This window comes from Nocardia sp. NPDC052254 (assembly GCF_040679495.1).
In the GTDB taxonomy this organism is placed as follows: Bacteria; Actinomycetota; Actinomycetes; order Mycobacteriales; family Mycobacteriaceae; genus Nocardia.
Genome location: NZ_JBFAUW010000019.1, coordinates 1 through 109,335, shown reverse-complemented (window position 1 = coordinate 109,335; position 109,335 = coordinate 1). Strand labels below are relative to the sequence as shown.

At 67.1% G+C, this 109,335-nt stretch carries 102 protein-coding genes and 1 pseudogene; 47 read left to right on the top strand and 56 right to left on the bottom strand.

Features of this window, described 5'->3' with window-relative positions; translation table 11 throughout:
• Positions 1-154: 154 nt before the first annotated feature.
• From AB0L57_RS29975 to dapE, 4 genes are read right to left on the bottom strand one after another with little or no spacing between them, the layout of a single operon-like run.
• Entirely contained in the window at positions 155-1,924 is a 1,770-nt protein-coding gene (locus AB0L57_RS29975; protein WP_364969268.1) for a long-chain-acyl-CoA synthetase, read from the bottom strand.
• A gap of 41 nt (positions 1,925-1,965) precedes the next feature.
• The gene (locus AB0L57_RS29970) at positions 1,966-2,520 is read right to left on the bottom strand and encodes a TIGR00730 family Rossman fold protein (RefSeq protein WP_364969238.1); all 555 of its coding nucleotides are present in this window, start codon (positions 2,518-2,520) and stop codon (positions 1,966-1,968) included.
• Positions 2,517-3,320 (bottom strand): TIGR00730 family Rossman fold protein, encoded by an 804-nt coding sequence (locus AB0L57_RS29965; RefSeq protein ID WP_364969235.1) that lies wholly within the window; start codon positions 3,318-3,320, stop codon positions 2,517-2,519. Before AB0L57_RS29965 ends, AB0L57_RS29970 begins: the two co-directional genes overlap by 4 nt.
• An 18-nt stretch (positions 3,321-3,338) precedes the next feature.
• Positions 3,339-4,439, bottom strand: coding sequence for a succinyl-diaminopimelate desuccinylase (dapE, locus tag AB0L57_RS29960; RefSeq protein ID WP_364969232.1), 1,101 nt, complete (start codon positions 4,437-4,439; stop codon positions 3,339-3,341).
• 101 nt (positions 4,440-4,540) lie between these two features.
• On the opposite strand from dapE, the gene dapD reads away from it, so the two are divergent.
• Positions 4,541-5,494: a 2,3,4,5-tetrahydropyridine-2,6-dicarboxylate N-succinyltransferase gene (gene dapD, locus AB0L57_RS29955; protein ID WP_364969229.1), complete on the top strand. Its 954-nt coding sequence runs from the start codon at positions 4,541-4,543 to the stop codon at positions 5,492-5,494.
• Positions 5,495-5,547: 53 nt separating this feature from the next.
• Here the strand turns inward: dapD and AB0L57_RS29950 are convergent, their stop codons facing one another.
• Together AB0L57_RS29950 and AB0L57_RS29945 are read right to left on the bottom strand one after the other, a co-directional pair.
• Complete coding sequence (locus AB0L57_RS29950) at positions 5,548-5,919, bottom strand: PPOX class F420-dependent oxidoreductase (protein WP_364969226.1); 372 nt, start codon at positions 5,917-5,919, stop codon at positions 5,548-5,550.
• A 67-nt stretch (positions 5,920-5,986) separates the two neighbouring features.
• Positions 5,987-7,399 carry an acyl-CoA synthetase gene (locus tag AB0L57_RS29945; RefSeq protein ID WP_364969223.1) on the bottom strand — a complete coding sequence of 471 codons (1,413 nt, stop codon included), beginning with the start codon at positions 7,397-7,399 and terminating at the stop codon, positions 5,987-5,989.
• 157 nt (positions 7,400-7,556) lie between these two features.
• Between AB0L57_RS29945 and AB0L57_RS29940 the strand changes: the two genes are divergently transcribed.
• Positions 7,557-8,402: an oxygenase MpaB family protein gene (locus tag AB0L57_RS29940; protein ID WP_364969220.1), complete on the top strand. Its 846-nt coding sequence runs from the start codon at positions 7,557-7,559 to the stop codon at positions 8,400-8,402.
• Between the two features lie 15 nt (positions 8,403-8,417).
• On the opposite strand, the gene AB0L57_RS29935 is transcribed toward AB0L57_RS29940, so the two are convergent.
• Entirely contained in the window at positions 8,418-9,062 is a 645-nt protein-coding gene (locus AB0L57_RS29935) for a TetR/AcrR family transcriptional regulator (RefSeq protein ID WP_364969217.1), read from the bottom strand.
• A 143-nt stretch (positions 9,063-9,205) separates the two neighbouring features.
• Here AB0L57_RS29935 and AB0L57_RS29930 point away from each other — a divergent pair, with 143 nt between their 5' ends.
• A complete protein-coding gene (locus tag AB0L57_RS29930; protein ID WP_364969214.1) occupies positions 9,206-10,072 on the top strand; it encodes an oxygenase MpaB family protein in 867 nt (288 codons plus the stop codon).
• 11 nt (positions 10,073-10,083) lie between these two features.
• On the opposite strand, the gene AB0L57_RS29925 is transcribed toward AB0L57_RS29930, so the two are convergent.
• From AB0L57_RS29925 to AB0L57_RS29905, 5 genes are all read right to left on the bottom strand, one after another.
• Positions 10,084-11,067: a proline dehydrogenase family protein gene (locus AB0L57_RS29925; RefSeq protein ID WP_364969212.1), complete on the bottom strand. Its 984-nt coding sequence runs from the start codon at positions 11,065-11,067 to the stop codon at positions 10,084-10,086.
• 130 nt (positions 11,068-11,197) lie between these two features.
• Positions 11,198-12,835 (bottom strand): L-glutamate gamma-semialdehyde dehydrogenase, encoded by a 1,638-nt coding sequence (gene pruA / locus AB0L57_RS29920; protein WP_364969209.1) that lies wholly within the window; start codon positions 12,833-12,835, stop codon positions 11,198-11,200.
• Between the two features lie 122 nt (positions 12,836-12,957).
• Positions 12,958-14,064 carry a succinyldiaminopimelate transaminase gene (dapC, locus tag AB0L57_RS29915; RefSeq protein WP_364969266.1) on the bottom strand — a complete coding sequence of 369 codons (1,107 nt, stop codon included), beginning with the start codon at positions 14,062-14,064 and terminating at the stop codon, positions 12,958-12,960.
• A 14-nt stretch (positions 14,065-14,078) separates the two neighbouring features.
• Positions 14,079-14,402, bottom strand: coding sequence for a ferredoxin (fdxA, locus tag AB0L57_RS29910; protein ID WP_364969206.1), 324 nt, complete (start codon positions 14,400-14,402; stop codon positions 14,079-14,081).
• 126 nt (positions 14,403-14,528) lie between these two features.
• Positions 14,529-17,108, bottom strand: coding sequence for a bifunctional FO biosynthesis protein CofGH (locus AB0L57_RS29905; protein ID WP_364969203.1), 2,580 nt, complete (start codon positions 17,106-17,108; stop codon positions 14,529-14,531).
• A 119-nt stretch (positions 17,109-17,227) separates the two neighbouring features.
• Between AB0L57_RS29905 and AB0L57_RS29900 the strand changes: the two genes are divergently transcribed.
• From AB0L57_RS29900 to AB0L57_RS29890, 3 genes are all read left to right on the top strand, one after another.
• A complete protein-coding gene (locus AB0L57_RS29900; RefSeq protein ID WP_364969200.1) occupies positions 17,228-17,743 on the top strand; it encodes a PH domain-containing protein in 516 nt (171 codons plus the stop codon).
• Positions 17,744-18,062: 319 nt separating this feature from the next.
• On the top strand, positions 18,063-19,697 hold the full coding sequence (locus AB0L57_RS29895) for a PH domain-containing protein (RefSeq protein ID WP_364969263.1): 1,635 nt from the start codon (positions 18,063-18,065) through the stop codon (positions 19,695-19,697).
• A 176-nt stretch (positions 19,698-19,873) separates the two neighbouring features.
• Entirely contained in the window at positions 19,874-21,829 is a 1,956-nt protein-coding gene (locus tag AB0L57_RS29890; RefSeq protein WP_364969197.1) for a GMC family oxidoreductase N-terminal domain-containing protein, read from the top strand.
• A gap of 3 nt (positions 21,830-21,832) precedes the next feature.
• On the opposite strand, the gene AB0L57_RS29885 is transcribed toward AB0L57_RS29890, so the two are convergent.
• The 8 genes from AB0L57_RS29885 to typA form a co-directional block, all read right to left on the bottom strand.
• Complete coding sequence (locus tag AB0L57_RS29885; protein ID WP_364969194.1) at positions 21,833-22,216, bottom strand: DUF742 domain-containing protein; 384 nt, start codon at positions 22,214-22,216, stop codon at positions 21,833-21,835.
• A 12-nt stretch (positions 22,217-22,228) separates the two neighbouring features.
• Positions 22,229-22,618 carry a roadblock/LC7 domain-containing protein gene (locus AB0L57_RS29880; RefSeq protein ID WP_364969191.1) on the bottom strand — a complete coding sequence of 130 codons (390 nt, stop codon included), beginning with the start codon at positions 22,616-22,618 and terminating at the stop codon, positions 22,229-22,231.
• The gene (locus AB0L57_RS29875) at positions 22,596-25,085 is read right to left on the bottom strand and encodes a nitrate- and nitrite sensing domain-containing protein (protein WP_364969188.1); all 2,490 of its coding nucleotides are present in this window, start codon (positions 25,083-25,085) and stop codon (positions 22,596-22,598) included. Before AB0L57_RS29875 ends, AB0L57_RS29880 begins: the two co-directional genes overlap by 23 nt.
• Before the next feature lie 320 nt (positions 25,086-25,405).
• Positions 25,406-25,840: a hypothetical protein gene (locus AB0L57_RS29870; protein WP_364969187.1), complete on the bottom strand. Its 435-nt coding sequence runs from the start codon at positions 25,838-25,840 to the stop codon at positions 25,406-25,408.
• Positions 25,837-25,995, bottom strand: coding sequence for a hypothetical protein (locus AB0L57_RS29865; protein WP_364969185.1), 159 nt, complete (start codon positions 25,993-25,995; stop codon positions 25,837-25,839). Before AB0L57_RS29865 ends, AB0L57_RS29870 begins: the two co-directional genes overlap by 4 nt.
• 44 nt (positions 25,996-26,039) lie before the next feature.
• On the bottom strand, positions 26,040-26,954 hold the full coding sequence (mshB, locus tag AB0L57_RS29860) for an N-acetyl-1-D-myo-inositol-2-amino-2-deoxy-alpha-D-glucopyranoside deacetylase (RefSeq protein WP_364969183.1): 915 nt from the start codon (positions 26,952-26,954) through the stop codon (positions 26,040-26,042).
• On the bottom strand, positions 26,936-28,690 hold the full coding sequence (locus tag AB0L57_RS29855) for an ABC transporter family substrate-binding protein (RefSeq protein WP_364969261.1): 1,755 nt from the start codon (positions 28,688-28,690) through the stop codon (positions 26,936-26,938). The genes mshB and AB0L57_RS29855 overlap by 19 nt, the downstream gene beginning before the upstream one ends.
• 140 nt (positions 28,691-28,830) lie before the next feature.
• On the bottom strand, positions 28,831-30,732 hold the full coding sequence (gene typA, locus AB0L57_RS29850; protein WP_364969181.1) for a translational GTPase TypA: 1,902 nt from the start codon (positions 30,730-30,732) through the stop codon (positions 28,831-28,833).
• A 191-nt stretch (positions 30,733-30,923) separates the two neighbouring features.
• Here typA and AB0L57_RS29845 point away from each other — a divergent pair, with 191 nt between their 5' ends.
• Together AB0L57_RS29845 and AB0L57_RS29840 are read left to right on the top strand one after the other, a co-directional pair.
• Positions 30,924-31,100 (top strand): hypothetical protein, encoded by a 177-nt coding sequence (locus tag AB0L57_RS29845; protein ID WP_364969178.1) that lies wholly within the window; start codon positions 30,924-30,926, stop codon positions 31,098-31,100.
• Between the two features lie 84 nt (positions 31,101-31,184).
• Positions 31,185-31,478 (top strand): 4a-hydroxytetrahydrobiopterin dehydratase, encoded by a 294-nt coding sequence (locus tag AB0L57_RS29840; protein WP_364969176.1) that lies wholly within the window; start codon positions 31,185-31,187, stop codon positions 31,476-31,478.
• 44 nt (positions 31,479-31,522) lie between these two features.
• Here the strand turns inward: AB0L57_RS29840 and AB0L57_RS29835 are convergent, their stop codons facing one another.
• Complete coding sequence (locus AB0L57_RS29835) at positions 31,523-32,794, bottom strand: mannosyltransferase (RefSeq protein WP_364969174.1); 1,272 nt, start codon at positions 32,792-32,794, stop codon at positions 31,523-31,525.
• Between the two features lie 406 nt (positions 32,795-33,200).
• On the opposite strand from AB0L57_RS29835, the gene AB0L57_RS29830 reads away from it, so the two are divergent.
• Complete coding sequence (locus AB0L57_RS29830) at positions 33,201-34,061, top strand: hypothetical protein (protein ID WP_364969259.1); 861 nt, start codon at positions 33,201-33,203, stop codon at positions 34,059-34,061.
• Positions 34,062-34,274: 213 nt separating this feature from the next.
• On the top strand, positions 34,275-34,589 hold the full coding sequence (locus tag AB0L57_RS29825) for a hypothetical protein (RefSeq protein WP_364969256.1): 315 nt from the start codon (positions 34,275-34,277) through the stop codon (positions 34,587-34,589).
• A 24-nt stretch (positions 34,590-34,613) separates the two neighbouring features.
• Here the strand turns inward: AB0L57_RS29825 and AB0L57_RS29820 are convergent, their stop codons facing one another.
• The 3 genes from AB0L57_RS29820 to AB0L57_RS29810 all read right to left on the bottom strand — a co-directional run bounded on the left by AB0L57_RS29820 (position 34,614) and on the right by AB0L57_RS29810 (position 37,479).
• Positions 34,614-35,339, bottom strand: a complete 726-nt coding sequence (locus AB0L57_RS29820) for a DUF1906 domain-containing protein (RefSeq protein ID WP_364969172.1) — start codon at positions 35,337-35,339, stop codon at positions 34,614-34,616.
• Positions 35,340-35,546: 207 nt separating this feature from the next.
• On the bottom strand, positions 35,547-36,692 hold the full coding sequence (locus tag AB0L57_RS29815; protein ID WP_364969170.1) for a hypothetical protein: 1,146 nt from the start codon (positions 36,690-36,692) through the stop codon (positions 35,547-35,549).
• A gap of 178 nt (positions 36,693-36,870) precedes the next feature.
• Complete coding sequence (locus AB0L57_RS29810) at positions 36,871-37,479, bottom strand: CHAP domain-containing protein (RefSeq protein ID WP_364969167.1); 609 nt, start codon at positions 37,477-37,479, stop codon at positions 36,871-36,873.
• 170 nt (positions 37,480-37,649) lie between these two features.
• Between AB0L57_RS29810 and AB0L57_RS29805 the strand changes: the two genes are divergently transcribed.
• The 4 genes from AB0L57_RS29805 to AB0L57_RS29790 are packed head-to-tail and all read left to right on the top strand — an operon-like array spanning position 37,650 to position 41,212.
• The gene (locus AB0L57_RS29805; protein ID WP_364969253.1) at positions 37,650-38,300 is read left to right on the top strand and encodes an ABC transporter permease; all 651 of its coding nucleotides are present in this window, start codon (positions 37,650-37,652) and stop codon (positions 38,298-38,300) included.
• Positions 38,293-39,471, top strand: coding sequence for a betaine/proline/choline family ABC transporter ATP-binding protein (locus AB0L57_RS29800; protein WP_364969164.1), 1,179 nt, complete (start codon positions 38,293-38,295; stop codon positions 39,469-39,471). Before AB0L57_RS29805 ends, AB0L57_RS29800 begins: the two co-directional genes overlap by 8 nt.
• The gene (locus tag AB0L57_RS29795) at positions 39,468-40,223 is read left to right on the top strand and encodes an ABC transporter permease subunit (protein ID WP_364969161.1); all 756 of its coding nucleotides are present in this window, start codon (positions 39,468-39,470) and stop codon (positions 40,221-40,223) included. Before AB0L57_RS29800 ends, AB0L57_RS29795 begins: the two co-directional genes overlap by 4 nt.
• Positions 40,220-41,212: a glycine betaine ABC transporter substrate-binding protein gene (locus tag AB0L57_RS29790; RefSeq protein WP_364969159.1), complete on the top strand. Its 993-nt coding sequence runs from the start codon at positions 40,220-40,222 to the stop codon at positions 41,210-41,212. The genes AB0L57_RS29795 and AB0L57_RS29790 overlap by 4 nt, the downstream gene beginning before the upstream one ends.
• 5 nt (positions 41,213-41,217) lie before the next feature.
• Here AB0L57_RS29790 and AB0L57_RS29785 read toward each other — a convergent pair whose 3' ends face one another.
• From AB0L57_RS29785 to AB0L57_RS29775, 3 genes are all read right to left on the bottom strand, one after another.
• Positions 41,218-42,072 (bottom strand): phospholipid scramblase-related protein, encoded by an 855-nt coding sequence (locus tag AB0L57_RS29785; protein ID WP_364969156.1) that lies wholly within the window; start codon positions 42,070-42,072, stop codon positions 41,218-41,220.
• Between the two features lie 16 nt (positions 42,073-42,088).
• On the bottom strand, positions 42,089-42,643 hold the full coding sequence (locus AB0L57_RS29780) for a hypothetical protein (RefSeq protein ID WP_364969154.1): 555 nt from the start codon (positions 42,641-42,643) through the stop codon (positions 42,089-42,091).
• A 190-nt stretch (positions 42,644-42,833) separates the two neighbouring features.
• Positions 42,834-43,499, bottom strand: a complete 666-nt coding sequence (locus AB0L57_RS29775) for a GNAT family protein (protein ID WP_364969150.1) — start codon at positions 43,497-43,499, stop codon at positions 42,834-42,836.
• A gap of 353 nt (positions 43,500-43,852) precedes the next feature.
• Here AB0L57_RS29775 and AB0L57_RS29770 point away from each other — a divergent pair, with 353 nt between their 5' ends.
• Both AB0L57_RS29770 and AB0L57_RS29765 read left to right on the top strand, forming a co-directional pair.
• Positions 43,853-44,398 (top strand): HAD domain-containing protein, encoded by a 546-nt coding sequence (locus AB0L57_RS29770; protein ID WP_364969148.1) that lies wholly within the window; start codon positions 43,853-43,855, stop codon positions 44,396-44,398.
• Positions 44,399-44,501: 103 nt separating this feature from the next.
• Positions 44,502-45,266: a hypothetical protein gene (locus tag AB0L57_RS29765; protein WP_364969145.1), complete on the top strand. Its 765-nt coding sequence runs from the start codon at positions 44,502-44,504 to the stop codon at positions 45,264-45,266.
• 5 nt (positions 45,267-45,271) lie between these two features.
• Here the strand turns inward: AB0L57_RS29765 and hpnE are convergent, their stop codons facing one another.
• A complete protein-coding gene (gene hpnE / locus AB0L57_RS29760; RefSeq protein WP_364969250.1) occupies positions 45,272-46,663 on the bottom strand; it encodes a hydroxysqualene dehydroxylase HpnE in 1,392 nt (463 codons plus the stop codon).
• A gap of 166 nt (positions 46,664-46,829) precedes the next feature.
• Between hpnE and AB0L57_RS29755 the strand changes: the two genes are divergently transcribed.
• Complete coding sequence (locus AB0L57_RS29755; RefSeq protein ID WP_364969142.1) at positions 46,830-47,594, top strand: glucose 1-dehydrogenase; 765 nt, start codon at positions 46,830-46,832, stop codon at positions 47,592-47,594.
• 34 nt (positions 47,595-47,628) lie between these two features.
• Here AB0L57_RS29755 and AB0L57_RS29750 read toward each other — a convergent pair whose 3' ends face one another.
• The 3 genes from AB0L57_RS29750 to AB0L57_RS29740 form a co-directional block, all read right to left on the bottom strand.
• Positions 47,629-48,468 (bottom strand): mycofactocin-coupled SDR family oxidoreductase, encoded by an 840-nt coding sequence (locus AB0L57_RS29750; RefSeq protein ID WP_364969140.1) that lies wholly within the window; start codon positions 48,466-48,468, stop codon positions 47,629-47,631.
• Positions 48,469-48,664: 196 nt separating this feature from the next.
• Entirely contained in the window at positions 48,665-49,291 is a 627-nt protein-coding gene (locus tag AB0L57_RS29745; RefSeq protein ID WP_364969137.1) for a TetR/AcrR family transcriptional regulator, read from the bottom strand.
• Positions 49,292-49,482: 191 nt separating this feature from the next.
• Complete coding sequence (locus AB0L57_RS29740) at positions 49,483-50,004, bottom strand: hypothetical protein (RefSeq protein WP_364969136.1); 522 nt, start codon at positions 50,002-50,004, stop codon at positions 49,483-49,485.
• A gap of 231 nt (positions 50,005-50,235) precedes the next feature.
• Between AB0L57_RS29740 and AB0L57_RS29735 the strand changes: the two genes are divergently transcribed.
• Together AB0L57_RS29735 and AB0L57_RS29730 are read left to right on the top strand one after the other, a co-directional pair.
• On the top strand, positions 50,236-50,952 hold the full coding sequence (locus tag AB0L57_RS29735) for a hypothetical protein (protein WP_364969133.1): 717 nt from the start codon (positions 50,236-50,238) through the stop codon (positions 50,950-50,952).
• A gap of 83 nt (positions 50,953-51,035) precedes the next feature.
• On the top strand, positions 51,036-52,259 hold the full coding sequence (locus AB0L57_RS29730) for an oxygenase MpaB family protein (protein WP_364969130.1): 1,224 nt from the start codon (positions 51,036-51,038) through the stop codon (positions 52,257-52,259).
• Here AB0L57_RS29730 and AB0L57_RS29725 read toward each other — a convergent pair.
• From AB0L57_RS29725 to AB0L57_RS29715, 3 genes are all read right to left on the bottom strand, one after another.
• Complete coding sequence (locus tag AB0L57_RS29725) at positions 52,256-53,473, bottom strand: FAD-dependent monooxygenase (RefSeq protein ID WP_364969127.1); 1,218 nt, start codon at positions 53,471-53,473, stop codon at positions 52,256-52,258. The genes AB0L57_RS29730 and AB0L57_RS29725 overlap by 4 nt on opposite strands.
• A gap of 7 nt (positions 53,474-53,480) precedes the next feature.
• Positions 53,481-54,410: an alpha/beta hydrolase gene (locus AB0L57_RS29720; RefSeq protein ID WP_364969125.1), complete on the bottom strand. Its 930-nt coding sequence runs from the start codon at positions 54,408-54,410 to the stop codon at positions 53,481-53,483.
• A gap of 178 nt (positions 54,411-54,588) precedes the next feature.
• Positions 54,589-55,146 carry a TetR family transcriptional regulator gene (locus AB0L57_RS29715; RefSeq protein ID WP_364969123.1) on the bottom strand — a complete coding sequence of 186 codons (558 nt, stop codon included), beginning with the start codon at positions 55,144-55,146 and terminating at the stop codon, positions 54,589-54,591.
• 118 nt (positions 55,147-55,264) lie between these two features.
• Between AB0L57_RS29715 and AB0L57_RS29710 the strand changes: the two genes are divergently transcribed.
• Positions 55,265-56,188 (top strand): SDR family oxidoreductase, encoded by a 924-nt coding sequence (locus AB0L57_RS29710; protein ID WP_364969121.1) that lies wholly within the window; start codon positions 55,265-55,267, stop codon positions 56,186-56,188.
• 93 nt (positions 56,189-56,281) lie between these two features.
• On the opposite strand, the gene AB0L57_RS29705 is transcribed toward AB0L57_RS29710, so the two are convergent.
• On the bottom strand, positions 56,282-57,295 hold the full coding sequence (locus tag AB0L57_RS29705) for an alcohol dehydrogenase catalytic domain-containing protein (protein ID WP_364969118.1): 1,014 nt from the start codon (positions 57,293-57,295) through the stop codon (positions 56,282-56,284).
• 544 nt (positions 57,296-57,839) lie between these two features.
• Here AB0L57_RS29705 and AB0L57_RS29700 point away from each other — a divergent pair.
• Complete coding sequence (locus AB0L57_RS29700) at positions 57,840-59,567, top strand: hypothetical protein (RefSeq protein WP_364969115.1); 1,728 nt, start codon at positions 57,840-57,842, stop codon at positions 59,565-59,567.
• A gap of 57 nt (positions 59,568-59,624) precedes the next feature.
• Here AB0L57_RS29700 and AB0L57_RS29695 read toward each other — a convergent pair whose 3' ends face one another.
• Positions 59,625-59,759: a hypothetical protein gene (locus AB0L57_RS29695; RefSeq protein ID WP_364969112.1), complete on the bottom strand. Its 135-nt coding sequence runs from the start codon at positions 59,757-59,759 to the stop codon at positions 59,625-59,627.
• Between the two features lie 297 nt (positions 59,760-60,056).
• Complete coding sequence (locus tag AB0L57_RS29690; protein WP_364969110.1) at positions 60,057-61,421, bottom strand: DUF1214 domain-containing protein; 1,365 nt, start codon at positions 61,419-61,421, stop codon at positions 60,057-60,059.
• Positions 61,422-61,784: 363 nt separating this feature from the next.
• On the opposite strand from AB0L57_RS29690, the gene AB0L57_RS29685 reads away from it, so the two are divergent.
• The 3 genes from AB0L57_RS29685 to AB0L57_RS29675 all read left to right on the top strand — a co-directional run bounded on the left by AB0L57_RS29685 (position 61,785) and on the right by AB0L57_RS29675 (position 64,319).
• A complete protein-coding gene (locus AB0L57_RS29685; RefSeq protein WP_364969108.1) occupies positions 61,785-63,236 on the top strand; it encodes an amidase in 1,452 nt (483 codons plus the stop codon).
• A gap of 292 nt (positions 63,237-63,528) precedes the next feature.
• Positions 63,529-63,873: a hypothetical protein gene (locus AB0L57_RS29680; protein WP_364969105.1), complete on the top strand. Its 345-nt coding sequence runs from the start codon at positions 63,529-63,531 to the stop codon at positions 63,871-63,873.
• Entirely contained in the window at positions 63,870-64,319 is a 450-nt protein-coding gene (locus AB0L57_RS29675; RefSeq protein ID WP_364969103.1) for a MerR family transcriptional regulator, read from the top strand. The genes AB0L57_RS29680 and AB0L57_RS29675 overlap by 4 nt, the downstream gene beginning before the upstream one ends.
• An 11-nt stretch (positions 64,320-64,330) precedes the next feature.
• On the opposite strand, the gene AB0L57_RS29670 is transcribed toward AB0L57_RS29675, so the two are convergent.
• The 3 genes from AB0L57_RS29670 to AB0L57_RS29660 all read right to left on the bottom strand — a co-directional run bounded on the left by AB0L57_RS29670 (position 64,331) and on the right by AB0L57_RS29660 (position 66,631).
• Complete coding sequence (locus AB0L57_RS29670; RefSeq protein ID WP_364969100.1) at positions 64,331-65,218, bottom strand: LLM class flavin-dependent oxidoreductase; 888 nt, start codon at positions 65,216-65,218, stop codon at positions 64,331-64,333.
• Between the two features lie 125 nt (positions 65,219-65,343).
• The gene (locus AB0L57_RS29665; RefSeq protein WP_364969097.1) at positions 65,344-65,826 is read right to left on the bottom strand and encodes an SgcJ/EcaC family oxidoreductase; all 483 of its coding nucleotides are present in this window, start codon (positions 65,824-65,826) and stop codon (positions 65,344-65,346) included.
• A 79-nt stretch (positions 65,827-65,905) separates the two neighbouring features.
• Positions 65,906-66,631, bottom strand: a complete 726-nt coding sequence (locus AB0L57_RS29660; RefSeq protein WP_364969095.1) for an SDR family oxidoreductase — start codon at positions 66,629-66,631, stop codon at positions 65,906-65,908.
• Positions 66,632-66,737: 106 nt separating this feature from the next.
• On the opposite strand from AB0L57_RS29660, the gene AB0L57_RS29655 reads away from it, so the two are divergent.
• Together AB0L57_RS29655 and AB0L57_RS29650 are read left to right on the top strand one after the other, a co-directional pair.
• Positions 66,738-67,577, top strand: coding sequence for a LysR family transcriptional regulator (locus AB0L57_RS29655; RefSeq protein ID WP_364969092.1), 840 nt, complete (start codon positions 66,738-66,740; stop codon positions 67,575-67,577).
• Between the two features lie 301 nt (positions 67,578-67,878).
• Positions 67,879-68,685, top strand: a complete 807-nt coding sequence (locus tag AB0L57_RS29650; RefSeq protein ID WP_364969089.1) for an alpha/beta fold hydrolase — start codon at positions 67,879-67,881, stop codon at positions 68,683-68,685.
• Between the two features lie 273 nt (positions 68,686-68,958).
• On the opposite strand, the gene AB0L57_RS29645 is transcribed toward AB0L57_RS29650, so the two are convergent.
• Positions 68,959-69,726: an ESX secretion-associated protein EspG gene (locus tag AB0L57_RS29645; protein ID WP_364969086.1), complete on the bottom strand. Its 768-nt coding sequence runs from the start codon at positions 69,724-69,726 to the stop codon at positions 68,959-68,961.
• A complete protein-coding gene (locus tag AB0L57_RS29640) occupies positions 69,723-71,513 on the bottom strand; it encodes a hypothetical protein (protein WP_364969083.1) in 1,791 nt (596 codons plus the stop codon). The genes AB0L57_RS29645 and AB0L57_RS29640 overlap by 4 nt, the downstream gene beginning before the upstream one ends.
• A gap of 162 nt (positions 71,514-71,675) precedes the next feature.
• Here AB0L57_RS29640 and AB0L57_RS29635 point away from each other — a divergent pair, with 162 nt between their 5' ends.
• The 5 genes from AB0L57_RS29635 to AB0L57_RS29615 all read left to right on the top strand — a co-directional run bounded on the left by AB0L57_RS29635 (position 71,676) and on the right by AB0L57_RS29615 (position 76,267).
• Positions 71,676-71,984 (top strand): hypothetical protein, encoded by a 309-nt coding sequence (locus AB0L57_RS29635; RefSeq protein ID WP_364969082.1) that lies wholly within the window; start codon positions 71,676-71,678, stop codon positions 71,982-71,984.
• On the top strand, positions 71,984-74,059 hold the full coding sequence (locus AB0L57_RS29630) for a hypothetical protein (RefSeq protein WP_364969079.1): 2,076 nt from the start codon (positions 71,984-71,986) through the stop codon (positions 74,057-74,059). Before AB0L57_RS29635 ends, AB0L57_RS29630 begins: the two co-directional genes overlap by 1 nt.
• A gap of 135 nt (positions 74,060-74,194) precedes the next feature.
• Positions 74,195-74,500 (top strand): hypothetical protein, encoded by a 306-nt coding sequence (locus AB0L57_RS29625; RefSeq protein ID WP_364969076.1) that lies wholly within the window; start codon positions 74,195-74,197, stop codon positions 74,498-74,500.
• 769 nt (positions 74,501-75,269) lie between these two features.
• On the top strand, positions 75,270-75,668 hold the full coding sequence (locus tag AB0L57_RS29620) for a hypothetical protein (RefSeq protein ID WP_364969073.1): 399 nt from the start codon (positions 75,270-75,272) through the stop codon (positions 75,666-75,668).
• Positions 75,665-76,267: a DUF3558 domain-containing protein gene (locus AB0L57_RS29615; protein ID WP_364969070.1), complete on the top strand. Its 603-nt coding sequence runs from the start codon at positions 75,665-75,667 to the stop codon at positions 76,265-76,267. Before AB0L57_RS29620 ends, AB0L57_RS29615 begins: the two co-directional genes overlap by 4 nt.
• A gap of 84 nt (positions 76,268-76,351) precedes the next feature.
• On the opposite strand, the gene AB0L57_RS29610 is transcribed toward AB0L57_RS29615, so the two are convergent.
• Both AB0L57_RS29610 and AB0L57_RS29605 read right to left on the bottom strand, forming a co-directional pair.
• Entirely contained in the window at positions 76,352-76,564 is a 213-nt protein-coding gene (locus AB0L57_RS29610) for a DUF6199 family natural product biosynthesis protein (RefSeq protein ID WP_364969068.1), read from the bottom strand.
• 4 nt (positions 76,565-76,568) lie between these two features.
• Positions 76,569-77,033, bottom strand: coding sequence for a DUF4254 domain-containing protein (locus tag AB0L57_RS29605; RefSeq protein WP_364969067.1), 465 nt, complete (start codon positions 77,031-77,033; stop codon positions 76,569-76,571).
• Between the two features lie 1,196 nt (positions 77,034-78,229).
• On the opposite strand from AB0L57_RS29605, the gene AB0L57_RS29600 reads away from it, so the two are divergent.
• Positions 78,230-79,051 carry a hypothetical protein gene (locus AB0L57_RS29600; protein WP_364969065.1) on the top strand — a complete coding sequence of 274 codons (822 nt, stop codon included), beginning with the start codon at positions 78,230-78,232 and terminating at the stop codon, positions 79,049-79,051.
• On the opposite strand, the gene AB0L57_RS29595 is transcribed toward AB0L57_RS29600, so the two are convergent.
• The 3 genes from AB0L57_RS29595 to AB0L57_RS29585 all read right to left on the bottom strand — a co-directional run bounded on the left by AB0L57_RS29595 (position 79,037) and on the right by AB0L57_RS29585 (position 81,682).
• The gene (locus AB0L57_RS29595) at positions 79,037-79,699 is read right to left on the bottom strand and encodes an HAD family hydrolase (RefSeq protein ID WP_364969063.1); all 663 of its coding nucleotides are present in this window, start codon (positions 79,697-79,699) and stop codon (positions 79,037-79,039) included. The two genes, AB0L57_RS29600 and AB0L57_RS29595, sit on opposite strands and share 15 nt — an antisense overlap.
• A 157-nt stretch (positions 79,700-79,856) precedes the next feature.
• Positions 79,857-80,936, bottom strand: a complete 1,080-nt coding sequence (ychF, locus tag AB0L57_RS29590; protein WP_364969060.1) for a redox-regulated ATPase YchF — start codon at positions 80,934-80,936, stop codon at positions 79,857-79,859.
• A 275-nt stretch (positions 80,937-81,211) separates the two neighbouring features.
• On the bottom strand, positions 81,212-81,682 hold the full coding sequence (locus tag AB0L57_RS29585) for a DIP1984 family protein (protein WP_364969058.1): 471 nt from the start codon (positions 81,680-81,682) through the stop codon (positions 81,212-81,214).
• 113 nt (positions 81,683-81,795) lie between these two features.
• Between AB0L57_RS29585 and AB0L57_RS29580 the strand changes: the two genes are divergently transcribed.
• Positions 81,796-82,233, top strand: coding sequence for a heme-binding protein (locus AB0L57_RS29580; protein ID WP_364969055.1), 438 nt, complete (start codon positions 81,796-81,798; stop codon positions 82,231-82,233).
• Between the two features lie 104 nt (positions 82,234-82,337).
• Positions 82,338-82,427, top strand: a pseudogene (locus tag AB0L57_RS29575) (Uma2 family endonuclease); the annotation flags it as partial.
• A gap of 212 nt (positions 82,428-82,639) precedes the next feature.
• On the opposite strand, the gene AB0L57_RS29570 reads toward AB0L57_RS29575, so the two are convergent.
• Positions 82,640-83,263: a TIGR03086 family metal-binding protein gene (locus tag AB0L57_RS29570; RefSeq protein WP_364969053.1), complete on the bottom strand. Its 624-nt coding sequence runs from the start codon at positions 83,261-83,263 to the stop codon at positions 82,640-82,642.
• Positions 83,264-83,357: 94 nt separating this feature from the next.
• On the opposite strand from AB0L57_RS29570, the gene AB0L57_RS29565 reads away from it, so the two are divergent.
• Positions 83,358-84,308, top strand: coding sequence for a WYL domain-containing protein (locus AB0L57_RS29565; RefSeq protein ID WP_364969050.1), 951 nt, complete (start codon positions 83,358-83,360; stop codon positions 84,306-84,308).
• Between the two features lie 40 nt (positions 84,309-84,348).
• On the opposite strand, the gene AB0L57_RS29560 is transcribed toward AB0L57_RS29565, so the two are convergent.
• From AB0L57_RS29560 to AB0L57_RS29545, 4 genes are all read right to left on the bottom strand, one after another.
• On the bottom strand, positions 84,349-84,936 hold the full coding sequence (locus AB0L57_RS29560; protein WP_364969047.1) for a GrpB family protein: 588 nt from the start codon (positions 84,934-84,936) through the stop codon (positions 84,349-84,351).
• A gap of 49 nt (positions 84,937-84,985) precedes the next feature.
• Positions 84,986-85,840: a carbohydrate ABC transporter permease gene (locus tag AB0L57_RS29555; protein WP_364969247.1), complete on the bottom strand. Its 855-nt coding sequence runs from the start codon at positions 85,838-85,840 to the stop codon at positions 84,986-84,988.
• A 47-nt stretch (positions 85,841-85,887) separates the two neighbouring features.
• Positions 85,888-86,748, bottom strand: coding sequence for a sugar ABC transporter permease (locus AB0L57_RS29550; RefSeq protein ID WP_364969244.1), 861 nt, complete (start codon positions 86,746-86,748; stop codon positions 85,888-85,890).
• A gap of 224 nt (positions 86,749-86,972) precedes the next feature.
• On the bottom strand, positions 86,973-88,289 hold the full coding sequence (locus AB0L57_RS29545; protein WP_364969044.1) for a sugar ABC transporter substrate-binding protein: 1,317 nt from the start codon (positions 88,287-88,289) through the stop codon (positions 86,973-86,975).
• 373 nt (positions 88,290-88,662) lie between these two features.
• Here AB0L57_RS29545 and AB0L57_RS29540 point away from each other — a divergent pair, with 373 nt between their 5' ends.
• The 5 genes from AB0L57_RS29540 (at position 88,663) to AB0L57_RS29520 (ending at position 95,230) form a co-directional block, all read left to right on the top strand.
• A complete protein-coding gene (locus AB0L57_RS29540) occupies positions 88,663-90,957 on the top strand; it encodes a carbon starvation CstA family protein (RefSeq protein WP_364969041.1) in 2,295 nt (764 codons plus the stop codon).
• Positions 90,879-91,214 (top strand): YbdD/YjiX family protein, encoded by a 336-nt coding sequence (locus tag AB0L57_RS29535; protein ID WP_364969038.1) that lies wholly within the window; start codon positions 90,879-90,881, stop codon positions 91,212-91,214. Before AB0L57_RS29540 ends, AB0L57_RS29535 begins: the two co-directional genes overlap by 79 nt.
• Positions 91,215-91,428: 214 nt before the next feature.
• On the top strand, positions 91,429-93,021 hold the full coding sequence (locus tag AB0L57_RS29530; RefSeq protein WP_364969035.1) for an AlkA N-terminal domain-containing protein: 1,593 nt from the start codon (positions 91,429-91,431) through the stop codon (positions 93,019-93,021).
• Complete coding sequence (locus tag AB0L57_RS29525) at positions 93,018-93,533, top strand: methylated-DNA--[protein]-cysteine S-methyltransferase (RefSeq protein ID WP_364969032.1); 516 nt, start codon at positions 93,018-93,020, stop codon at positions 93,531-93,533. The genes AB0L57_RS29530 and AB0L57_RS29525 overlap by 4 nt, the downstream gene beginning before the upstream one ends.
• Before the next feature lie 206 nt (positions 93,534-93,739).
• Positions 93,740-95,230: a carboxylesterase family protein gene (locus AB0L57_RS29520; RefSeq protein WP_364969030.1), complete on the top strand. Its 1,491-nt coding sequence runs from the start codon at positions 93,740-93,742 to the stop codon at positions 95,228-95,230.
• A 26-nt stretch (positions 95,231-95,256) separates the two neighbouring features.
• On the opposite strand, the gene AB0L57_RS29515 is transcribed toward AB0L57_RS29520, so the two are convergent.
• Together AB0L57_RS29515 and AB0L57_RS29510 are read right to left on the bottom strand one after the other, a co-directional pair.
• Positions 95,257-98,652 (bottom strand): SMC family ATPase, encoded by a 3,396-nt coding sequence (locus AB0L57_RS29515; protein ID WP_364969028.1) that lies wholly within the window; start codon positions 98,650-98,652, stop codon positions 95,257-95,259.
• Between the two features lie 28 nt (positions 98,653-98,680).
• The gene (locus AB0L57_RS29510) at positions 98,681-99,874 is read right to left on the bottom strand and encodes an exonuclease SbcCD subunit D (protein ID WP_364969026.1); all 1,194 of its coding nucleotides are present in this window, start codon (positions 99,872-99,874) and stop codon (positions 98,681-98,683) included.
• A gap of 835 nt (positions 99,875-100,709) precedes the next feature.
• On the opposite strand from AB0L57_RS29510, the gene AB0L57_RS29505 reads away from it, so the two are divergent.
• Positions 100,710-101,846, top strand: coding sequence for a DNA recombination protein RmuC (locus AB0L57_RS29505; protein ID WP_364969024.1), 1,137 nt, complete (start codon positions 100,710-100,712; stop codon positions 101,844-101,846).
• Positions 101,847-101,904: 58 nt separating this feature from the next.
• Complete coding sequence (locus AB0L57_RS29500; RefSeq protein ID WP_364969021.1) at positions 101,905-102,783, top strand: DUF6542 domain-containing protein; 879 nt, start codon at positions 101,905-101,907, stop codon at positions 102,781-102,783.
• Positions 102,784-103,031: 248 nt separating this feature from the next.
• On the opposite strand, the gene AB0L57_RS29495 is transcribed toward AB0L57_RS29500, so the two are convergent.
• Positions 103,032-104,039, bottom strand: coding sequence for a 4-hydroxy-3-methylbut-2-enyl diphosphate reductase (locus AB0L57_RS29495; RefSeq protein ID WP_364969018.1), 1,008 nt, complete (start codon positions 104,037-104,039; stop codon positions 103,032-103,034).
• Between the two features lie 143 nt (positions 104,040-104,182).
• Here AB0L57_RS29495 and AB0L57_RS29490 point away from each other — a divergent pair, with 143 nt between their 5' ends.
• The 4 genes from AB0L57_RS29490 to AB0L57_RS29475 all read left to right on the top strand — a co-directional run bounded on the left by AB0L57_RS29490 (position 104,183) and on the right by AB0L57_RS29475 (position 106,816).
• Positions 104,183-104,881 carry a lipid droplet-associated protein gene (locus AB0L57_RS29490; RefSeq protein WP_364969016.1) on the top strand — a complete coding sequence of 233 codons (699 nt, stop codon included), beginning with the start codon at positions 104,183-104,185 and terminating at the stop codon, positions 104,879-104,881.
• A 101-nt stretch (positions 104,882-104,982) separates the two neighbouring features.
• Complete coding sequence (xseA, locus tag AB0L57_RS29485; RefSeq protein ID WP_364969241.1) at positions 104,983-106,245, top strand: exodeoxyribonuclease VII large subunit; 1,263 nt, start codon at positions 104,983-104,985, stop codon at positions 106,243-106,245.
• Positions 106,242-106,469, top strand: a complete 228-nt coding sequence (locus AB0L57_RS29480; RefSeq protein ID WP_364969013.1) for an exodeoxyribonuclease VII small subunit — start codon at positions 106,242-106,244, stop codon at positions 106,467-106,469. Before xseA ends, AB0L57_RS29480 begins: the two co-directional genes overlap by 4 nt.
• Before the next feature lie 2 nt (positions 106,470-106,471).
• Positions 106,472-106,816 carry a VOC family protein gene (locus AB0L57_RS29475; protein ID WP_364969010.1) on the top strand — a complete coding sequence of 115 codons (345 nt, stop codon included), beginning with the start codon at positions 106,472-106,474 and terminating at the stop codon, positions 106,814-106,816.
• A gap of 12 nt (positions 106,817-106,828) precedes the next feature.
• Here the strand turns inward: AB0L57_RS29475 and AB0L57_RS29470 are convergent, their stop codons facing one another.
• Positions 106,829-107,392 carry a DUF4245 domain-containing protein gene (locus tag AB0L57_RS29470; protein ID WP_364969007.1) on the bottom strand — a complete coding sequence of 188 codons (564 nt, stop codon included), beginning with the start codon at positions 107,390-107,392 and terminating at the stop codon, positions 106,829-106,831.
• Positions 107,393-107,575: 183 nt separating this feature from the next.
• Here AB0L57_RS29470 and glpX point away from each other — a divergent pair, with 183 nt between their 5' ends.
• Entirely contained in the window at positions 107,576-108,622 is a 1,047-nt protein-coding gene (gene glpX, locus AB0L57_RS29465) for a class II fructose-bisphosphatase (protein WP_364969005.1), read from the top strand.
• Positions 108,623-109,335 lie beyond the last annotated feature (713 nt).

Sequence of the window (109,335 nt, the reverse complement as noted above, 5' to 3'; positions counted from 1 at the left end):
CCACTGGATGCAGGCGGCGGCGATACCCTGCGCGTCGAGCCCGCATTCGGCGAGAATCCGGTCGCGGGAGGCGTGGGAGATGAACCGGGTGGGCACGGCGAGACCAAGGGGCCGAGAACCCCGCCGAAGCGAAGCGCAGGCAAATAAACACAGCTCAGCCGCGTGGGACGGTAGCCCCCGCCACCTCGTCCGGATAGCTCTCGTAGAAGGGCACGTACCCCTGCTCGCGGCCCTTCAGCACATATAGCGAGGTATCACCGTCATCGCCGTATCCCTGTTTGCGCAAGTCCACTTTGCGGCTCTTGAACGTCGAGGTGGTCTCGAGTTCCGGGACGACCCGCACGAACAGTGGCACCGCGTAGCCGGGCAGCCGGGCGTAGAGCCGGCCGGCCAGTGCGGGGCCGTCGAATTCGGCACCGGGTTCCAGCGTGACCGCGGCCATCCCGGCCTTACCGTCGGTGCCGGGGACGTCGACGCCGTACACCACTGCCTCGGTGATGCCGGACGCACCGTCGAACGCGCCCTCGACCTCGGTGGTGGCGACGTTCTCCCCCTTCCAGCGGAAGGTGTCGCCGAGGCGGTCGACGAACGCGATGTGGCGCCAATGCTGGTCGCGCACCAGATCTCCGGTGTCGAACCAGCAGTCGCCGTCGCGGAAGGCGTCGCGGACCAGTTTGGATTCGGTCGCGGAGCTGTCGGTGTATCCGTCGAAGGGTGAACGGCTGGTGACCTTCGCCAGCAGCAGTCCCACCCCGCCGGAGGGCACCCGGCGCAGCCGGCCGTCCGGGTGCCGGCGAGCCTGACCGGTGGCCTCGTCGAATTCGACCACCGCGTACGGCAGCGGGCCGAAGCCCGCGGTGCGATCGACACCGAAAGCGTTGACGAAGGCGATGTTTCCCTCGCTGGCGCCGTAGAACTCGACCACCCGGCCGATGCCGAAACGGCGCCGGAATTCGTCCCACAGTTCCGGGCGCAGCCCATTGCCGACCGCCAGCCGCACCGAATGCTCGTGTTCGCGTGCCGATTCCGGCTGATTGAGCAGATAGCGGCACAGTTCGCCGATGTAGATGAATGCCGTGGAACGGGTCGCGATGACCTCGTTCCAGAAATTCGACACCGAGAACTTCCGTCCCAGGGCAAAAGTCGCCCGGGCCCCGAGCACGGCGCCGAGCGCGACGGTCAGCGCATTGTTGTGGTAGAGCGGCAGACAGCAGTACAGGGTGTCGTCCCCGCGCAACCGCACGCCCAGCCCGCCCAGTCCGGCCATGCTCTTGGTCCAGCGCAGATGGGTCATGACGCTGGCCTTGGGCAGCCCGGTGGTGCCGGAGGTGAAGATCAGGAAGGCGCGTTCTCGGGCCCGCACATCGGCGCACACCGGCGGATCGGCCGGGTCGGCGTCGCGGGACAGTTCCCGAAGTTCCTCGGAATACAGCGGATTCGCCGGTGGCTCGGGCAGCGAGGCCACCGCCTCCGCACATTCCTCACCGATCACGACGACCGTGCTGTCGAGCAGTCCCAGGCTGTGCGCCAGAACCTGTTCGCGCTGATTGTGATTGAGCAGGCCGACGGTGGCGCCGAGCTTCACCGTGGCCAGCACGACGAACAGGGTCTCGGACCGATTCGTCATCAGCACGCCGACCACATCGCCGCGCTTCACCCCGCGACCGGCCAGCACGTGGGCGTACCGGTTCACCTCGATGTTGGCCTCGCGGTAGGTGTACTCGCGTCCCTCGAACCGCAGGAAGACCCGATTCGGACAACGCCGGGCCGCCTTCTGGAAGTACAGCCCCACCGAGGACTTGTCGTCGGCGCGAACCAGCATGCCGCCCGCGCCGCGCAGCATGCCGGGCGTCTCGACCGCCATCGCGGGCAGTTTCCGCACCAGATCCCAGAGACCGACGGTGTTGCGCGCCTCGGTGGTCACATTCTCCTCCAACGGGTTTCGGCTCACGCGGCTCCGGTCCGCTAGACCGGCGGAGCGGTCAAGGCTTCGAATGCGGATGCCACATCCGCGGTCACGGTAATCCGATCGAGTGCCGGTCGCCCGATGAACCCGGTCGTGCTCAATTCGCCGAGCCACGCGAACAGTCCCCGATAGTGACCGTGCGGATCCAGCACCACCAGCCGCTTATCGTGCAGCCCGAGGTAGCCGCCCGTCCATGCCTCGAAGAATTCCTCCAGCGTGCCGATTCCGCCGGGCAGGGTCAGGAAGGCGTCGGCCCGATCCTCCATGATCTTCTTGCGTTCGCGCATGGTGTCGGTGACGATCAGCTCGTCACTGTCGACATCGGCGACCTCCTGGTGGACCAGCCGCTTCGGAATCACCCCGATGGTGCGGGCGCCACCGGCCCGAGCGGCCACCGCGACCGCGCCCATCATCGATACGTGCCCGCCGCCGGACACCAATTCCCAGCCGCGGCGGGCGATTTCGGTACCCACGTCGGCCGCCAGCCGCAAGGCGGCGGGGTCGGTGGCACTGGCCGAGCAGTACACGCAGACCGCGAAAGGACGTCCGGTCACCACTGATCCTCCGTTCCGGTGGAGTCCTCACCGCGATGCGCGGCGGCGTGCAGCACGACCCGCACCACCTCGTCCACGCTGTCGGTGACGTGCAGCAGACCGAGGTCCTCCGGTGCGATCTTGCCGGAGCCGGCCAGCGAATCCCGCATCCAGTCGACCAGCCCCGACCAGTAGCGCGTGCCGAACAGCACGATCGGGAAGCGGGTGATCTTGTGGGTCTGCACCAGCGTCAGCGCCTCGAACAACTCGTCCAGGGTGCCGAACCCGCCCGGCAGGCAGATGAACGCCTGGGAGTATTTGACGAACATCGTCTTACGGGCGAAGAAGTAGCGGAAGTTGATACCCAGATCGACCCACTCGTTGAGGCCGACTTCCATCGGCAGTTCGATGCCGAGGCCGATCGAGAAACCGCCTGCCTCACAGGCACCGCGATTGGCCGCCTCCATCACACCGGGACCACCGCCGGTGATCACCGCGAAGCCCGCGTCGGCCAGTGCCGCGCCGATCGCACGGGCCGCCTCGTACTCGGGCGTCTCGGCCTGCGTGCGCGCCGACCCGAAAACCGCCACCGCCCTGGGGATTTCCGCCAGCGCGCCGAAACCCTCCACGAACTCACTCTGAATTCGCAGTACCCGCCACGGGTCGGTGTGCACCCAGTCGGTGGGCCCGCGCCCGTCGAGCAGATGTTGATCGGTGGTACCGACGCCCTGTTTCCGCTCTCGCCGCAACATGATCGGGCCGCGATATTTCGGAGTCGATTTAGGGGCTCTGGCCTGCGCGGGTTCGAACTCGGTGGACATACCGGCAAACCTACCGGTTCACTCCTTGCCGCCGGTCAGGTAGTTGCGCAGGATCTCGGTGACCGTCGTGATCTGCGCGGTGGGCACCCGTTCGTCGACCTTGTGCGCCAGATTGGGGTCGCCGGGCCCGAAATTGACCGCCGGAATTCCGCGGGCCGCGAACCGGGACACATCGGTCCAGCCGTACTTCGCCCGCACCCCGCCACCGCCGTGCGCGTGCACCTGCTCGACCAGATCCCGGGCCGCCGGAGCGGACAGGCCGGGCAGCGCGCCCGGTGCACCGTCGGTCCGTTCGAAGCTCACATCCAGGCCGTCGAACACCGCGCGCACATGCTCGGTCGCCTCCTCGACACTGCGATCGGGGGCGAACCGGAAATTGACCAGCACCTCGGCCTCGTCGGGCACCACATTGCCGGCCACACCACCGGAGATCTTCACCGCGGACAACCCCTCGCGATAGGTGCACCCGTCGATCTCGACCTGCCGCGGGACGTAGTCGCGCAGCCGCTGCAGCACCGGCGCCAGTTTGTGAATCGCGTTGTCGCCCAGCCAGGCCCGCGCGGTGTGCGCGCGGGTACCGCCGAGGCCGAGCCGCACCCGCAGCGTGCCCTGGCAACCGGCCTCGATCCAGGAACCCGACGGCTCGCCCAGGATGGCCAGATCGCCGTCGAGCCATTCCGGCAGTTCCCGTTCGATGCGGCCCAGACCGTTGTACTCGGCCGCGATCTCCTCGCAGTCGTAGAAGATCAGGGTCAGATCGCAGATCGGATCGGCGACGGTCGCGGCCAGATGCAGGAAGACCGCATCACCGGATTTCATGTCGACGGTGCCGCAGCCCCACAGCACCTCCTCCCCGTCGACGACCTCGAAGCGGCCCGGCACATTGTCGGCGATGGGCACGGTGTCGAGATGTCCGGCGAGGACGACCCGGGTCGGCAGGCCCCGGTTGGTGCGCGCCAGCACGGTATTGCCGTGCCGCAGCACCTCGAATCCCTCGGTCTGCTCGCGCAGGGCCCACGCGACGGTGTCGGTGATCGCCGCTTCGTCCCGCGAGACACTGGGAATGTCGACGAGGGCGGCGGTGATCGAGATCGGGTCGGCGCGCAGATCGATGGTCACCCGGACAAGGGTAATTGTTCGCAGTACTCACGACCCGGGCGAACACCGAGGCCCCGGGGAGCCCACCACCTCGCGGCCTGCACCCAGTAGGCTGATCTGCCGTGAGCACACAGGGAGCATCCGCAGTCGGCCTGGCGACCGTCACCGTGAACGGTACGGTTCTCGACACCTGGTATCCGTATCCGGAGCTGGGCGAATTCGATGACGCCGGCACCGAGCGGCTGAGCCCCACCGATCCCGAGTACGCCCGTTTCGCCGAACTGGTCGGCCCCGACGAGGCCCGGCGGGTCGAGGTGGTCGCGGTCCGCACCACGATCGCCGATCTGGCGGCGGCACCGGTCGACACCCACGACGTCTACCTGCGGCTGCATCTGCTCTCGCATCGTCTGGTCGCCCCGCACGGCGCCAGCCTCGAGGGGCAGTTCGGCCTGCTGGCCAATGTGGTCTGGACCAACCACGGCCCCTGTTCGGTCGAGGAGTTCGAACTGGTTCGCGCCCGGTTGCGGGCCCGCGGGCCGGTCACCGTGTACGGCGTCGACAAGTTCCCGCGCATGGTCGACTATGTGCTGCCCGCCGGGGTACGCATCGCCGATGCCGACCGCGTCCGGCTGGGCGCGCATCTGGCCGAGGGCACCACGGTCATGCACGAGGGTTTCGTGAACTTCAACGCCGGTACCCTCGGCGCGTCCATGGTCGAGGGCCGGATCTCGGCGGGCGTGGTCGTCGGCGACGGTTCCGATGTGGGTGGCGGCGCCTCCATCATGGGCACGCTGTCCGGTGGCGGTAAGCAGGTCATCTCGATCGGCGAGCGCTGCCTGCTCGGCGCGAACGCCGGTCTTGGCATCTCGCTGGGTGACGACTGCGTGATCGAGGCCGGGCTCTACGTGACCGCCGGCACCAAGGTCGCATTGCCCGACGGTGGCGCGATCAAGGCCGCGGAGCTGTCCGGGCGATCGAATCTGCTGTTCCGCCGTAACTCTCTCAGCGGCAGCGTCGAGGTGGTCGCGCGCAAGGGCACCGGCATCGAGCTCAACGCCGCACTGCACGCCAACTGATTCGCCGGACTCCCCCTTCCCGCTCGATCCGGCAGGAAGGGGGAGTCGGCCGATCACTCGATTCCGAAGGCCAGGACACGTTCCGGGGCGATGCGGATCAGTTCACGGGAACCGCCCTCGAGGTAGGTCTCCACATCCGGCAGCGCCTGCGCCACACCCCGGATCTCGAGGCAGCGCACCCGCCACGGATCGACCGAGGCGATGTCGTCGACGACGAAGGACACCCGCTCCTCCTTGGCGAGATTGCGGAACTTCTGCGAGGCCCCCATGTTGTGGCCTGCGATATCGATCGTGCCGAGCGCTTCGTTGTAACGGAAACCCACCGGATTGTTCTGCGGTGAGCCGTCGGGGCGGATGGTGGCCAACCGGCCCAGTCGTTGACCTGCCAGATACTCGATCTGGGCCGCGGACAGCGTTGCGATCATGGGCTGACCTTAGAACCTCGAGTACGGTGCAGGTCAATTCGGCACACCGTCGACGACGGATGCCGGCTCACCCGAGCAACTTCTTCTGCACCTTGCCCATGGCATTGCGCGGCAGTTCGGTCACCGTGACCACCTCGCGCGGGCGCTTGTGCTGCGAAAGCCGTTCCGCGACAAAGTCGATCAATTCGAGCTCGGATATCCCGGCCGACCGCGGCACCACGTAGGCGCGGATGCGCTGGCCCAGATCGTCGTCGGCCACTCCGACCACCGCGACCTCGGCGACACCGGGATGACCGAGCAGACACGTCTCGATCTCCCCCGCTCCGATGCGATAACCACCGGACTTGATGAGATCCACCGATTCGCGGCCGACGATGCGATGGAAGCCGTCGGCATCGATGGCCGCCACATCACCGGTCACGAACCAGCCGTCGGAGGTCCAGCAGGCGGCAGTGGCCTCGGGACGGTTCAGATAGCCGTCGAACAGCATGGGCCCGCGCACCTGCAGTCCGCCGATGCTCTCGCCGTCGTGGGGCACCGGCGCACCGGCCTCGTCGCGCAGCCGGGTCTGCACACCCGTGACCGGCAGCCCGACCCAGCCGGGGCGGCGTTCGCCGTCGGCACGGGTGGACAGCGTGATCATGGTTTCGCTCATGCCGTATCGCTCCACCGGAGCGTGACCGGTGAGCTCGGCCAGCCGCTCGAACACCGGTACCGGCAGCGGCGCGCTGCCCGACACCAGCAGGCGCGCCTTCGCCAATTGCCGTGCCGCGTCGGGATCTTCGGCGATTCGCGACCAGACCGTTGGCACCCCGAAATACAGGGTGCCGGCGGCCTCGGCATAGGCGGCCGGTGTGGGTCCACCGGTGTGCACCAGCGCACTGCCGATTCGCAGTGGACCCAGTACGCCCAGGATCAGGCCGTGGACGTGGAACAGCGGAAGTCCGTGCACGAGAACGTCGTCGGCGGTCCAGGACCACGCGTCGAACAGGGCATCGAGCCCGGTGGCGATGGCGCCCCGAGTGAGCAGCACACCTTTGGGCGCACCCGTGGTGCCCGAGGTGTAGAGGATGAAAGCCGTTGTCTCCGGGGCCGGTTCGGGATAGCTGTGCCAGGAGCGGGCGTGTTTGCGCACCGGAATCACCGGCAGGGTGGCCCCCTCGGGTGCGGCGCCGAGCCAGGCACGCGCGCCGGAATCGGTGAGGATGTGCTCGAGTTCGGCCGATCCGGCATCGGGCGGCACCGGTACGGCGGCCACGCCCGCGATCAGGCAGCCGAGAATTCCCAGCACCGTGGTGGCGGTCGGGCGAGCCAGCACGGCGACCCGTCCGGCACCGGCGACCCGCTCGGCGACCGAGGTGGCGGCACCGACCAGATCACTACGCGAGAGGGTTTCACCATCGATGGTGACCGCATCGGGGATGTCGTATCCGGCGGCCACCGCGGCCGGATTCAGGGAGGGCAGCAGCGACCGGGACACCGGTTCAACCTATCAATCCGGGGCGTCGGCCGGGATCGCGACGTCGGCGCGCGGCGACATTGCGGCTTCGTCTCCGTCACCCCCGGGACTATTGACAGTGCCGTGAGGCGGTGAGACTGTCGATGCATAGTCTTCTCACGCGAGTTGGGGGTCGGCGATGACCACATCACTTCGCACGACGTCCGCGGCGACCGCCGAATACGATGTCGCCGCGCATCTGGACGGATCGGCCGCGTTCTTCGGTGCGGCGGCCAATGTGATCATGCAACTGTCGCTGGCACCGGTCGGCTACGGCGTGGTGGAGAGCACCGTGGACAGCGGCAAGGTCATGCTGCATCCGCTCAAGCGCACCCGCACCACCCTCACCTATCTGGCGGTGGCCATGCTGGGCACCGAGGAGGAGCGGTCCGCCTATCGCGCGGCGGTGGACCGGCAGCATCGGGCGGTGCGCTCCACCGCCGACAGTCCCGTGCGCTACAACGCCTTCGATCCGCGGCTGCAACTGTGGGTGGCGGCCTGTCTGTACTGGGGATCGCGCGATCTCTACGAGCGCATGCACGGCCCGATGGCGCCGGACCGGGCCGAAGCCTTCTATCGGCATGCCGCCCGCTTCGGCACCACACTGCAGATGCCGCAGTCGATGTGGCCGGCCGACCGAGCGGCCTTCGATCACTACTGGTCCGAACAGCTCGCGGCCACACACATCGATCCGCCGATCCGGGACTACTTCCGCGATCTGGTGGATCTACGAATGTTCCCGCAGCCGATCCCGTTGGCGTTCGGGCGTTTTCACCGCTGGATCGTCGCCGGCCTGCTCCCCGAGCACCTGCGCGACCAGATGGGCCTGCCCTGGAGCGATACCGACGACCGCCGCCTGGCACGCCTGCTGCACGCGGTGGGTGCCGTCGAGGATCGAGTCCCCAAGCAGCTGAAGATGTTTCCGGTGAACGCCTACCTCACGGACATGCGGCTGCGGCGACGGCTGGGATTGCGGCTGGTGTGAGCCGATCACCACACCTCACCGGATGCGGAAGCCGGGTACCACGTGGTCGCGGGCGAACTGCCGGCCGGCCTGTTCGTCGTCCACCGGAATCAGCGTCTGCGGGGTGAGTGCCATCGACAGCGCGTTGCGGGCGACCATTTCCGCCAGCGGCAGCGGATCATATTGCGGCAGTTTGCCTTCCGCCTGCAGCCGGGTGATGAACTCGGCGACGTAGTCACGGCCCAGCTCGATCACCGGCGCGCCCTGCACGGTGAGATAGGGCAGCACGATCTCCGGTTCGGTGGTCAGCAACCGGTCGAGCAGTTTGTTACCGCGCAGACCGTCCAGGAAGGCCACGAACAGTTCGACGATCTGCTCCTCGGCGCCGGCATCGCGTTCGATCTGGCGCTGCACCGCGGCGTCGACCTGCTCCACGAACTGCCGCGCCTGCCACAGCCCCACGGCCTGGATCAGATCCGGCTTGCCGGCGAAGCGCCGATACAGCGTGGCCAGCGACAGCCGCCCGCGGCGCGCCACCTCGACCATGCTCGTGCGTTTGATACCGAAATCCAGGAATGCCAGCAACGCGGCCTCGAGGACCGTGGTCTGATTCCGATCCTCCGGCCCCGCGCCACGGACCAGCGGCAACAGCCGCTTGGAGAGACTGGTCGAGTCGCCCATGGCCATTCCTCTCATTCCGACATCTTCCCACAGCGGCATCGGCGTCCGATTGACATGATGTCACACCGATGAGAAGGTTGGGAACAAAGCTTCTCATACTTTCGCTCGCCTCCTGGCGAGGAGGAACAGGAGACGAGTCGACGATGACCGCCCACCTGCGCGCGACCGATCACGAACCCGAGATTCCGGGTACCGAACTGACTCCCGAGACGGTCCGCGAACACATCGACGGCGTGGCCGCCTTCCTCGGCGGCGCGGCGAATGTGATCATGCAGCTCAGCCACCCGCCGGTGGGGTACGGCGTGCTCGAGAGCACCGTCGACAGCGGCAAGGTGACATTGCACCCGCTCAAGCGGCTGCGCACGACGCTGACCTACCTCGCGGTGGCGTGGCTGGGCGACGACAAGGATCGCGAGACCTACCGGGAGGCGGTCAACGCCTCGCACCGGCCGGTGCATTCGGGACCGGACAGCCCGGTCAAGTACAACGCCTTCGACCCGAAGCTGCAACTGTGGGTGGCGGCCTGCCTGTACTGGGGCGTCGACGATCTGTACCAGCGGATGCGCGGCCCGATGGACCCCGAACTCGCCGAGCGGTTCTACCGGTACAGCATCCGGCTCGGCACCACTCTGCAGATGCGCCCGGAGATGTGGCCGGCCGGCCGGGACGCCTTCTACGCGTACTGGGAGGAGAATCTCGCCACCAAGACCATCGACGAGCCGGTGCGCGCCTACTTCGACGATCTGATCGATCTGAAGATGCAGCCGCGTCCGATCCAGGTGCTGGCCGGGCGTTTCCACCGGTTCACCGTCACCGCGCTGCTGCCGCAACACCTGCGCGACGAGATGGGGATGCGCTGGACCGCCCGTGATGAGCGTCGCTTCCGCTTCATCCTGAAGTCGATCGCCGCGGTATCGACTCGGATGCCCGTGGTGATCCGGCTGTTCCCGTTCAATTTCTATCTCGCGGACATGCGGCTGCGCCGCCGTTTCGGCCGTCCGCTGGTGTAACCGCCCGACCGTCAACGCCGCTCGGTCAGGGCCCGCAGGAAGAATCCGAGATTGGCCGGGCGCTCGGCCAATCGGCGCATCAGATAGCCGTACCACTGGGTTCCGTAGGGCACGTAGACGCGGACCGAGTGCCCGGCCTCGACGAGCCGGTGCTGTTCGATCGACCGGATGCCGTGGAGCATCTGGAATTCGAAATCGCCCGGGACACGGCCGTTCTGGCCGGCCATATGATCGGCGGCGGCGATCATCACCGGATCGTGGGTGGCGACCATCGGATAGCCCGAGCCGCCCATCAGCAGTTCCAGACAGCGCAGATAGGACTCGTCCACCTCGGCGGAGCGCTGATAGGCGACACTCTCGGGTTCGCGATAAGCGCCCTTGCACAAGCGGATTCGCGCCCCCTCGGCCGCCGCGGCGGCACAGCGGCGCTCCGCATCGCGCAGATAGGTCTGAGTGGCCACCGCTAGCCAGGGATGGTCCGCGCGCAGGTTTCGTACCGTCGCCTCGGTGGTCGCGGTGGTGGTGTGATCCTCCGCGTCCACGGTGATCCACACCCCCGCCTGCTCCGCTCGTGCGCACAGGGTCCGGAGATTTGCCGCCGCGATATCCGGGCCTTCGGGCCCCAGCGCCTGCCCCAGCGCCGACAGTTTCACCGAAACCTCCACCGGCGCAACCGACCACCCGGACGGCCCATTCGCCCACCGATTCCACTGGGCCAGTTCATCCATCAACGCGAGATATTCGGCGACCGCGTCATCGGCCATCGGCCGCTCGGTCGTGTACTCGCCCAGGAAATCGACACTGACCGAACGCCCACTGCCGAGCAAGTCGGCCACAACCGGGGCGAGTTCGGCGCGGGATTCCCCCGCCACGAATCGATGAACCACTTCGGCCGTGACCGGAAAACCCGTGATCGCCCGCTTCATTCGCGTCGATCCGGCGGCCGCGAGAATCGCCGGGCGCAACGGATTCACGGCCGATTCCCGATGGGACATGGCCTGGGAGCCCTGGGAGCCCTGGGAGCCACGCCACTGCCCGGCCGCCGATGCGGCGAAATCGACCGCCGGCCCGGCCCCGATCCGACGGTGCGACCGCCCGCACCATGGGCGGCGACCGGGTCGGGGTTCATTCCTGCTCCATGTGCGGATAGCGGTGATCCGTTGGCGGTACGAAGGTTTCCTTCAGCGTCCGGGGCGCCACCCAGCGCAGCAGATTCAGATACGACCCGGCCTTGTCATCGGTGCCGGAAGCACGCGCACCGCCGAAGGGCTGCTGACCGACCACCGCGCCGGTGGGTTTGTCGTTGATGTAGAAATTGCCCGCGGTGAAGCGCAGTGCGGTGGCCGCCCGGTCGATCGCGGCCCGATCGCGCGCGAAGACCGCGCCGGTCAGGGCATAGGGTGCGGCCGAATCCACCTCTGTCAGCATCGAATCGAAGGCTCCGGGATCAGCGTCGTCGTAGACGTACACCGACAGGATCGGCCCGAAGTACTCGGTGCTGAACGCCTCGTCGCGTGGGTTGTCGGCCAGCAGTACCGTGGGCCGGACGAACCAGCCCGTACCGTCGTCGTAGGTGCCACCGGCCGCGATGGTGATCCCGGCGCCGCGAGCGCGCTCGATGGCGGCGACGTTCTTGTCGTAGGAGCGCCGATCGATCACGGCGCCACCGAAATTCGCCAGATCGGCGACGTCGCCGTAGCTCAGTTCGTCGACCTGGGTGCGGAAATCGTCGCCCATCTCCCGCCACAGCGAGCGCGGAACGTAGGCACGAGAGGCGGCCGAGCACTTCTGCCCCTGATACTCGTAGGCGCCGCGAATCATCGCGGTACGCAACGCATCCGGATCGGCCGAGCGGTGCGCGAGAATGAAATCCTTCCCGCCGGTCTCCCCCACCAGCCGCGGATAGCCGTGGTAGTTACCGATATTCGAGCTCACCTGCTGCCACAGCTGCTGGAAGGTTCGGGTCGATCCGGTGAAGTGGATACCGGCCAGGCGCGGATCGGTCAGCGCCACCTCGGACAGTTCGATGCCGCTACCGGTGACCAGATTGATCACCCCCGGCGGCAGCCCGGCCTCCTCCAGCACCCGCATCGTGTAGTACGCGGCCAGCGTCTGGGTGGGCGAGGGCTTCCACACCACGGTGTTGCCCATCAGGGCCGGTGCGGTCGGCAGATTCCCGGCGATCGCGCTGAAATTGAACGGGGTGATCGCGTAGACGAACCCCTCCAGCGGACGGTAATCCATCCTATTCCACACGCCCGCAGACGATTCCGGCTGCTGCGCGAGAATATTACTCGCGAAGGCGACATTGAACCGCCAGAAGTCCACCAGCTCGCAGGGAGCGTCGATCTCGGCCTGATACACCGATTTCGACTGCCCCAGCATGGTCGCGGCGGCCACTGTCTCCCGCCACGGCCCGGCCAGGAGATCGGCCGCCCGCAGCAGCACCGCGGCGCGTTCGGTGAACGGCAGCGCCCGCCAGTCCGGCGCCGCGGCCGTCGCGGCCTCGATCGCGGCGCGGCCCTCCTCCTGCGTCACATCCGCGTAGGTACCCAGGACATGCTCGTGCCGATGCGGCATCACGATATCGGAGCGGGTACCGGTTCCGGGTCGATGTTTACCGCCGATCACCAGCGGCACATCGACCGTTCGGCCGGAGATTTCGGCAAGTTTGCCGACCAGTAGTTCTCGTTCCCGGCTCCCCGGCGCATACGAGTGGACCGGCTCGTTCGCCGGAGTCGGGACAACCGTGACAGCGTCCATAACCCCAGGCTAGTCCGGCTGTGCGCCGATGCCCCGGCAAACCGTCGCGGACCGCGCGCGTCGCGCAATCCAGACCTCCCGGTGATTGCCGAAGCGACGCCGGCAACCTCGAGAGGTACGACTCAGGCGGACAGCCGCACCGCCGCGGCGGCGATCCGCTCATCGGTGGCGGTCAGCGCGATACGAACGTGTTCGGTACCGGTGGGGCCGTAGAAATCGCCGGGGGCGGCGAGGATGCCACGCTCGGCCAGCCAGTCCAGCGTGGTGCGGCAGTTCTCACCCCGCGTCGACCACAGATACAGTCCGGCCTCGGAGTGGTCGACGCGGAAACCCGACTCCTCCAGAGCCTTTCGCAGCACCTCGCGGCGCGCGCGATAACGCTCGCGCTGCACCACCTCGTGCTGGTCGTCGGTCAGCGCCGCCGTCATGGCGGCCTGGATCGGATAGGGCACCATCATGCCGGAGTGCTTGCGGACCTCGAGCAGTTCGCGCACCAGCTCGACATCACCGGTGACGAAACCGGCACGGTAACTCGCCAGATTCGAGGTCTTGGACAGCGAGTGGATGGCCAGCAGACCCGTGTGATCACCGTCGCTGACCCGCGGATCCAGAATCGACACCGCCTCGGCATCCCAGGTCAGCCCCAGATAGCACTCATCGGAGGCGACGATCGCACCGCGCTCACGGGCGAAGGCGACCACCTTGCGCAGGTGATCGATGCCCAGCACCTTGCCGGTGGGGTTCGACGGCGAGTTCAGAAAGATCAGCGCCGGCGACTCCGGTCCGAGCCGAGTCATCCCGTCCGCCCGCAGGATTCGCGAACCCGACAGCAGCGCGCCGACCTCGTAGGTCGGGTACGCCACCTCCGGGATCACCACCAGGTCTGCGGCACCGAGACCGAGCAGGCGCGGCAGACCCGCGATCAGTTCCTTGGTACCGATCACCGGCAGAACCGCATCGGAATCGATGCCGGTCATACCGAACCGGCGTGCCACCGCCGCCACCGCGGCCGCCCGCAATTCGGGAGTGCCGTAGGTGGTGGGATATCCGGGCACCTCCGCCACCGAGGCCAGCGCGGCACGGATCGACGGATCCACCGGATCGACCGGTGTACCCACCGACAGATCGACGATGCCGTCGGGATGCGCGGCGGCGCGCGCCTTGGCCGCGGCGATGGTGTCCCAGGGAAAATCGGGCAGCAGACTGCTGACCCGCACGCGATCGCGGATCACCGAGGCACTACCTACTCTGCTGCCATCGGCGGGAGCGCGGCGATGAACGGCGGGTCGAAGTCGGTCTTGCCCACCTTGGTCGCGCCACCCGGCGAACCGAGATCGTCGAAGAAATCGACGTTGGCGTTGACGTAGCCGCTCCACTGATCCGGGGTGTCGTCTTCGTAGAAGATCGCCTCCACCGGACAGACCGGCTCACATGCACCACAGTCCACGCACTCGTCCGGATGGATGTACAGCATGCGGTTGCCCTCGTAGATGCAATCCACCGGGCATTCCTCGATGCACGCCTTGTCCTTCACGTCAACGCACGGTTCAGCGATGATGTACGGCACTGCCGCTCTCCTAGTCTGTCCTTGCCTGCGGGACACTTCCGCCCGCGCAACATTATCCCGGTGACCGACCCGACCGCTGGTCAGCCTTGCCTAACTTGACCGAGTCGGCGCCGCTCGCCCGGCCGATCACCCGACCGAGAGCGGCAACGCCGACACCTGGTGTTTCGGTATTCCGTACGTGGTGGTCCGTTCCCGCACGGGGCGGCCGATCCCCTCCCCGATCTCGACCAGTTCCGCCACCGTCTTGGCCGAGCCGTGTTCGGAACCCGCCATCCGGGAGATGGTCTCCTCCATCAAGGTACCGCCCAGATCGTTGGCCCCACCGTTGAGCATGACCCGGGTGCCCGTCACGCCGAGTTTCACCCAGCTGGTCTGGATGTTGTCGATCCGCCCGTGCAGCATGATGCGCGACAGCGCGTGCGCGGCGCGGTTGTCGCGGATCGTGGGTCCCGGCCGGGACGCACCCGCCAGATACAGCGGCGCGCTCTGATGCACGAACGGCAGCAGTACGAATTCGGTGAAACCACCGGTCTCGTCCTGGATGCCGCGCAACACCCGTAGATGGCCGACCCAGTGCTGCGGGTTGTCGACATGGCCGTACATCATGGTCGAGCTGGACCGGATGCCCACCTTGTGCGCGGTGGTGATCACATCGATCCAGGCCGAGGCGGGCAGTTTGCCCTTGGTGAGCACCCAGCGCACCTCGTCGTCGAGGATTTCCGCGGCGGTACCCGGAATCGTGTCGAGCCCGGCCTCTTTCAATGCGGTCAGCCAGTCGTGCACACTCTGGCCCCCGCGGGAGGCACCGTTGACGATCTCCATCGGACTGAACGCGTGGACGTGCATCGACGGCACCCGCTTCTTCACCGCCCGCACCAGATCGGCGTATCCGGTGACCGGCAGATCCGGATCGATACCACCCTGCATGCACACCTCGGTGGCACCCTCGACGTGTGCTTCCCAGGCCCGTTCGGCGACCTCGTCGGCGGAGAGGGAGAAGGCGTCGGCATCGCCCTTGCGCTGGGCGAAAGCACAGAACCGGCAGCCGGTGTAGCAGATGTTGGTGAAGTTGATGTTCCGGTTCACCACGTAGGTGACGTCGTCACCCACGGTGTCGCGGCGCAACTGATCGGCCAGGGCCGTGATCGCGTCCAGTTCGGCACCGTCGGCAGTGGCCAGCGCCAGATATTCGGCATCGGTGAGACCGGCCGGATCCTTCTCCGCGGCCCGCAGCGCACTCAGCACATCGGTGTCCAGCTTGACCGGCGCCGACAGCGAAAGTACCTGTTCACGAACAGTTTCCCAATCGCCGAACGCACCCAGGCCGTCACCCTCGAGCGCCGCGTCGCTGCGGGCCTCGGTGTTGCGTCCCTCGGTGTCGATCGAGGTGTTGAGGTCGGTGCGGCCCACCGACTCCCAGGACTGATCCGGTTCCTGCCACGGCCGGCCGGTCGGATTCACCTCGGCGGCCAGCCCGGTTCCCGGATCGGCCAGTGCCGCGACGTGGCCCTGGACCCGCGGGTCGATCCACGGATTCCCGGCGAGCACATACTTCGGATGAGCCGTCAGGCGCTCGGTGAGCGTGTACCCGGCCGCGGCGGTGACCTCGGCGAGGACCTCCAGATTCGGCCAGGGCCGTTCCGGATTCACATGGTCGGGGGTCAGCGGCGAGACCCCGCCCCAGTCGTCGACTCCGGCATCGATCAGAGCACGGCATTCGGCCAGCGAGACGAGATTCGGCGGGGCCTGAATGCGCATCTTCGGCCCCAGCAGTAGCCGGGTCACCGCGATGGTGGCGCGGAATTCGGCCAGATCGGCATCGGGGGTGTCGCGCATGGCGGTATCAGCCTTGGCCAGGAAGTTCTGCACGATCACCTCCTGGACGTGCCCGAAAGCCTTGTGCGACTTACGAATCTCCAGGATCGAATCGATACGCTCGGCGTAGGTCTCGCCGATGCCGACCAGGATGCCGGTGGTGAACGGGATACTCAGTCGCCCGGCGTCGGTCAGTGCGCGCAGCCGGACCTTCGGATCCTTGTCCGGACTGCCGTAGTGGGCCTGGCCACGCTCGGTGAACAGGCGCTCGGAGGTGGTCTCGAGCATCATGCCCATCGACGGTGCGACCGGCTTGAGCCGCGACATCTCCGCCCAGCTCATCACGCCGGGGTTCAGGTGCGGGAGCAGGCCGGTCTCCTCGAGCACCCGGATCGACATGGCCCGCACATAGTCGAGGGTGGAGTCGTAACCGCGTTCGTCGAGCCACTGGCGTGCCTCGGGCCAGCGATCCTCCGGGCGGTCACCCAGTGTGAAAAGTGCTTCCTTACAGCCCAATTCGGCACCGCGCGCAGCGATGTCGAGGATCTCGTCGGGCTCGAGGTACATCCCGTGTCCCTCGGCACGCAGCTTGCCGGGCACCGTGACGAATGTGCAGTAGTGACACTTGTCGCGACACAGACGGGTGACCGGGATGAAGACCTTGCGCGAATAGGTGATGGGCAGGGTTTCGCCCGAGTACGTCTCCCGTAATCCCGCGTCCCGGACGCGCGCCGCGGAGGTACACAGGTCCACCAGGTCATCACCACGCGCATGGAGCAGAACCACGGCCTCGTCGAGATTGAGCGTCGCTCCGTCCCGCGCCCGTCGCAAGGCCCGGCGCATGGCCGAGGATGACGGTGTGTTCGGTTGCTCTGTCACGCCGTCGATCATGCGCCAACCATCCGAGTGTTCTCCCTTCGGTGCCCTGTGACGTGAGTCAACCCGGCGCCGGGCGCGGGTTATTCCTGCCGCGGCGACTCGGTTTCACCAATTCGTGCCACGATGGCGACATGATCCGGTCGCTGGATTCCTCGCCGTCGCGCACGACACCGGCCCCACCGGCGTGGCGGGCGAGCACCCGGGCACCCCTGCTCTGGGCCACCGGACCAGCGATTTTCTGGTCGCTCGTACTGGCAGGCGGGGTGGTCTGGCTGATCCTCGACCCGGCGCGCCGGCCGTGGGCGTGGGCACTGGTGGTGGCCGCGGTGGTCCTGGGAGGATTCGGTGTGCTGGTGGTGCCGCTGTGGCGCTATGCGGTGCATCGGTGGGAGATCACCGAGACGGCGGTGTACACCCGGACCGGTTGGTTCACCCAGGAGAGCCGGATCGCGCCGATCACCCGGGTACAGACCGTCGACACCCATCGAGGTCCGCTCGAGCAGCTGTTCGGGCTGGCCACCGTGACCGTGACGACGGCGTCGTCGGCCGGGGCCGTACGGATCGTGGCACTGGATCTGGACGTCGCGGAGCGCACGGTGCGGCAGCTGACCGAGATCGCGGCACTACACCGGGAGGACGCCACGTAACCGTTCCGCACGGCGGCAGCCGGGGACTTCCCAGCTCGGACCGCGCCACCAACCGCCCCACAGGGAGGCCGGCAATGTCTCATCTCGTCAACACCGCCAGGGTCGAATCGGCGCCGGGGTCGGAGATGTTCCCGGGACGCACCGGATGAGCACGTCCGAGAACCACACCCCGAGTGCGCACGGGGTCGGCGGGCAGGGATCGGCGCTCGGCTCGTCGCACGATGGGGCGGAATCGGATGCCGTGGTCACCGACGCCCAGGCCATCGATGTCGCCACCGTGCCGGCCGCCGATGCCGAATGGCGGCGGCTCGACAAGCGGATGCTGCTGATCCATCCGGTGCGGGAGCTGACCAAATACATCCCGGTATTGATCGGCGCGGTGATCGTGGGCAGCCAGAGCGACAATCCCGCGTGGAGTCCCGTGGTCGCCGGGATCATCGTGGTCCTGGCCTTGGCCCGCTGGTTCACCACGACCTACCGGATCGGTCCCGATACCGTGCAATTGCGGCGCGGACTGCTGCAACGCCGGACGCTGACCGTGCCGCGGTCGCGGATTCGCTCGGTGGACGTTCAGGCCGATGTGATGCACCGGATGCTCGGCCTGGTGCGGCTGGTCATCGGTACCGGGCGACACGCCGATCGCGAAGAACGTTTCCATCTGGACGGCGTCGACGCACGGCAGGTTCCGGAACTGCGCGCGCTGCTACTCGATCGAGCGGGGTCCGAGCGGCCGGATGCCGGCGCCGGGCCCGCACTGCCGGCTGCGGACACCGCCACGGTGGCGCCGGGCGGCAGACGCGCCGCCCTGGCGCGTGCGCTGCGGCGCGGCAGTGGCGACGCACCCGCCGACGGCACCGAGATCGGCCACTGGCGACCGCAGTGGGTGCGCTACGCCCCACTGTCGCTGACCGGGCTGGCGATCGTCGGGCCGGTGGTCGGCCTGGCCGCCAAGGTGGGCGTGGCCGATGTGCTGGTGCGTTCCGAGGCGGTGCGCGGATTGAGCAGGCACAGCGCGGCGTTCATCGTGCTGGCCGTCGTGGCCGCCGTCGCCGCACTGCTCGTGATCGCGGCAATTGCCGCCTGTATCCACTACCTCACCACATATTTCGGGCTCCGGGTGGTGGACGACGGCACCGCCCTGCACATCCGCAGCGGCCTGCTGACCACCCGGCAGACCACCCTCGACCTGTCCCGGCTGCGCGGCGCCACGGTCGGGGAGCCGTTGTTGCTGCGCCTGGCCGGCGGCGCCGAACTCGAGGCCATCATGACCGGGACCGGGGCCCGGCAGAAGCTGCTCCCCCAGGCGCCGCGGGCCGCCGTCGATCGCACACTCGCCCAGCTGCTCACCAGCCCGTCCCGCCGCGCCGCGGCCACGACAGATGCGAATTCCGCCCCGGCACAACCACTCTGGGACGACCTCGACACCGCGACGGCCCCCGCCTCGGTACCGCTCGAACGGCACGGCCCCCGCGCCCACCGCCGCCGCTACACCCGTGCCTTCATTCCGGTATGGATCACCCTGGCGGCATTGCTCGTCATTTCCCTTACCGGCCACCATGTTCCGGTGTGGGCCTGGACGCTGTTCGTACTACTGGTGCCGGCCTCGGCCGCACTGGCCCAGGAACGCTATCGCGGCCTCGGCCATGCCGTGATCGCCTCCGACGGCGCGCGACCGGTCTGGCTGATCACTCGCCGCGGCGCCCTGGAACGCGACCGCGACTGCCTCGAGGCCCCGGGCGTCATCGGCTGGACGGTCCGCCGCACCTTTTTCCAGCGCCGAGCGGGACTGGCGACCGTCGTCGCCGCGAGCGCCGCGGGAAAGAAGAAGTACAGCGTCGTCGATCTGCCGGTGGAGCAGGCCTGGGCATTGATCGAACAGGTGACGCCGGGCCATCTCGGCAACCGCGCCCCGGCCGTGGACAGCGGCAAGTGGCCGGCGCCCGGCATCGCGTGAGCGCGCGACGGACCGACCTCGAAACCGTCTGCTATCGGGACGGGCGATTCGATCTCACGATATGTTACCCACAGTTCTCCAGCTGATTCGATGAATTCAACGGTCGATCTCCAATAAGTGAGCACTGATTCGGCGAACATGATAAAACTCACCCGACATTCGAGAGGGTGGAGTTCATGGAACCGACAGCGAAACAGCGCGCGGCCCTCGGGCTGATCTGCGATACGTTCACGCCGGGTGACGGAGCGGACCTGCCATCGGCCACCGAACTCGGTTCCGTGGATACGGTTTTCGAGATACTGGGGCGAAATCCGCGTCCGGCCGAAGGTGAGCAGCTGACCATGCTGCTGAATCTGTGGGATTCGCGCATCGCCGGTCTGCTGCTCGGCAACGGTCCCCGCAAGTACTCCGGACTGACGCGCGAACAGCGTGAGCAGACCCTGCTGCGCCTCGGCGAATCCCGGATCGCGGCCAAGCGCACACTGTTCCAGGCGCTGAAGCAGGCCGCGCTGCTGTCCTACAACATCACTCCGGGGGCCACCGGAAGCAATCCGCTGTGGAAGGCGATCGACTATCCGGGTCCGCCGGGAAAGCTCGGCGCCGCTGCGGCACCGGCGCTGTCGGTCGAGAAGCCCACCGAGCCGACCACGCTGGATTGCGATGTCGTCGTGGTCGGTTCGGGCGCCGGGGGTGGGACCGCCGCGGCGGTCCTCGCGCAGGCGGGGCTCGACGTGATCGTGCTCGAGCGCGGAAATTATTACGACGACCGGGATTTCGGTACCGGAGAACTCGACGCCCTGCTCGGTCTGTACGCGCCCGGCCCACCGGCTAGCACCGAGGGGCAGATCACCCTCGTCGCGGGCACCTGCCTGGGCGGTGGCACCGTGGTGAACTGGAGCACCTCGCTGAACACCCCCGACGAGGTGCGTGCCGAATGGGCGGCACTGGGGGTACCGCAGTTCGCCACCGACGAATACGGCGCCGCGCTCGACGCGGTGACACGACGCCTCGGGGTCAACGACCGCCACTCCCCCCTCTCGGCGCGCGACGGGGTACTCGAACGCGGTGCCACCGCACTAGGCTGGGATGTCGACGCGCTGCCCCGCAATGTCGGCGACGCCTGCGACGCGGGTGTCGAATGCGGCCGCTGCCCCTACGGCTGCCGGGTGGGCGCGAAGCAGTCGGTGACCAAGACCTGGCTCGCCGATGCCGCCGCGTACGGCGCGCGCTTCGTGGTCGATGCGAATGTCCGGCGGATCGTGGTGAACAACGGTCGCGCCGAGGGGGTTTCGGCCGTGACCTCGGCCGGAGTCGCGATCGACGTACGGGCCCGCGCGGTCGTGGTGGCCGCCGGTGCGTTGCAGACCCCCGCGCTGCTGCGCCGATCCGGGCTGGGCAACGACAACATCGGCCGCTATCTGCGCCTGCATCCGGCGGCCGCCGTCTTCGGGGTCTTCGACGAGGAGATCCGGCCCTGGGAGGGTGGGATGCAGGCCCGGATCAGTCGGCAGCACCGCAATCTCGACGGCGAGGGATATGGAGTCATCTACGAAACCGGGCCGCTGCATCCCGGTATGGGCGTCGGATTCATGAACTGGCGCGGGTCCGCCGCCTATCGCGAGAATCTGCTGGACCTGAGCAGATCGGTCGCGGTCGGAGTGATCACCCGCGATCGCGACCACGGCAGTGTCCGGGTGGACCGCCAGGGCGAGCCGATCGTCTCCTATCGGCTCTCCGATCGCGACCGCGACCATCTGCACACCGGAATCGGCGGCGCCGCGGAGATTCTCGAGGCCGCCGGTGCGCAGCGCATCTACTCCGGACAGCAGGCCGGACCTGCGTATCGGCCCGGCAAGGCCGGGTCGCACGAGGAATTCGTCGCCGCCTGTGCCGTCGCGGGGTACGGACCGGGACAGTGCGCGTTGGGCGCGCTGCACATCATGGGCTCGGCACGGATGGGCGGATCGCCGGAATTCTCGGCGACCGATCCCGACGGCGTCACCTGGGATGTGCACAACATCGTCGTCGCCGACGGCTCGTGTTTCCCGACCGCCTCCGGGGTCAATCCGATGGTGTCGATCGAGGCCATCGCCTACATGAACGCCAAACGTCTTGCGGCCCGCTTGAATTGAGGCTCACAGGCCGCGGATTCCGTCCAGCAGCGCCTTCAGGACGTCGACGTCGTCGGCGTCCTCGTGGCGTGGCTGCCGATATTCCAGGCGGCCGTCGTCGATCAGATCTCCGACCAGCACCTTGGTCATCGTCAGCGGAAGTCCCAGTCGCGCGGCGACTTCCGCCACCGACTGCGGTGTGTGGCACAGCTCCACGATCGAGACGTACTCGGGTTCGTGACGGCGCAGCGCGGTACCCCGGCCGATGTCGACGACCAGGGTGAGCATGTCCAGCTCCGGCCGACCGCTACGGCCGCGGCCGCGGGTGACGGCATACAGCCGCACCACCGGTCCGGCCTCCTCGTCGAACCAGGCATCCTCATCGTCCGGTGGGTATCCGCTGGGCATGTACGGCGGACCTCAGCGACTGTCGACGGCCAGATGAGCGCCCACCCGCTGCACGGTCTGGTTCATCGCGTACGCCACCATCCCCAGGTCCGCGTTCTCCGCGGCGAGCAATCCGAGGCAGGCGTTGTCACCGGCGGCGGTGATGAACAGCACCGCGCGGTCGAGTTCCACCATGGTCTGGCACACCCCGCCGGCATCGAAGTGATGGCCGGCGCTGCGGGCCAGGCTGTGCAGGGCCGAGGCCATCGCGCAGAACCGCTCCGCATCGGAGGTCTCGAGCTGCGAGGAATTACCGAGCAGCAGGCCGTCGGTGGACAGCAGAACCGCGTAGCGGACTCCGGTCAGCCCCTTGACCAGGTCGTCGAGCAACCACCCGACATCATTTCGATTGGAAGTAGCCATCATCGCCTTCGTGGGTGTCGGATCGTGTTGTCGGCGCGCCGGATTCGGCGGGTGCCCGGCGGCCCTGCCGGGTTCCCCGCTCGACGGCGCTGATCAGATTGCGCGCCTGATCGGCGGTGCGCTGCCGGACGGTGTTGGTGCCGGCGGCGGGCGCATCGGTCGCGGCAGACGAGCGGATGCGTTTCGGCAGCGGCGGTCGACCGCCCCCGGTGCGGGGCGGCGCCGGGCTCGCCGCGGTCACCGGAGTGCCGAAAATGCCTGGTGCGGAGGGGGTGTGGTGCTCCGAAGCGGAGGTGAACCAGGCGGAGCGCGGCGAGCCCTCGTCGGGATCCGCGTTCTCCGGGACCGCGGGCTTCGCGCCGTTCGAGGTCGTTTTCGGTGGCCCGGTGACCTCGGGCGACCGGGAGATCTTCGGAGTCCGGGTGGGGAGTTCCGGGCGCAGATCGGTCTCCGCCCGGCCCCGCGATGCGATCGGCGCCGGCCCGATCACGGCGAATTCGCCGGTGGCCGGCCCGGAATCATCGAAATCCGCGACGGCGGGATCGGCGGTTTCCAGGACCGGGACGCCCACCAGCACCACCGCGCGCAGACCGCCGTGGACCGATTCCCGCAGCTTCACCGAAATACCGTGGCGGTTGGCCAATTTCGCGACCACGAACAGGCCCAGCCTGTTGTCGCTGGACATCGCGGCCACCGAGAACTCCGGTGGGTGCGTGAGCATCTCGTTGCGCCGGTCGAGATCGGCGGCGGCCATCCCCAGGCCCTGATCGACCACCTCCACGGCGACGCCGCGCCCGACCACCGACGCGGACACCTCCACCCCCGCCTGCGGTGGCGAGTACGAGGTGGCATTGTCCATCAGTTCGGCCAGCAGGTGGATCATGTCGGCGACCGCGGTGCCGTTGACCCGGACCTTGGGAATGCGGCCGATGCGAATCCTGGTGTAGTCCAGGCTTTCCGCCACCGCACCGCGCACCACCTCCACCAGCGGGACCGGTTGCCGCCAGCGCCGCCCCGGCTGTTTGCCACCGAGAATGATCAGGTTCTCGGCATTGCGCCGCGCTCGCGTCGCCAGATGGTCGAGCTGGAACAGCAGCTCGAGCTGGTCGGCGTTCTCCTCGTGGCGCTCGGCCTGATCCAGCAGTGCCAGCTGGCGATGCACCAGCGCCTGGCTGCGATGGGCGATGTCGAGGAAGACCGTATTGATACCGGCCCGGGTGTTCGACTCCGCGACCGCCGCCGACACCGCCACCACCTGCGCCCGGTTGAACGCGTGCGCGACCTGGCCCAGTTCGTCGGAGCCGAAATCCAGCCGCGACACCTCGGTGGGGGTGTCGACGGCCTCACCGGCCGATACCCGTCGCATGATGTCGGGCAGCCGGGTATCGGCCAATTCCAAGGTGTCGTTGCGCAGCCGGCGCATGCGGCCGATGAACCGGTTCGCCAGTACCAGCGCCGCCAGGAACGCCCCGAACGACAACAGCAGAACCACACCGCCACCGAACAGCGACCCGGCGGTGGTGCGATCGCCATCGGCACGCGCCGCGACCTGCGCGTCGCGGCTCTGGTCCTCCCACAGTCTCAGTAGCTGGGTTCCGAGCCGGGTGGCCCCCTCCTGCCAGGCCGACATGGTCATCGGCAACGACGGCGTGGAGTCCATCCGCACATTGCCGGTGCGAGTCGATTCGGTGCCGCGCGTGCTCGATTCGGAGTCGGGGCTGGTCGTCAGCGGCCCTCGCACGGCGATCGCATCGGCCATGCTGTTGACCGGGCCCCACGACGGCTCGTCGATGATCGCGTCGAGCTGTTCCTTGCGCACACCGGTCAGTACCGACTGCGAATACGAGATCTGGCCACGGAATTCGCCCAGCGCGCCGGTGAACCGGCTCCACTGTTCGGCCGTCAGACCGTTTGTGACCAAGGACAATTCGCCGAAGGTCACCACTTTGGACAGTGCTTCGGCCGCCCGCAGCGGCTCCACCGCGTATCCGAGCCGGACGGCTATGTCGGCATCCGGAGCCACGCGGGCCGCGATCATGGAGGCCCCGCTGACAACCTCGACGACCTTGGTGAACACACCGAACACCTGATCCGGTGGCGCCTGCCGGGAATCGACGCCTCGGCGCAGTTCCGGCAGCTTGGCATACAGCTGATCGAAAGCGGCGATATCGGAAGCGGAACCGTCCGGATTCATCTTTCGCGCCGCGTCGGCTTTGGCCAGCAGACGAGCCAGAGCGGCATCCGATTCGTCCCGCGCCGGTGCGAGCAGTGCGGCCGCCGTCGGATCGCCCGCCAGGTGCAGTAGCGACAGGCGCCGCTCTTCCTCGAAGGACTGCACCACCGCGATCGCGGGAGACGTGGTGCTGCTGGCCAGATCGGCCCAATCGCGAGTGTCCTGTCCGGACCGCACCAGATACGATGCCGCGCCCACACCGAGGGCGAGCAGGGTGACGCTCGAGATCAACACAATCGCGAGCAGGCGAACTCGTACGCTGACTCGTCCGCGCACACCGCGGCTGAACAGGCCCAGCCAACGCGTATGTTGTTTCTTCACAGGCAGACCAGGAAATTTCGACCACTCAACCACGGGCGAACTTCCTGTTGTCGGGTGTCAGCGCACCCGAGCCAACCGGCCAGCAGAGCAACCGGCCCCCACTTCCTGAACGCACCGTCCGCGGACGGCAGACCCACACCTAACGCCTGAGAGACTAACCGACAGTTCCTCACCCGACAGCGGATCGCCGATATCCATTGCCCGGCTGCGTCTTACGCGCCATGACCGCCGGTTCAGGACGCGGCAGCGGCATCCTTCGGCCGCAGGAACGACTGCCAGAACAGATACAGTCCGACCGGCACGATTCCACAGGCCAGCAGCAGTGGCGAGGTCCAGCTGTCGGTGAGTAGTACATCACCGCCGGGGCCGGTGGTCGAGCAGATCAGGAATCCGAACAACCAGCCGATCACCGGCAGCGCCGTCGCGGCCGGCCGGGTGGCCACCGCCCGCATACCCATGACCAGCAGCACATTCACCACGGCGGCGACGAATGCCGCGATGGGGAGGGGCGTGGCACCGATGTAGAGCGGGAGATAGAGCACCTCGAGGATCACCGAGAGCAGTCCGTCGAACACCAGCACCGCGGCCAGCAGCCCGCCGATCACCGGCCAGGCATACCGGGAGCCACCGGGCTCCCCCGCGGCCCGGTCCGTCGCGGCGGCCGTCACGCTACCGGCGGGAAGCCGAGCAGGGTCAACAGATGACTCTGCATATCGACGAATCCGTAGAGCACCGACAGGTACAGATCGTGCTGCGCCTGCCAGTTCGGCTTCTGGCTTTCGACGAACGCGGCGATGGCGTCCTGCAGGCTCCAGTTGTACATGCGAGCAGTGTAAGCCGGAGGGTGTCCGATCCGACCGGCCGAGTTCACTCCAATCCGGCGAACAGGTCATCCTCGTGACCGTCGGGACCGGTGGGGCCGAGGCGACCACGCACCAGCACGTAGTGCTCCTCGGGTAGCACCGGCTGGGCGATATCGTTCGACAGCGCGAATTCGCGACCCGACGGGGCCACGGTGACCTGTGTGGCGTGGGCGCGCAGCGCGGCCCGCTTGGCGGACAGCACCTCCGACACGTCGATGGTGGTGGTCACCCGCTCACTCGCGACACCGGACAGATCACCCGGTGCGGGCAGGCGCCATCCCTTCGGCAGCGCACCGGGCAAGCCGTCCACGGTGCGCCGCGCCAGTGCCTCGGTGTGCCGCCGCAGCACCCCGGCATCTGTGACCGTCCAGTACATCTTCGGTGTGTCCCAGCCCTTTTCGGCGCACGCGGCCACCGCGTCCATGGTCAACCGGTGTGCGCGCACATGATCGGGGTGGCCGTATCCGCCGCGCGGGTCGTAGCCGACCACCACCCGCGGGCGCAACCGCAGCAGGACCTCGGTCAGCTCCGCCACCGCGGCCGCACCGGAGTCGGCGAAGGCGCGGGGATGAGCCGGCAGCATCGGCTGGGGATCGGCGGTGGTCCCGGTCATACCGGAATCGCGCCACCGCCCCGCGCCGCCCAGGAAATGCGGTGCGCCGACACCGAGTGCCGCCAGGGCAGCGGTCAGTTCACCGATGCGGAAACCACCGAGCTGATCGGCATGCGCACTGGTCAGTCCCGCCCAGCGATCCCCGATGACCTCACCTTCCTCGCCGAGGGTGCAGGTCACCACGGTCACCGGAACCCCGCGTCGCCGATAGTGCGCGATGGTGCCGCCGGTGGTGATGGTCTCGTCGTCGGGATGGGCGTGGACCAGTACCAGACCGCCGGTATCGGTCACGACAGCCGCCGCCACGACCCCGCACCGCCGAAGATTCCGACCTGGATCGATCCGCTCAGCGACACCCCGTCCATCCGTGAACTCGCCGCCGCCACACCGTTGTCCTGCACGATCGGCAGCACGGTGGCCAGATCCCACAGCTTCGGCTCCGCGTCGCCGATCGCCCTGGGCACATCGATCCCGCGCAGCGCGGCGTCGATCTGCGGCTGCAGCGACGGATCACACACACCGGACACATTGCCGGGCGCCTTGCGGATGGCATCGACCTGTGAGGTGTCCTGCTGTCCGGGCACGGCCACCGGCGGGCAGCCGTAGCGCGAGGCCAGCATGGTCGCGGGGTCCTCACCGGCCCGCTCCCAGCCGACCACCGCGTCGATGGTGCCGTCGGTCAGGTCCTTGCCGTAGAGCTCGTCGGCGGGCAGGTTGCGCACCGACGCGTCGATTCCGGCGCTGCGCAGTTGATCGGCCGCGGTGTTGGCGACGGCCAGAGCTGTCAGATCCTTGTCCACCGCACCGATCCGGACGGTCAGCGTGCGGCCGTTCTTGGCGAGCGGACGCGGCTGCGGCGCCGGCGAGGTCGTGGGATTCCCGGAGGTGGGCTGCTCGGGCGCGCGCCCGAATCCCGCCTCGGCCAGCAGGCCGAACGCCTGATCGGAGGACATCCGCGGCGGCGCGGTCGGCGCGTAGCCGGGATCCGAGGGGGCCAGGATCTGTGCCCGCACCGGATCGACCCACGCACCGGTTTCCGCGCCCACCGACGCCAGCAGCGCCGGATCGAGCAGACCCAGCACCGCGTGCCGCACCCGGGCGTCGGACAGATCGCCGTTGCGGCCGTTGAGCGCCAGCTGCATCTCACGCGCCTGCGGCATGATCGCGGTCCGCACCGCCGGAATAGCCGCCAGCTGTGCCTGCGTCGCGACACCGCCGTGTACCAGTGCCATCTGCGCGTCGCCGGCACGCAGGGATTCGGCCAGCTGCGCCGGAGTTCCCCCGCGCCGGAACATGATCGTGTCCGGGACCGCCGGGGCGCCCCAGTAGCGGTCGTTGCGCTCGAGCAGGATCTCCTCGCGTCCGGCATCGGCCTGTTTCACCCGGAACTGGCCGCCGGAGATCGGGTTCTGATCGATCAGTCCGCGCTCCACCGCGAGGGCCTTCTGGAAGCCGCCCGGCGAATCCTTCAGCAGATGTGAGGGCAGCAGATCCGAGAACAGTTGCCGCCAGGCCGGATACGCCTGACTCAGGGTCACCGTGACCGCCTTGCCACCCTCCGAGGAGGCGACATCGGTGATCAGGCGATATCCGGCCGGATCCACCACACCGGGCTGGCTGATCATCTGCTGCCACAGATACCGGAAATCCTCGGCCGCGATCGGCGCACCGTCGGACCAGGACGCCTGGTTCTGGATCTTGTAGACGATGGTGAATCGATCGGGCTGGGCCGGATCCGGCGGTGCCGGATCCGCCGACACCATCAGCGAGGTGTCCGGCACCCAGTCGGTACCGCCCGGCACCGCCGTCGACGGCATCGGCCGGAACGGACTCGGAAACACCATGGAGGCAACGGCATTCGTCGCCGGCGACTGATTCGACCGCAGATGCGGATTGAACCCGATGCCGATGTCGTCCACCGCCACCACGACGGTGGACTTGGTCGGCTTGGCCGGAGTCGTCTTCGGACTATCGGTGCTCTCGATCGGCGGCGGCGGATTCGCGGTACAGGCGGTGAGCATCCCCACCGCCAGCACCAGCATCAGTGCCGCCACACGCCGCACGGCGCGGTTACCTACTCCCGACTTCACGATCGGAACCTTAGCGGTGAGAGCGGCGGCCCGGAGACCGGAGCTTGCGTCACCGCGCAGGGCCGACGCGGACACCGCCGGAGAGCACAGTGTCAGGCCCCCGTCGCCGCGCGATCGCGGGCCTTGCGCCGCGAGGCTTCCCGGCCACGCTCGGTGGCGCCCAGGATGACCTTGCGCACGCGCACGTTCTCCGGGGTCACCTCCACGCACTCGTCGGCGGCGCAGAACTCCATCGCCCCTTCGAGATCCAGCTGCAGCGGTTTGGCCAGCGTCTCGAACACGTCGGCCGTGGCCGAACGCATATTGGTGAGCTTCTTCTCACGGGTGACGTTGATGTCGAGGTCCTCGGCGCGCGGGTTGATACCCACCACGTGGCCCTCATAGGTGTCGGCGCCCGGCTCCACGAAGAACTGGCCGCGATCGGCCAGCTGGATCATGGCGAACGGGGTCACCGAACCGGCGCGGTCGGACACCAGCGAACCGGTGTGGCGGGCGCGGATCTCACCGGCCCACGGCGCGTAGCCGTCGAAGACCGCATTGGCGATACCCGTGCCGCGTGTCTCGGTGAGGAAGTCGGTGCGGAAACCGATCAGACCGCGCGAGGGGACGATGAACTCCATCCGCACCCACCCGGCGGAGTGGTTGCTCATCTGGACCATCTTGCCCTTGCGGCCGGCCAGCAGCTGGGTGACCGCACCCAGGTACTCGTCCGGGCAGTCGATGGTCAGCTCTTCGAACGGCTCGTGCACCTTGCCGTCGACCTGCTTGGTAACCACCTGCGGCTTACCGACGGTGAGCTCGAAACCCTCACGGCGCATCTGCTCGACGAGGATCGCCAGCGCCAGCTCACCGCGGCCCTGCACCTCCCAGGCATCCGGGCGGCCGATGTCGAGGACCCGCAGCGACACGTTGCCGACCAGTTCCTGATCCAGCCGCGACTTCACCATGCGGGCGGTGAGCTTGTGGCCCTGCACCCGGCCGACCAGCGGCGAGGTGTTGGTGCCGATGGTCACCGAGATGGCGGGCTCGTCGACGGTGATACGCGGCAGCGCGACGGGGTTCTCGATATCGGCGAGCGTGTCGCCGATCATGATCTCCGGAATACCGGCGACGGCGACGATGTCGCCGGCGATGGCCTCTTCACCCGGCTTGCGCTCGACGCCGATGGTCTGCAGCAGCTCGGTGATCTTGACGGTCTTGGTGCCCTCGGGGGTCATCCACGCCACCTGCTGGCCCTTGCGCAGGGTGCCGTTGTGGATACGGACCAGACCGATACGGCCGAGGAACGGCGAGGCATCGAGGTTGGTCACATGCGCCTGCAGCGGCTTGCTCGCATCGCCCTTGGGCGCGGGCACGTACTTCAGCAGCACCTCGAACAGTTCGTCGAGGTTCTCCGCATCGGGCGCGCTGCCGTTGTCGGGGCGCTGGGTGGAGGCCTTGCCCTCGCGGCCGGAGGCGTAGAGCACCGGCAGATCCAGCGCCAGCTCGGCGGCCTCGGACGCCTCGTCGTCGAGATCGGAGGCCAGATCCAGCAGCAGGTCGTGACTCTCCTCGACGACCTCCTCGATCCGGGCGTCGGGGCGGTCGGTCTTGTTCACGACCAGGATCACCGGCAGCGAGGCCGCCAGCGCCTTGCGCAGCACGAACCGGGTCTGCGGCAGCGGGCCCTCGGACGCGTCGACCAGCAGGACGACACCGTCGACCATGGACAGACCCCGCTCGACCTCACCACCGAAGTCGGCGTGGCCCGGGGTGTCGATGACGTTGATCACGGTGATGCTGCCGTCGCCGTGATGGCGATGCACCGCGGTGTTCTTGGCGAGAATGGTGATGCCCTTCTCGCGCTCCAGATCGCCCGAGTCCATCACCCGATCGACCGGCTCGGCCCGCTCGGCGAACGCGCCGGACTGCCGCAACATGGCGTCGACCAGCGTCGTCTTGCCGTGGTCGACATGAGCCACAATGGCGACATTGCGGAACTCGACAGACGACACGTTGAATCCTCCTGCTGAATGAATGGACTGCGGCCGACCCGCGCCGTAGCGGGTCCGGACAAGACGGGTGGGCTGTCACTGAGCGAGTTCGCGCTGAGCGAGGTCGCCTCACCGGGCATGCGGCCAGGTACACAGTACCGAAACCCGGTCGGCCCTCGTTGTCCGCACCACCTTTGGTTAAGGTTTGCCGCATGGGCAAGGTGAAGGCCAAAGAGGTCGCACACCTCAAACCGAAGAAGAAATGCTGCCGCAAGAAGACGCGCTGCCTGAAATGTCCCTTCGTGGTCGCGAAGATGCGCAAACATCAGGCGGCCGGTCTCAAGGGCAAGGATCTGAAGAAGGCTCTCAAACACGCACGAGCCGCCTGAACCGGCATTTCCGGGCCTCCCGCAATTCGATGCGGCGTACCGGGCGGTATGCGAAACCCCAGCCAGAAGGGGTAGAACCGACATATGGGAACCGCACTGCTCTCCGATACGGAAATCGCCGCGGGTTTACGTGAACTGCCCGACTGGACGCACGTCGGCGCCAGCATCTCCCGCACGGTCGAGGCGCCCAGCTTTCTCGCCGGTATCGACCTGGTCCGCCGCGTCGCCGAGGTCGCCGAACGGGTGAACCATCATCCCGATATCGACATTCGCTGGCGGCGGGTGACCTTCACCCTGTCCACCCATTCCGACGGCGGCATCACCCGCAAGGATCTGGCCCTGGCCGGGCGAATCGATCATCTCGCCGATCACAGCTGACCGGGTGGCGCGATTCGCGGCCCCGGCGAGCCGGTGATACGGCCTCAGGCCGCGCCGACAGCACTCTCGGTGGCCGCGGGCGCCGAATCCGGTATTCCCGGTTCACGTTTCGCGCCGGCCCAGGTCATCCACAACAGAGTCACCACCACACCGAACACGTAGATCGCGCCGAGCCAAGCCAATACGGCCGGCCGCGAGATCTCCCAGATGGTGGGCTGCAGGAAGGTCAGGATCCACGGAATTCCGACCAGCGTGGTCACCAGCCAGAATCCCGTCAGGATCCGCGCGCCGGCGACCTTCCGCAACGGCCCGTGGACCAGCCACATCATCAACGGCAGCAACCACACCCAGTGATGTGACCAGGAGATCGGCGACACCATCAGCCCGAACAGCTGCACCACCAGCAGTACGCCCAGCCGATCGCCGGACCCGACCGCGCGCCACGCGAACCAGGCCAGCACCATCGTGATCAGCACCGCGCCCAGCCACCACGGCCCGAACGGAATGCGGTGGCCCCCCACATACCAGGGGGCGCCGGCATCCCGTCCGAGGATGCGGCTCAACGCCCCGCGCAGCGACTGATTGACCACCGACCCCACCGGACCGATCCGATTCGCATCACCGAGCAGCGGTCCGAAGTACGTCCGTGTCTCCGACGACGAGATCAGATAGCTCACCGCGTATGTCAGCGCGAAGACCACCGCCGACCACACCGCACTCGCCCAGCGCCGCTGCGCCAGGAAGTACAGCCCGGTCACTCCCGGCGTCAGTTTGACCCCCGCCGCCACACCGACCAGGAGTCCAGACAACCACCAGCGCGTCGAATACGCCGCGGCCAATCCGGCCAGCACCAGGAACACATTGACCTGGCCGTAGTCGAGAGTTGTCCGCGTCGGCTCCAGCCACACCCCCACCGCGGTCCAGATCATCGCCGCCGCACGCCATTTCGGCTCCGCGGCGGATTTCCCCAGCAACAGCGCCAGCGTGATCCGCACACACGCGTACAGGGCCAGCACGATCAGGGCGAACCACAGCAACGTCACCAGCCCGAACGGCAGGAAATGCAAGGGATAGAAAACCACCGCCGCGAACGGCGGATAGGTGAACGGCAGCGGGAAATCCGGAGTCTTGTCGGAGTAGACGAAATCGTAGAGATGTCCGCTCCCCAGATTCGCCGCACCCTCGACGTAAACCCGCAGATCGACCACGTCCAGACCGTGCGGGAGCACGAGCATCAGCACCAGACGCGCCAGCGCGGACAGGCCCAGCACGGCCCCGGCCACACGCAGATCGGCCAAACGGAGGTGTCGGGTCACGGCACGCTAGCTTTCGATCGGGTGTGGGGGCCGTGTCATTGTGCCCCGGGTCGAGCGGGGCGGATTCCCGGACCCCCGGAGCGGGAAGCGCTGGGGGACAGAGTTCACCAGAATTTCGCCCGTTCTCCAGAATGGTCTCAGTTGTAACATTTGCATCACTGATCACTTCAGTAACAGTGCAGTCGGGTTATGTTCCGGTAACGCGCCGGAAGTGCTTGACCGATTCCGAGGCGGACTGCAGGCAAGATCACACCACAGCTGTACAACAGAGCGGCAATATCCCTAAAGTGTCGCGAAGCGATGCCCGCATCGCCCGATGTTCTTGCATCGCATGACGAGGTACCCCCAAAGGTTAAGGACGGCAATACCAGTGCTTCGCACCAGAGGAACGCGGTTCGCATTGTCCGTGCTGGCCCTGACAGCCGGCGCGACACTTGCCGCGCCGACGATCTCGGTTGCCGAACCGGCGCCGAAAACCCAGGCCGCGGATGTCCCGCTGGTCCCCGAGGGTGTCCCGGTCGATGCGATCGCCTCGCTGGCCCCGGCCATCGTCGGCGCCGCGGCACAGGCCGGCAACATCGCCTCGCCGGGTTCGCAGACCATCCTCGATCAGGCGATCCAGACACTCGATCAGGCAGGCCTGCCGCCGCAGGTCAAGCAGACATTGCAGGCCATCGTCGCCTTCCTCGACGGCAGCGGTGGCGGCGGCCCGGACATCCCGAGGAACGGTCCGGCGATCGCGCAGTTCCTGTACCCGACCATCGGCAAGAACTGCATCGGCCCGGGTTCGGATTCGGTCGGTACCGCACTCGCCGTACCCGGTCCGGCCGAACTGCCCCCGCCGGGGCCCGCCGCCGGACAGGCCGGTTTCGTCTTCACCGCGCTGGGCACCAAAGGCCCGACCGCGCAGCAGAATCCGCCGATGACGGTCCAGTGGTACAACCTGGACAACCGCCGCGGCGGCACGGTGGCCCTGACCGATGCGGCCCACATCAACCCCGACGGCCCGGCCACTCTGTCGGCCATCGTCGACACCGGCCCGGGACGGGTCATCGCGGTGGTCGCCGGTTCGCTGACCACCCAGCCGTCGGCCGACGAGGCGCCGATCACCTGCTCGTTCCTGCCCACCCTCGGCCTGTTCAACGTCGCCGGCGGTTCGCCGGCGGCCGCCCCGGCGGCGCCGCAGGCCGCTGCCCCGGCCGCTGCGCTCGTCCCGCCGGTTGCCGCAGTCCCCGGACTGCCCGTGGCGGCGCCCACTCAGCACTGATTCCCTGCGGCCGGTAACTACCTTCCGGCCAGGGAGTTTCCGGCCCGGAGATATCGCCCCCGGCGACACTCCGGGCCGTTTGCTGTCAATGTGCCGTAGGCCGAGCGCCGCTGTGGTAGACCGCTAGGTATGTCGACTGTCGATCAGCTCGAACGGTCTGCACCCACCACCACCGGTACGCCCCGCCGACGCGGCAGGGCGGGGCATTCGGTGATGTCGCGACGGTCCTACCGTTCGATCCTGTCCACCCGTTCACATCGATCGATCCTGTCGATCCGCTCCGAACGTTCGATCCTGTCGATCGGCTCGGCGTATTCGGTGCTGTCGGTCGGCAGCGTGGGCTCGGTGCTGTCGGTGGGATCGGCGGGATCGTTCTTCAGCCTGGGCTCGGCCTTCTCCGGACTGTCCCGCTGGTCGCTGCTGTCCTGGATGGGCGTGCGCGCGGCACCCGAAGCCCGGCCGACGCTGACGGTTGTGCCGGACGAACCCGACCTGCTCGACGATCCGACCTGCCACTGCCAAACATGACCGCCTCCCCCGCGGCTCCTCGAATCACCACTGGCCGTATCGGGGGGTGAGGATCGTGTTGATGTCCACGCCGACTCCGTCCACCGCACCGTCGTCGATCTGGGTCTGGTGCAGGTTCGCGGCCGGGTGTACGAAACCTTCCGGGGTGCCCCAGTTGTGTTGCCAATACCAGGAACCCAGACCTGCGACCTTCGCCAATTCGATGGTGGGGGCGTTGGCGTAGACACCGACGTTCTCGTTACCCAGAACCGACTTCCAGCCGTCCAGGTACGGGGCGATCATGGTGGCGAAATCGACCGGGGACGGATTGTCGTCGATCGAGGCGTAGATCGGTGCTCCGTCGGGGCCGCCGGCTTTGCGGTGCAGTTGCAGGCCACGGTCGGCATGCCGTTTCCCGGCCTCGAGACCGCCGCGCCAATCGGCAGTGGCGCCCTTGCCGAATTGATAGCACGACACCACCGTCAGCCCGGCCGCGTGCAATGCCTCGACCTCGCCCGCGAGCAGCGGCTTTCCGGCCATCCACTCCGCACCGGGACGGCGATCGGACACATAGCGAATCGCGCCGGCGTGACCGGCCGCGCGGATGGCCGCGGCGCTGGGAACGCCACCGGCGTAATCGAGCAGGGTGCCGAGATCGTCGGCCCCCGCGGCGGAGGCAACACCGGGGGCGAAAGCAGCGAGACCGGCGGCTGTGGCCGCCGCGCCGGCGTATCCGAACAGGGTGCGCCGGGTGATCGGAACGGAACGCATCGAAAACTCCTTAACGCCGCATCGTGAATTCACCTGATGCCGGTCACCCCGCGGACCGGTGCGAACTACAAGCGTGTCCGGCGCGCCTTCCCCGACAACATCGCTGCCGTCCACGCGCCGGAAGCCTCGAACGTGAACTCATTTCACCACATGCACATGTGAACCGCCAGCCTCAACAGCTCACATCAACACCATGAGTAACAGGTATCAGGACGTGGCGGAATCGATGCGTCCGGCCACGTCGATGGTGCGGCCCCTGGGGTCGGCCAATTCGGCGCGGATGACCTGCGCGACCTGGGCGGCGATCTGCCGGCGGATCTTGCCGACCGATCCCAGCACCTTCGCCCGCCAGCCCTGCGCCCGCAGTTCGACGGTGACATCGGCACTGCGTGGCGGCGTCGCGTCGATGACGATGAGCAGCGGTTGCCCGGCCCGTGCCACCAGCAGCAAGGCCACCTCGACCTCGGCGCGGTAGCGGTTGGCCTTGAGGACATCGACAGTGATGTCGAGCTCGACCGGAATGGTCAGGTCGAACGAGACTGGGTCGTCACCCACCCGTCGCGTCACCCGCGGCATTCGCACGACCCCCTGCACACCGACCGTCGCCGCGTCCCCGGGTCCGGTGCGGAGCGGGCCCACCTCGATCACCCGACCGGCCAGCCCCTCCACCACCTCGCGCACCCGGGCGGCGGTAACGATGAGCGGGAAGAATCGCCGCCCGAATTCGGCGTACTCGATCCACTCGAAATCCGTGCGCAGCAGATGGTCGGACCGGGTGCGGTTCATGATCGCCTCGACGTCGAACACCCGCCCGCGCCGGGCGGCCGGATCGGCGAGCATGGCATTGAGACGGGCGGCGACCTCACGGCGGACCAGGGTCGCGATCGGATCGAGCAGTACATCGACGGCCGCGCCGACGGCCTCCGCACGCACCGCGAAGCTCACATCGCGCGCTCGGACGCGCGGGATGTCGATGACGATCAGCAGCGGGTCGGCGGTGCGTGCGTGCAGGGTCAGATCGATCTCCACGGTGGCCTCGACCCGGAACTGCTGCCCGCCCAGGGTGACCGTGAGATGCATCGACACCGGCACGCGGACCTCGAAGGTGACCTGCGGTCCGCTGCGCGCGATCACCGGCTTGCCGACCTTGCCCTCGGCCACCACCCCGGCCAGCCCCGCCGGGCCGATCGAGAACGGCCCGATGGTCATTCCCCGCCCGGCCATCCCCGCCACCGCGGCATCGATCCGGTCCCGGGTGACGGCGTGGACGACGAACCGCTCACCGAACTCGGCGTAACTCAGCCATTCGGAGGTCGACCGTTCGGTTGTGTCGTGCGCGCCGGGCTGTGCCATCTGCTCCCACTCCTCGCCACCGATCTCCTACACACACAGATCCCCGTCCTGCCGACGAGAAGCCGGGCGGGCGGGGACCACAGGTGGCGCCGCCACCGGGCGCCACCGGGGACATCGTAGGGTCACGGCGTCACCGCACCAGCCCGATCGAGATCGTCCGACGATGGACGAATCCGCTTCACATCCGGCCGAATCCGACGATACCGGGAACCGTTGCCGGGTCGTACCTGTGAATACGCACCGTTCCCTGCTCGTTGCCGCCGATGGTGGTGAGCAGATGGTCATCGGCGGACAGCACGATATTGGTGTGCTGGCCGAACGGGCTGCCCGCGGCATAGATCACGACATCACCCGTCCGGGGCCGGTAATCGGAGCCGAGCGCCGCGAACCGTCCGGTCGATTCGAAATACTCCTGCAGTGTTGCCACGCCCGGAATCCGCCATCCGCCGGAGTTCGGATTCGACAGCGGTTGCCCGGCCTGGCTCCACACCCAGCTCACGAAGTCGGCACACCACGGCTCATCCACGCCCTGTGCGTATTTGGGACCGTCTCCCGGGTGGTCGTATTCGGTACGCAACACCGACAGGACACGGCTCTGGTTCCCGTCCAGCGCGGCGGGATCGATCGCCGGGAAGTCCGGTAGCCGCTCCCCCGCGATGGCCCCGGTCCGGTCCTGCCACCACGGCATCGCGAGCACGGCACCCGTGCCGAGCACCCCGATCACGACCAGCGATGTCAGCAGCAACCAGCGGGTACGCCCGAACCCCCGCGTCCGCACGGTACTCATGAATCCCCTCCGTCCCCGACCGGTGCACGGCCTCCTGCGTAGTAGGACGCGTGGGCACGCCGATCGGTTCCCGCACCCCGCGATCGCACCACACCCGATCGGCGTTGCCTGCGGGCGCGCACCGGGATCGATAGACTGCACGAACGCCGCCGTCTGGGAGGGACAGCACCCTGGATACTCTGTGGACCTTCCTGGTGGACCACCGCCGGCAACTGCTCACCGATTCCTATCTGCATGTGTCGGCCGTCGTGCAATCGCTGTTGATCGCGACCGCGGTCGCGGTATGCGTCGGCATCGCCGTCCATCGCAGTCCGTGGGGATCGGTGGCGGCGACGGCGGCGGCCAGCATCGTGCTGACCGTTCCGTCGTTCGCACTGCTGGGAATTCTGATTCCGGTGCTGGGCCTGGGAGTGCGGCCCACCGTCACCGCATTGGTGCTCTATGCCCTGCTGCCGATTCTGCGCAACACCATCATCGGATTGGCGTCGGTGGATCCCGCGATATCCGATGCCGCGCGCGGGGTCGGCATGAACCGGGCCCGGATCCTCGCCCGGATCGAACTACCGCTGGCCTGGCCCTCGATTCTGGCGGGGATGCGGGTCAGCACCCAGATGAGTATGGGCATCCTGGCCATGGCCGCCTATGCGAAGGGGCCAGGGCTGGGCAATCTCATCTTCACCGGCCTGGCCCGGCTCGGCAGTCCCACCGCCGTGCCGCAGGCGCTCACCGGAACGGTGCTGATCATCGTGGCGGCCCTGCTGCTCGATGCCGTCCTCGTCCTGGTCGGCCGGCTCACCACCTCGAGGGGAATCCGTGACTGATACCGCGACCACCGACCATCCGCCCGCGGAGATCGTGCTCGATTCGGTGACCAAACACTATCCGGGACAGCCCGATCCGGCGGTGGACCGGATCTCGCTGACCGTCCCGGCCGGTGAGATCGTGGTCTTCGTCGGGCCGTCGGGCTGCGGTAAGACGACCACGATGCGGATGATCAACCGTCTGATCGAGCCGACCTCGGGCACCATCACCATCGCCGGCCGCGATGTGACCGCGGTGAATCCGGACGAGCTGCGCCGCAATATCGGCTACTCCATTCAGCAGTCCGGCCTGTTCCCGCACATGACCGTCGCCCGCAATATCGCCACCGTGCCCGGCCTGCTCGGCTGGGATCGCAAACGCATCGGCGCACGGATCGAGGAAATGCTCGAGCTGGTCGGACTGGATCCGGCCACCTTCCGCGGCCGCTATCCGCGTCAGCTGTCCGGCGGCCAGCAGCAACGGGTCGGCGTGGCCCGGGCACTGGCGGCCGATCCGCCGGTGTTGCTGATGGACGAGCCCTTCGGCGCCGTCGATCCGATCACCCGCGCGCTGCTGCAGGATGAACTGCTGCGACTGCAGACCGAACTGCACAAGACCATCGTGTTCGTCACCCACGACTTCAACGAGGCGGTCAAGCTCGGCGACCGAATCGCGGTGCTGGGCAACCGATCCCGGATCCTGCAGTACGACACCCCGGCCGCGATCCTCGCCGATCCCGCCGACGAGACCGTCGCCGGTTTCGTCGGCTCCGACGCCGCGCTCAAACAACTGACGCTGGTCCGGGTCGCCGACGTGGAGCTCGGGACATGCCCCACCGCGACCGAGGACGAACCGGTCGGCACCCTGCGCACCGCCCTCGCCGAGGACCGGTCCTGGGGACTGATCGTCGATGCGGACGACCGGCCACTGCGATGGGTTTCCGCACAGCTTCTCGCACAGGCGGATTCGCTGAGCGAGGTGGGGCTTCCGGTCACCGGAACGGTCACCGCGCGGTCGACGCTGCAGGCGGCGCTCGAGTCGCTGCTGGCGGAGAGCGCGGCCCGCGCGGTGGTGACGGGTGCGCGCGGCGAGTACATCGGCCTGATCGATGTCGACACGCTCGTCGCCCACCTGTCCCGGGCGCGCACCGAACATCGTGCGGCCGTCGCGAACTCGGGTGATCGACCGTGAGCCCGGTCGACCGGCACGAACGCCGAGCCGACCGGATCCGGCTGCTGGCCCAGCCGATACTCGCGGTCGCACTGGCCGCGGGCGTGTTGATCTGGGCCTTCGATCGCACCCTGACCGCCACCCAGCAGGCCAGCATCAACAGCGCCAATATTCTCACCGTCGTGCGCCAGCACATCGTCATCACCGCGACCGTGGTCGCCATCGTGGTCGTGGTGTCGGTTCCATTGGGCACCTTGCTCACTCGGCCGCGCTATCGGAAGCTCACGCCACTGTTCGTCGGTATCGCCAATATCGGTGCGGCCGCACCGGCGATCGGCCTGATCGTGCTGACCTATCTGTGGACCGAGCGGACCGGCTTCTGGGTGGGAGTCGCACCGATCGCCTTCTACGCACTGCTTCCCGTGCTGCGCAATACGATTCTGGGCTACCAGCAGGTCGATCCGGCCGTCGTCGACGCGGGCCGCGGTCAGGGCATGTCGGCGCTGACGGTGTTGCGGCGCATCGAATTTCCGCTCGCGGTGCCCTACATCCTCGCCGGACTGCGAACCTCCCTGGTGCTCGCCGTGGGCACGGCAACACTGTCGTTCCTGGTCAGCGCGGGTGGCCTCGGCATTCTCATCGACACCGGATACAAGCTGCGTGACAACGTCACCCTGTGGGTGGGTGCGCTTCTCGCGGTGGCGCTGGCCCTGCTCGTCGATTGGCTGGGCGCGCTGGCCGAACAGTTCCTCGGGCCGCGAGGGTTGCGATGAGCAGCGGATCACGAAGGGGCCCACGGTATGTCGCCGCCACGGCCGCGCTGCTGGTGACGACACTGCTCGCCGCCTGCGGGCTGGAAGCCGGTGGCGCGGTGCCGCTGCCGGTGGGGCCGGGCAGTATCACCGCGGTACCCGAACTCGAGGGCGTGCCGATCACCGTGGGCTCCAAGGATTTCACCGAACAGAACATCCTCGGCTATCTCATCGAATTCGCCCTCACGGCCGCGGGCGCACAGGTCCGGGACCTGACCAATATCACCGGATCGAACAGTCTGCGCGATGCCCAGTTACACGGCCAGGTCGATATCGCCTACGACTACACCGGCACCGGCTGGATCAACTATCTGGGTAACGAGACACCGCTTCCCGACTCCGCCTCGCAATTCGAGGCGGTCCGGCAGCAGGATCTGGACCGGCACGGCATGGTCTGGGCGGATCCCGCGCCGATGAACAACACCTACACGATGGTCACCAACGCCGACAATGCCGCGCGCACCGGTGTGCGAACGCTGTCGGATTACGCCCGCATGGTGAATACCGATCCGGGCTCGGCATCGACCTGTCTGGGCACCGAATTCAACGTGCGCCAGGACGGATTCGCGGGTCTCACGCGTAAATACGGGATCGACCCGAACAAGGTGCGCAAACAGCTCATGCAGGACCAGCTGGTGTACACCTCGACAGCCAACGGAACCTGCCAATTCGGCGATGTCACCGCCACCGACGGCCGCACCAAGGCACTGAATCTGGTGCAGCTCGCCGACGATCAGAACTTCTTCCCCAAATACAATGCCGCCCTGGTGATGCGGAAATCGTTCGCCGACGCCCACCCGGCGGTGGCACAGATCATGGCGCCGATATCCCGGCTGCTCACCAACGAGACGATCACCGAATTGAACCGCAAGGTCGATGTCGACGGTGCCGAGCCGGCCACCGTGGCCCGCGATTGGCTGGTTCAGCAGGGCTTCGTCACCGCGGGCTGAGAAGCCTACTGCTTGAAGGCGGTATCGATGGTCAACGCGGAGGCCAGCACCAGACTGTTCAGCGGTTCCGGGAGCTGGAAATGACGCTGCACCATGTAATTGTCGGCGGAGGTGTAGACCGCCTTGATCACGCCCGCGAATTTCTTGGTGATCCGGGCGATTTCGGTGCCCTGATGGTCCTTGATCGCGAAATTCCAGCCTCGCCAGTTCTCCGCTTCGATGGTGCCCAGCTGCTGCTGATTCGAGGTCAGCGCGAAGCTGTACTTGCCGAACACCTTCTCCACCCGGATCTCACCGAGCACCCGGCCATCGGGCGTCTCCACATTCGTGATGGTGTTGACCGTGCCCGGTAGCGATCTGATCCGCAGGACGGGCTGCTGATACATATCGCGCACTTCGAGGTTGTGATCCATGAGTGTGGATGCCATATCGCTCATGAATCGCAGCATCTTGCGTCCCGCCGACTGCCCCACCTCGACCACGCTGCCGAGTTCGACACCGTTGGCATCACGCACTTTGTATTCGTTGGTGAGCTCGACGAGTTTGCCCTTCTGGCTCACCAGCAGGGCCGGCTCGGTGAACAGCTGCGAGACGCCGCCGGGCGCCTGTTGCGGCATGTGCTGCTGTGGCATCTGCGGTTGCCGATGGCCGGGATGCGAGTGCCGCATCGGGTGCTGTGGCACATGATGCTGTGGCGGCTGCTGTTGTCCCGGCGGCTGCTGATGAGCGGGCTGCTGATACGGCTGTTGCGGAACCGGCGGTGAATACGCGGGCTGGGTGTGCCCCGTCCATTGATAGCCGTCCCACCACCGCAAAACCCCCGAACCAGGTTGTTCGGGGTACCAACCAGGAGCCGTCACCCGGCCGACGATACCGTCAGGCCAAGGCCGTCCGCAGTCCCAGCCACCGATCCCCCGGATCGGCATAACCGTGGTACATCAACGGAATACGCTGGTCCACTCCGAAATAGCGGAAAACCGCCAGCATCGTCTCGCGCACGGAGTGATCCGCGAAATCGTCGATGCGCCGAGCGCCGACCGCGTGTTCGGGCAGCGCGGCCAGCCGCGCCATCTCGTCCGGATCGCAGATGTCCAGGCCGAGCGGACCGTCGCCGATGTAGTGATCGTGGAAGATGTGCCGCATCCCGGATCGGTCGGGATCATGAGATACGCACGGCAGCAATCGAATACCGATGCCCGGCAGTGTGCGCGACTCCAGCGTGGCGGTCAGCTCCTCGTCCGGCGCACCCGCCGCCGAGACCTGCTCGAGCAGGTGGAGCATGCAGGCGCCGCGCACCCGCGGCTCGGGGACCAGGAACAGACTCACCATGGGATCGGGATGGGAGGCGTCGGTGAGGCACAGGCGGGTGTGGGATCGATCGCGCGGCAGCGCGGTCGACGGGAGCTGGGGAGCAGAATTCGGGTCGGACATACGCCTCTCCTGAGTGGAGGGCCGCCGCCCTCGCTCGAGTGCGCGGATACGAGGTCCGAGGTGCGCCGGACGCCGAGTTACCCGACTCGGACCGATCTCCTCGACGCCCGACCGTTGTGCCATGAATTATAGGAGCCGGGCCACCGATCCGACATCCGGAATTCGCTATCCGGTAGCTGACAGGCCCCGATCACGCATTCAGCAGCCGCGGTCGCCCGTCGAGCTCGGTCGTGATCCGCGCCCGCACCGCCGGCCATTCCTCGTCGAGGATGGAGTAGAAGGCGGTACTGCGCACGGTGCCGTCCAGACCACGCGAATGCGCCCGGCGCACACCGTCGCTGATGGCGCCCAGCCGCTCGATCGCCAAGCGCGAGCGGACATTTCGCACATCGGCACGCATCGCGATCCGGCGCACCCGCCACACGTCGAAGGCGTGGCCGAGCAGCAGCAGCTTCGACTCGAGGTTGACCCCGCAACCCCGCGCCCGCTCCGACAGCCAGGTATTGCCGATCTCGGCGGCATCGGGCACCGCCAGCAGCGGATCACCGCTCGGCATCCCGTGCACGATCGGCCACACCATGGGCCCCTGCCAGTAGTCGAACCGGTTGAACCGGGTCGATCCGAGCACCCGGCCGTCGGCGGACGCGACGACGGCGAAGGCCAACGCGGACCCGACCGCGTGGGCCGCCGCGGCCTGCGCGACATAGTCCGCCGCCGCCACGTGACCGTGCGGAACGGGCGTGAACGCGAACGCATCGCGATCCGCGGCACTCGCCTCCGCGAGCCCCGGAACATGGTGCGGTGCCAAAGGTTCCAGCCGCACGAGGCGGCCGGTGAGGATGACGGGTGCAGGCACGTTCCCTCGATCTTTCGGGACGGACTCCGGTCGCGTCGGACGATCGTCACACCGGTGGCGAACTGGCGGATCGACGACCAGTCCTGGCACGCCGGCAGCAGCATCGGACAGTGAGGTGAACGATAGCCGAACGGGCGCAGTCGACTGCGCATGTGCGCCGTAAAATCCCGGGAGTTGCTCGCGTGTCGCTCGGCGTGCCGCGCAACCGCAGGGCATCGGGGCGCATCCGGCCGGTGACAACGGGTTTCAGTGTGTTCGCTCCGGTTATCGGGTCGACATGAAACCGTTGCCGGAGTGGCCCGCCCGGCACCGCTCGCCGACGTAGCCTGAGAGGAGCGACCGGGGAGAGCATCATGACCGAATCAGCCCGCGCGGCCATTCTGCTCGATGTGGACGGGCCCCTGAACCCGTATCCCCGCGCGGCCGAACCCCCACCACCCGGATACCACCCATATCTGTTGCAGCACAGCATCATCGCGGCGATTCCCCCGGTGGAGCAACGGGTGCTGTTGAACACCGACCTGGGCCGGCGGCTACTCGAGCTGGCCGAGGGCGGCGATGCCGAACTGGTCTGGGCCACCGCCTGGGAATACGAAGCCAACACCGTGATCGCACCGGTGCTCGGGCTGCCACCACTCGAGGTGATCATCTTCGAGGACACCGGAATTCGGCATCGCGACGGTCATCACGGCAAGCTGCCGACCATCGAACGCTGGGCCGGACGGCGACCGTTCTGCTGGTTCGACGACGAGTTCCAGCCCGCCGATCAGCTGTGGGCGCAGCGGCGCACCTCGTCCGGCGCACCCACCATGCTGATCCCCGTCGACCGGCACACCGGACTCGTCACCGAACATCTGGACCGGGCACACACCTTTCTGCGGCGACTGGCCGCCGCGTGAGCCCGGCCGCGGCCGCCGGCCGGATCTACACTCGGGCACAGAGCCTTTGCCGCCTCGGTGGACCAGGCAGCCATTTCGGCCTTCGCGGGAGGACTGCGATCACATGACGGCGTGGACACGGCTCATTCCCACAGCAGCTCTGCTCACCTGCGCCATCGCCGGATGCGGGACACCCGGCGACTCCGCGCAACCGGCGCCCACGGACGATACGAGCAGGCCGGCCACGGCGGGCAGCACCGCCGCAGCCCCCGGCGGCGCCGGCCGGGCCACCGCGGCGCCGACGACCGAGCCTGCCGGTGCCGGTGCCACCGAGGTCGTATCGCTGGTCGCGCTCGATGCGGCGGGCAAGCCGGTCGACGGTTTCACCCTCCCCGATCCACAGCCGGTCGGCACCCTCGACTGCACCACCGCCGACCCGAGCCGCTCCGCCCCCGCCGGGGGTGTCTACCGATGCGGCGCCTCCGCCGATGCCGCCGATGTGTGCTGGCCGATGCCGTCGCGCACGGAACTGCGCTGCGCCGACGATCCCTGGCAGCGCCGGCTTCGCGGCTACACCGTCGACCCGCCGCTGCCGCCGATCGGCACAACCGCCACACCCGAACCGTGGGGGCTGGAACTCGCCGACGGCCGGCAGTGCCGGATCCGGGTCGGCGGAGCCTGGGGCGGTCGTTCGGACGGCCTGGTCGGCGCCTATTCCTGTACCGGAACCGAGGAGGTCGTCCTGCAGCCGCCGAATGCCCCGTCCGCGGTGGACACCTCGGGCCCCACCTGGCACGTCCGGATGGGCGCCCTCGGCGCGGGAAATCCCGACCTGCCGCCCCCGGCCGTCGTCGCGGTGCGCACGGCTTATTTCGCGGCCGTGGACTGACGCGGTCACTCCACCGCCGGGATGGGCGGCAGCGCCAGCAGCGCTTCCACAGCACGAGCGGCGCTCTGCACCGCGGACTCCATCGTCGCCGACCAGTCGGTGCTGGTCCAGTCGCCGGCCAACATCAGCGTCGGCACGGAGGTGCGCTGCGGTGGGCGCAGCCCTACGGTGCCCAGGGATTGCGAGAAGGTGGCCTTCGGCATCTTGACGACATGGCCGTGCACGATCCGGGCCTGTTCGGCCTCGGGATAGTAGCGGCGCAGCAATGCCATCTGCTCGTCGAGAATCTCGTTGTGGCTCTTGTGGATCTGTTCGTAGGCGCCACTGGTGGTGAGGCAGTACAGCCAGGTGCCGTTCGGTTCGCGGCCGTGCATACGCTGGCGGTCGAACACCTCGTCGATGACACCGGTCCCACCGATGATCGCTTCCATCGCGTGCCGGGTGCCGAGCGGGCGGTCCAGATACAGATTGGTGCTGACGATCGGCGTGGCACCCAATTTGTCTGCGGCGGCGTAGATTTCGGCATGCTCGGGCAGATCGTCGAGCAAGCCGTGGACGCGGGAGTTGGGCACCGCGCAGATCACGGCGTCGGCCGGAATCGAGGTGCCGTCGGCGAGATCGACACCCACCACAGCACCGTCGGCGATCCGAATCCGATCCGCCACTGCCCGATGGCGCACCTCGACACCGTGGCGGCGGAAGACCTCTTCGGCACCGGTGATGTAGAGCGTATCGAGATCGACGGTCGGAAAACCGATCGTGACCGCGCGCCGATCGCGGATGCCCAGCCGGATACCGGTGGCGAGCACATCGGCGAAGACCTTGGCGCACTCTCGCTGCACCGGCTCGGCGGCGATGCCCAGCGCCAGCCAATCCCACAGCGCCTCACGAGCTTTCGCCGGCATGCCGATGCGCTCGAACCATTGCTCGGTGGTGATGTCGGCCAGGTCGTCGGGCTGGAACAGGCACTGCCTACCCAGCCGTACCGTGGCTCGCGCCGCGGCCAGCCGCTCCCGCAGGCCGGCATCGGGGTGCGCACCCATCAGCGTGCCGATCGCGCGAATTCCCTTGGTGTACAACGGCACCGCGCGACCCCCTGGCCAGCGCAGGGTGCCGCCGTGCGGGAAGTCCAGATACTTCGCGGTGCCCACACTCTCGAGGTAGCGGAACAGATGCCGATAGCCGCTGGCCACCACATGCTGGCCGTTGTCGGGCAGATCGCCCACTTCGGGAACCGCCATCGCCTGGGTACGGCCACCGAGGCGGGCGCGACGCTCCAGCAGGGTCACCCGCTTTCCGGCCTCCGCCAGCCAGACGGCCGAGGCCAGCCCGGCCAGGCCGCCACCGATCACCACGTACCGACGAGCGTCGTTCATTCGAACCTCCGTGCGGGACAGCGGGTCTCGGCGTCGACGACGATCCGAGAACTCCGCTCCGGTCCCGATCACTGTAGGCAGCACGCGACCCCCGGTCAACAGTGAGTCAAAAAGTGTCACATTGTCGCATCACTGACTCGAATTTTTGGACTTGCTGGTCCAGAAAACTGGTCGTAGCGTCGACTTCATGTCACATCTCTCGGGCCGGACCGCCCTGATCACCGGTTCCACCAGCAATATCGGCCGAGCCATCGCCGTCGCCTTCGCCGCGGCCGGCGCCCAGGTCGTCGTCTCCGGACGCGACGACGCGCGCGGCGCGGCCGTCGTCGCACAGATTCGCGCCCGCGGCGGCGCGGCCGATTACATCCACGCCGATCTCGATGGCGGCGCCGAGGCGGCTCGCGCACTCGCCACCGCGGCGACCGAGCTGCTCGGCGGGCGGGTCGACATCCTGGTCAACAACGCCGGAATCTTTCCGCCGTCGACCACGGAGACCGCCGACGAGCAGATGTTCGACCGCGTCTACGACGTCAACGTGAAGGCGCCGTTCTTCCTCACCCAGACCCTCGCCCCGGCGATGGCCACGGCGGGCGGGGGCGTGATCATCAACATGGGGTCATGGGTGGCGCGATTGTCGGTACCGGTCGGCGCGCTCTACGCCTCGACCAAGGGCGCGATGGAAACTCTCACGCGTGCGTGGGCCGCCGAATTCGGGCCGCGGGGCGTGCGGGTCAACGCCATCTCACCGGGGGTGGTCCGGCCGACGGCGGCGGAACCCGCCTCGGCGGCCATGATGGCCGGAACGCCGTCCGGCCGAGTCGGCACGCCCGAGGAAATCGCCGCTGCCGCAATGTATCTCGCCTCGGACGAGGCGTCCTTCGTACACGGCACCGTGATCGATGTCGACGGCGGGCGCACGGGTGTGGCGGTCCTGGCCGGTACCGCCCCCTGATCGCGGGAATACGCGGTACCGGCCGGGCGGCACGCTATTTGAGCATGCTCCCGCCGTCCACGGTCATCGGCAGACCCGTGATGTAGCGCGCTTCCTCCGAGGACAGGAAGAGCACGGCGTTGCTGATGTCGACCGGCTCGACCCACCCGATGGGCAGCACGTGCATGAACTCCGCCACCGGACGGAAGTCGTCCACGGTGGGGTTCTCGAGATCGGGACGGAACATCTTCATGGTGCCCTCGTTCATGAACATGGGCGTGTTCACATTCGTCGGATGCACCGAGTTGACCCGGATCGAATGCTGGCCCAGTTCCACCGCGAAGGCGCGCATCAGGCCCACGATGCCGTGCTTGGCCGCTACATAGTGGCCGGTGTTGGGGTACGCCTTGAGCCCGCCCACCGAACTGGTGAGGACGATCGCGCCGCCATTGCCTCCCGAGATGAGATGTGGCACAGCGGCTTTCACCGATTTCCACACCCCCTCGAGATTGATCCCGATCATGGTGTTCCAGTCCTGTTCACTGGTCTGGTCCAGCGTGGCGCCACCATTGCCGATACCGGCATTGGCCACGATGATGTCCAGCCGGCCCAACTGCTCGACACCGCTGTCGACAGCCGCCTTCAACTCGTCGTAATCACGCACATCGACTTCCGCGGTGACGATCCGGCGGCCCAGCGCCTTCACCAGTTCCACCGTTTCGGCCAGATCCGCCGGGGTGGAGGAAGGGATCAGGTCGGTACCACTGACCGGTTTGCAGACGTCGACGGCGATGATGTCGGCGCCCTCCTCCGCCAGCCGCACCGCGTGACTACGTCCCTGCCCGCGTGCCGCACCCGTGATGAAGGCGACCTTGCCCTCTACCCGACCAGCCATAAAACACCTCGCTCGTTGCCGCTCGAGCACATCGATGCCCGATGTCCCGGATTGCCGACCGCCCGATGCTGAGCGATCGCTCAAACTCTGACACCGGCCCCCGAGACTGTCAACGACTCGGGAACGCTCCGGACGCCGATTTTGCCCGGAAAATGCATCAAATGTGCTGCTGAACGCCATTCTCCCATAAGGAGAATTATTTTTCCGCCGAACCTGGCAGCTGCGGCGCGGCGTCCGCCTCGCGTGTCGCCGGAGGCGAGACCGGGCCGATCCGGGCCATATAACGCTCGGCGAAAGCGGCTAGTTCGGCATGCCCCTGCTCGACGCCGACGGCCCCTTCGTTGCAGATGATGCGGGCCGCGCCGGTGAGCAGCATCGAGACGACCACCGGCGGAAACTCCCGCAGATCCACCCCACGGGCCCGCAGCACCATCGTCACCGCGGCGGTTTCGATATCGCGAACCCGTTCGGCATACACCCTCAGTTCGGCGCCGATTGCCTTGCGGTGGTTGGCCAATGCCATGAATTCGGTGTTCAGCTGGGTGAAACGGGAATCGATGTTGATCGACCAGAGTGCGCGCAGCGGATCGTCCGCGGCGACGGCCTCCCGCATCCGCGCCAGCGCCGCCTCGGCCCCGCCACGCACGACCGCGAGAAACAGATCGTCCATCGTCGGGAAGTAGTAGTAGACGAGCGCCGGCTTGACCCCGGCCACCGCCGCCACCCGCCGCGAGGTCGCGGCAGCATAGCCCTCGTCTCGCATAATTTGAGCGGTCGCCTCGATCAGCCGCCGCCGCGCGCCGGCCTCCTCGCGCTTGCTCATGCGCCGATCCGATCCGGGTTCGCTTTGGCGAAGCCCCCACCTGCACAGCCGGATTCGAGCAGGCATCGAACCATTGACCGGCCGCTGAACCGCAGGATATCCATGCGCCACCATAGCACTCTGATCGATCGATCAGTATTGGTCGCACCGAACACGGGCAGGCACGCACGACCGGTCGCGAACAGCGGGAATCATGGTGACGGCGCCGGTGCGCCGGAGACCCGTCGGCCCGGATCGCTGTCCAGCATGCGCAAACTCTCCATCAGCGCCGGGCCGATCCGGTACTCACCGGTCCACCACGTGGCCGAACGAATCGGCAGGCCACGCGTCTTGTATTTCCGCATGATCTCGACGTGATACGGAAGGCCGATGAACTTCGACAACCCGCGTTGGTCGGTCCATATCGACAGCGAACCGACCTGACGGCGCATCGGCCGGATATAGGTGAGGACACCGACCGCCCCCTCGATCTGCGCCAGTTGGTTTCCCAGACGCTCCGAGGCGCGCCAGATATCCGGAATATCGGCGATGTGCGTGGTGGTGAACTGGGTCAGGCTGATCATGAAGGGCCCCTCGGCATCCCGGGCCGGGCCTGGTTTCCAGTCGCTGTTGAGCACCAGGTCCACCGGCGAGGAGCCGGGCATCCGATGCCGCTGCCACACCCGCCACGGTGGCGCGGGCAGGCGTCGTCGCAGATCGAGGGTCGGTGCCATGAGGATCTCCTGTCGAATCTCAATTAATCTACCTATGCTTACCATACTCTACTGCGTATTAATATGACCACCGGACGACGCACCCACCCGGCTGCCGCAGCCGACCGGTTCGACCAGCTCGCGAGTCGGCTGAGCGCACGCCGGAGGGCGGCGTGACCGGGCGGACCCGGCGGTAGGCTCGGCACCGATGTCGGATGGCCGGCCATACGGGCCGTGCGGGGAGGAAGTGCGATGCGACTGTCGATGGAGTACGCGTCGGGAATCGAGCCACATCGGAAGGGGTCGGTCTGGCGTATCCACGACAGCCGGCGAACCGGCCGTCACGCACCGGAAAACCATCGCCCCGCCATGGCTCCCGCCTATGCGGAGCCGAATGTCGCGCCCGGCGGATTCGACGAGTACAAGAAGTCCCGCAAGCAGGGCAACCGCGCGTTCGCCCTGTGGGCGGACCCGGACCGGCGGCGGATGATCGCCCGGGTGCGGACCGTCGCGGCAACCCGTCGCGGCCCCGCGACATACGAAATAACGGGCGCCGCAGGGGAACTCATCGGAACAGCCACCCGGGAGCCGGCTCTGCGCGGCGGCCGGATCCGTACCCGATGGACGGTGACCGCCGCCGGTCGCGAACCCGTGATCGGCCACAAGGGGCAGTCGGGCTGGTGGGTCGTGTGGTGGTTCTTCTTCCCCCTGCAGGCCGCCCTGGCCGCGTTCATGGTCGCCGCCCTGCTCCTGGGCGGCGGAGACGGTGACCTCGCCCGCATGCCCCGCCGAATCCGGTGGCGCGACAACACAACCGGCGCGGTGACGCTGGACTTCCACGATGACGATCTCGAGGCCCCCGACGGCCACTGGGACCCTCGGCTCGTCGGCGGGCTCGTGACACTTCTCCGCACCTTCCCGGGGTGGCTGGAGAACGCGTGGGATACGCAGGACCACCGCGGCAACTGACGTCTTTCTGGCAAGACGTGTTGCCAATCACGGTATTCTGGTAGAGGATCTTGCCAGATCCATCTCCAACGAAGGAGGACACCGTGACCTCGACCGTCCCGCTACGGCACCCCGCCGCGCCGCAATCCGTCCCCGGCCCGGCCCTCGCACCGTTCGCGCGGGTCCTGGGGTTGCGGGAACCGACCGCCGAACAGTTCCAAGAACTGGGCGAGGCACTGACCGTGGGCGATCGTCCGATGGACGAGCTCGTGGAGTGGATGTACGGCGAGGGCATGGCGTCCACCCGGCCGATGTTCGAGCGCGCCGTGCGCGACGGAATCGCCGCGGTACCCGAGGCGCCGGGCGCGCTGCGCGAATTCTTCGAGCAGCTCGAAGCGGTACCGGAGTGGGTGGACTGGAAGAAGATCCGCCACGCCGAGCGGATCACGGGACTCGGCGGTCCCGACGGGATCTATGTCGCTCGCGACATGTCGTTCCTCGGCGGCTATCTGGCGTCCGGTTTCAACAAGACTCTGCTGCGCACCGGCGCTCTGGAGAAGGGCCCCGCCAAGCGGTTCGCCGAGACGACGCAATGGGCCATGGATGTCACCGCGCCCGGCGGAATGCGGCCACAGGGTGTGGGTTACCGCTCCACGGTGCACGTCCGGCTGATCCACTCACTGGTCCGCCGGCACGTCGCGTCCCTGCCGGATTGGCGCGGCGACGAGTGGGGACTGCCGATCAATCAGACCGATATGGCCGCCACTCTGGTGGGCGCCCTCATCGCCCCCACCATCGGCGCCATCGGGATGGGTGTGGTGATCACCCCGCGCGATGCCGACGCCATGGCCCATTTCGCACGCTATGTCGGCTGGGTCATGGGCGTGGAGGAACGCTTCCTGCCCAACGGTTTCCGTGACAGCGTCCGCATTCTCTACCACACCATGACCGCCATCACGAACCCCGACGATACGAGCCGGCAGCTGGCGATCCCGATGGGCGACGACCCGCTGGGCTGGCACTACAGCTATCTACCGGGCGTGCGTCGCCGCGTCGCCCGCTCACAGCATCTGTCGATCGCCACCATGTTCCTGGGCCCCGCGGCGATGAAGGAGCTCGGCCTGCCCGCCTTCACCGTGCCGTGGTATCCGATGCTGCGGATACCGATCAACCTCACCCGATCGGTATGGGCGCGAACATCTTCCGAACGTTTCACGCGCGCGGTGGCCAGATCGCGCAGCGCGCAGGAGGCGTTCATCCGCACCCTGGCCGGCCCCGGCAATGCCGTGATCGGGGAATCGGCCGGGCATATCGGCAAGGCCGCCTAGCTCGCGCGGCCCGGCGCGAACGCGTGGTCCGCTACCGTCATCGAGTTGTACACACTGGCGGTCTTGCTGGTCAGGGACAGAAAAGTGCGGGCGGCTCCGGCGGGCAGGACGGACAGCAAGCGGGTGGCCCCGGTCAGGCCGCGCACACCCAGCCGGGAGGTCGGGATCAGGGTTTTCGCGGCGCTCATCGCCACCGTGCGACCACCTCGCACATGTGGCGCCATGGCTCGTTCGTAGGCGGGCAGTGCGCGTTCGTGATCACCGCCCGCCCGGGCCAGCTCACCGGCCAGGACGTAGGCGCCCACCACCGCCAGTGTGGTGCTACCACCCACGGCGGGGCCGGGACAGTAGCCGGCATCGCCGACGAGGGTGACCCTGTCCCGCGACCAGGTGTCCATGCGGAGCTGGGTGATGGAATCGAAATAGAAGGCCGGGGTGTGGTCGAGGGCGTCCAGCCAGCCCGAGACCTCCGTGTCGAAGTTCCGAAAGATGTTGCGCAACAACGTCTTCTGAACCTCGACGTCGCGGTGGTGAAAGTCCGGTTCGTCCTCGACGCGGAACAGGAACAACGCCCGCGCGTCGTCGAGATGCCGCGCACGATACATCCCGGCGGTGCGCCCGACGCCCACGTGAATGCGCAGTTCACCGTCGGCGGCCGCGGTTCCGGGCAGCGACACGACCGCGAGACAGGCCCCGGTGTGCACCCGGAAACGAGCCTCGTCGCCGAAGACCAGACGGCGCACATTCGAGTGCAGCCCGTCCGCGCCCACCACCAGATCGAACCGGCGCGGTGCGGAATTCTCGAAGCGCACCTCACCGTCGGGAGAGATCGCGGTGATCGAGTCGCCGAACAAGTACTCGACGTCGTCACGCGTTGCCTCATAATAGATTTCGCTCAGATCGTCACGCATGATCTCGGCGTGCCGGTCGGAGGTGGCGCCGAAGATCTTTGCCAGATCCACCCGCGCGGGCCGCCGCCCTCCCTCCGGACACAGGGTCAGCCGGGTCGTACCCGTGACACGGGACTCGATGCGATCGAGCACGCCCATCCGCTCCGAGATGTCCATCGCGGGCCGGAACAGATCGACCGCGTGGCCGCCGGTCTTGCGGGGTTGGGCCGCCCGCTCCACAACAGTGACCGAAAAGCCTTGTACGGTGAGCCAATATGCCAGCACCGGTCCGGCGATACTGGCGCCGGAGATCAGAATTCGCATGACAGGCTCAGAACTGCTCGGTGAAGTCGTGGATGAGAGTGCCGGTGGGGCCGGGCTCCTCGATCATGGGAGTGTGCCCGCAGTCGAGTGACTCGATCCGCACTTTCGGAACTCGGCGATACTCGGCGTAGGACACCGCCGGAAAACGCTTGTCCCGCGAACCGAAGATCACCATGACCGGCAGTCCGAGGTCCACGAGGCGGTCCGGTTCCTGGCGGTCGCGCAGGTACTCGTCCGAGGCGGCCGAGGTGGCGGTGAGGCTGCGGTAGGTCATACCGCGCAGGTCGGCGACCATCGCGTCGGGAATCTGGTCATCGCGGCTGAACGCACTGCTCAGGGTGTACCGAAGAACGGAGTCCGGAAGCAGGGGCCACAAGGCCGGTCCCACAACGGGATCGAGCAGCAACTCCCCCGCCGGGCCGTTGTCGGTGAACGCGTCCAGGCGTGCACCGGTGTCGATCAACGTCAGGGCGCGAACCAGGTCGTGGCGTTGCTCGGCCAGCGAGGTGGCGACGTAGCCGCCGCTGGAATGCCCGACGACGACCGCGTGCCGCACACCGATCCGGTCCAGGACGACGCCGACCCGGCTCGCCTGTTCGGCCATCCCGTAGCCACCATCCGGTTTGGCCGATCGACCGTGCCCGAGCAGGTCGATTCGCACCACATATCGATCCCGCAGCGCGGGCACCACCGGATCCCAGGACACGGTGGAGGCGCCCAGACCATGGATCAGTACCACCGCATCCGGCCCGGGCACCCCGCTGGTGACGATGTGGATGTCGCCGCCGGGCAACGACACCATCCGATCCTGGGAGGTTTCCGGCGCCGCGGTCGCCACACCGGCCACCTGACCGGCCAGCAGTGCCGCCGATACCACGGCGATCATCAGCCCCGTGCGCCCGCGCCTGGCCGTCGCGGCTGCGGTGGTCTCGTTCATGGGTCCTCCTTCGACCGTTCCTGGGACCACCCTGCGGGGCGAGGACGCCACCCGTCTTGCAGAAATGTCAGCTCCGGCGAATTCGGCCGATCCGGTTCACATCCGCCGGACCGCCGAACACCCAGCCGACCGATCGGACTCGCTGTGCCGGTGCGGAATTCGTCTGCCGAGGCGGCCGTCAGGCGATGAGACCACGCAGATCCTCGAATGCCCGGTCGAGATGAACGCTCATGCTCTGCCCGGGATCATCGATCCAGTCCCGGGCGGCTCGGTCGAACACGGCCCAGCCCGCCCGGGTCGCCAGATCGGCCGAGCGCGCGTCCACACCACGCTGTCGCAGCGCTTGCGCGACGGCCTCGACGAGGGAAGCGTGTTTGGCGAGATCACGTTCGCGCAGTGCCGGCGTCGCGGCGATGACCTCGAATCGCGGCTCGGTGAACGACCGGTTCTGCTCGATGCGCTGTCCGGCCGTGGCGAATACGCGCCGCAGAATATCCAGTGGCGCAAGACCTTCGGGTGCCTCGGCGACCGCTTCGGTCATCACCTCGCGGAGTGCGGACTCACCGTCGAACAGCACCTCACGCTTGTCGGGGAAGTGCCGGAAGAAGGTGCGCTCGGTGACCCCGGCCCGCGCGGCGATCTCCGCGGTGGTGGTCCGGTCGAACCCGCGTTCCCGGTACAGCTCGAGGGCCGCCTGCTGCAGGCGGCGACGCGCGTCTTCCCCGCTCCGTGGCACAACTCGAATCTACCGCACATGTCAGTCTCTGCCGCCAAGTAGTGACAGTGACTGACATTATGCGTAGAGTCAGTGACTGACACCATTTCGGGTGTCGCACATCGAGTGGAGATTTCCGATGCACGTCTTCGTCACCGGCGGTTCCGGCCTGACCGGACCGTCCGTTGTCACCGAACTCATCACGACGGGACATACCGTCACCGGCCTGGCGCGCTCCAGGGAATCGGCCCGGAGACTCGAATCACTCGGCGCCGCAACACTTCCCGGCTCACTGGACGATCTCGACAGCCTGCGCGCGGGTGCCGAGGCCGCCGAGGGTGTCGTGCACATGGCTTTCGGCGGCGACTTCGCCGACCACGAGGGGATCATGCGGCGCGATCGCACGGCGATCGAAACACTGGGCGAAGCCCTGCGATATTCGGGCAAACCTTTCGTCAGCACCTCGGGCGCTCTGGTCATGCCCACCGGACGGGTCAGCACCGAGCACGATCGGCCCGATACCGCAGGCTTCGGCGCCTTCCGCATCCCCGGCGAGGACGCGTGTCTGGCCTTCGCTCACCGGGGTGTGCGGTCGAGTGTGATAAGGCTCGCCCCCACGGTCCACGGTCCAGGCGATTACGGATTCATCGGCATGTTGATCGCCACCGCGCGACAATCCGGTATCTCTGCATACGTCGGCGACGGCGCCAACCGCTGGCCCGCGGTCCACCGCCTCGACGCGGCGACGCTGTTCCGCCTGGCTCTGGAGCGGGCACCCGCGGGCAGCGTCCTGCACGGCGCGGCCGAAACCGGGGTCCCGTTCAAGACCATCGCGGAAACGATCGCCCGCGGTCTCGACCTGCCGGCCGTCTCCCTGACGACCTCCGAGGCTGCCACCCATTTCCCGAGCCCGTCGATGGCGGTGTTCTATGGCGCCGACGTCCCCGTCTCGAGCGCACACACCCGTGAGCTGCTCGGCTGGTCGCCGACCCGGCCGACGCTGCTGGACGACATCGAGCACGGCGATTACCTCGCCGCGTCACCGTCGCGTCCCGAACACTGACCTCGCTGCGGATGCCGTTCGGTGCGCTCGAGACCGGGAGTCTCGGGCAAATAGTCTGTCCGGCAGTGGAATCGGCTGTGAGCGAGGAACGATTCAGACAGTGAGGACCATGCGGTATCGGGCGCGGCCCTCGGCCATGTCGGCGTAGGCGTCGGCTGCTCGCGCCAAGGGGCGTTCCTGAATTCGCGCCCGCACACCGGACAGGACCGCGAAGTGCATCGTGTCCTCGACATCGCGTGCGGTCCCGGAGGGGTGGCCGACCACGCGCAGGCCGGGCACGATCAACTGCATCGGACTGATCGGCAGTGGATCGGCGGTGACACCGATCGCGATCAATTCACCACGCGGCTGCAGTCCGCCGATGGTCGCGGCCATGGCGTCGGAATTGCCCGCCGTTCCCAGGACGACCGCCGCACCACCCAGCCCGCGCAACGCCTCGCCCACGTCACCGGCGGTCGAATCGATGTAATGGTGAGCGCCGAGCTCGCGGGCATCGTCGGCCTTACCCTGCCCCCGGGCGATCGCGATCGTTTCGAACCCCATCGCGCGAGCGAACTGCACACCGAGGTGGCCGAGCCCGCCGATTCCCAGGATCGCGACCCGATCCCCAGGATCGGCCTTGCTCTCGCGCAGTGCGTGGAAGGTGGTGACCCCGGCACAGCCCATCGGCGCGGCCTCCGCCATGGACAGCTCCTCCGGGATGCGGGCCAGCGCATTGGCCGGGACGGTCACCGACTCGGCATATCCGCCGGGATAGTGCCAGCTGGGAACCTGGAGGTTCTCGCAATGGATGAAGTCGCCCATATGGCAGGGGACGCAGATGTTGCAGTGCCCACCGAACCAGCCCACCGCGACGCGATCACCGATGGCGTAGTTGTCGACCCCCGCCCCGACCTCGGCGATGGTGCCGGCGACCTCGTGTCCCAGCGTGAGCGGCCACGACATATCCGGAAACGCACCACCGACGAACGCCCGGTCGGTACCGCAGACCCCGCAGGCGGAGACCTGGATCCGCACATGGTCGCGCTGCGGTGAGGCGGTATCGACATCGACCAGTTCGAAGGCCTCACCGGCGGACCGCACGTGTACTGCCTGATGGGTGGACATCCATACCCTCTCTTTCCTCGGAAACGGGGTTGTGGGGTCTCGCCGGGCCCGGAGGTGCCACGACGGCGCAAAGATATGGGATTACCGAGCCGCGCCTCCGGGGTCGGATCGTGCTGCCGGTCACCCCGAGTCCGGGGACCGGCCGCGAAATATCGTCCGGCTGCCCGCCCCGGGAATCCGGACCCGCATCCACCGCGCCCATACACCGGACAACTCCGGCGTGCGCACGAAGGTCGCCGGCAACGGTGCAGGTACAGGCCCCACGAGAGAAGAATACCAAGCACCCTGTTCCGGCGATCCATCTCGCCTCGAGCCCACCGGGCGGGCCACCGATCCCGGGTCGACGGAGCTCGGCGCGCAGGGCGGACGGCGATCCCGGGAACGTGGTCGCGCACGGCTGCTCGGGGTCCTCGAATCGACTGCCCCGAGATCCACCGGGTTGCGAGGGCGGTGGTTCGTGCTCCAAGATCAGCTGGGTCGGTATAGCTAGGGCGGGAAAGAGTTGCGTCCTTGGCAACATTCTTACGAGCCCGGGATCTGATGAATGGCTTTGGTAGTGACAGCGCGGCCGCAAACCTCCGCCGAGCTGTCGGAAAGTGCACAGCAACAACGTAATCGGTTCGATCGGGCGTGGTGGTCGGCGCTGGCCGCGATATCGAGCGGGGTACTGCTGCTGGCCTGGCAGGCGGTGCGATACGGCAACTGGGTGGTCGACGATGCGGGCATCACCTTCGCCTACGCACGCAGTGTCGCCGACGGTGCGGGGCCGGTCCTGCAGCCCGGTGCCGATCCGGTGGAGGGATTCTCCGACCCCACCTGGCTTTCGGTGCTGGTGGTGGGCAAATGGTTGCATCTGTTCGACCACGGCGCCCTCTTCGGCATCTCGGACCTGGTCCTGTATCCCAAGGCGATCGCGCTGCTCTGCTGCGCCGGAATCCTCGTCACCTGTTACCTCGCCGCACGCCGGGTGTCGCGGTGGCCCGCGATGGTCACATTCGTGACAGGCGTTGTGCTGGCAGCGATTCCGTCGTTCGTGATCTGGTGTTTCTCCGGCCTGGAGAACTCGCTGTTCGCGCTGGCCGCATGCGTTCTGGCCGTCCATCTGTTCCTGGCGGTGCTGGATCAGCGGCTGTGGACACCGTCGGTGGCGATCACGGCCGGTGTGATCGCGGCGTTCGCGGCGTTGACCCGGCCCGACGGCCTCATCTATCTGGCCGCGTATCCGCTCGTGTCGGTGATTCTGGTGCGGCGGACGGCGTGGCTCACCGCATCGCGTCACGTGCTGTATTCGGTTGTGGGATTTGCGATTCCGTTCGGCGCGTATCTGCTGTGGCGGATCACCGAGTTCGGCCGCCTCGTCGCGAATACGGCAGTGGCCAAGAATCAGGCGATGCCGACCGTGCACGACCTGACCAGGGCCGGCGATCTGGTGACGTATGCGGGCGCACCCGCGGTCATCGCGGCCGTCGGAGTGGTCGGGCTCGCCCTGGCCACGCCCAGCACATGGCGCAACGGCGTTGTGGCACTGCTGGTTCCGCTCACGCTGGCGATGATCGCCTACTGCGTGCTGCGCGCCGACTGGATGGCGCAGTTCCGGTTCGCCACCCCGGTGTGGGCGCTGGCCGCGTTCGTCGTCGTGATCTCGGCAGCGCAGGTGCTCGACAGGCTGCGCACGCGGGGGCGGGTGCTGGTCGCCGTGACGCTGGTCGCCACGCTGGTTCCGTCCGGTGTGGCCTTGGCCGACTCGGCCGCGTCCTATCGCTCCGATTCGGATGTGCCGCTGTGCTGGATCGCGCTTCGATTCGGGCGCTACTTCAACGGCTACGCCGACATCCTCGGCCTGCGGCAGGGCACCCTGCTGGCCCCCGACATGGGCGGAAGTTCGCTGACCTCGCGGCTTCGCCTGATCGATATGGGCGGGCTCGCCGATGCCCAGATCGCCGACATCTACGCGGGCAAGGGCAATACCACCCTCGCGGACTACGTATTCGAGGACCGCAAGCCCACGTTCGTGCACACGCACGGTGTCTGGCTGGACAGCGGTCTCACCGCCGATCCACGCATGGCACGCGACTACTACCTGATCCAGCAATCCCAGAACCCGGCCAGCCCGGACGAGGACTGGGTCCGCAAGGACGCCGTCCGCGACCAGCGGCAACTTCAGCAACTGCTCGACTACTCGAGTGATGTACTCCCACACCTGCTTTCCGATTTCCAGAAGGCGGGTGAGTGCGGGACGACACTGCGACCGGGCCAGACGATTCCGCACTGAGGATCGCCCGGGGCAGACCCTGCCCGCCTCGAGATGGGGACCGCTGACCAGCCAGGGTCAGCCTTGCCGTTCCCGGTCTCGCCGCAGGCGTTCGACGGCTTTCGCGATCGCGGTCGCGCGGTCGGCGCCGGGGAGAGTGTCTTGCTCATAGGCGATCAGCCGTTCGGCGGTCGCGCGGTTGCCCATCACCATGGTGAGCAGTGAGTCGAAGCCGTCCGGCGGGGACTGGGACGGAGTCGGTGCCGGTGCCGGACGTGGCGCCGAGGCTGCATCCCGGTCATGGCTCTGGGCGATCGACCGTCCGAGGGACGAGTGGGAAGGTGGTGAGTCGAGTCGCTTTCCACTGGAGCGAGTTGTCATCCGTGCCGGGGGCGTGGGCCGGGCTGAGGCGGTCGAAGGCGGGGTCCTGTCGGCATCGGGGGGATCATCGTGTTGGGCAGCGTATTTCGATTCGGCCCGAGCGGCCACGATGGCCCGCAATCGACGCGATCATTCTCGTGGCGTGACCGCCGGTGGCTCCCATATTCCATCGAGGATGGTCTGGTCGGGCCAGTAGGCGCGCAAGTACAGGGTGAACTCCCCATCCGGTGCCGGGAGCCAGTTGCTCAGTTCTTTCGGGTCGGTCGGCGCGGGTCCGCCGGCGGTGAGGGTCAGGGAGCCGTCGTCACCGTAGGTGAGGGTCTTGTTCTTGGTGCCGAGTGAGTACCGGTCGAGGTGGTTGGGATGGAAGAAGTGGTGTTCGTTGTAGACGGTCAGCGACCAGAAGCCTCGCACCGGTGGAATCTCGTCGGCGGTGAAATGCACTGTGTAGGTGGTCGATCCGTGCAGCCGGTGACCGGCGGCGTCGAGGTCGAGGTAGTAGTAGACGGTTTCGTTCGGGGTGTTGACGAAGATGTTCGATTTGCCGATCGCGGTCCTCGACAAGTAGTCGTTGCCGAAGTCGGCGCCGTTGCGCTGAGTGGTCCAGTTGTGCGCGACCGGGAACCCGATATTGCGGAACTCGAACAGCTCGCTCACCACCCGGTCGGTGTCGACCGCGCTCTGCCGCAGGGCCTCGGCGATCGCGGGATCACGTTCGGCCGCAGCCAGAATCGAGCGGAACCACGTGTACAGCGCCTCCTCCCCGGGCAACGCCGGCACCTCGTCGAGCACATCACCCAGCGTGGCGAAGAAGGTCTCCGGGTCGACCCACTGCGTTTCGCCCGCACCACTGGTCGAATCACCACCGCCGAACGACGGAACCGCCGACCAGTCGACCACCTTGGCGGTGCCGTCGAACTCCGACAGCGGATACACACTGATCCGGTCTATCAACGGCGCGACAGCGGCCCGATCCTCGGCGGTGTCGTCGAGGAACACCCGCGGGATCACCACCGCCAACCGGGTGTCGTAGCGGAACACGTCGGTGATGCCGGCGGGGACCTCCCCGTCCCAGGATTCCGGTGCCAGCAGGTAGAAACCCGGTGACGTGCCGTACATCCTGCCGAGACGCACGAACGAATCGGTGCGCTGGTCCACCACCTGGTACACCCAGAACCGGTCACCGAAATCGGGCACCTGCACCACCGACGGGCCCGATGTCGCGTCGAGGACCCCGAATCCGTAGGCGACGTCCTGATTCGGGCATGCCACCACGCGCTCCTCGGGCCGGATGTAGTCGCGCAACATGCCGATCCTTCCGGGCGGGCCGGCCGGCACGATTCCGGCCAGCAACCCGGGGGCAGGAAGCTCGGCCATGATGGTGCGCCGGTTGTGCATGTTCACCAGCGGCCAGCCCCACAGGTACGCGACCTGCCCCAGTGCGCCGGCATAGGCGGTGGTCATCTTCGGATCGTCGAAAACCGGACCGGACATCGGTAGCCCTCCTCGGAACACCGTCGGTGGTCAACTACCGCGACCGTAGGCAACCCGGCCCGATCTCGGATCACCTGCCGAGGATGATGTCGCTCGAACTGATCGACCGCCCGCCCTCGTACAAGATCCGATGTCGCCTGGTGAACGAGATGTCGAAAACGACGAGCACTGAGATATCCATCCCATTGTGCGAAAGGTCATTTCATGGCTTGCCCGGCGGGAGTGGTTCACTGCTCACACCGTGACCTGGGGCGGACCGTCTTCGCAGGCGGAATGAATACTGAATTCGGCGACATCTCCGACTTTCCCATTGTGCCGATCGGCATTTTATGGCTGACCTGACCCACCTTTACCGTCGCATTCATGAAATCGAATCTTCGGTCTGCGGAAGAAATGCTGGCGGCGTTACGGGCCGGCGAGGTGACATCGGTGGAACTGACCGACGAGGCGATCGCTCGTATCGAGCGGGAAGACAAGGCGATCAACGCGATCTGTGTACCGGATTTCGACCGTGCGCGGGCCGCCGCGCGCGACGCCGACCAGGCGCGCGCTCGCGGCGAGGACCGGCCACTGCTCGGCATTCCGGTGACGGTCAAGGAGTCCTACGACATGGCCGGGCTGCCCACGACCTGGGGCATGCCGCAACAGGCGAACCATGTACCGGCCGAGGACGCGGTACAGGTGTCACGGCTGAAGGCAGCAGGCGCGGTGATTCTCGGCAAGACGAATGTGCCGTTGGGGCTGCAAGATATCCAGAGCTTCAACGAGATCCACGGCACCACCAACAATCCGTGGAATCACGAGCGCACATCGGGCGGTTCCTCCGGCGGATCGGCGGCGGGCCTGGCGTGCGGCTTCGGCGCGCTGTCCCTCGGCTCCGACCTGGCCGGTTCGCTGCGCACTCCCGCGCATTTCTGCGGCATCTACGCGCACAAGCCGACAGTCGGGCTGGCGGCGACTCGCGGTATGGTCGCGCCGCCCGGGCCCGCGCTGCCGACCGATCTCGACCTCGCCGTCGTCGGTCCGATGGCACGCACCGCCGGTGACCTCACGCTCCTGCTCGACGTGATGGCCGGACCGGACCCGCTGACACACGGCGTCGCGTACAACGTGACGCTGCCGCCCGCACGCCACGAGCGGCTCGGCGACTTCCGGGTCCTGGTCCTCGACGAGCACCCGCTCATTCCGACCGGGGCCGCGGTACGGGCCGGTGTGGACCGGGTCGCCGACGCGCTCATCGCCAGTGGGGCCCGCGTCGAACGGCACAGCCCGCTACTGCCCGATCTGACCGAGGCCGGGACGCTCTACATGCAGTTGCTGTTCTCGGGCTCCGTCGCACGTTTTCCCGTCGACGCGTACGAGCAACTGCGGGCGAGCGCCGCCGGACTGAGCGCAGACGACCGGAGTCTCGACGCGGCGCGACTGCGCGCCATGGTGTTCAGCCACCGCGACTGGATGGAAGCGAACACCCTTCGTGAGCTCCACCGCCACGGCTGGCGGCAGCTCTTCGCCGAATTCGATGCCGTGGTGTGTCCGATCACGCCGACTCCCGCGTTCCCGCACAACCACGACCCCGATCTGCTGGAACGCCGGATCGACATCGACGGCGCCGAGTACCCGTACTTCGACCAGTTGGTCTGGGCCGGTCTGGCGACGATGCCCGGCCTGCCCGCCACCGCGATACCCGCGGGCCGGTCCCCCGACGGCCTGCCGGTGGGAGTACAGCTCATCGGTCCGATGTTCGGGGACCGCACCCCGCTGCGGCTGGCCGAACTGCTCGAGCAGGCGATCGGTGGCTTCCGGGCACCGGAGTAGCCCGCACCACCGGGCTGTCGACTTTTTCACCTGGTCGCCTCCTATCGTCGAGCGTGACGGTCCCAGCCGGAACGCGGAAGGACACGCAGGAGAACATGGCAGACGAGGAGATCCTTTCCCGGGGGAAACATGACCGCGGTGACCAGCGTCGGATACACCGTGCGCCGGGCCACGGGGCCATGGACTCCTGCGGTGCTATTGGCGCATCTGCGGCAGCGCGGCTTCGAGCGACGAGATCGATTACGTGCTGCAGGTTGCATCCTGTACCGGGGTACAGGCTTACCGTCGAAGTATGAGGATTTCACCAGTTCAGGACACCTGGGTGCCCTCGGCGTGCACCCTGCCCACCATGGAGCAGCCGATCCGGGTTGCCGAGTTCGACCGATTCTTCGCGACCTCTGCACACGCCACCCGACGACCCGATCCGTCTCGCTTGGAGGTGATCGTGCACCCCGGCGCCGAAGCACCGGCACGCGATCTGGCCGGCCGGGAATCGAACTGCTGCTCGCTGCTCACCTTCGACTTCACCAGCACCGCAGCAGGATTGGTGATGAGCGTCGAAGTCCCCCCGGCGCATGTGGAGGTGCTCGACGCCCTCGCCGCCCGTGCCGAATCCGCGATCGAGGCCAGGCGATGACCGCGCTGCGCACCAGTCAGCTGGCGGCTGCGGCCGGAGTGAACGCGCAGACACTGCGCTACTACGAACGCCGCGGCCTGCTCGCCGAGCCGGACCGCACCCTGGGCGGGCATCGGCTGTATCCGGCAGAGTCGGTGGCGGTGCTGCGCGTGATCAAGGCCGCCCAGCGACTCGGATTCCCCCTCGATGAAGTCGCCGAACTGCTCGAAGGTACCCGGGCGAGCTCGCGCCGGCGCACCGACGCGGGACTGCGATCACGGGTCGGCGACAAGCTCGCTGAGGTCGATGCCAAGCTCGTACAACTGACCGCTGTTCGCGACACCCTGCGCGCGGCGCTGGCCGCCGGATGCGAGGATCTGCTGGCGTGCAGCGAATCCCCCTCCTGCCCTGTCCCGTTCGACGGAGTGGCCACTGCCGGTTCCTCGGCAAAGAACCATCCGGCGTAGCTTTTCGAGTGTCAAGGCAGTGCGGCCACCACCACGGACGCAACCTCGAGGAAGTTCAGGTCGGTGACGGCCGGGACCAGGATGAACTCGTCGCACCCCGCCCGCTGTGCGCCGTCGAGAATGCCGGCGAGCACCTCGGGACTCGATGCCCGTGCCGACGCGGCGACCATGTCGGCCAGGTCGGGTCCGAGGAAGCCGAGGTAGCGAGCGGTGAAGGAGTGCAGCGCCTCGGAGGCATCGGTGACGCCCAAGGCGGTGAAGCAGCCGCTGACCTTGCGCGGGGTCGTCGTGCGACCGGCCTCGGCCCAGCACCGGTCGGCGAGCTCGCCCACCTTGGCGATCTCCTCGGCATCGCCGGGGATGCTGAAGCCCGAGATCCCGTCGGCCCACCGTGCCGCCCGGCGCATCGCCTTCGGCCCCATCGCACCGGCGAGGATGATCGGCCCCTCCGGCTGCACGCACGCCGGCCCGATCGGGTCCGCGCCTTCGAACGGGGCCTCGCCCGCGAGCAGTGACTTCAGCTCGGCGACCTTGTCGTCGAGCTGCTGGTGCCGCCGCGTGAAGTTCGCGCCGAGAGCGCGGTAGTCGTGCTCGCGACCGCCGACACCGACGGCCACCTCGAGGCGGCCGTTCGCGAGCTGATCGAGGGTGCCGATCTGCTGGGCGACCATCGCCATCGGGTGCTGCGGGAGCACCCAGAGGTTCGCCAGGACCTGCACGCGCTCGGTGACCGCGGCGCAGGCGCCCAGCGTCGCGACCATCTCCGGATTCGAGAACGTCACCCGCTCACCCACGGAGACGCTCGAGAACGGGCCCGCGTCGATTCGCCGGGCCCAGTCGATCGTCGTACCCGGTCCGTAGCCGGGAGCCATCTGCGGAAGTGCGACACCGATCTTCATGTGCCGACCCTTTCAGACCCACCCGGCCCCGGTCACGCGATCCCCAATTCCGGCAACTGACAGCCCGGCCGCACATCGAACGTGGATCCTGTTTCCGGCGCACATCTTTCGGACACTTCGCTAGATCAGGCGCTCACAATGCTCTGATCGGGAGTGTTGCCGGTGCCCGGATTCGCCTCGCCGCCAATGATCGGTGCATCGTCATCGAGTCCGTCGAGTCGTGTGTTCTGTGCGGCCCGGATCAGCCAGCGCCCCCCGCTTCGTACGAGCACCGCGGTGATCAGACCACGACGGTCCTCGGCTGCCGGAGCGCCCGGCGCGACGTGATCGGGCCACGCCCATTCGGTATGCACCAACATCATCTCGGGACTGAGCGGGTGGATCCCGACCACTGTCTGGCTGTAGTTCTTCTTCTGCGCCAGAACGGATTCGGGGACATCCTCGTGCCCGCGCACATTCTCCTCCCGCGATCTCCACCACACGCCCCGGTGCGTGATGAAGTCACAGTCCTCGGTGAACAACTCCCCCCATTCCCGCATCTCGTGCCGAACCCACAGCTCGGTGTAGCGCTCGAACAGTTCTCGGATCACCTCGGTGTCGTCATGCATGCAACGAATCGTGAAACGTGAACCACACTCGAGGTCAAGTCGGCCGCCGTACACACTGGCGATCAGCCTCGGGTGGCCGTCACCAGGGCACTGTTCCGGCGTCGTCGAAGAATCCGCCGGCCGGTCCGTCGTCCGGCAGGGTCGCGAGCTGAATGGCGATCGCCGCTCCCTGCTGTGGTGTGCGGACGCCTCGGTAGCCGTTGAGGTCGGTGGCGGTGTAACCGGGGCAACCGCAGTTGATCAGAATGTTGGTGCCGCTCAGTTCTTTTGCGTATTGGACCGTGACGGCGTTGAGGAAGGTCTTCGACGCCGCGTACGCGGCCGAGATCGGTCCGGCATCGACGCCGGGTGTGGTCTGCAGAGTGAGCGAGCCGACGCTGCTGGACATGTTGACGATTCGCGGTGATGCCGAGCCGCGCAGCATGGGCAGCATCGCGTTGGTGACCCGGATGACGCCGATCACGTTGGTTTCCACGGCATCCCGTACGGTCGCGGGATCGACCGCGGTGGGCGCCTGCGGCATTCCGCCGGTGATCGCGGCATTGTTGACCAGGACGTCAAGCCCTCCGGCATGGTCGGCGATCAGCTCGGCCGCGGCGGCCACACTCGCGTCGTCGGTCACGTCGAGTGGTACGCCGAACGCATCGGTCCCGGCGGCGCGCAACTTCTCCACCGCGGTGTCGCGGCGCCGAGAATCCCTCGCGCCCACACCGATTCGCCAGCCGAGCGCGCCCAAGCCCGCCGCGATGTCGTATCCGATCCCCTTGTTCGCGCCGGTCACCAGCGCGATCGTCTGTGCACTCATACCGTCGATCCTGGCTCGACCTGTGGTGATGCGTCCAAGACCGCCCCGGTAAACGGCGATACCGCACGGGTATCGGTCGTGGTCGGCGCCGGATACGATGCGAGGAGTGGAGACCCGGGAGTTGCGATACTTCGTCGCCGTCGCCGAAGAGTTGCACTTCGGACGGGCAGCACAGCGGCTCGCCATCGCGCAACCACCACTGTCGCGGGCCATCCAGCAGCTCGAGCGGCGGCTCGGAGTGACGCTGCTGCACCGCACCTCTCGCGCAATCACGGTGACCGAAGCCGGATCGGTGCTGTTGCGGGAGGCCCGGGTCGTGCTCGACGCGATCGACGCCGCGGAGCGCCGCACCCGACGCGCCGCTGCCGATCGGCCCGGCGTCGTGCTGGCCACGAAGGCCGGGGCGTCCAGCGAACTGTTGTCGAAGCTGCTCGACGCCTACGCCGCCGAACCGGGCGCCCTCGCCGTCGAGGTGATGCTGTCCGGGCCCGGTGAACAGGAAAGACTCCTGCGTGACGGTCGCGCCGACGTTGCCCTGCTCCATCGGCCCTTCGACACGATGGCCGGATTCGACACCGAGGACCTGCACACCGAACAACAGGTCGTGGTCCTGCCGGCCGGACATCCCCTCGCTGACCGGGCCCGCCTGTCCTTGGCCGAGATCTCCGCCCTGACCGACCTGCCCTTGCCGCGCTGGCCTCGACAGGACGGGAGCTATCCGGACGGCCCCGGCCCGCAGGTTCGCGACCACACCCAGCTGATGCAACTCATCGCGCTCGGCCGCACCTGCGCGGTCATGCCCGAATGCGTCCGAACCCACCTGCACGACCGGCACGCCATCGTTCCGGCATCGGATGCCCCGCCGGTCACCACCGTCATCGCCTGGCCACCACACAGCAGATCCAAGGCCGTCGCCGACCTCGTCCGCACCGCGACACGCCTCTAGCCGGTCTCGCCGCACGGTTCACGACTTACACCTCGGAAAGCTCGCCGCCTGGGACCCCCGAGATGCCGCGTGGCGCGCACCGGTCGACGGTCCGGAACGATTGCCCGGCAACCTCTTCCGGCCTCCTCGGGTGCCGATGGGGCGTTCCTTCATCCGCTGTGATCGACGAGCGATTCGCCATCTCAACTACAAATTGTAGTAGACAGCGGTGGAGCCTGTCGGTAGCGTCGTCACGAGTCGGCGCGCGATGCTCATCGCGACACCGATTCACGGTGGGGAAAGCAGAAGCGGGAGGGCGAGCATGAGGATTGCGGCGACACCGGCCGGGTTCTGCCGTCGCGGTACCGGTCAGCCGCTGTTGCTGGTGCACGGGTTCACGCTGACGTGGCATTGCTGGGGTGGTGTGATCGATGAGTTGTCGACGGAGTTCGATGTCCTCGCGCCGACTCTGCCATTCCATTGGGGCGGTCCCACCGGCGACCGGCCATTGACCGCGGCTGCAGGCGCCGATCATCTCGAAGCGGTGATGGACGAGGCCGGTTGGGAGACAGCGCATATCGCCGGTCATTCCCTCGGCGGCCGACTCGCACTCGAACTCGCCCGACGTGGCCGGGCGCGCAGTGTGACCGCCATCGCCTCGGCCGGATTATGGCGGCGCGGCAGCCGTGACGCCGAGCGATTACGACGAAGGTTCCGAGTCATCGCCCGCCTCGCACCGTTGTCGCGAGGTTTCGCGAATCCAGCTTTGGCAGCCATCGGCAGAATGACCACCCTGCGTGCGATGTGCCACCGCCCCGCGCGCGTGGCACCCGACCTGGCCGCTCTCACGCTCCAATCGGCCGGGTACTGCACCGCCCGCGACATCAACGCGATCTGGCCCACCGACACGGCCCTGGAGATCCTCGACCACATCACCACACCGGTCACTATCGTTTTCAGTGTCCGAGATCGCATGATTCCCCCGGCACGTTACGGCGCGCAACTGGTCACGCCGTCATCCAACCGGAGAATCCGCACACTGCCCGACGTGGGGCACGTCCCGATGCTCGAGAAACCAGCCGACGTGGCCGCCGAAATACGTTGCACCGCAACTCATCCAATCGTTTGATTACCCCGGAAACGCTCGGCGGTCATCGGCCCGGTGCCGGCGACGATCTGATTCCGCGACTCGCGCTTCATCGGGCGGAGGCGCCCCCGAACCATCTCCACCGCGGCAGAAAGGTCGGCTTCATCCGGAATCGGCATCAAGAGCCACGGGGCCGTGCGCGGAGGGGAAGCGAGGAGTACGCCATGTATGACCGAGACTCGGTCGAGTTCCGCTTCAATGTGTAGCGGCCGGGACCTTGGTGCAGCGCTCGAACCCGCCTCGGTTGTCAGCACCTCACCACTGCCCGAGTTCGGCCCGCCGATATAGTTCCTGCGCAATGACATCCGCTGAGGCCGGGGTGACGACGGTGTCATTGTCGTCGACATCGATGAGATACCTGCCCTGCGCATTACTGGCATCGCCGATATCGAGCCAGCTCACGAAATCGGGCGGAAAGGGCCGTCGGTCATGCAAGTACCGGTCGATGCGCAGATACCCCTGCGCACTTCGTTCCAGCCGCAGCAGTATCCGGATTCGCTCTTCGACCGGACGCTTGCCCGAACTATCGCGCAACCAGGAACTCGGCGGCTCCTCACCCCGCACACGTGGCGTGTACCCCACCATCCGTCCCGCGGCACCGGCGGACATGGTCGGCATGGTCGCAGCGATGTGTCGTCCCAGCTGATCCCGGTTCGTGACAACGAGTTTGATATCCCCACCGAAATCCGCTGTTGCTCCGATCTTTTGGAAGACGACCACACCGAGCTCGCCGACTGCGGCGGCGTGTGATCGGACGCGGCGAGCGGAATTGTGGAACCAGCCATTGCAGACGATGCGCAGATCGGGGTCTGCCAACACTCGCAGCGGCCCGGTGAGGTCGGGGTCGGCCGCGCGCGGGAAGCGGCCACTGATTTCCATCCGCTGACGCTCGTATTCTTCTGCTGTAGTAGTACTTTCGATGATGTTTATGGGCTGGGGATAGTCTCCGACCAGCCCGGTCTCCGATGCCCACACATATGCGAATTCGTCGGGCGTGAACTCCCACGATGTTCGGGCTGTCACCGTTTCGAATCCGGTAGCGGGTCGTCGTCGATGATGGGCCCTGTTCCCGACAAGTCGATGATCACCGGCTCGCCATCGTCGGCGGACTCTCCGGATGCGACATCACTGGTTCCCGGATTCTCCATCTGCGGAAGTGCCGGTTCGGTCGGTGCCGGTTCCGGCGCGGCGAGGGCCGAGCCCCCGGAAGCCGCCCCTTGCACACGTGCCAAGCTGTCGTGTTCAACCGGCGAAGGAGCCTCGCCAACGGGCTGCGTCGGTTGAACAGGCTGTGTCGCAGAGCTCTTCTCGGCGAAGTGCGACGAGAACTGCGAATAGTTCTCGACAGGTGTCGGGCGCGGCGGCGGAGCGTCGCTCGCAAACCTGTGGTGGTAGGTCGGTGCTTTGTATTCCTGACCTGCGGGGAACGGCATTGTGTCCCCGTAGTCGGCTGCGGTCGTCGGCGCGCCGAACTCGTCACCGGAACTCAGGTCGATCCCGATGACCTCGACCGGAGCCTCGAGCCCCTCGGTCCACTCGGACTGGACCCTCTTCAGGTAATCGGGAGTCCGGTGCTCGCGATCCTCTTCCCCCTCTTTGCGCTGACCGTGCGGCAGGTGCGGCATCGATCCCGGTCGCGAATTTCCCTGCGGTACAGCAACTCCGCGCGCGGCGATTCCGCCCGCGCCGGGCGGCACCATTCCAGGCATACCGAATCCGGGCTGCGGAGCCCGCGCATACCCCGGACCGCCCGACTGCGTCCCCGCGCCACCCGAACCCGATCCCGGACCAAAACCCGATCCGGAACCGGCCGACCCGGAGTCCACCATCGGCCCCATGCCCGCGGCGGTGGTGGCGGCGTCCTGGCCCGTACCAGGATGGGCGCCCTGTGGAAGGGAGGGCACGGACGGCGCAGCCGGATTCGGTCCGGCAGACGAACTGTCCGTAGGCCCGGAAGGCTGGTCTCCTGTCTGTGGCTCCATTCCCGGAGTGGGCCCCGACGCCGGCGAGGTCGGACCATTGCTCGTACCCACCGGCCCGCTCGGGAAGTTGGTGTCGCCGCCGGTTTCCTTCGGAACATCCAGGTAGGCAGGCACATTCGCGCCGGCTGGCGGAAACGACGGCGTATAGATGCTGTCGAGTGCGCGAATCGCGTCCTGACGTGCTCGCTCACGTGCCGCATCCGCTTGATCGGTCACCTGCGGATTGGGCAGTCCCGGCAACAAAGCCTGCGCAGGATCGTCACCGTTCGGCACGAGGTTCACTTGCCCCGGCGGCGGCTGAACAGACTTGCGCACGGCCTCGGCGGCCCATGCGGCACCCTCGATCCGGCTGGCGACGGAATCGAATACCTGCCCGATCTGATTCGCCACTTGCGCGTACCGATCCGACGCCGTCTTCGCGGCATCGGCGGCCCCACCGGTCCACAGCCCGTGCCCGAAGATGTTGTTCATCCCCAGCGCCAATGTGAATCCGGACAGATTCTCCAGCTCACTCGCACATTCGAACCAGGTCTGACGCATGGTCTGCAGACCTCTGGGGTCCAATCCACCGAGCCCATTCACACCGTTGACCGCGTTGTACAAGTCCTGATGCGACATGCCCTGGAAGTGGTCATCGGTGGTTGTGTAGGCCGGATCGGTCCCGGCACCGAGCGCGCCGAGCTTGCCGTCCACCAGGCGCAGGCCGGCCTGCGCGTCGTTGATCTTCGATGCGAAAGGCTCCACGGTGGCACGCAGCGCCGCGTCGTCGACCTGCGCGAAGATGCTCGGTATAGCGGGTTGTGGAGCCGAATCCTGATTGCCGCCCATAGCCGCCCCTACCTGCTCGACATCATGATCGACCGCCCCGCCGCACACCCCCTTGTGCCGCAGCCCCTTTCCGGACCGCCCTGCGGAACGACTCGAATGGCACAATACCCCCATAGCCGAGGGGGATCACAGTGTGATCACCGGACAGAGGGGGAAGCTGCTGTGCTGCAAGCAGATATCGACCAGATCAACAATCTCGTGACGACCGTGCGCGACGTAGCGACCCAGGTCGACGGTATCGACATCCGCACAAACGGAAACAAGCTCACCGACGCTCTGCCCGGCTGCAATCTCGGCCCGGCCTGCGCCCAACTCGGCGAGTTCACCGAAGGAGCATGGTTCCGGGTCGCCGAACGCTACGGCAAACTCGCAGACCTCGTATTCGGCTCGGCGAACCTGTACACGGTCACCGACGAGCAGTTCAAACTGCGACTCGAGACCATGGACTTCCATCCGAAAGGTGACCGGTAATGCCGCTTCGCCCCGACGTCGAGAAGTGGAACACCGGCGCGCTCGCGGAGTGGGCTGCTCAGATCGACACAGCGACAGCCACATACGAAACTCAGCTCGGCCGCATGGTCAGCCGCTTCACCGACACCACGTGGAAGGGCGTCGCCCGCGATGCCGCCTACGACAAGTTCAGTGAGGAGAACACCGAAGGCCGCAAGCTCTCCCAGGAGATCCGCACCGCGACCGATGCCCTCCGAGCCGCATCCGGTCGTCTCGCCGACGAGAAACGAACCCTGCTCGCCAAGGTGTCCGACGCGGAAGGCGACACGGAGGCACCACTTGGACTGGTAGTCAGCGAACGCTGGGTGGTTCAGACGAAGCAGGTCATTCTGAGCGGCAAAATGATCGCCGACGATCTGCAGAAGACAAAGGACCGCATCGACCATCACCAGGGGTTGATCAACAGCGCGTATTACAGCTTGGCGCAGGCGATCAGCGAAGCGAGCACGGCATTGACCGATGCCGCGCAGAAGATTCGCGACCGAGGCGATCTGCTGGGCAGCGGAGTCGACGCGCCGGTGAGTGCGACAGACAGCGCGAAATTCGGTCAAGAGGACGGCAAAGCGGTTCACGACGCCTTCCACCCGGACGGAACGGTCGACAAGGCCAAACTCGACGAGATCGCCGCACACCTGCCGGAAGGCATCCTCACCGAACAAGACCTGCAGGACTTGGCCAACGGCAAGGATGTCGCCACCCTCCCCGCATCGACCCAGGAGTACTACCGCGAGTTCTACCAGAGCGCCGGCAAAGACGGCATCCTGGCGATGAACGACTACCTCAAGACCCAAGAGGACAGTGGGAATACGGTCGCTGCCGCGCGACGGGACGCACTGGCGAACGGGCTCATGGTGGTGTCGAACGAGCACATCGGCACCGGGCGCAATCCGGACGGGACGCTGAAATCGCCTGGGAGCTACAAGCAGTTCCCGGAAGATCTTCAGAAGTTGGTGTCGACACGTATAGGCGGGCCGGACGCGAATTCCAAGACCTATCCCACCTGCCCACCGGACACGGAGCTCGGCGGCCAAGACCGATTCTTGAAGGACACCAGGCGACTCGGGGACCTGATCAAGCAATCCAATCCTGGATTCGAGCCCGGAACCGAGTTTTCACGTGAACTGACCCGCCAGGCCGCAGCGCTCGGAACGTCCGGGATGGATCCCGACGCAGCGAGTCTTCCAGGGAGGCCGGTGTCGCGGTCTTCGATGGAAGGCGTCATGCGCGATTACCTGGAAGTCTCCAGCCGAAACCACGAAGCCACGACCCAATTGTTGACCGGACAGGCCGAGCCCGGCTCGGTGCCGCTGGAACAAGGTTATGACCCGAAGAAGGTGATCCAGCCGCTCCTGCAGTACGACTGGGACGACTCGAACGGAAAGCAACCACCGCAGCTCTTCAATTGGATTGGCGAAGAGGCTAACCCGCATCCGGCGATCGATGGACATCCAGAGATAACCCCCGAGCAGTCACACTTGGCCGGACGGGCCGCATCAGGCCTAGCCGCGGTACTGACCTCCGACACGGACGGCAAAGATGGGTACATGGGCCCATTCGAAGCGCTGATGAATATGCCCGGGCACGACAACCAGTCCCTCGGACAGGTCAACCCTGGACTGACCAGGCAGTTGACCGGCGCGATGATCCCTTACCTGGATGATATGGCTCTCGCTCCCGATCATCCTCATCCGGCCTTCGAGTTGCGGGGAACCGAGGACCGGAACCTTCAGGCCGTGCGCCTCTCTACGCTCTTCAACACCGATGAGATCTCCTCAGGTGCGTGGAACGCCTCAATCACCGAACGTACCAACGCCTACGCCGCCCAGTACGCCTTTCTCCACGATCAACCGTCGAACGATCGTGATCAATATGCCAATGCCGCCGGCCGACTGGCCGGGATCCAAGAACAAGGATTGCGAGCCGAGGCATTCGACCGCGGTCTGGATGCACGGGAAGCAGAGGAGGAAAACGCTGGCCGGAAGAAGCTTGCGGTCGATATGGCCAGTACCATGATCTCGGATGCTGCAGGCGAATAATTCTGGCCAGGAGGGACTGCAATAGATCTTGCAGGCAAGTATATCGGCGATGAAATCAAGCCGGAATACAAATCGATCCCGCTGGAACAACAGAACGTCCTGCAGGACGAACTGGCGGGACACCGATACTATTCGATGCTTCAGTCACTATCCAGCCGCGATCCGCACTTCTTCGAAAATGCACCCAGCAACGCATCCTCCATCAATCCGGATTGGCTGGAAAACGGCCACCTGAAGAATTACTCAGATATAGTCGGCCCTGCTGGGGACAACGCGGTATTCAACACGGCGGCCTTCCATTCGACCGCAGGTTCGTGGCTGTCCGGAGTTGGCGTCGACGTACCGGGTTTTAACGCAGCAACAATTGCACAGGCAAACATATTCAATCATTACACTTACTCGACTGACGAATACAAGAGCACCGTCCTGAAGGGGCACTGATGTCTTGGTTTCGTAGATTATCTAAATATGCGGTGCCGGCAGCAGCAATACTGGTCTGCACAACATCGTCGTGCGGCCACGAATCCAAGAAATCGGCAACTGTCCCGCCCTGGGCTATTTCCTTCCGCTGGTCGGCCGAACCGGGCGTAGATCTGAACTCGAACGAGATACGCATGGTTCGTGCGGCAATCGAAAGTAACACAATAGCGACCTACCTGAGCGTGGCCTACGGATATCCAGGCTGGCAGGAAGCATCGGACCACTCAGTCGATGTCGACGCATACACGCCACATGCAATGACGGAAGGGATCGGAACTGCCTACCTTCATATAATCCCACTTCCCACTCCAGGTGGGACCAGGGATATCGTCTGCAAGGATATGACCGGAACAGCCAGGAAAGTCGGGAACAACTACCCAATTCCGGATCCCGCGAAGCCGCTGGAGGGGCTGGATGTAATCGCTGTCGACGTAGCCGGCATTTCCAATGTCGACCCTGCAACCATCAAACGCACCGAGACTCCGAGTGGCCCGGAAATACCAGGACCACCATACAAGAGCGCACGTCCGAAATCGAACGTGTTCTCGCAATTTACATTCGTTTCCTACCCTCACGGCGGCTCGCAATACCGCGATCTCTGCAATCCTTGGACAGAGTCCCGCTGGGGCGGCCCCCAACCGCCGAAACCAACCCGAACCGAGAATGAACCACCGAAGATCGAGCCGTTCACTCCAGGATGGGCGGAGTAGCCGGACCAGAGGAGGCACGTATGCCGGGACAGAAATTGGACTTTGGACAAGCACAGATCCAGGTTTTCAACTCCGCCGTGAGCAGCGGTCAGATTCGATACGACGCATCCGCGGCGCGCCAGGCCGCTCAACTGTACGACCGGGCGGTAGAAACCCTGAAGTCTATTCGCGACAAGCTGCGCGATGCAGAGAACGCCCAAGGGTTCGGAGGATTCCAAACCGGAAAAGAGCTGCAATCAGGATTCGCCAAGAAGGCCCAGGATGGCGGAGAAACGCTAGCTCATCTCATTGATGGAGCCTTACAGTTGAAGGAAGTTTACCTTCGAGCAGGCGGGCTGATCCAGGAGGCAGACAAGACGAGCGCCGACAGAATAAACCAGGCCCAAAGCTACGGAATCTCAGGAGAGGGTCTCGCATGAGGCGTTTTTTACCGGCAGTAGCGGCAGCGACACTGGCACTGGCGCTGTCGGCCTGTTCATCCGATGGCGACAACAACGAAACCTCCCCCGCAAGCACCCCTGTCTCGAGCCCAGACATTGCAATGACAGTCAAGGCAGCCCCGGATCAAGACCCGAACGGAACCCGGCCAGTAGGGTTCGATCCTTGCACCGGCATCGGCGACGAGACCATAACCAAGGCGGGGTTCGATCCAAAAACTCGCAGGCGCAGCGACCAAATCCATACTGGCTACGCATTCATCAGCTGCCGGTTCGACCACAAAGAAGATGTAAACGGACAGTTGCTTACCACCCGCTCGGTAAACATCTCGTCGACTGGAATTACGTTGGATCAGTTCCGCCAGCGCGAAGCGTCTACTGCGACCGACATCCAAATCGACGGGCAACCTGCCGTTGCTTACCATGATCCTTCATCGGAATACTGTGACGTAGTAACAAAAGGCCCCGACAGCTCTCTTGTGGTCGAAGCAACCAGCACCGGCACGTTCACAGACTGGAATCCGTGCGATCACGTTCAGGAGATAGCCACAGTAGTCGCATCAGCGGTCAACAGCCGATAGGTTGCCCATAGCCAGACCATCTCATGAAGAGCCCTCTGGCACAGGCTGTTCGGGACTCGGCTCTTCCCAATCGAGCTCTGGGCCTCACAACATCGTGAAGGCGATCACCAGCAGAACGGCTCCGCCGAACAGAAGACCGCCAGCCTTCTCCAGGTAACCAGCCTCGCTTGGCTTGTTCGCATCAGGATCGTCGTACTTCCAACCCTCCGTCTTGCGCCAAACCTGCTCGGGGTACACCAAACTGACAAAGCCCCACAGTAGGAAGACAACCCCCATAACGATCATGAACCCCTTCATATGATCAGCCTATGGAGCGACGACCGGTGGCGTCCACCAGATAGGTGAGAGCAGGCACGTTCCGCATGCCGGCGCTGATCTCGAAGGCCAAATCACCATAGGCAACAGTGAGTTCCGCGAGGCGTTGCCAGAGGAAGTGACGATGCGGCTCGGCTATCCGGCTGCTCAGCGCGGCGTGAGCGTCAACGCGATACTGAGCGATCCGGTCGATTACCATGCCGATCGACTCCGCGTGCAGGTAGGAGGCGCCTCGCGCCTGCGGGAGGTGGGATGCCACCCAGCGGTCGACCGCACACACCAGTTCAGCTCGGGGACAGTCGAATTTACTATCGAGATCTGAGACGGGAGAACGGCGATCGGCGTGGAGCGCAGTCAGATCGCGAGCGGCATGCAGCACAGGATGGTTGAGCCGGATCGTTCCGTTGCACGCTTCCAACAGTTCGTCCGGGGACGGGAGCTTGACGATCACTAATGACCTCCAGGGTCGAATCAATGGAGAGGTTTGGTCCGCGAGGCCGCGCGATCCCGGATTAGGTTCAGTCGACCGATTCCAGAGGATCGAATCGACTGCGGCCCAGAACTATTGATTGAGTGCGAGCAGGTTCGCAGTTCAGCGGCACTGGCCCAACAACAGGTACGCGTTGCAGATGGACAGTGCAGTCGTCCGGAAGATGAGACCGATGCATCAGCCGTAGACGATGTTCTGGCCGGCTCGCATTCTCGTAGCGGTCATCGCCCACACCCCAGGGCGGACCACCTGGCGAAAGACATTCTCGGCCAGACAGTCTCGACGTCGACAACGTGCATCAACGCATCCAGCTCACCGGCACACAGGCAGGCCGGAGCCGGAACCAAAACGGCATCGACATCCGACCCGCGGACGTAATCGACGAGCGGAACAACGAAGTCATCCGGCCAGATCAGGACATATCCCAGTCGGCGAGCGAGCCGACGAATCTGCGCCGCATCCCACTCCGGCGCCCCGGACACCTCCGGGTCGATCCAGCCGAGCGCGGACGGATGCCCTCTCATGCGTTACCCCCCTTTGTGTATGAGTTCTCCGATGCGATCACCCAGAAGGCAGGACCTCACCTCAGGAGCTTGAACCCATATTCGATCCATCTGATGGACTAATAAAGGACATAAAAGAGGACATTACGCGGCCATAGAGATGCGTATTCGTCTGCCTTCGCGCCCAAAAGCGGCTAGTCTCAACACATGACGACTCCAGGGAACTCCGCACTGCGCGCTGCCCGGCAGGCTCTCGGCTACCGATCGCAGACCGCACTGGCAGAAGCGCTCAATGAGACGGCACGAACGATCGGTCTCCGAATCTCGATAAGCACAAGGACTGTTCGACGCTGGGAATCCGACGAGTCGCCGTGGCCCCATCCCGAGCATGCGGCTGCGTTGGAGGCCCTGTTCCAGCGGCCGATTGGGGAACTCGGGTTCACTCCGCCTTGGTCCGAGAACGTAACCGCCACAGATAATTCGGCGAATAGAAACAGCTCCCGACCACGGGCGTCCCGGCAACTCGGCGGCTCGGCCGCGCCACTCCCCGCTTCCGCAGCGAACGACTACGCGGCCATAACCGTTGCCCACCGCCGCCTCTACTGGTCCTTGCCCGGCGCGAAGCTCCATCACGCTGCAGCCGAGCACGCGGCAATGGGACTGGACATGCTGCCGCGCGCGGCCGGTTCGTCGAAAGAAGCTCTGGCCAAGGCTGTCTCTGAATCAGCCCTGCTCGCCGGTCGCATCGAATTCTTCGATCTGCAGCAACCGGAAGCAGCACAAAGGCATTTCACCAACTCGCTCCAAGCCGCACACGATGCAGGCGACGCGCTCCTCGGCGGCGCAGCACTGGCACACATGGCCTTCATCCCAGCATTCTCAGGCGACTCAGGCCGTGCAGAAGAAGCTCGGGACCGACTTCGCGCAGCGCGAACGTTCGCCCGCCGTGGTGAGGCGAGCGCTGAATACCTGGCATGGCTGGATGCGGTCGAGGCCGAAGTCGAGACGCGCTTTGGTGATACGCGGCGAGCATTGACGTTGATCCATGAGGCGGAGGAGCGATACCGCAAGTACGACAGCGAGACGAATCCGTCTCCCGCATGGCTCGATTGGTTCAACCCGACCCGGCTTTCCGGTTTCAAGGGCAACACCCTTTTGATCGCCGGCCGAGGCCGTGAGGCCAGAGCAACTCTCGAGAGCGTGCTCATGGATCTTCCCGTCGAGTCGATCAAACAGCGAACGATCTACCTCGCGGATATGGCTTCAGCCGCCGTCCTGGACCAAGATCCCGAACAAGCCTGCGCCTACGCCGAACAGGCCCTCGATGGTCTCGGACAGCACTGGTACGCAACTGCGATGGATCGCGTGAAGACTGTCCGCCAGGCCCTCAAACCCTGGGATTCGCTACCGGCGGTACGACGACTCGATGACCTGCTCTACGACTGGCACACCACAGTAAATTCACTGTCGCGATGAAGTATTCTCTGCCACAACAATTTCCGGCAGTTCGGCGAGATCGCGAATCTTCCAATCGGACAGATCCGCAACTTCCGGGCTGTCTCGCAGGATCCACCCCCACGCCCCCCGCTGGATATAGGCCGTACGCATACCGGCCTTCTTCGCCGGCGCAACATCGTTGTCGATGCGATCGCCGACATAGACGATCTCCTCCGCAACGCAAGGCGCGACTTCGACGACCTTGGCGAAGAACTCGACCGACGGCTTTGCGACACCCCAATCATCTGACGTGGCGATGAAATCCGTCGGAAGGTCGAGACTCCGCAGAATCTTCCCGGAGCGAACTGTCTGATTGCCCACGACTCCCACCCAGACGCCCAACTCCTTCAGTTTCGACAGAGCAGGCCGAACATCCGAGTACAGGTCACCCTCACCGTAGGTCTCGGGCACACCAGCATCAACCCGCGCCTGGCGCTCACGCGTCAGATCAAAGTCCGGCTGGAAGACTTGGAACGCCTGTCGGTAGTCGAGACCACTCGCAATGGCCGCACCGAAGACCGCGGAGAAGGTGTGCCGGGGAACCCCGAGCCAGTCAGCCCACGTGCCGTACTCCCGGCTCTCGTCAACGAGCGTCTCACCAACGTCGAATACAACAGCCGAAATCATGAGCCAACCGTACCTCCATCAAGCGGGCCTCTGGGACCAGCTTCCTCTGCGATGGCGGCTCGAAATCTCTGTACAAGAGGCTATTCTGACCACGAACGCCCCGGTGTCGCCTCGGAAGAAATTCATGCGCCCGGGGCTCCCCTAATTCGTGGGCGGCTCAGACGTTGAATCTGAACTCGACCACGTCGCCATCGTGCATGACGTAGTCCTTCCCCTCCATTCGCACCTTGCCCGCGGACTTGGCGGCCGCCATCGACCCTGCCTCGATCAGATCGTCATAGGCCACGACCTCGGCCTTGATGAAGCCGCGCTCGAAGTCGGTGTGGATGACTCCGGCTGCCTTCGGCGCGGTGTCACCCTGGTGAATCGTCCACGCGCGGGCCTCTTTCGGGCCCGCGGTGAGGTAGGTCTGCAGGCCCAGGGTGTGGAAGCCGGCGCGAGCCAGGGCGTGCAGGCCCGGTTCGGTCTGGCCGATGGATTCCAGCAACTCCAGGGCGGATTCGGCGTCGAGTTCCAGGAGTTCGGCTTCGACCTTGGCGTCCAGGAAGACCGCATCTGCCGGGGCGACAGCGGCTTTCAACTCGGCTACGCGGGCTTCGTCGGTCAGGACCGACTCGTCGGCGTTGAAGACATAGAGGAAGGGTTTGGTGGTGAGCAGCGACAGTTCGCGCAGGAGGTCGGCGTCGATCTTGTCGCGGACCGCGTAGAGGGTCTTGCCCTCGTTGAGGAATTCCTGCGCCTGCTTGGCGGCGTCGGCGACCGGCTTGCGATCCTTTTTGACCTTGGCTTCCTTATCGAGGCGGACTACCGCCTTCTCCAGGGTCTGCAGGTCGGCGAGGATGAGCTCGGTTTCGATGACCTCGATATCGCTGAGGGGGTCGACCTTGCCGTCGACGTGGATCACGTCGTCATCGGCGAAGACCCGGACCACCTGGCAGATGGCGTCGGCTTCGCGGATGTTGGCGAGGAACTTGTTGCCCAGGCCCGCGCCTTCGGAGGCGCCCTTGACGATGCCGGCGATGTCCACGAAGGAGACCGTCGCGGGAACGATGCGCTCGGAGCTGAAAATCTCGGCGAGTTTGTCGAGCCTCGGGTCGGGCAGCGGCACCACGCCGACGTTGGGCTCGATGGTGGCGAACGGATAGTTCGCGGCGAGCACGTCGTTGCGGGTCAACGCGTTGAACAGCGTCGACTTTCCGACGTTGGGCAGACCGACGATACCGAGGGTGAGACTCACGAGTGCAGGAGTCTACGCGGCGCGACCCGGGCAGTTACATCTGCCCAGGTCGCGGCGTGGGGATGGAGGCCCCTTACCCGCCCTCGCCGTCGCGGATCTGCACGTGGTTGTGCGGCGTGTGCCGTTATCTGTCACCTGTGCGCGATGCTGGGCTGAGTTGTGAATTGGGGAATCGAACCCCCGCACTGCCCGCCATGCACCAGGAGGTGGGCCGTCATTGCCCGCACGGCCCTGCGGGTTGTGCACGCCTCCGCGACGACTACCTGCTCCATCCCTCAGTCCAGCAGATCGATCTCCCAATTCGCGCGCTGGACGCTCGTATCGATCTCGCGCAGTTCGCGAGCGAGGTCGTCGGCCTGCGCACGCAGCTCGGCGACGGGTAGCGCGGAGAACATCTTCAACTCCGAGCGCAGCTGCCGCCCGTACCCGCCCTGTCCCCGGCCGACGGCGGCATCGGCGGCGCCGGTGACGATCGAATGCCGCAGCCGCAGCGCATCGCGACGGGCCAGCGCATCGGTCACGGTGCCGACGTCGCCGATCGGCGATGCCGCGTTGGTGCGATTGATGCGCCGGACCAGATCCTCGAACTCGGCAATCACCTCACCCACCTCGGCAAGCAGCGCCGCGGCATCCTCGGCGGGTTCCTCACCCTCCTGGAAGCGCGCGTTACCACCGATCCGGGTGCGCAGCTGTTCGATTCGTTTCACCGCATCCGCACGCAATGCCAAAGCCTCGGCCAGCTTCATTTCCCCTCCTCCGGTTCGCATACCGGACGGAGTGTAATCGCGGCGATCCGCAAGGGGCACGCCATTTTCCGTACGGCATCAGCCTGCTGCGACGCGATACCAAGGTCGAGTTCATGTCGCAGATTCCCCGTCTTCCCGGATTGCGCCTGGCCGACGCGGATTGGCTGGTTTCCACCGCACTGGCAGTCGGTGCCGAACGCGGGTTTCCGCCGCTGGCCATCGCCGTCACCGATGTGGGTGGTGCGGTGATCACGCTACGACGCTCGGACGGTGGTATGCCCATGACCAGTCGGCTCGCCGTGGCCAAGGCCCGCAGTGCGCTGTTGACTCTTCAGCGGTCGGGACGAATCCCGTTGCCGGGCGAGATCGTCGACAGCATTCAGCATCTCTACGGCGGCGACTACATCCCGTTCGCGGGCGGTGTTCTGGTCACCGAGAACGGCGTGATCGTCGGGGCGGCCGGGGCGTCGGGTGCTCATGCGACCCAGGACGAAGAGGCCGTGCAGACCGCGGTGGATCGCTGGCACGAAGATCGCGCGCACGTGGCCTGATCCGAACCTCCCGACCTCGCGACCACGAGTGCGTCTCCCGGTCGCCGAGTTACCATTACGGCATGGTCGTGCCCGGTATCGACCGCCCCGACCTCCCCGAATTCATGACGTGGGAGGAACTGGTGCGGCTTCCGGAGGAAGTCGCGGACCAGATCGAACTCTGGGAGGGCCGGGTCGTGTGGCTGCGCTGCGGCCGGCCAATTATCTTCTGGTCGGGGAATGGACGCACAAGGACGAGGCGGGGGTCGTTCTCGGACACCCCTTCGATATCGAGATCCCCTGGGCCTCATTGGCTTTCCGAGTCGGCCGTGACCGGTCGAGCTACGGTCGGCAGGCAGTGAATCGTGCTGCGCAAGGCCGGGAGTGCCCGTGCGCACTGTCCCGGCTACGCGGTTCCATGGTGGGCTCAGGCCCGCGGATCGCGGCCCAGATAGCGCAGCAGCGCATCCACCGCGGAATCGCCCGGCTCTCCGTCCAGCACCGCCGCGTAGGCGCCCCACTGACGCAGGGGCTCAACCAAACCCGTTGCGGCGGTGAGGAATGCGGTGGCCAGGTCCTCGGTCAGCGGAGACGGCTGTCCGGTGGCGATCGCGATGTCCCAGGCGTGGACGCCGGCGTCGAGGGCGCACATCACCGCGGCGACGGCGGTCGGCAGGGCGCCGTGCGGGAGCGGGGTGGGCACGGTTTCGGTGTCGTCGGTGACGGTGGCCCAGGCGGCGGCGGTCTCGTCGACGGCAGTGGCGATCAGATCGGCCGCGGTGCCGGCGATCGAACCCGAGGGCGCGAAGGGGTCCTCGGCGGGGCCGGTGCCGATGCCGAGCGCCGCGGCGTAGGCGAGCTGGTCGCCCGCGGCGTGCTGGACGACCTGAGTGACGGTCCACTGCGAGCAGGGGGTCGGCACCTGCCACTGATGATCGGCGATACCGGCCACGGCGGTCGTGAGCGCGCGGTACGACTCGGCGAGCACCTCCCGCCACACCGGGGCGAGGACGGCGGCGGGATCGGAAGCCTGCGCGGTGCTGTTCATCATGGAGCCTTTCGTTCGTTTCGGCGTTGAACTCAGGCTATGCGGCAATTAGGCTTGTTTTCTTCCTAATGGAACCCGGACGGCGAACGGCTATTTTGTGACCTCCACCACAACCCGCGTCCTGCGTCTGCTGTCGCTGTTGCAGGACCGCACCTACACCGGCCGCGAGCTCGCGCAACGACTGAACATCACGGACCGGACGCTGCGGCAGGACATCGCGCGGCTGCGAGAGTTGGGCTATCCCGTCCATGCCGAGCGCGGAGCGGTGGGCGGCTATCGACTCGGACAGGGCAAAACCATGCCTCCGCTGCTGCTCGACGACGACGAGGCGGTCGCGGTCGCGGTGGCGATCGGGCTGGCCGAGGACGGCTCCACCGGTATCGCCGATATCGACGAGAATGTCGCGCGGGCGCTGGCGAAACTGGAACGCATTCTGCCGATTCGCTTGCAACGCAAGGTGACAGCGCTCCGCACGGCCACCGAGATCGGGCCGGCGGTCACCGGCTCACGCGAACCCGATGCGCCGGTCCCGGCACAAACCCTCGCCACCATCGCCTCGGCAATTCGCGGCACCCGGATACTGGACGCCGACACCGGCGTCGTCGAGCCGTATCGGCTGATCAACTGGCAGCGCCGGTGGTATCTGGTGGCGTACGACCTCGAAAGACATTGCTGGCGTGCGATTCCCGTCGCCGGCCTCGCGCAGGTGACCACGACGTCCCGGAGCTTCGCCGCCCGCGCACTGCCCGATGACGATCTGGTGGCGTTCGTGCTACGCGAGATCGCCACGGCCGGCTGGCGAGTCCATGCCCGCGTCACGGTGCTCGCCCCGGCCGAGACGGTGATCGCGCGGATCAATCCGACCGTCGGAGTGGTGGAACCGGTGGATGGCGACTCGTGCGTCTTGTACACCGGCGCCGACACTTTGGAGACGATCGCCATCTATCTGAGCATGCTGATGATGGATTTCCGGGTCGACAGCCCACCGGAACTGGTCGAGCACATTCGCATCCTGGGCCGGCGTTACCGCGCTGCCGTTGCACCGTGACAAGCACTCACGCACAGCATGATCGGGCTCATCAGCCGATCTACAGCATGCCCGCCGCACGGAACAGGCGGTCGTAGATCACCCGGATCACCGGCTGCTTGCGCAGGTTGTAGTCCACCGTGGCACCGCCACCCGGCACGGCGGAGCGTTTCGCGGCCTCGTAGAGCGCGCGATCGTCCGGATGGGTGCGCAGCCAGTCCCGGAACATGCGGTGCCGGATGACCTCCGGACAGTCGGGGCCGAAGACGTGCAGGTTGACGCGGGGTTCGGCCAGTTGCAGCATGCGATGCTCGTGCCAGGACGGTTCGCGGATGATGTGTGCGTAACCGAGTGGTTCCAGCAGCGGCACATAGGTTTCCTCGGCGCGCGGGTCGGCGAGGGTCAGGTCGATATCGAGGACATCCTTCGCGGCGAGCCCCTCGACCGAGGTCGATCCCACATGGTCGATCTCGAGGACCGTGCCGCCGAGGACGGAGCGGATCCGTGCGGCCTGGGCCTCGAAGCGCTGCGGCCACCGTGGGTCGTAGGCGACGATGTCGACGGGGGGTTCCTCGGGGCGGCCACCGACCCACGGGTCCAGGTCCGGGTCGGGGTCCGAATGCCGAGTTATCTCTGCGTAGCTGGGCATCGGACCGATCCTACTGGCCGCATTCGACTGCGCCGGTGCGCATTCCGATTCACCTGCCACCCAGGCCGGACTGCGCGATTCCGCGCACGAAGGACTTCTGCGCGTACAGGTACACCACCAGCAGCGGAGCAAGCACGATCAGCGCGGCGGCCATCAGGATCGGCCAGTTGGTGTGGTACTGGCCCTGCAATCGCACCAAACCCAAAGTGACCGTGGCGATATCGTTGCGCTGGATCATCACCAGCGGCCACAGGAAGTCGTTCCACACGGTGATCCAGGTGAGTACCGCCAGCACCATCATCGCCGGGCGCGCCTGCGGGACCAGGATCCGCCAGTAGGTCTGCCAGATGGTGCAACCGTCCAGGATCGCCGCCTCCTCCAGTTCCACCGGGAGCGTGCGGAAGAACTGGCGCATCAGATAGGTGCCGAAGGCGGAGCCGAACAGGCCGGGCACGATCATCGACCATGGCGAATCGACCCAGCCGAAGGCCCGCATGAGCAGGAATTGCGGAATCACGGTCACGGTGATCGGGACCATGAGCGTCGCCAGATAGGCGATGAACACGACATCGCGGCCGGGAAAGCGCAAGCGCGCGAACGCATATCCCGCGAGGGAGCAGAACAGTACCTGCCCGGCGGTCACACATCCGGCATAGATCGCGGTGTTGGCCAGCATCCTGCCCAAAGGCAGCAGATCGAATGCCTCGCGGTAGTTGGACCAGTGCGGGCGCAGCGGCAGCGGATTCGGATCCGCGATCTCGCCCTCGGATTTCAGCGAGGCCGCGAGCGCCCACAGGATGGGGCCGATCGCACACCAGGCGATCGCTATCAGCAGAAGATACAGCAGGACGCCCCGCGTCGTTCGCCGTACGATCGCGCGCTCGGCCCGGCTCCGGCGCGGCATCGGCGCGGGCCTGTCGTCGATCCGCGGCCCGGCGCCGTCGGTCGTGCTCATCGGTCCTCCCGGCGGGACAACCACAGCTGAATCAGGGTGAGCACCAACAACAAGGCGAACATCACCCAGGCCAGCGCGGCCGCGTACCCGACCTCGTAGAAGCGGAAAGCGTTTTCGAACAGCATGATTCCCAGCACGAAGGTTCCGGTCTCCGGTCCGCCGTTACCGTCGGTCAGGGCATAGGCCTGGTCGAACGCCTGAACCGAATTGATGATGGTGATCACGAACACGAACGAGAGCGGACCGCGAATCAGTGGCACCGTGATCGAGCGAAATCGGCGCAGCGCCCCGGCTCCGTCGATCCGTCCGGCCTCGTACAGGTTCTCGGGCACGCTCTGCATCGCCGCCAGCAGGATGACGGTGGCGAACGGCACGCCCTTCCACACCGTGACGATACTCAGGGCCACCAGCGCCCAATTCGGATCGCTCAGCCACGGCACCTGAGCCAGGCCCACGCCGTCGAGTATCCGGTTGACGAGCCCGTCGTCGGCGGCGAACAGGAAACGCCACACCACCGCCATCGCCACCGTCGACGCGGCCAGCGGCAGGAAGGCAAGGGTCCGGAAGATGCCCATCCCCCGCAGTTTCCGATTGAGTGCCGCGGCGACGCCGAGACTGATCGCAACGGTGGGAACGAGGGTGAACAGGGTGAACAGTGCCGTGTTGCGCAGGGCGATGTAGAACAGCGGATCGTGCGACAGCCGGCGGAAGTTGCTCAATCCGACGAACCTCATGGGACTGAACAGATCCCACGAATGAAAACTGAGATACAGCGAGAACCCGAGGGGGAACAGCAGGAAGACACCCACCGCCGCCAGATTCGGTGCCACGAACCGGATCCCGGCCCGGGTGCGCATCCGGTCGACCGCCGAACCGTGCGAGCGTGCCGCACCTCGGCGATGCCGCCCCCGGTGCCACGGGAGCCGACGAGCGATGGAATCCTGTGCGCCCGCACCGGTGAAGCTTTCCGCTGCGCGCGATGAGCGATGCCGTGCCGTACCCTCCGGTCCCGGGGTGCGATCGACCGCGCACACGTCGATGTCGCCGGCCCACCGGCCGATCGCCGCCGGCCGTCGGCCGCTCATATCCGTTCCCGCAGCAGCCGATTCACATCGTCGGCGGTATCGGCGAGCGAACTGGCCGGAGCCGCGCCGCGCAGCACCCGGTTGCAGTCCCGGGAGAGCAGCGAGTCGATCTTGCCCCAGGCCGGACTCACCACGAGCTGACGCGAATGCGCGGGCCCCTCGGTGAAGATCTCCATGTTTCGCACATCGCGGTGCGCGGCGGCGAAACCCGGCGACGACATGGCCGAGCGCAATACCGGGACGAACAATCCCGATCGCGCGATCAGTTCCTGCCCCTCCGGGCCGGTCGCGAATTTGACGAATTCCCAGGCCTTGTCCCGATGTGGGCTCGATGCGGCGATGGCGAGCCCGGTACAGCCCACATCGGTGATCGCATCCGGACCACCGTGCGGGCCGACCGGCAGTGCGGTCACATCGAAGTCGAGATCGTCGTGTTCGATCAGCTCCGAATACAGCCAGTGCCCGCCGAGCAGCATGCCCGCCCGCCCGCTGCCGAATACGTCCGACGCCGTCAGCGATTGCCGGTCGGCATTCGAGGGCGCGACTCGGTAGCGCACCGACAGATCCGCGTAGAACTGGAAGCCCTCCGCGAACCGTGGATCCCCCATCTCGGTATGGGTGGGATCCTTGGGCGGGCTGAACCACTGCGCACCGTTGTTCATCGCGAAAACGGCCGCGGAGTAGTACGGCACCCAGCCGTCGACGAAGCCCCACTGCCGTACCCGGCCGTTGCCGTCGCGTTCGGTCAGAGCCTGTGCTGCTTCGAGGAATTCGGCGTAGGTCCAGCTGCCCGCCCAGCGGGTGGGCGGCCGGATTCCGGCCCGGTCGAACAGTTTCCGGTTGTAGTAGACGAAGACCCCGGACCATTGTTCGGGCAGCGCGTACTGACCGTTGCGATAGGAGAAGGTGTCGTACAGCGTCGGATAGCTGTCGCGGCGCAGCTCCGCGGCGGCGTTCGGGTCGCGCGCCAGCAGCGGGTTCAGATCGAGCAGGACACCGCGCTCGGCCAGTCCGGCGTAGAGCATTTCCCAGGCCATCAGCACGTCCGGGCACTTGCCGCCCGCGCAGAAGGTGAGCATCTGCTGCAGCGGGTCGGGGCTGGACAGGACGGTCCGGATTCTGATGTCCGGCCGGCGTGCCGCGAATTCGTCGATGATGCGCATCCGTGCGCGTGCCTCTTCCGGGCGGGCCTGGAAGAAGAAGGTCAGCTCGTCGTCGTGGTCCGCGCACCCGGCGGAGAACGCGCCCAGCGCCGCCACCGATGCCGCCGCCCGCAGCACCGAACGCCGGGAAACCGAATCGGATGCCGCCACACATGTCCTTCCCACCGCCACGCCGGATGCGGGGCCGAAGCGGGATCGACCCAATGGGTTCGCGAGCTGCCGGAAGTGCGGCAACTACCGCAGATCAGCCGCAGCTTACGGATCGAATCCGCACCGGCCCGGTCCGACACGCAGCACGTGGAGGGTTGGCCACCGTTGTCCGGAAATTCGCTGGGACGATCCGCGGTGACCACACCGGGCACGGTCCGGTCTCGGACATGTGAACCGATGGTTCGGACCGACCCAACTCGATTCATCGGCCGGGGTATTCGGCTACGTTGTCTCAGTCGGTATGTCCGTTCCCGTACGGGGCCGGGGATACGAACAGCATGTACGCGCAGAAAAGCACGGGAGAGTAGCTCGCATGGCGACCATCGAATACCTCCGAACCGACCAGGAATTGCCTCCGGTCGGTATCGTGGACCGCCGGCCCGTCACGCCTGTCCGGAAGGCGATCCTCGCGGCTGTCGCGATCATCGGCGCCGTCGCCTGGGCCATTCTGGCCGTCGTTCGCGGTGAGAGCGTGAACGCGGTGTGGATCGTCATCGCGGCGGTCTGCACCTACATCCTCGCCTATCAGCTCTACGCCCGGTTGATCGAATGGAAGATCACCAAACCGCGCGACGACATCGCCACGCCCGCAGAGGAAATGGAGAACGGCACCGACTACATGCCGATGGATCGGCGGGTGCTGTTCGGTCATCACTTCGCCGCCATAGCGGGTGCCGGGCCGCTGGTCGGGCCGGTGCTCGCGGCGCAGATGGGTTATCTGCCGGGCACCCTCTGGATCATCATCGGTGTCGTACTCGCCGGTGCGGTGCAGGACTATCTGGTGCTGTGGGCGTCGGTGAAACGGCGCGGCCGCAGCCTCGGGCAGATGGCGCGCGACGAACTGGGTGTGGTCGGCGGTGTCGCGGCGCTGGTCGCGGTGCTGATCATCATGGTGATCCTGCTGGCCGTGCTGGGCATCGTGGTGGTCAACGCACTGGCCGCGACCAAGGGCGCCGACGGTCAGCTGCACGGCGGCAGCCCGTGGGGTGTGTTCTCGATTTCGATGACCATTCCGATCGCGGTGCTGATGGGCCTGTATCTGCGCTACGTGCGTCCGGGCAAGGTCGGTGAGATCTCGATCGTCGGATTCGCGCTGTTGCTGCTGGCCATCGTGTCCGGCCGCTGGGTGTCGGAATCCGGTTGGGGCCGTGACCTGTTCACCCTGTCCGGCACCACCATCGCGTGGATGCTGATCATCTACGGATTCATCGCTTCGATACTTCCGGTGTGGTTGCTGCTGGCGCCGCGCGACTACCTGTCGACGTTCATGAAGGTCGGCACCATCGTGCTGCTGGCGCTGGGCGTGGTGATCACCATGCCGGTGCTGCACGCACCCGCCGTGTCGCAGTTCGCGGGCAATTCCAGCGGTCCGGCCTTCGCGGGCAGCCTGTTCCCGTTCCTGTTCATCACCATCGCCTGTGGTGCGCTGTCGGGCTTCCACGCCCTGGTGGCCTCGGGCACCACGCCGAAGCTGCTCGAGAAGCAGTCGCAGGCGCGGATGATCGGTTACGGCGGCATGCTGATGGAGTCGTTCGTCGCCGTGATGGCGCTCATCGCGGCCTGCATACTGGACCAGCATCTGTACTTCGCGATGAACACCGGCGGGCTCACCAGCGCGCAGGCCGCGGCGGACAAGGTCAATTCGCTCGGCCTGGGCGGCACGCCGATCACCGCGAACGAACTGAACCAGGCCGCACACGATGTGGGTGAGCAGGCCATCTACTCGCGGACCGGTGGTGCGCCGACCCTCGCGGTCGGGATGGCCGAGGTGATGCACAACTTCATCGGCGGCACCGCGATGAAGTCGTTCTGGTACCACTTCGCGATCATGTTCGAGGCGCTGTTCATCCTCACCACCATCGACGCCGGCACCAGGGTCGCGCGGTTCATGCTGTCGGACACCCTCGGCAATCTCGGTGGTCCGGCACGCAAGTTCAAGGACCCGTCCTGGCGGCCGGGCGCCTGGCTGTGCACGTTCATCGTGGTCGCGGCCTGGGGGTCGGTGCTGCTGATGGGCGTGACCGATCCGCTCGGCGGCATCTACACGCTGTATCCGCTGTTCGGTATCGCCAACCAGCTGCTGGCCGCGGTCGCGTTGACGGTGGTGCTGGTGATCGTGGTGAAGAAGGGGCTGCTGAAGTGGGCCTGGATTCCGGCACTGCCGCTGATCTGGGATCTCGTGGTCACCATGACGGCCTCGTGGCAGAAGATCTTCTCCGGCGACAAGAACATCGGTTACTGGACCCAGCACAACATCTACAGCGATGCCCGCGAGGTGGGCAAGGTGGTGGCACCGGCCAAGAGCATGGCCGATATGGACAAGGTCGTGCGCAACACCTTCATCCAGGGCACGTTGTCGATCATCTTCGCGGTCCTGGTGTTGATCGTGGCGCTGGTCGGTGTGATCGTGTGTATACAGGCGATTCGCCGGGGCGGCGGGGCGACCACCGAGACCCCGGAGGTGCCGTCGAAGATCTTCGGGCCCACGGGCTTCGTGACCACCAAGGCCGAGAAGGAGGTGCAGCGCGAATGGGCCGAACTGGAGCGGGCGGGAGCGGTGAAGGTGCCCGGCGCGGCACACGTATCGACACCGGAACCGACGTCGTAACCACCGAGGCCGCGACGGCCGACGAGGGGGTCGCCTCGACGCGGCGCCCGCGTGCCGCCGCGCTTCTCGGCGCCGGGGTGCAGGCCGCACGAGCCGCGGCCGGGTATCTGAACGCGGTACTCGGCGGGCAGGACTACGCGCGGTATGTGGCGCATCTGCGCCGCACACATCCGGACCGGCCGATTCCCACCGAGAGCGATTACTGGCGTGAGCGGCATGCGGCCGCGGAACGCAACCCTGGGACCAGGTGCTGCTGAGGCGGCACGGACGTTCATCGGATGTGCTCGTGTGCGATGTCACCGAGTCGGCACGCCGAATTCCTTGCGGCGCTTCGGAACAGCCCGTCCGTGGCGGTGATGTCGCATGCTCCGAGAAATTCCGAGTCATAGCTGAAAAGCATGACGCTGAAACGTTGTCCTTACTGGGTAGTTGGCGTTTTTCCGCTAGCGCGGGCGGGCGTGGGCTGACAAGGTGGACTGCGTGAGTGTGAACGGTTTGGATTTCGAGCGCTGCTATCGAGCGGTGGCCACCCGCGATGCCCGGTTCGACGGCCAATTCGTCACGGCTGTGCGTACCACCGGAATCTACTGTCGGCCATCGTGTCCTGCTATCACTCCGAAGCGTACGAATGTCACGTTCCTGCCCACAGCGGCCGCCGCACAGCAGAACGGCTTCCGTGCCTGCCGCCGCTGCCTGCCCGACGCGGCACCCGGTTCGCCGCTGTGGAACACCCGCGCCGATCTCGCGGCGCGCGCGATGCGGTTGATCGCCGACGGGGTCATCGAACGCCGCGGCGTCCCCGGATTGGCCGACAAGCTGGGATATTCGCAGCGCCAGCTCACCCGGGTACTCACCGCGGAACTCGGCGCCGGACCGCTCGCCCTGGCCCGCGCCCATCGCGCCCACACCGCCCGGCTGCTCATCCAGACCACGCGAATGCCCATGTCCGACATCGCATTCGCGGCCGGCTTCGCCAGCATCCGGCAATTCAACGACACCGTCCGCGAGGTGTTCGCGGTGAGCCCCACGGTGCTGCGCGAAGAGGCCCGGCGCCTGCGCGGCGATACCCTGCCCGCGACCAACGGCGTCCTCACCCTGCGCCTGCCCTACCGGGAACCGCTGGACGCCGGCTGGCTCGAATGGTTCCTGTCCGCCCACGCGGTGCCCGGCCTGGAGAGCTGGGAAGACGGCGTCTACACCCGCAGCCTGCGCACCCCGCACGGTCACGCGACGGTGCGCGCGAGCATTCATCCCGGGCATGTGCGAGCCAGTCTGGCGCTGCACGACATGCGGGATCTCGCGCCGACCGTGTCACGGCTGCGGCATCTGCTCGACCTCGATGCCGACCCGACCGGAATCGACGCGGCGCTGGCCGAGGGGTTCGGGCCGAGTGGTCCGGGGATCAGCGCCGGCATCCGGGTACCGGGCTGCCTGGACGGTCAGGAGTTGTTGCTGCGCACCATGATCGGGCAGCAGATCTCGGTATCGGCGGCCACCACCCACACCGCTCGGCTCGTCGACGCACTGGGCGAGAACATCAGCGGGCCGATGCCGCGGCTGTTCCCCACGGCGGAGGCCATCGCCGAACGCGGTGCCGATGTGCTGAGCGGCCCGGCTCGCCGGACCGCCTCGATCGTGGCGGTCGCTCGCGCACTGGCCTCGGATGATCTGCGGCTGCACGCCGGGCGCACCGCGGCCGATGTACGACGCGATCTGCTCGCCCTCGACGGTGTCGGACCGTGGACCGCCGACTACGTCACCATGCGCCTGCTCGCCGACCCCGACATCCTGATGCACACCGACCTGGTGGTTCGCCAGGGTGCGGCGCAATACGGCATCGACCTCGCCGACACCTCACGCTGGGCGCCGTGGCGGTCGTACCTGTCGATGCACCTGTGGAAGCGTGCGCTGTCCGAACGCGCGGGCGGGCGAGTGGGCCCGCGCCACGGCATCGTCGCGTCCGGGCGCGAGGACACTTCCCGCCTCGTCCGCGACGGGAGTATGCGGAGCGCGTCCGAGGTTGTGTACGGCCGCCGGACGGTACCGACCGGCGGACGCCGATGAGCACCGCCGCTTACGCCACCGTCCCCACTCCGCTGGGCCCGTTCACCGTCATCACCGATACCGACACCGCGGTACTCGCCTCCGGCTGGACCGCCGATGTGGAGAATCTGCGCGGGCTGATCCATCCGAGGCTGCGTCCGGAGGCGTTGCGCCGCTACGACGCGCTCGACGAGACCACCGCGGCGGTCGAGCAGTACCACCACGGAGACGTGCGCGCGATCGATTCCGTCGCCGTGCGCCAGCAGTCGGGGCCGTTCCTGGAACACGCCTGGCAGATCCTGCGCAAGGTGCCGGCCGGGTCGCCCATCACCTACACCGCCTACGCACAGCTTTCCGGACGCCCCGACGCCGTCCGAGCGGCCGCCAATGCCTGTGCCCGCAATGCCGCGGCACTGTTCGTCCCGTGTCATCGCATCCTGCGCACCGACGGGACACTCGGCGGGTTCCGGTGGGGCCTGTCGTGCAAACGCTGGCTGCTGACACATGAGCAGGGTGCCGCCGAATCCGCTTGACCTGCGGTTCCACTTCCCAGCCCCGGTCCGGATATCCGGACTCGCGTGGCCGGCCCCGAGTCGCGGATACTTCGGCCGTCCCACCAGAGGCCGTCGCGCACCCTCGACCGCCGTGGCCGGCGCCCTGCCGACCTGCGAATCGAGGTGAGACTCGGGCGCGACCGATCCCTGCCGGGCAGAATCGGGGCGTCGAAGGGAAGGCAAGTATGGAGATCATCGCGTCGGTCACCGGCGGCAAGATTCGTGGCGTTTCGGAGGGGGGTGTGAGCGCATTTCTCGGAATTCCGTATGCCGCCGCGCCCGTGGGTCCGGCCCGGTTCGCATTGCCGCAGCCCGTGCAGAGCTGGGACGGGGTGCGTGATGCGCTGGATTTCGGGCCCACCTGTGCGCAGTCGTTCTATCCGGCGCCGATCCACGCGCTGATCGGCAGTGACGGGTTGCCCGGGGACGACTATCTCAATCTGAACGTGTGGACACCGGATACCGGCGGTTCGGGACTGCCGGTGATGGTGTGGATCCACGGTGGCGCGTTCACCCGCGGATCCAATGCCCGCACGATGTATGACGGGCGCACCTTCGCGCGCGACGGTGTCGTGGTGGTCTCCATCAACTACCGGCTCGGGATCTCCGGATTCGCGGGCGTACCGGGTGCGCCGCTGAACCGCGGGCTACACGATCAGGTCTTCGCACTGCGCTGGGTGCGCGAGAACATCGCCGCCTTCGGGGGCGATCCGGACAATGTCACGATCTTCGGTGAATCCGCGGGCGGCATGAGTGTGGTCGATCTGATCGCGGCTCCACCGGCCCGTGGGCTGTTCCGGCGCGCGATCGTGCAGAGCGGTAACGGATCCGCGGTTGCCGAGGCCGCCGACGCGGTCAAGGTCGCCGAAATCCTGGCCGGCACACTGGGAATCGAGCCGACCGCGGCGGCCTTCGGCGAACTCGGGCCCGACCGGCTGCGCAGCGCGCAGGACAAGGTGGCGCTGGAACTGATCACCAACCCCGATCCGAACCGCTGGGGCCCCTCGATCGTCGGCAACGGTCTGGGCGTGCTGAGCTTCTTCCCGGTGATCGACGGCGAGCTGATCGAGGACCGGCCCACCGATGTGCTGGTCTCCTCCGGCGATCGGGCGGTACCGCTCATCATCGGCTGGACGGCCGAGGAGTTCCGGTTCTTCACCTTCCCCACCGGTCTCGCGGCCGGCATCGTCGCCGAGACGCTGGGACCGGTACTGGCCCGCTACGGCGTCGATTCGACTGTCGCCGAGATCTATTCGGCGAACCGGCCACAGGCCACACCCGCCGACCTGTTCGCCGCGATCATCACCGACCTGGTATTCCGCGACGACTCGATGCGCATCGCCGAGGCCAACGCGGCGGCCGGCGCACCCACGCACGTCTACGAATTCGGCTGGCGCAGTGGCATTCCCGACCTGGGCGCGTGCCACGTACTGGAAATCCCGTTCGTCTTCGACAAGCTGTCGGAATCCCATTCGCTGACCGGCGCGAATCCCCCACAGCAGCTCGCGGATGAAATCCATCGCTGCTGGGTCGATTTCGCGACCCACGGCGATCCCGGCTGGGCACGATTCGACGACCGACGGCAGGTGCGGATCTTCGGCCATCCCGAGTCGGCGACCGTCGCCGATCCGCGGGCCGACGAGTTGCGAGCCCTGCGCGAGTCCGTCCGGCGCTGAATTCGCTCCGGGCGCGATCGGGGCGCTCAGGCGACGATCGTCTGCAGCCTCGATCCGCCCGGGTCCCGGATGACGTGCAGGCGGCTGGGAATCCGCTGCCGCATCTCGTCGACGTGGCTGACCACGCCGACCACCCGGCCACCGGAACGCAATTCGTCCAGCACGCCCATCACCGCATCGAGGGTGTCGGCGTCGAGACTGCCGAAACCCTCGTCGATGAACAGGGTGTCCAGCACCAGACCACCCGATTCCGCGGCGACCACATCGGCCAGACCCAGCGCCAGCGACAGCGAGGCCATGAAGGTCTCCCCACCGGACAGGGTCTTCGCCGGGCGCACCGCACCGGTGTAGTCGTCGCGGATATCGAGGCCGAGACCGCCCCGGCGGCCGCGCGGTCCGGCGGCATCGGAGTGGACGAATTCATAACGGCCACCCGACATTCGGCGCAGCCGTGCCGACCCCGCGACGGCGACCTCCTCCAGCCGGGCGGCGAGCACATAGGATCGCAGCGACATCTTGCGGTTGTTGGCGCCACGGCCCGCCACGACCTCCGACACACCCTCGAGTTCGGTGTGCGCCCGCTGCAGCGGGGCGATCCGATCGGCGGCGGCCCACAGCTGTCCGCTCAGTTCCTCGAGCTGCGCGACCCGGCGGGCGCTGTCGGCCTGGGCGGCGACCGCCGCATCCGAATGGCGGCGCGCCTGTGCCACGTCGGCTTCCAGTTCGCCCAGATCGACCGGCGCGAGCGCGGCCGCGGCCCGCACCTCGGGCTCGGCCAGAACCGCCTCGGCGTGGGCGCGCAACCGGTCGGCGGCCACCAGTTCGGCATCCAGCTCGTTCTGCTGCTGCGGCGTTCTGTTCGCGGCCGCAACCACTTTCGCGTATGCGGCGAGGACGGTGTTGTCGGGCGTTCCACCCGGCCGCGGGCCCTCGGCGACCGGAAGTTCGGCGGTTCGCGCCGCCTGCTCCACCCGGCGAGCCAGATCGGCGAACTGATCCTCGGCCACGGTGGCCTCATGGCGAGCGGTGAGCAGATCGGTGGCATCGGCGATGAGTGCCTCGAGGCGGGCACGCCGGCGTTCGACGGTCCGATCCGCACCCGCCGCGGCACGGACCCGCGCGGTGAGTTCACTGAGACGCCGGTCGGCTGCCAGGATACGTTCCTGTATCGCGGTGCACCGGCTCTCCAGCTCGCGCAGGCGCGCGTTCAATTCGGTTTCCGTGCCGCGCAACCCGGCCACCCGCTCGGTGAGATCCGCCGCGGCCGCCGCGGCCGCGCGGGTGGCGCGCAATCGCCGCGCCGCGGTGTCGCGGGCGGCGGCCAGCTCGGTGGGATCGCCGTCACCGCCCCGCTGGACGAGCAGTTCGACGCGGCGCTCCAATCCGGTCCGGTGCGTGAGGGCCCGGTCGCGCCGTTGTTCCGCGGCACGCTCGGCCCCCACGGCCTCGTCTTCGTCGGATTTCGCGACCGCCACCGCTGCCGGCCGCGCGGGTTCGGGGTGGTCGGGCGATCCGCACACACCGCACGGTTGTCCGGTCACCAGCGCACCGGCCAGTTCCGCGGCCATACCGGCGAGGCGGCGCTCCCGGATGTCGAGGGTCCGCTCACGGGCATCGGCGTGTGCGGATCTGGCCCGCTCGAATTCCTCGGCGGCAGTCCCCAATTCGGTCCGGGTGCGCACCAGTTCGACGGCTGCCTCCGCCGCGGCGCGAGCCTGCTCGCAGTCGCGTTCGGCACCCGGCAGGACGACCTTCGCATCGGCGGCCTCCCGCAACGCCGATTCCGCCGAGCGAATGGCCTCCGGCAGCTGCTCACGCCGCTCCGACAGCTGTTTCAGTTCGGCGTCGGTGGCAGCGTGATCCGAACGCAGCCCGGCCAATTCGGCCGACAGCCGCCCGGCGGACTCGGCATCGGCTCGCACCTCCTCGAGCGATCCGATATGCGCCGACCAGCGCTGCACCGCCGTCTCGATACGCGGCGCGGCGGGGCGGGCGTGGCGATCGACGCTGTCCGCCGAGTCGTTTTGCGGGTCATCCGAGCCGTCGATGGGTTCCGGGGCGTCCGCATCGCGTGTCGATGCGAATTCCAGGGAGAACAAACCCAATTCGGCCGGTTCGTCGATCTCGGTGACATCGCCCGGAACCCGCTCGCCCACACCGCCGCCGGGCGATCGTGCCACCTCCCCGGTGTTCGTTTCCACGTCGTCCGGTCGTTCCGCGCCCGGATCGTCGAGTTCGGCGAACGAGTCGGTGTCCGCCGGATCGTCGCCCGATTCGCACAGAACCGACAGCTCCGTGGCCGAATCCGTATCCCGCAGCTCGCCGGCGGCGAGATCCGCGGCTGCCCAAGCCGTTCCGGGCAGCTCGGCACTCTCCGGCTCGAGCAGACGCCCAGCCAACCGCTCGGCCAGATCCAGCGCGTCGTCACCGCGGCGTCGCAGGGTCACCGCCGCGGTGCGCGCCTCACCGAGCGCGGACGCCACCGGCTCCACCCGGCGCGAACGCTCCAGATCGGCTCGCACCCGCTCGCGATGGGCGGCGGCCGCGGCGTGCTCCTCGAGCTGACGCCGCGCGACCGTACCGCGTTCACGACGTTCCTGGACCCGGCGCTGTTCCTCGGCAAGGGACGCCAGCTCGGTCGAATGCTGCTGCAACTGCGCCAGTTTCGCGGCCGACTCCTGCGACTCGGCGCGAGCCTCGGCCAGCAGGCGCTGCGACCATTCCACCGCGTCCAGCGGATTCACCGCCTCGGCAGCACCCAACCCGGCGGTCACCGCGACCTGAGCGATCAGCCGATCGATACTCTGGCGATGATTCTCCAGCAGCGCCGAGCTCTCCCGTCGACGCTGTATGAGCCACTGCTCGACGACACCGAAGCGTTCGGTATCGAACAGCCGCTCGAGCAACTTCTCGCGATCTTCGTTGTCCGAACGCAGAAATCGCGCGAAATCACCCTGCGGCAACAACACCACCTGGAAGAACTGATCGGCACTCATCCCCAGCAGGCGACTCACCTCGTCGCCGATATCGGGAATCCGGGACAGATGCTGCCCCTGCCCGTCGAGCCATTCCAGCGTGGCGGCGGGCTGTTCGGTCCGCATACCCGTGCCGCGCTTCTTCGGGCGCTCGAACTCCGGCGACCGGGTCAGGCGCAGCCGACGGCCGCCGAGTGTCGCCTCCAGCACCACCCGCGGCCTGGTCTGCGGATCGGCATGATCGGAGTGCAGGCGTTTGCTCTCCCCACGCGCCCCCGGAACCCGGCCATAGAGCGCGAAGGCGATGGCATCGAGCACCGTCGTCTTCCCCGCGCCGGTGTGGCCGTGCAACAGGAACAAACCGTCCGCGCCGAGCTCGTCGAAATCCACCCGGGCGGTCTCGCCGAACGGGCCGAACGCCGAAAGCTCCAACCGGTGCAGCTTCATCCGCCCGCCTCCGCACGGCGCGGGCCGGTCACGCCGACCGCTCCTGGCTCACGCAAGCGCCCCCTGCCGACACCGCGCGCGATTCCTCCGCGGGTTCACGACGGGCCGCCGACAACGCCCGCTCGATCAGTGTCATCTCCCCCTCCGACGGTTCGCTGTACACATCGGTCAGAAAACTGCGTGCGATATCGCTGTCGCCACGGCCGTGCACCCGCTCCCGATAGCGTAATTGCGTATCCCCCTCCGGCCGCGCCCATTCCACATGCACGGCGTGCGGGAACCGCTCCTTCAACCGGCGCAGCGCCTCGACCGGGCGCGCGTGATCGGTGAGGACCGCCGAGACGTAATCGTCTCGCGCGCCCTCGTACTCGGCGGCGATCAGCAGATCGTCCAGCAGACCCGTGAGCTGGGTCAGCCCGCGCACCACCGGAAGGTCGTAGCGCTGCACCGAGCCGAGGCCGTCCGCGTCCAGATCGACGATCCACACCGCCTTGTGATGGGACCGCTCCCCGAACGAATACGGCAGCGGCGACCCGGAATACCGCACCGAATCCGACAATGTCTGCGGCGAATGCAGGTGGCCCAGGGCCACATAATCGATACCCTCGAAGGCACCCAGCGGAACCGTCTCCACGCCCCCCACCGCGATCGAACGCTCCGATCCCGTCGACTCACCACCGACGACGAACGCATGCGCGAGCAGTACCGCCCGTGGATCGCCACGGCGCTGCCGATCCGCCCGGATCCGAGCCAGCGCCGCATCGAGGATCTCGGCGTGCGAACGCGCCTGCGGCACATCCAGTTCCACCCGGGTGATCTCCGGCTCCAGATACGGGATTCCATAACAGGCGACCGGGCCGAACTCGTCGGACAACATCACCGGCCGATCCACATCGGCGACCGACGTCCGCAGGTGCAGCCCGCCCGCCGCCGCGAAACTTCCCAGCGCGCCCAACCGCGTCGGCGAGTCGTGATTGCCCGAGGTCGCGACGATCACCGCCCCCGCCTCGCGAATCGCCTCGAAGCCTCTGTTGCACACCGCGATCGCATCCGCACTGGGAATGGACCGGTCGTACACGTCACCCGGCACGACCACCACATCCACCCCGTGCGTGGCGACCAACTCGGCCACCGCCGCCAGCGCACGCGACTGATCGGCCAGCAGGTCGACACCGTGGAAGGTACGACCGATGTGCCAGTCCGAGGTGTGCAGCATCCGCATGGGTGCAAACGGTATTACATGGGGCCGACAGTATCTTTGGCCTTCGCTTCGGCGGGGTTTCGGCTGTATTTTCTGCGTCGGCTCCGCCGACGCGGGGTTTCGGCCCTCTGGGCCTCGATTCTTCCCTTCTCCGCTCCTCCGCTTCGCTCCCCCGCTCCGGCAGTCCAGAATCGAGGCGGGCCGAAACCCACCCAGGTCGAGCTACTTGGGGATGCGCGCCACCAGTCGGTTACGGTCCCCGCGGGCTGACCTGTTGGTCCGCCAGCCAGTTACGGTCCTGCGGCTGACCTGCTGGTCCGCCAGCCGGTCACGATCCCTCGGCCGATCTGCCGGCCCGCCAGCCGGTCACGGTCCCTCGGCTGACCTGCTGGTCCGCCAGCCGGTCACGATCCCTCGGCCGATCTGCCGGCCCGCCAGCCGGTTACGGTCCCTCGGCCGATCTGCTGGTCCGCCCCTGTCACGGTCCCCTCTGCCGATCTGCTGGTCCGCCCCTGTCACGGTTCCCTCGGCCGACCTGCTGGCCCGCCACCTGGTTGCGCACCACCGCCGGGGGCTGCCGGTGGGTGGACTTCGGAATGGGCGTGTCCGTCGTTCGCTCCGGCCGGATCTTCGGCGACGGCTCGAGCGGGATGTCCCGATGAGACCGTCACCGCTGTGAGGCCCGACCTTGATTCTCGGAGCGGCGAAGTGGCCCGGCTCATGTCTGCTGGAGGGCGCTGCGAGAGGGCCGTTCCATGGAGCAGTGAGTGGGCGCTCGCCGGCCTGCACCGAGGGTGACGCTGGGAAATTGCCTGCCTCCGCGAGCTTGTCGGTGGCTTAGGGCACTATCGGGGGCATGACCGCATCGATGCTGTTCGCGTTGTTGTTGGTGTTCTGCGCAGGGGTTGCGCTCGGGTGGCTGGGGCACGCGGCCCGGGCGGGACAGCGGGCTGCCACCGCCGAGGCGCAGTTATCGGCCATGCGCGAGAACGAGCGGTTACTCCAACAATCACTGGGCGCGGCCAGTGTGGATGCGGCGCGGCACAATTCGCAGGCGATCGGGACGCTGGTCGAACCCTTGCGAGAGGCGCTGGGCAGCTTGAACCAGCACATCCGGCAGGTCGAGCACAGTCGCATCAACGCCTATTCCGGACTGCGTGAACAGGTCGCGGGAATGCACCGGGTATCGCAGCAGCTCTCGGCACAGACCGGTGAGCTGGTATCGGCGCTGCGCGCACCGCAGGTTCGCGGGCGCTGGGGTGAGGTACAGCTCGAGCGGGTGGTCGAACTCGCCGGAATGACCAAACACTGCGATTTCGACACTCAGGTGACGGCAACGGGTCACAACGGCACCGTCCGGCCCGATCTGGTGGTCCGGATGGCCGGTGAGCGCAGTCTGGTGGTCGATGCCAAGGTGCCGTTGGCCGCCTATCTGGACGCCACCGCCGAAACCGACCCGGCCCGGCGCGGCGACCATCTGGCCCGGCATGCCAAGCACCTGCGCGGGCACGTCGACCAGCTCGCCGCCAAGGCATATTGGGAGGCCTTCGACCCCAGCCCGGAATTCGTGGTGCTGTTCATCCCGGGCGATCCGTTCCTCGATGCCGCACTCACCGCGGACTCCGGTCTCCTCGAGTACGCGTTCGGCCGCAATGTGATCCTCGCAACGCCGACAACCCTGATCGCATTACTTCGGACGGTCGCGTTCGGATGGCGGCAGGAGGCCTTGTCGCGAGACATGGCAACTGTTCAGCAACTCGGCCGGGAGTTGTACGCGCGGCTTTCCACGACCGGTTCACACCTCGACAAACTCGGAACTCAACTCGGCAAGGCCGTCGATGCTTTCAACCACACCGTGGCCTCGATCGAGTCCCGCGTGATGGTCACCGCGCGGCGGTTGCACGACCTCGACATCGGCGATCGAGCCGTCCCGGCAATTGCTCCCGTTCAGTCGTGGCCGCGCGCGGTAGGCTTCTCGGACACCAACGAGTAACCCCGGCCGCCGCTCGGCCTCGACGCACGTTCCGGCCGCGGCAGATAGTGTGCTTCACGTGGCAGCTACCCAACGCGAGCGATCCGATGTACCCGCCTCGCACCTCTCGATAGTCCCGTCGGTGCCCGGCGTCCCCGCCGGCGCCGCGGTACTGATCGCGGTGGCGTGCACGTTCATCGGGTTTTTCATCGACTCCGGAAGCAGCGGCAAGGAGCTGACGCATGTCTTCGCCGCGTTCTACATCATCGGATGCCTGATCGCGGCGTGCGTGGTCCGCTACCGTGGCCTGTTCACCACGATGGTGACACCGCCCTTACTGCTGTTCATCGCGGTCCCGCTGGCCTATCAGCAGCTCACCGGGCACAGCTCCACCTCGGTGAAGGACATCCTGCTCAACCTGGCCATCCCGTTGGTCAACCGGTTCCCCACCATGGCCATCGCGACGGTCCTGGTGCTGTGCGTGGGCGCGCTGCGGATGTGGCTGCACCGCAATACCGGTGACAGCACGCGGCCCGCGCGCGACCGCTCCCGCGGTGGCGACAGCTGGAATCCTCGCTCCGGAGACCGTGCCCGCCGCGCCCGTTCCGCCGCGAGCGGTGCGAACGAGACGTTGCGGGGCAGCTCCCGTACCCGCAAGCGCGGCACCGAGGCTCCGAAGACGGCCAAACGCGGCGAGACCGCCAAACGCGGGACCGCCGCGACCAAGCGAGCCGCGGCTGAGCCCGAACCCGCCCGGACCGGGCGCCGCGCGGCCGGCAAGGTCGCCGAGCGCCCACCGCGTGTCTCTCCGGGTGCTTCCTATCCCCGCACCGGCGAACGCACCCGCACCGCGGAACGCACCCGGGTCGCCGAACCACAGCCCCGCCGTGGCCGTACCCAGCCCGCCAACGACGTCCCGCCGCATCCGCGGCCGAATGTGCGCTACCGCGACCGCTGAGCCGCCCGTGCGACGCGCGGTGGCCGATCCGGCCGCCGCGTCATCGGCGCATACCTTCCCCGAATTCCCCACGCACCACTCATCGTCCGGCCGCCGCTCGGTGTTACCGGTACAGCACCAACGGTTTCCGTGATGTGCCGATGTGGCGATCGGTGAAAATACTTCAACGCGTAGGATTCTCGAAGCCGCGACGACTCCGACTCGTGCGCACGCAGCACGTCCCGCGGCACCGAGCCCCGGCGCCGGGCTCAGCGCCGAGTAGCGGTGCGCAGTTCGCGCGGCAGGGAGAAGACCAGCGTCTCGTTGGCCGTCGTCACCGGCTGAACCTCGCCGTAGCCGTGTTCGGCCAGCAGATCCAGCACACCGCGCACCAGGATCTCCGGAACCGAGGCGCCGGAGGTGACACCCACCGTGTTCACACCTTCGAACCAGGACGCATCGATCTCGCGCGCGAAATCCACGAGATAGGAGGCGGCGGCGCCGGCATTCAGCGCGACCTCCACCAGCCGCCGCGAGTTGGAGGAGTTGCGGGAGCCGACCACGATCACCAGATCGCATTCGGGGGCCATCGCCTTCACCGCGACCTGACGGTTCTGGGTGGCGTAGCAGATGTCGTCGCTCGGCGGATCCTGCAGCTTCGGGAAGCGCGCGCGCAGCCGCTGAACCGTCTCCATGGTCTCGTCGACCGACAGGGTGGTCTGCGACAGCCAGATCACCTTGTCCTCATCGCGTACGTGCACACCGTCGACCGCGTCCGGACCGTCCACCAGCTGGACATTGTCGGGCGCCTCACCGGCGGTGCCCTCCACCTCCTCATGACCCTCGTGGCCGATGAGCAGGATGTCGAAATCGTCGCGGGCGAAGCGCTTGGCCTCCTGATGAACCTTCGTCACCAGCGGGCAGGTCGCATCGATGGTGTGCAGGTTGCGGGCGGCGGCGGACTCGTGCACCGCCGGTGACACGCCGTGCGCGGAGAACACCACCACCGACCCCTCGGGCACCTCGTCGGTCTCGTCGACGAAGACCACGCCCTGATCACGCAGTGTCTCCACCACGTGCCGGTTGTGCACGATCTCCTTGCGCACGTAGATCGGCGCACCGTGCTTCTCCAGGGTGCGTTCCACGGTCTCCACCGCCCGGTCCACACCCGCGCAGTAACCACGGGGCTCAGCGAGCAGCACCCGCTTACCCGCGCCGACGCCGGCCACATCGGCCGACCGGGCGATTCCGACATTCAGGGGGATAGCCGAGGACATGTGCACAGCTTACGTGCGGACGCCCGCGCCGCGCTGCCGCGCCCGCACACACGACGGTCCCACGGCACCGCCGCATCCGCGCGACAATGAGAGATGTGAACTCTGTTCTTTGCATCACCGGCCGTTTCGGGCAGGCTGGTGACATGTTCAGACCTCCCTACCTGGCCCGGGTCGCCGCTGGGGCCGCCGTCTACGCGCTCGAGGAGACTCGCCGGTTGCCCAGTACGGCAATACATTTGCCGATCACCGCGATCAGCCAGCTGCTCCAGACCTCGATGCATCTGCAGCAGTTCGTGACCAGCCTCGCACTCAAGGGCGACGAGGTTTTCGATCGATTGGCCAATCGTCCGGTGGAGCAGCCCGAATGGGCCACCTTCGATGAGGACCTCGACGACAACCAGCCGTTCGACAGCGCCGACTTCTCGGCCCGGCTCAGTCGTTTCGACCTGTTCCGCGATGCCGAGGCGGTCACGGACGGCCCCACCGGCGAGGACGGCCCCGCCTCGGTGTCGACGATCACATCGGCCACCGCCAACGGCTATGCGCCGTCCCAGGGCACCGAATCGGATCCCGTCGACAGCGGCGCCCCCGAAGTTCCGGCGCCCACGGACGCTCCGGCTCCCGAACCCGCCGCGCAGCCCGACCAGCGCGGCGCCATCGAGCCGGAGGTCGCGACCCGCTACGACTACGCGAACATGACGCTCGCTCAGCTGCGCGCTCGCCTGCGCATGCTCAGCGTGGCGGATCTGAGCGCACTGCTGGAGTACGAGAAGCAGACCTTCGACCGGGCTCCGTTCGTGACCATGCTGACGAACCGGATCGCCACCGTGCAGGCCAAGTGACCGACTCACCCGCCGACGCGCCGGCCGCCGGGGCCCGAGGCTCCGGGGAACCGGCGCGCACCGCCGGCCGCCCCGCCAATTCCGCCGAACAGCCGTGGCCGGTGCGCACCATCGCGATGAAGGTCGCGCAGTGGATCGACCGGCTCGGCAGTGTCTGGGTCGAGGGACAGATCACCCAGATCAACATGCGTCCCGGCACTCGCACCGCATTCCTGGTGCTGCGCGACACCGCCGCGGACATGTCGCTGTCGATCACCTGCGATCCGCAACTGCTGCGCGCCTCGGCGGTGCCGTTGCAGGAGGGCAGCCGGGTCGTCGTCTACGGCAAGCTGTCCTACTTCACCGGTCGCGGCACGATCTCGCTGCGCGTCACCGAGATCCGGCCCGTGGGTATCGGCGAACTACTCGCCCGCATCGAACGGCTGAAGGCACTGCTGGCCGCCGAGGGACTGTTCGACGATCGGCTCAAGCGCCCGATCCCGTTCCTGCCCGGGACGATCGGCTTGATCACCGGCCGCGCCAGTGCCGCCGAACACGATGTGGTCACCGTCGCCCAGCAGCGTTGGCCCGCCGTGCGTTTCGAGATCCGTAACACCGCCGTCCAGGGCGCGTCCGCGGTACCCCAGATCCTGGACGCGCTCGCCGAGTTGAACGACGACCCCGAGGTCGATGTCATCGTGCTCGCGCGCGGTGGCGGCAGTGTCGAGGATCTTCTTCCCTTCTCCGACGAAACCCTGTGCCGCGCCATCGTTTCCGCGACCACCCCGATCGTGAGCGCGATCGGCCACGAGCCGGACAATCCGCTGTCGGACTACGTCGCCGATCTGCGCGCGGCCACGCCCACCGACGCCGCCAAGCGGCTCGTCCCCGACGCCGCGGCCGAACTCGCGGGCGTGCGGGACATGCGTGCCCGCTCGGCCGCCGCCCTGCGCGGCTGGGTCGACCGGGAGGCCCGCACCCTGCGGCAGCTGCGGTCGCGGCCGGTACTCGCCGATCCGCTGCGAACTCTCCAGCAGCGCCACGACGAGATCGAACGACTGCGCACCGCCACCCGGCGAGCCGTCGAACACGCGCTCCAAGCCGAGGTCACGACCGCTCGCCATCTGCGCGACAAACTCACCGCCGTCGGCCCGGCCGCCACGCTCGCGCGCGGATACTCCGTCGTACAACGGGTTACGGGCACCGAGCGGCAGGTCGTCCGCTCGGTCGCCGACGCCCCGCCGGGAACGCAACTACGGATCCGGGTCGCCGACGGCGCGATCACGGCCGCGGGATTGGGCAGCCAAGCCCTGGCCAACCCGATCCGCACCCCATCCGAAGCCCCTTCGGACCGAGCCCCTTCAGACGAGGAGGAGACGCAGTGACCGACAGCGACCTCGCCGAGATCGAGACCTTCGGCTACGAACGCGCCCGCGACGAACTGGTCAATGTCGTGAAGATGCTGGAACAGGGCGGTATGGACCTCGACGACTCACTGGCGCTGTGGGAACGCGGCGAGGCATTGGCCAACCGCTGCGAGGCCCATCTGGCCGGCGCCCGCCGACGGGTCGAGGATGCCCTGTCCCGCCGCGAGGACACCGAGGAGTGACGGTGAACATCCGGCGCGTGGTACCCGATCTGCGGGCCGCCGACATGCGGCGGTCCCGCGCCTTCTACCGCACCCTCGGATTCGACGAGGTGATGGATCTCGGCTGGGCTGTCACCCTGGCCTCGCCCGACAACCCGACCGCTCAGATCATGCTGGTCGGCGCGAATGCCGATGAGCCGCAACCGGATATCAGCATCGAGGTCGGCGACGTCGATGCCGTGCACGAGGCGATGACGGCCGCGGGCGCCGAGGTGATCTACGCGCTGCGCGACGAACCCTGGGGCGTACGGCGATTCTTCGTCCGCGATCCGGACGGCACAGTGGTCAATGTGGTGTGCCACCGCTGAATCGGCGAGATGTCAGGACTGCAGTGGTGCCGCCGCGTCGACCGCCTGCGCCAAGGTCAGGTACGCGCCCTCGCCGGCCGCGCCCTTGATCAGCACGCGGCTCGCGCCGAAGTCCGCGATCCAGGCCGCCTCGCTGCCCTTGACGTGGTAGACAGTCCACTTCTGCGCCCCGACCGTTCGCGAACCGGAGGGGCTGCGGGTGCTGACCACCCGATTGGCGAGGGCGCTCTCGGTGGCATTGCTCTGACTCAGCTGCAGATAGGTGCCGTCGGCGGTGATGTAGCCGACCGTGCTGACGGTGCCGCCGCTGGGGCCGGTGATGGAGTCCCGGCTGCCGGAGTTCGGTTTCCAGTCCGCCGGCACCGCGGGATCGCGGATCGGGAACGGCAGCACCTCGGCGTCGTCGCGCAATGCCGATTGCACATCGAAGTTCGGCACCTGCCCCGGTGTGGGGCCGTGCGCGGAGAAGGTGCACTGGCTGGCGACCGCGGCCAGCACCACGCAGATCAGCACCAGCGGAACCAGCGACCAGATCAGATCCCGGTAGTCGTTGAGGATGCGTGGTTTCTGCGACACCACCCAAGTATCCACGGGGCCCCGATACCGCTCCGGCGGCCCCCGGCGCCGGGAGGCCGATATCACAGCCGCCCTACCGGCGGCGACGCCGTCCGAACGGAATTGGAACACGAGTACCTGAATTGCCGGTCCGACCGTTCTGCGACAATTCACGCAGCAATGGACAACTGAGGAGGCTCCGTCATGACGGCACCCACACCCGCAACCAGTCGCCGCCGCGAGGCCCCGGACCGCAACCTCGCATTGGAGTTGGTCCGGGTGACCGAGGCCGGTGCGATGGCCGCGGGCCGCTGGGTCGGCCGCGGCGACAAGGAGGGCGGCGACGGTGCGGCCGTCGACGCCATGCGCCAGCTGGTGGCCACCGTTTCCATGCAGGGCGTCGTGGTGATCGGCGAGGGCGAAAAAGACGAGGCCCCGATGCTGTACAACGGCGAGGCCGTCGGTGATGGCAGTGGCCCCGACGTCGACTTCGCGGTCGACCCGATCGATGGCACCACCCTCATGTCCAAGGGCTCGCCCGGCGCGATTTCGGTGCTGGCCGTCGCCGAGCGCGGCGCGATGTTCGATCCCTCGGCCGTCTTCTACATGGAGAAGATCGCGGTGGGCCCCGACGCCGCCGACGTCATCGACCTGGCCGCCCCGATCGCGGAGAATCTGCGCCGGGTCGCGAAGGCCAAGAACTCCTCGGTGTCCGACCTCACCGTCTGTGTCCTGGACCGGCCGCGCCACGCCCGCCACATCCAGGAGGTCCGCGACGCGGGCGCCCGCATCCGGCTGATCTCCGACGGCGACGTGGCCGGCGCCATCGCCTGCGCACGCCCCGAGTCGGGCACCGACATGCTGGTCGGCATCGGCGGCACCCCCGAAGGCATCATCGCCGCGGCCGCACTGCGCTGTATGGGTGGTGCGCTACAGGGCAAACTGGCGCCCAAGGACGACGCCGAGAAGCAGAAGGCGCTCGACGCCGGTCACGACCTCGACCGCATCCTCAACACCGAGGACCTGGTCTCCGGCGACAACGTCTTCTTCTCCGCGACCGGTGTCACCGACGGCGATCTGCTGCGCGGTGTGCGCTACTACAGCGGCGGCGCGTCGACCCAGTCGATCGTCATGCGGTCCAAGTCCGGCACCGTGCGCATCATCGACGCCTACCACCGCCTGACCAAGTTGCACGAATACGCGTCGGTCGACTTCGTCGGCGACGAGGACGCGATTCCGCCGCTGCCGTAATATCTGCCTTCGCTTCGCTCCCCCGCTCCGGCAGTCCAGAATCGAGGCGGGCCGAAACTCACTCGGGTGCGCTGTCTTGTAAACGTTTACGAGACAGCGCACCTGGACGGGACTCTGCGCAGGAGGTCCCGCTCGGTCGGCGGATCTCAGCACGCGCCGCCGGCCACGTTGGGAGTTCGCAGACGTGCTCGACCTGCCGACAACAGGCCTTCCCAGCGTGCCCGGAATACGACACCCACACGCGCGCCGACCCCGCACGCATGAAACGTTTCCGAGCACTCCTCCTAGGTGGGTTCACGGCCGATAACAGCCCACCACCAGCACGCCCCGAAAACGGCACCCCACACAGCGCCCCGCACGCATGAAGCATTTCCGGGCACTCCGTCCAAGCCGGGTTCACGGCCGACAACAGCCCACCACCAGCACGCCCCCTCCCGAAAACGGCATCACCGCACACACAACGCCCCCGCACAGATGAAACGTTTCCGGGCAGCCCCTCCCGGGTGAATCACGACCGACAACAGGCGCGAAAGACGACACCCCCACACAAGGCACCCCCGCACGCACAAAACATTTCCGAGGAAGCACTACCCCGGTGGGTTCACGGCCGTCTCGCCGTTCGGGTGCCGCTGCGCATTCGTCGTCCGCGCCGAGCACACGCTGCGCATGTATGCCCACGCCTCCGGCTCGGAGGTCACGGCGCTGATGGAGGC

Excerpts from the sequence above, each read along its gene's own strand:
- AB0L57_RS29965 (WP_364969235.1), bottom strand. The coding sequence starts at position 3,320 with ATGTCCACCGAGTTCGAACCCGCGCAGGCCAGAGCCCCTAAATCGACT.
- AB0L57_RS29950 (WP_364969226.1), bottom strand. The coding sequence starts at position 5,919 with ATGATCGCAACGCTGTCCGCGGCCCAGATCGAGTATCTGGCAGGTCAA.
- AB0L57_RS29940 (WP_364969220.1), top strand. The coding sequence starts at position 7,557 with ATGACCACATCACTTCGCACGACGTCCGCGGCGACCGCCGAATACGAT.
- AB0L57_RS29935 (WP_364969217.1), bottom strand. The coding sequence starts at position 9,062 with ATGGGCGACTCGACCAGTCTCTCCAAGCGGCTGTTGCCGCTGGTCCGT.
- AB0L57_RS29930 (WP_364969214.1), top strand. The coding sequence starts at position 9,206 with ATGACCGCCCACCTGCGCGCGACCGATCACGAACCCGAGATTCCGGGT.
- AB0L57_RS29925 (WP_364969212.1), bottom strand. The coding sequence starts at position 11,067 with ATGTCCCATCGGGAATCGGCCGTGAATCCGTTGCGCCCGGCGATTCTC.
- pruA (WP_364969209.1), bottom strand. The coding sequence starts at position 12,835 with ATGGACGCTGTCACGGTTGTCCCGACTCCGGCGAACGAGCCGGTCCAC.
- AB0L57_RS29905 (WP_364969203.1), bottom strand. The coding sequence starts at position 17,108 with ATGATCGACGGCGTGACAGAGCAACCGAACACACCGTCATCCTCGGCC.
- AB0L57_RS29900 (WP_364969200.1), top strand. The coding sequence starts at position 17,228 with ATGATCCGGTCGCTGGATTCCTCGCCGTCGCGCACGACACCGGCCCCA.
- AB0L57_RS29895 (WP_364969263.1), top strand. The coding sequence starts at position 18,063 with ATGCTGCTGATCCATCCGGTGCGGGAGCTGACCAAATACATCCCGGTA.
- AB0L57_RS29890 (WP_364969197.1), top strand. The coding sequence starts at position 19,874 with ATGGAACCGACAGCGAAACAGCGCGCGGCCCTCGGGCTGATCTGCGAT.
- AB0L57_RS29885 (WP_364969194.1), bottom strand. The coding sequence starts at position 22,216 with ATGCCCAGCGGATACCCACCGGACGATGAGGATGCCTGGTTCGACGAG.
- AB0L57_RS29880 (WP_364969191.1), bottom strand. The coding sequence starts at position 22,618 with ATGGCTACTTCCAATCGAAATGATGTCGGGTGGTTGCTCGACGACCTG.
- AB0L57_RS29865 (WP_364969185.1), bottom strand. The coding sequence starts at position 25,995 with ATGTACAACTGGAGCCTGCAGGACGCCATCGCCGCGTTCGTCGAAAGC.
- AB0L57_RS29855 (WP_364969261.1), bottom strand. The coding sequence starts at position 28,690 with ATGCTGGTGCTGGCGGTGGGGATGCTCACCGCCTGTACCGCGAATCCG.
- AB0L57_RS29845 (WP_364969178.1), top strand. The coding sequence starts at position 30,924 with ATGGGCAAGGTGAAGGCCAAAGAGGTCGCACACCTCAAACCGAAGAAG.
- AB0L57_RS29840 (WP_364969176.1), top strand. The coding sequence starts at position 31,185 with ATGGGAACCGCACTGCTCTCCGATACGGAAATCGCCGCGGGTTTACGT.
- AB0L57_RS29825 (WP_364969256.1), top strand. The coding sequence starts at position 34,275 with ATGTCGCGACGGTCCTACCGTTCGATCCTGTCCACCCGTTCACATCGA.
- AB0L57_RS29820 (WP_364969172.1), bottom strand. The coding sequence starts at position 35,339 with ATGCGTTCCGTTCCGATCACCCGGCGCACCCTGTTCGGATACGCCGGC.
- AB0L57_RS29815 (WP_364969170.1), bottom strand. The coding sequence starts at position 36,692 with ATGGCACAGCCCGGCGCGCACGACACAACCGAACGGTCGACCTCCGAA.
- AB0L57_RS29810 (WP_364969167.1), bottom strand. The coding sequence starts at position 37,479 with ATGAGTACCGTGCGGACGCGGGGGTTCGGGCGTACCCGCTGGTTGCTG.
- AB0L57_RS29790 (WP_364969159.1), top strand. The coding sequence starts at position 40,220 with ATGAGCAGCGGATCACGAAGGGGCCCACGGTATGTCGCCGCCACGGCC.
- AB0L57_RS29780 (WP_364969154.1), bottom strand. The coding sequence starts at position 42,643 with ATGTCCGACCCGAATTCTGCTCCCCAGCTCCCGTCGACCGCGCTGCCG.
- AB0L57_RS29770 (WP_364969148.1), top strand. The coding sequence starts at position 43,853 with ATGACCGAATCAGCCCGCGCGGCCATTCTGCTCGATGTGGACGGGCCC.
- AB0L57_RS29765 (WP_364969145.1), top strand. The coding sequence starts at position 44,502 with ATGACGGCGTGGACACGGCTCATTCCCACAGCAGCTCTGCTCACCTGC.
- AB0L57_RS29755 (WP_364969142.1), top strand. The coding sequence starts at position 46,830 with ATGTCACATCTCTCGGGCCGGACCGCCCTGATCACCGGTTCCACCAGC.
- AB0L57_RS29750 (WP_364969140.1), bottom strand. The coding sequence starts at position 48,468 with ATGGCTGGTCGGGTAGAGGGCAAGGTCGCCTTCATCACGGGTGCGGCA.
- AB0L57_RS29745 (WP_364969137.1), bottom strand. The coding sequence starts at position 49,291 with ATGAGCAAGCGCGAGGAGGCCGGCGCGCGGCGGCGGCTGATCGAGGCG.
- AB0L57_RS29740 (WP_364969136.1), bottom strand. The coding sequence starts at position 50,004 with ATGGCACCGACCCTCGATCTGCGACGACGCCTGCCCGCGCCACCGTGG.
- AB0L57_RS29735 (WP_364969133.1), top strand. The coding sequence starts at position 50,236 with ATGCGACTGTCGATGGAGTACGCGTCGGGAATCGAGCCACATCGGAAG.
- AB0L57_RS29725 (WP_364969127.1), bottom strand. The coding sequence starts at position 53,473 with ATGCGAATTCTGATCTCCGGCGCCAGTATCGCCGGACCGGTGCTGGCA.
- AB0L57_RS29720 (WP_364969125.1), bottom strand. The coding sequence starts at position 54,410 with ATGAACGAGACCACCGCAGCCGCGACGGCCAGGCGCGGGCGCACGGGG.
- AB0L57_RS29710 (WP_364969121.1), top strand. The coding sequence starts at position 55,265 with ATGCACGTCTTCGTCACCGGCGGTTCCGGCCTGACCGGACCGTCCGTT.
- AB0L57_RS29705 (WP_364969118.1), bottom strand. The coding sequence starts at position 57,295 with ATGTCCACCCATCAGGCAGTACACGTGCGGTCCGCCGGTGAGGCCTTC.
- AB0L57_RS29700 (WP_364969115.1), top strand. The coding sequence starts at position 57,840 with ATGGCTTTGGTAGTGACAGCGCGGCCGCAAACCTCCGCCGAGCTGTCG.
- AB0L57_RS29695 (WP_364969112.1), bottom strand. The coding sequence starts at position 59,759 with ATGGTGATGGGCAACCGCGCGACCGCCGAACGGCTGATCGCCTATGAG.
- AB0L57_RS29690 (WP_364969110.1), bottom strand. The coding sequence starts at position 61,421 with ATGTCCGGTCCGGTTTTCGACGATCCGAAGATGACCACCGCCTATGCC.
- AB0L57_RS29685 (WP_364969108.1), top strand. The coding sequence starts at position 61,785 with ATGAAATCGAATCTTCGGTCTGCGGAAGAAATGCTGGCGGCGTTACGG.
- AB0L57_RS29680 (WP_364969105.1), top strand. The coding sequence starts at position 63,529 with ATGAGGATTTCACCAGTTCAGGACACCTGGGTGCCCTCGGCGTGCACC.
- AB0L57_RS29675 (WP_364969103.1), top strand. The coding sequence starts at position 63,870 with ATGACCGCGCTGCGCACCAGTCAGCTGGCGGCTGCGGCCGGAGTGAAC.
- AB0L57_RS29670 (WP_364969100.1), bottom strand. The coding sequence starts at position 65,218 with ATGAAGATCGGTGTCGCACTTCCGCAGATGGCTCCCGGCTACGGACCG.
- AB0L57_RS29665 (WP_364969097.1), bottom strand. The coding sequence starts at position 65,826 with ATGCATGACGACACCGAGGTGATCCGAGAACTGTTCGAGCGCTACACC.
- AB0L57_RS29660 (WP_364969095.1), bottom strand. The coding sequence starts at position 66,631 with ATGAGTGCACAGACGATCGCGCTGGTGACCGGCGCGAACAAGGGGATC.
- AB0L57_RS29650 (WP_364969089.1), top strand. The coding sequence starts at position 67,879 with ATGAGGATTGCGGCGACACCGGCCGGGTTCTGCCGTCGCGGTACCGGT.
- AB0L57_RS29640 (WP_364969083.1), bottom strand. The coding sequence starts at position 71,513 with ATGGGCGGCAATCAGGATTCGGCTCCACAACCCGCTATACCGAGCATC.
- AB0L57_RS29630 (WP_364969079.1), top strand. The coding sequence starts at position 71,984 with ATGCCGCTTCGCCCCGACGTCGAGAAGTGGAACACCGGCGCGCTCGCG.
- AB0L57_RS29625 (WP_364969076.1), top strand. The coding sequence starts at position 74,195 with ATGCTTCAGTCACTATCCAGCCGCGATCCGCACTTCTTCGAAAATGCA.
- AB0L57_RS29620 (WP_364969073.1), top strand. The coding sequence starts at position 75,270 with ATGCCGGGACAGAAATTGGACTTTGGACAAGCACAGATCCAGGTTTTC.
- AB0L57_RS29615 (WP_364969070.1), top strand. The coding sequence starts at position 75,665 with ATGAGGCGTTTTTTACCGGCAGTAGCGGCAGCGACACTGGCACTGGCG.
- AB0L57_RS29610 (WP_364969068.1), bottom strand. The coding sequence starts at position 76,564 with ATGAAGGGGTTCATGATCGTTATGGGGGTTGTCTTCCTACTGTGGGGC.
- AB0L57_RS29600 (WP_364969065.1), top strand. The coding sequence starts at position 78,230 with ATGGGACTGGACATGCTGCCGCGCGCGGCCGGTTCGTCGAAAGAAGCT.
- AB0L57_RS29595 (WP_364969063.1), bottom strand. The coding sequence starts at position 79,699 with ATGATTTCGGCTGTTGTATTCGACGTTGGTGAGACGCTCGTTGACGAG.
- AB0L57_RS29585 (WP_364969058.1), bottom strand. The coding sequence starts at position 81,682 with ATGAAGCTGGCCGAGGCTTTGGCATTGCGTGCGGATGCGGTGAAACGA.
- AB0L57_RS29580 (WP_364969055.1), top strand. The coding sequence starts at position 81,796 with ATGTCGCAGATTCCCCGTCTTCCCGGATTGCGCCTGGCCGACGCGGAT.
- AB0L57_RS29570 (WP_364969053.1), bottom strand. The coding sequence starts at position 83,263 with ATGATGAACAGCACCGCGCAGGCTTCCGATCCCGCCGCCGTCCTCGCC.
- AB0L57_RS29560 (WP_364969047.1), bottom strand. The coding sequence starts at position 84,936 with ATGCCCAGCTACGCAGAGATAACTCGGCATTCGGACCCCGACCCGGAC.
- AB0L57_RS29555 (WP_364969247.1), bottom strand. The coding sequence starts at position 85,840 with ATGCCGCGCCGGAGCCGGGCCGAGCGCGCGATCGTACGGCGAACGACG.
- AB0L57_RS29550 (WP_364969244.1), bottom strand. The coding sequence starts at position 86,748 with ATGCGCACCCGGGCCGGGATCCGGTTCGTGGCACCGAATCTGGCGGCG.
- AB0L57_RS29540 (WP_364969041.1), top strand. The coding sequence starts at position 88,663 with ATGGCGACCATCGAATACCTCCGAACCGACCAGGAATTGCCTCCGGTC.
- AB0L57_RS29535 (WP_364969038.1), top strand. The coding sequence starts at position 90,879 with ATGGGCCGAACTGGAGCGGGCGGGAGCGGTGAAGGTGCCCGGCGCGGC.
- AB0L57_RS29525 (WP_364969032.1), top strand. The coding sequence starts at position 93,018 with ATGAGCACCGCCGCTTACGCCACCGTCCCCACTCCGCTGGGCCCGTTC.
- AB0L57_RS29520 (WP_364969030.1), top strand. The coding sequence starts at position 93,740 with ATGGAGATCATCGCGTCGGTCACCGGCGGCAAGATTCGTGGCGTTTCG.
- AB0L57_RS29515 (WP_364969028.1), bottom strand. The coding sequence starts at position 98,652 with ATGAAGCTGCACCGGTTGGAGCTTTCGGCGTTCGGCCCGTTCGGCGAG.
- AB0L57_RS29510 (WP_364969026.1), bottom strand. The coding sequence starts at position 99,874 with ATGCGGATGCTGCACACCTCGGACTGGCACATCGGTCGTACCTTCCAC.
- AB0L57_RS29505 (WP_364969024.1), top strand. The coding sequence starts at position 100,710 with ATGACCGCATCGATGCTGTTCGCGTTGTTGTTGGTGTTCTGCGCAGGG.
- AB0L57_RS29495 (WP_364969018.1), bottom strand. The coding sequence starts at position 104,039 with ATGTCCTCGGCTATCCCCCTGAATGTCGGAATCGCCCGGTCGGCCGAT.
- AB0L57_RS29490 (WP_364969016.1), top strand. The coding sequence starts at position 104,183 with ATGTTCAGACCTCCCTACCTGGCCCGGGTCGCCGCTGGGGCCGCCGTC.
- glpX (WP_364969005.1), top strand. The coding sequence starts at position 107,576 with ATGACGGCACCCACACCCGCAACCAGTCGCCGCCGCGAGGCCCCGGAC.